Raw genomic sequence first — 115,022 nt, forward strand, 5'->3', positions numbered from 1 at the left:
CCCCTGGCGCAGGCGGCTGAATAGGATTGGAGACTGATCATGCGTAAATGGAAAATCGCCTTGGGTACGGCTGTCGCGCTGGGCGCGATCTCGGTGGTGAGCGTCCACCTGCTCGACATGGGTAACCTGCGGCTGAGCGGCTCCACGGCTGGGGCGGCGACACCGGCTCCTGCCGCGTTCGTCATGCCGGTGCCGGTGGCGAGCGTCGTCAAGAAGACGATCCCGATCTATCTCGACTATGCCGCGCGGACCGAACCGATCCGCAGCATCACGCTGCAGGCGCGCGTGCCCGGCTATCTACAGGAACAGACGGCGCAGGACGGCGCAGATGTCCGCCAGGGCGACCTTCTCTACAAGATCTCGCCCGACGACTTCCAAGCCGCGCTCGACCAGGCAAAGGCTCAGGTCCAGCGCGACACGGCGACGCTCGACTATGCCCGTTCCAACCTCGGCCGCGGCACCGAGCTGGCCAAGAGCGGCTATCTGGCCAAGGATGGTTTCGACCAGCGCACCAGCACCTTGCGCGAGGCCGAGGCGTCGCTGGCGCTGAACCAGGCGGCGGTGCGCACCGCCGAGCTCAATCTGGGCTACTCGCAGATCCATGCCCCGTTCACGGGGCGGCTCGGCCGCAACCAGGCCTCGGTCGGAACGCTCGTCAGTGTCGCCGGCACGGTGCTCAACACGCTGGTGCAGCTCGACCCGATCTACGTCACCTTCAATCCGAGCGAGACGGATCTGGCCGACATAGAGCAGGCCCGCGCCAACGGCCCGATCGAGGTCGAGGTTCTGCTTCCGGGTGAGTCCGGGGCCAGCCAGAAGGGCGAGCTCACCTTCATGGACAACACGGTCGACCACTCGACCGGCACGATCACCGCGCGCGCCACAATCGGCAACGGCAAGTTCACGCTGCTGCCCGGACAGTATGTGCGCGTGCGGCTGCACATCAAGCAGCAGCCGGATGCGCTGATGGTGCCGCAGACGGCGCTGGGCTCGAGCCAGCTCGGCAAATACCTCTACGTCGTCGGCAAGGGCAATACAGTCGACCAGCGGCTGGTTTCGCTCGGGCCGACCAGCGGCGACATGGTGGCTATTCTGAGCGGCGTCTCGGAAGGCGACCAGGTGATCACGGGCAATCTGCAGAAGATCGGGCCCGGAATGCCGATTTCCCCATTGCCTCAACAGAAACCGGCTAGCTGATAACCCCCATCGGAACCGGTTTCAGTGCGGCGCCCCGACCCTCCCACGGGTCGCGGGCGCCGTTTTTCGTCAGGAGATCGACAAGGGCCGCCACGTCGGCGCGGTCGGCCTTCGCCGTTGGCATGAAGGCGCAATAGGGGTGCCCGAGCCGCACGGATACGGAGGAAGGCGCGATCAGCCGACCTGCGTCAAGATCGGCCTGGGCCATGACCCGCTGGCCAAGCGCGATGCCCAACCCCAGCCTCGCAGAGGCGATCGCCAGGCTCGACAGGCCGACGCGCCTGCCATGCGAGGGATCGGGCGAGCGAGAGCCGCCGGATGCCGCGAACCAGTCCGACCAACTCGGGTGCGAGGCATAGTTCGGACCCCAGTTGGTGTGGATGAACTGGCTTTCGTGCAGGCCCGTCAGCGCCGCGTCAGCATTCCCGTACTGGTGCCAGAACTCAGGCGAGCAGACCGGCAGGACCTCGTCATGGACAAGACGGATCATCCGCAGGCCCGGATAGTGATAGTCGCCATAGCTGATGCGCAGATCGACATTTGAGCGCATGAGATCGACCGGATCATCCTCGGCCCGCACGTCGATCGCCATATGAGGAAAGCTGTCGACCATGAGGGCAAGCCTTGGCGCCAGCCACAGTTCAGCCAGCGAGAACGGCACGCTGACGACAAGCCGTGTCCGCAGGCCGCCTTCAAGCATGCGCTGACCGATGGCCGCGATGTCGCCCAGCGCACGCGCCGTCTGCGGATAGATGGCATGGCCGGCATCGGTCAGCGTGATCCGGTTGCCCGCGCGCACGAACAATTGCTTGCCGAACCAGGTCTCCAAATTGCGGATCTGCTGGCTGACCGCCGCCGAGGACACGCCAAGTTCACTCGCCGCTAGGGTGAAGCTGCCGGCGCGTGCGGCAACCTCGAAGGCCTTGATGGCGTTCAGCGGCGGCAGCCGATCCATCCGCATCTCCAGAAGTTTTTCTTGGGCAATCCTAACTATTTTGCCGGTTGAGAGAAAGAAATTTTTGCGGTCTCCTGCATCCAACCCTGGAGGACACGACCATGAAAGACATTCTCGATCTCGCCCGCTATCCGCTCGACCGCGAAGGCAGCCCCGAATGGCATCGCCTCGTGGACGCCTCCAAGGCCGCGCTGGCGGCAAACGGCATGTTCAACCTCGAAGCGTTCCTGCGCCCCGGCGTCGCCGAGCGGGCCGTTGCCGAGGTGCGGCCGGTCATGGACGCCAACTCCCACGTCCACAAGCGCATGCACAACATCTACTTCAAGCCTTCGATCCCGGAACTGGCGCCGGATCATCCCGCGCTGCGCAAGGTCGAAACGATAAGCCACACGGTGTGCGCGGACCAGATTGCCAACAGCACCGTGCTTTCGATCTACGAATACGAGCCGCTGGTGCGCTTTCTCGCGGCGACGATGGACAAGCCGAACCTCTATGTCATGCAGGACCCCCTCGCCCGGGCCAATGTCATGGGCTATCGCGCCGGGGAGGCTCTCAACTGGCATTTCGACCGCTCGGAGTTCACCACGACGCTTTTGCTGCAGGCGCCCGAAATCGGCGGCGACTTCGAGTATCGCACAGACCTGCGCTCCGACAGCGACCCGAACTATGACGGCGTGGCGAAGCTGCTCGAGGGGCGCGACCCCGAAGCGAAGATCCTGCGCATCAAGGCCGGCACGCTGAACGTGTTCCGCGGCAAGAACACGGCGCACCGGGTCACCACCGTGGAGGGCAATCGCGAACGCATGATCGCGGTCTTCTCCTACTACGAACGTCCAGGCGTGATGTTCAGCGCGGAGGAGCGTGTCGGCTTCTACGGCCGAGCAGCCTGAGGCCCCGGTGCGGCCTGGGCAAGCACCATTCGCGAGGCGCGAGCACGAGCCTAGGGAAGAAATCCAAAATAGTCTCTTGTTAGATTGTCGACAATCTGCTTCCTTGTCTTCGGTTTCCTGGAGTGGCCGAATGGCAAAGCTGGATTTCAGCCCGATCGCGGATACGACGCGCCGCGCCGAGATCGTCGCGCTGTTGCGGCGCGCGATCCTGACCGGACAGTTGGAGCCCGGGCAAAAGCTCAACGAGCTTCGCATCTCGGAACAGATGCGCGTCAGCCGCGCGCCCTTGCGCGAGGCGATGCGCGAACTGGTGCAGGAAGGCATCCTGACCAGCATCCCCTATGCCGGCACCTTCGTCATCGATGTCACGGCCAAAGACATCGATGACGCCTATTCGCTGAACAAGGTGCTCGACGAGTTCGCCATCGAGCGGACATGGAAGCTGCGCGACCAGCGCTTCTTCGACGAGCTCGACCGCCGTCATGAGGCGGTGCAGCAGGCGACGCGCGACCGCGACACCACGCGCCAGATCGAGACCGCGCTGCAACTGCACGGCCTGATCCACGAATGGGCCGACAATTCGGTGCTTCTGGAAACCTGGCAGCGGCTGACCAGCCGGTTGCAGATGTATTTCGCCCTGCACCAGCAAGCGCGCAAGGAAGTCGTGCCGGCCGAAGACGTCCATGAAACCTATGTGGCGCTGCTCAAGGGCGACGACATGCGTGCCGCCCAGCGCCATGCCCGCGAGCATATCGACCTCGATTTCGAAGAGCTACTTGCCTATGCGCGCGGCCTCGAACAGCGGCCGTCGAAAGGCGCCTGATCCCTTACCATCGCGGACAATGGATACCAAAGTGCAGATCCAAACCATCAAAGCCTATCACGTCGTGCAGCCCTTCGTGGACGGCCCCTACCGCATGTCGAAAGGGCGGGTCGCCGACTGTTTCGACGCCGTCATCGTCTCGATCACCTCCGACAGCGGCGTGACCGGTTGGGGCGAGATGGCGCCGCTCGGCAATTTCTACTCGGCCGCCTTCCCGGCCGGCACCCGCGCCGGCGTGCCCGAGATCGCGCCGCATCTCATCGGCCAGGATCCGCGCGGGCTGGCGAGCATCGGCCGGCTCATGGATACGGTGTTCAAGGGCCATCCTTACATAAAGGCCGCGCTCGACATGGCCTGCTGGGATCTCGCGGCGCGCGCCGCCGGCGTGCCATTGGTGACCATGCTGGGCGGCCGCGAGAGCGACATGGCGGAAACCTACCGGGTCGTTACCCATGGCACGCTCGACCAGATGGCGGCGCTCGCCAAACGGATCATCGCCGAGGGCTGCCGCCGCCTGCAGATCAAGGTCGGCGGCAATGTGCACGAGGACATCGAGCGCGTCGCCACGGTCGCGGCGGCTGTGCCGAAAGGCACGGTGATCTTCTGTGACGCCAATGCCGGCTGGACGCCCTATCAGGCGCGTCAGTTCGCCGACGCGACGCGCTCCATCGACTACACCTTCGAGCAGCCCTGCACGACGATCGAGGAGAACATGTCGGTGCGCCGCATGCTCGACAAGCCGATGGTGCTGGATGAATCCGTCACCTCGCTGGAAGAGATGCTGGAGATCCATCGTCAGGGGGCGGCCGACGGGCTGACGCTGAAAATCTCGCGGCTCGGCGGCGTCAGCAAGACCCGGCTGATCCGCGACGTGGCCGTCGACCTCGGCTTCATGATCACGGTCGAGGACACCGGCGGCGCCGAGATCGACACCGCGGCGATGGCGCATCTGTCGCTGTCGACGCCCGAGGAGCGGCGGTTGCACGCCATAGCCTTCCATGAATGGGTGACGGTGCGCACGGCCACCAACGCGCCACCGGTGACCTGCAGTCATATGGGCGTTCCCGATGGCCCCGGCCTTGGCATCGACGTGGATCCCGGCCTGCTCGGCGCACCCTTCTTCGAGATCGGCCGCTGAGATGAAGATCCGCAGCATCAAGGCAACGCCGATCAACCTTCGCCTCGAGGCGCCCTACGCCTGGGTGTTCGGCGAGCTGGACGGTTTTTCGCCGACCATCGTCGAGGTCGAGACCGAGGACGGACTGATCGGCCTCGGCGAGGCGCCGACCCCGGCGGCAGCCGCGATTATCAATGATGTTCTGGCTCCCCGCCTGATCGGCCGCGATGCCTTCGACATCGCCGGCGCCGAACATGTCTGCCTGCCTTTCTGGACCGGGGTGCAGTCGATCAACGACCGCACCCGCATCATGGCCTTCGGCGCCATCGAGGTGGCGCTGTGGGACCTGCGCGGCAAGGCCTGGAACCAACCTCTCTATCAGTTGCTCGGTGGCGCGGTGCGCAAGGATATCCCCTTCACCGACTATTTCTCGCTACGCGGCGACGGGCCCAAGGTCAAAGGCGAGACGACGCCGGAAGAAGTCGCGGATTATTGCGTCGAGCTGCACCAGAAGCACGGCACGACTTTCTTCGAAGGCAAGTTCTCGACCGACGATCCGAAAGTTTCGCTCCGGATGATCGAGCTTATCCGTAAGAAGCTCGGCGACGATGCGATGATCCGCATCGATTCCAACCAGGCCTATTCACTCGCCACCGCCCGGCGGCTGGCGCGGCCGCTGGAGGAGCTCGGCGTCCGCAACTGGGAGGATCCGGTTGCGACGATCGAGGAGATGCGCGAACTGCGCCGCCATTGCTCGATCCCGTTTTCGACCCACAACATCGACATCGCGCGCGCTTTCGATCTCAAGGTGCCCGACGCGTTCGTCGGCAACCCGACCGCCCATGGCGGCATCGGACGCATGCAGCGCTTCGTCGGCGCCTGCGAGCATGCCGGCATCGACTTCTGGTGCTACAGCGGCGACAGCGGCGTCGGCAGTGCCGCCTACCTGCACCTGTGCGCGGCGCTCGGCTGGATCCGGGAGCCCAACCAGTCGCTGTTTCGCATGCAACCGATGGACATCACCGAGGAAGGGCCGTTTTCGCCGCAGGGCAATGTCGTGCGGGTTCCGGAAGGCCCCGGCCTCGGCGTCACGTTGTCGCGGGAAAACCTCGCGGCCTGCCATCGCGATTTCGCGCAGAACGGTCCCTGCAACAAATATCACGACCCGGCGAAGCCCGGGACATATCGCCGTTTGCCGCTGAATTAGGAGGATGTCGGAAAGCAAGCAGGATTTATCGAGAAAAGGGCGGCCGCGGGTCGCCTGGCCGACAGACAATTCATCAAGAAAATCTGACCTTTCCATCCCAACGAGCGGATGGACCAGTCGGAATCGCATGCTACAGTCCGTCGACCGATATTGATGAGGGCCGGGAACAGGAGAACTCCACGGAACTCGTCAACTGGAATGCACTCGCCAACCACAACAACTGGGGAAAGGGCCTAGACCCATGAAAAACTATCGCCTTCTCGATCTTATCCGGCGCGGCCGTTCGCCGCTCGAAAACCATCTCATCGACGGTCTCGTCGACGGCCGTGTGAGCCGCCGCGACTTCGTGCGCCACGGCAGCCTGCTCGGCCTGTCGCTGCCGCTGCTCGGCCGTATCGGCATGGCCGCCGGCTTCGGCGCTGCCCCGTCGCTCGCCCGCGCCGCTGGCGCGCCGGGCGCCACCATCCGCGTCGGCAGCAGCGTGCCGGCGGCGGCGATCGATCCGGTCACCATCGCGGACGCCGGTGGCCTGCTCATCATGCAGCAGGTCGCGGAATTCCTCTGCGTCGACGGCCCGGACCTCGTGCTGAAGCCGGCACTGGCCGAGAGCTGGGCGCCCAATACCGACGGCACGGTATGGACCTTCAAGCTACGCAAGGGCGTCAAATTCCACTCTGGCGGCGAGATGAAGGCCGAGGACGTGGTGGCCAGCATCGACCGCCTCGCCGATCCCGCAAACTCCTCCAACGCGCTGTCGGTGTTCACCGGCATCCTGCAGAAGGGCGCCTCGAAGAAGGTCGACGACTACACGGTCGAATTCCACCTCGACGCCCCGAACGGCAACTTCCCCTACATGCTGTCGTCCGACAACTACAACGCCGTCATCATCCCGGCGAGCTACAAGGGCGACTACGAGAAGAGCTTCGACGGCACCGGTCCGTTCAAGATCGAGAAATACACGCCGAAGGTCGGCGCCTCCTTCGTCCGCAACGACGACTACTGGGGCGAGAAGGCGTTGCCGGATCGCACCGAGTTCACCTTCTTCGCCGACATGCAGCCCCAGATCCTGGCGCTGCAGGGCGGGCAGATCGACATCATCAACCAGATGCCGGTGCTGGCGGGCGTGGCATTGCTCAACGATCCCAATGTCGACATCATCAGCCTGAAGTCGTCAGCACATCAGCAACTGCATATGCATTGCGACGAGGGTCCGACCAAGGACGCTCGCGTGCGCCGCGCCATAGCGCTCTGCATCGACCGCGAGAAACTCGCCGCCGGCCTGATGAAGGGTCGTTCAGCGCTCGGCAATGACAGCCCGTTCGCCGCCGTCTACCCGTCGACCGACACCAGCGTGCCACAGCGCAAGCAGGACATCGCGCAGGCAAAGCAGTTGATGGAAGCAGCCGGCCTTGCTCAGGGGTTCAAAATGACGCTCACCACCGAGCGTTATCTTGAGATCCCCGAATACGCGCAGCTCATCCAGAACTGGGTCAAGGAAATCGGCATCCAGCTCGAGCTCAACATCCTCGACCAGAGCGCCTATTATGGCGATGCCGTGTTCGGCAAGTCGAACTGGCTGGACTCCGCGATGGGCATTACCGACTACGGCCACCGCGGCGTGCCGAACGTCTATCTCGCGGCGCCCCTGAAGAGCGACGGCACCTGGAATGCCGCGCATTTCAAGAACAAGGACTATGACACGCTGGCGACCAGCTACATCGCCGCCCTCGACCTCGAGGCGCAAAAGGCGGACGCAGGCAAGATCCAGAAGCTGCTGCTCGAGGAAACGCCTGTGATCTTCGGGTATTTCTACGACTACCTGACGGCAACGGCCAAGGGCGTGGCAGGCGTGCAGCCGACCGCCATGTCGCAGCTGTTCCTCGAAAAGGCGTCGAAGGCCTAAGCGGAAGCAGACAACCACTCCGCGATTGCCAGTCCCCCGCGGGGGACTGGCGCTTTCGCCGTCGGTCGAGGCACGCGCCTGCGTGACGTAGACCTTCGCGTTGCGAAGCGATCCGCCATTGGCCCGTCCCATGGAGTCAGAAACCCTGCTCACCACCACGCACTGGGGGACCTACGAAATCGGTGCCAGAAATGGCCGGCTCGTCAGTGTCGAGCCATGGAGCGGCGATCCCGATCCTTCACCGATCGGACGGTCGATGCTGGGCACCGTGCAAGGCGACCTGCGCGTTTCCCGTCCGGCCGTCAGGCGCGGCTGGCTGGAGGGAGACAGGTCGGGTGATGGCAGGCGCGGTGGCGAGGTTTTCGTCGAGGTTTCCTGGGAAACCGCCCTGGATATCGTAGCAGGCGAACTGGGCCGCGTTCGCGCTGAACATGGCAACAGCGCGATCTATGCGGGTTCCTACGGATGGGCGAGCGCAGGGCGCTTTCACCATGCGCAAAGCCAGGTCCATCGATTCCTCAACACCATAGGCGGCTACACAGGCTCGGTGCTGAGCTATTCCTATGGCGCCGCCGAGATCATCCTGCCGCATGTGCTCGGCAGCACCGACGGGCTGACCGGCAACCACTCGACCTGGGACGGCATCGAAGAGCATAGCGAATTGATCGTGGCCTTCGGCGGGCTGCCCTGGCGCAACGCCCAGGTGCAGGGCGGCGGGTCGGCCCGGCACGAAGCGATGGCTGCACTGCAGAAAGCCATCGGCAACGGTGCGCGGCTGATCAATATTTCGCCGGTACGCGACGACGCGCCGCGCGAGGTCGAGACCGAATGGCTGCCGCTTCGGCCGAACAGCGACACCGCCCTGATGCTGGCCTTGTGCCATGTGCTCATCGGCGAAGGCCTTCACGATGAAGCATTCCTGGAGCGGTATTGCATCGGCTTCGAGGCGGTCCGGGCGTATGTCATGGGCGAGACCGATGGCCGGCCGAAAACCCCTGCATGGGCCGCAGGCCTGACTGGCATGGCCGAGATCGGGATCGTCGCACTGGCCCGGGCAATGGCTTCGAAGCGCACCATGCTGATGGTGAGCTGGTCCCTTCAACGCGCCGACCATGGTGAACAGCCCTACTGGGCAGCGATCACGTTGGCCGCCCTGCTCGGCCAGATCGGATTGTCGGGCGGCGGGCTTGGCTTCGGCTATTCCTCGACAAATGGCGCCGGACGGCCGGAAATGGGTTTCCGCTGGTCGTCGCTGCCCCAGGGCAGGAATCCGGTGAAGCACTTCATCCCTGTCGCGCGCATGGCTGACATGCTGCTCGATCCTGGCGGCTCGTTCGACTTCAACGGCGCCGCGATGACTTATCCTGATATCAGGCTGGTCTATTGGGCCGGCGGCAATCCGTTCCACCACCACCAGGACCTCAACCGCCTCGTCGAGGCCTGGCAACGCCCCGAAACGGTCATCGTCCACGAGCCTTTCTGGACCGCGACCGCGCGCCATGCCGACATCGTGCTGCCGGTCACCACGCCGCTGGAACGAAACGACCTGGCTTTCTCGAACCGCGAAAACCTCGTGGTCGCCATGAAGCAGGCGATCGAACCGGTCGGGGAAGCGCGCGACGATTTCAGCATTTTCGCCGGCCTGTCGCATCGGCTGGGCACCAGCGAAGCCTTCACGGAAGGACGCGATGCCGACGCCTGGATTCGGCTGCTCTACGCGCAGGCCAGGGAGAATGCCGCGGCAGCCGGAGTCGAAATGCCCTCCTTCGCCCGTTTCTGGCAGGACGGCCACGCCGATCTCGTGCGCCAGGTGACGTCGCAGACCTTGCTGGGCGCTTTCCGTGCCGATCCGCAGCGGCATCGGCTGGCGACACCTTCGGGCCGCATAGAGCTGTTTTCCGCGACGATCGCCTCCTTCGGCTATGACGACTGCCCGGGCCACGCCGTATGGCGGGAACCCCGGGAATGGCTGGGCAGCGATCTTGCCAGCCGCTTCCCGCTGCATCTTTTGTCGCCCCAGCCCGCCGACAAGCTGCACAGCCAGTATGATCACGGCTCGGTCAGCCGCGCCGGCAAGGTGTCGGGCCGCGCGCCCTTGTGGATCAGTCTGCAGGACGCGGCCGCGCGCGGCATCACCGACGGTGCGGTGGTGCGCGTGTTCAACGAGCGCGGCGCATGCCTGGCGGGCGCGGTGCTGACCGACGGCCTTGTCCCCGGCGTGATCCAGCTGCCGACCGGTGCATGGTTTGACCCGACCGAGCCGGGATACCCGAACAGCCTAGAAAAGCATGGCAATCCGAATGTGCTGACGCCCGACCGCGGGACCTCGCGCCTTGCCCAGTCGCCGACCTGCAATTCGACGCTGGTCGAGGTTTCGCTTTTCGAAGGCGAGATTCCCCGGGTGACAGCATTTGATCCGCCTGCCACAGTGCGTTCAGCAAACGTGCCCGGCATATCCGAGCCACAGCCCCAGCATAAGGAGGCTTAGCCATTCTCTCCTTCTTTGTCCGGCGTATCTCGCTGTCTCTTGTGACGCTTTTCCTGCTGAGCGTGATGGTGTTTCTCGGCGGTCAGGTTCTGCCGGGCAATGTGGGTCGGGCGATCCTGGGGCCGTTCGCCGACCAGCGCGCGGTCGACGCGCTCAATCATTCGCTGGGCGTCGATCGCCCGCTCCTGGTGCAGTACTGGAGCTGGATCTCCAACTTCGTCCAGGGCGACATGGGCACGTCCTACATCTTCCGCTCGCCGGTGGCGCCCTTCGTCATCGACGCGCTCGGCAATTCGCTGAAGTTGGCGGCGGTTGCCTTCGTGCTGGTGGTGCCGATCGGCATTCTGGGCGGTGTCGTGGCAGCCCTCAACCTCAACCGGCCACTCGACCGCATCATCAGCCTGGGCGGCCTGTCGGTGACGGTGCTGCCCGAATTCGTCACCGGCATCATCCTCATCCTGATCTTCGGCGTCTGGCTGCGCTGGCTGCCGATCTCGGCCGCATGGCCCAAGGATGCCGGCTTCTTCACCCAGCTCTACTACCTGATCCTGCCGGCCCTGCCGCTGTTCCTGGTGCTGTTCGGCTATATCGCGCGCATGGCCCGCTCCGGCATGATCGAGGCGCTCGATTCCGACTATACGAGAACCGCGGTGCTCAAGGGCCTGCCCTGGCGCACCGTGATCTGGCGCCATGTGCTGCGCAATGCGCTGATGCCGACCATCACCGTCATCGCCACCCAGACCGGCTATCTCATCGGCGGCCTCGTCGTCATCGAGACGCTGTTCCGCTACCAGGGCATTGGCTCGCTGATCTTCACCGCCGCGCGCGGCAAGGATTTCCCGATGCTGGAATCCGGCATCCTGACCATCGGCATCGTCTATGCGGTGGCTACATTGATCGCCGACTTCCTCTATTCGGTGCTCAATCCACGCATTCGGCTGGGAGCAGAACAATGAGCGCCGTGCAGACCACCTCCGCGCCGGACGACACGCGCAGGCGCGGCCCGCTGGCCGAAGTCGTCTTCTCGTTGCTGCGCTCACGCACCTTCCTGGTCGGCATCGCCATCGTGCTGTTCTGGGTCGTCTGCGCCTTCTTCGGCGAGCACTTCGCGCCTTACGATCCGCTTGCCGACGACATCATCAACGCGCTCTCGCCGCCGTCCTCCGAACACTGGTTCGGCACCGACCAGATCGGCCGCGACGTCTTCTCGCGCGTCATCGTCGGCTCGCGCGACATTCTCACCGTCGCCCCTCTGGCAACATTGCTCGCCACCGTCGCCGGCACCGCGCTCGGACTGCTCACCGGCTACTTCAGAGGCATCGTCGACGATATCGTCAGCCGCATCCTGGAAGCCTTCATGGCCATCCCCGTCGTCATCGTGGCGCTGCTGGCCATCGTCGCGCTCGGCACCTCCAAGACCACCGTCATCATCGTCATCGGTCTCAGCTTCGCGCCGATCATCGCGCGCACGGTGCGCTCGGCGGTGCTGGCCGAGCGCGAGCTCGACTATGTCGCGGCCGCCCAGCTCAGGCACGAAAGCGCCTTCCACACCATGTTCGTGGAGATCCTGCCCAATGTCATCCCGCCCATCCTGGTCGAGACCACGGTGCGGCTGGGCTATGCCATCTTCGCCGTCGCCACGCTCTCCTTCATGGGCTTCGGCATCCAGCCGCCATCACCGGACTGGGGCCTTTCGATCTCCTCGAACTACGGCATGATCGGCGGCGGCTTCTGGTGGACGGTGCTGTTCGACGCGCTCGCCATCGCCTCGCTGGTGATCGGCGTCAACCTGGCCGCCGATGGTGTTCATGGAGCCTTCAATGACTGAACCCGCCAAGGCCCAGAGCGCCAAGACACGAGGCACGAAGACACCCAACGCGAACGCAAGGAACGCGCTTGAACTCAACGACCTGTCGGTGGCCTACCGTGTCGGCGGCCGCGACCGGGCGGTGCTGCGCAATCTCAGCCTCACCATCGGCCAGGGCGAAGCCTATGGGCTGGTCGGCGAATCCGGCTGCGGCAAGTCGACGGCGGCACTCGCCGTGGTGCGCTATCTCCCGCGCAACGGCTCGATATCAGGCGGGGCGATCGCGCTCGACGGCCAGGACGTCATGAAGCTCGATGCCGAGGCGCTCAGGCGGGCGCGCGCGACAAGCGTCTCCATGGTCTACCAGGATCCCGGCAAGGCGCTGAACCCCTCCATCCGCATCGGCCGGCAGCTGACCGAGATCTTCGAGCTTGCCGGCATATCAGGCAAGGCGGCGGAAGACCGCGCCATCGCCATGCTGAACCGGGTACGCATCTCCGACCCGCCAAGCGTGATGCAGCGCTACCCGCATCAGCTGTCGGGCGGCATGCAGCAGCGCGTGGCGATCGCCATGGCGCTGGCCAACGACCCCACCATGCTGATCCTGGACGAGCCAACCACCGGCCTCGACGCGACCGTCGAGGCCGAGGTGCTCGACCTCATCGCCCAGCTGCGGCAGGAACTCTCGGCCTCGATCCTGTTCATCAGCCACAACCTCGCCGTCGTCTCCCACATGTGCGACCGTGTCGGCGTGCTCTATGCCGGCATGCTGGTGGAGGAAGGTCCGACCGAAGTCGTCTTCAACGATCCGCGCCACCCCTATACGGTGGCACTGCTGCGCTGCCTGCCGCGCGGCGGCCAGCGCAAGGATCAGGGCCGGCTCGACACCATCCCCGGCTTCCTGCCCGGCATCGGCGCCGTCATCAAGGGTTGTGCCTTCGCCGACCGCTGCGCGCTCGCCGACGAGCGCTGCCGAACCGAATTGCCACCGCTCTACGAATTGAGCGACGAACGCGGAGCACGACTGTCGCGCTGCCACCATCACGACAAGGCGCAGGCCCTGCCGCGCGCCACGCCGAGCGAGGTGGCGACGCCACCCAAGCCCGTTGCCCAGCCCGTGCTGCGCGTGGCCGGCCTGAACAAGACCTATGCCAGCCATGGCCATCCCCTGCGCGCGGTCAAGGATGTCTCGCTCGATCTCAGGCCCGGCGAGACGCTCGGCCTTGTCGGCGAATCCGGCAGCGGCAAGACCACCTTCGCCCGGCTGCTGCTCGGCCTGGTGCCGCCCGATGACGGCGGCACCATCGAGCTCGAGGGCAAGGCGCTGGCGCCGAAGCTGGAGAACCGTGGCGACGACCAGGTCAAGGCGATGCAGATCGTCTTCCAGAACCCGGACTCCGCGCTCAACCGCTCGCATTCGATCCGCCATCTGCTGAGCCGCGCTCTCAAGCGCCTTGCCGGCCTCTCGGGCAAGGCGCTGGAGACACGCCTCGAAGACCTGGTGCGCTCGGTGCGGCTCACCGACCGGCATCTGGCGGTCAAGCCGCGCCAGCTGTCGGGCGGGCTGAAGCAGCGCGTCGCCATCGCGCGCGCCTTCGCCGGCGATCCGCGCATCGTCGTCTGCGACGAGCCGACCTCGGCCCTCGACGTCTCCGTCCAGGCCGCCATCCTCAACCTGCTCGCCGATCTGCAGGCCAAGGAAGACGTCAGCTACATCTTCATCTCGCACGACCTCGGCGTGGTGCGGTACCTCTCCGACAAGATCGCCGTGCTCTATCTCGGCCGCATCATGGAGCTCGGGCCCTCGGAAGCCGTCTTCTCAGGGCCGCATCATCCCTACACCGAGGCGCTGCTGTCGGCCGTGCCCAAGCTCGACCAGACCGGGACGACGCGCATCCGTCTCGACGGCGAGATCCCCAGCGCCGTCAACCCGCCATCGGGCTGCGTCTTCCACACGCGCTGCCCGCGCAAGATCGGACCGATCTGCGAGCAGCAGGAGCCGCCACTCGCCGAAGCACAACCCGGTCACGCCATCCGATGCCATATCCCCTATGACGAACTGGCGAGGCTGCAGAAGGCCAGCGTGGCCGAACTGGCCTGAGACATCGTTGATCCCTCGGCTTGCCGGTCACGTCAGGCCGGCCATGCCGAGGGACCGGTCCCCTTCCGAAAAGCCCTGATCATCGGTCCAGTCCGAGGCCAGCTTGCGCAGCCCGGTCAGGGCGACGTCGAGCACGTCGGACGAGACCGGGTTCGCGGGATAGGCAAGGTAGATGGGCCGCTGGAAAACCGGCGTGTCCGCAACGCGCCTCATCTCGCCGCGCTCTATGTGGCCGCTGACAGCGCTGAGCGGCAGATAGGCGGCGGCATTCTGTGACAGCACATGCTGCAACCCGATGAAAACCAGTCCCGCCGAAAGCGCCGGTTTGACCATGCCGGCGAATGCGCGGTCATGCTCGATGCGGAATTCCAGGCCCCAGTCCATCAGTATGTAGTTTTCGGCCCATGGCCTGGTCTGCCCGGCATGCTGGACGAGCACGACCTGATCGACCGCAAATGTCTCGTAGACGATGCCGGGATGCGGCCGGGGCAGATAGAGAATGCAGATGTCCAGCAGGCCCTCGGCGAGTTGGTCGATCGCCTGATCGGGGTAACTTCCCTCCAGCCGCAGCGCCACGTTCGGCCGCCTGGCGCGCATCCATTCGACCCATGGCGAGGTGACGCGCTCCCAGAGATAGGCTGGCGCGGTGAAGCGCAGCAGCGTTTCATAGCCATCGGGAACAGCGATATCCTGCCTCGACTGTTCCCAGGTACGAGTGATCGAGGCGGCATGCGGCAGGAATTGGCGGCCGGCCGGCGTCAGCGTGACGCCGTCGCGGTCGCGCACGAACAGACGGCGTCCCAGCTGCTCCTCGAGACCGCGGATCCGGGCGCTGACGGTAGACTGCGCCAGATTGAGCCTATGGGCGGCGACGGTGAAGGAGCCATGCTCGGCGACTTCGAGGAAGCTGCGCAGGTTTTCGGTATCCATGCCCCACCCCCTCAGGTATCGAAAATTTCGATGGCGGCCAGCAAAAAATATCGCTTTTCGGCGACGGTCAACAATGGCCTAGTCTGCCCACCCGCGACAAGCAAGGAATGCCGCCATGCCAAAGCGTTTCAGCGTCATCGACACCGTCCGTAGAAATCTCGGCCAAATCGAAAATTCCGCTATCGACGAATTGCTGGCGGGCCGGATCGGCCGCCGCGATTTCCTGCGCCATGGCAGCGTACTGGGCCTGTCGCTGCCCTTGCTCGGCGGCATCGTCGGCGCAGCCGGCCTCGGCGCCGGGCCGGCCCGAGCCGAAGGCAAGCCAGGCGGCACCGTGCGCGCCGGCGTCGCCACGCCTGGCGGCGCCATCGATCCCGTCACCTTCTACGACAGCGGCAGCTACCAGCTGGTCTTCCAGACCGCCGAATTCCTGTGCGTGACACAGCCCGACCTGACGCTGAAGCCGGTGCTGGCGGAGAGCTGGTCGCCGAACGAGGACGGCAGCGTCTGGACCTTCAAGCTGCGCAAGGGCGTGAAATTTCACAATGGCGAGGACTTCAAGGCCGACGACGTCGTCGCGACCTTCGACCGGCTGGCCGACCCGGACGGCGCCTCGAACGCGCTTTCAGTTTTCAAGGGGCTGCTGTCGAAGGGCGGCACGCGCAAGGTCGACGAACACACCGTCGCCTTCCATCTCGATGCGCCGAACGGCAGCTTTCCCTATTCGGTGTCGATCGACAATTACAACGCCGTCATCCTGCCGGCGAGCTACAAGGGCGACTACGAGAAGACCTTCGAGGGCACCGGACCTTTCCGGCTGGAAAGTTACACGCCGAAGGTCGGCGCCACCTTCGTGCGCAACCCGGATTACTGGGGCGAGAAGGCCCTGCCCGACCGGCTCGAATTCAAGTTCTACGGCGACGTGCAGCCGCGCATCCTGGCGCTGCAGGCGGGCGAAGTCGACATTCTCGACGCGGTGCCGCTCGATGTCAGCCAGGTGGTGCTCAACAGCCCCGACATCACCGTGCTGCGGGTCGCCTCGACCGCGCACCGGCAGCTTCACATGCGCTGCGACATGGCGCCTTTCACCGACAAGCGCGTGCGCCAGGCGCTGGCGCTGTCGATCGACCGCTCGAAGCTGGTCGACGGCCTGTGCCGCGGCATGGCGGCGACTGGCAATGACAGCCCGTTCGCGCCCGCCTTCCCGGCGACCGACAAGTCGGTGCCGCAGCGCGCTCAGGACATCGCCAAGGCAAAGCAGCTGATGGAAGCGGCGGGGTTTGCCGACGGCTTCGACATCACGCTGACGACGCTGCGCTATTCCGACATTCCTGGATACGCGCAGCTGTTCCAGAACTTCGCCAAGGAGATCGGCGCGCGCATCTCGCTCAACATCGAGGACCAGGACAAATATTACGGCAAGGCGGTGTTCGGCCAGTCGGACTGGCTGGACAGCCCGCTCGGCATCACCGACTACGCGCATCGCAGCGTGCCCAATGTCTTCCTGAAGAGTCCGCTGATCAGCGATGGCCCCTGGAACGCCGCGCATTTCAAGAACCAGGCCTATGACGGCATGGTCAACAGCTATCTGAAAGCGCTCGACATCGGCGCGCAGCGCACGGCCGCGTCCGACATCCAGAAACTGCTGCTCGACGAGACGCCGGTGATCTTCAGCTACTTCCCGGATCTCTTGGTTCCCGTGCGCAAGAATGTCAGCGGCCTGCCGCCAATCGCTGCGGGGCTGCTGCTCGACCGGGTTTCGATAGGCTGATCATGACCGCGCGCAAGAACCTGGCCGCAAACGACGAGAAGAGGACGACTACCATTCGCAAGCGCCATCTACGCGGTCGCGGACCGCATTTTCCCCTGCTCGATGCCATCGTGCAGTACGAGTTCGAGCCCGGCTATGTCGCCTTCACCATGCCGATGCAAAAGCGGCTGCGTGTGCAGGTGGGATCGATGATCGTGGCCGACACGACGAAGGCGCTGGTGCTCTACGAGAGCGACCATCTGCCCGTCTACTACTTCCCGATGAGCGACGTGCGCGAGGAATTCCTGCTGCCGAGCACGACGACCACCGAAAGCCCGTTCAAGGGCGTTGCCACGCACTATTCGCTCAACACCGGCATCACGCTGGTCGAGGACGCCGCTTGGCGCTATCCCGATCCGGTCAAGGGATCGCCAGACCTTTCCGGCTATATGTCCTTCTACTGGCCCAAGATGACGCACTGGTACGAGGAGGATGAAGAGATCTTCGTCCATGCCCGCGATCCGTTCCGCCGCGTCGACTGCCTGCCCTCGTCGCGGCGGGTGCAGGTCATCCTGGACGGCGAACAGGTCGCCGATTCACGGCGCGGCGTGTTCCTGTTCGAGACCGGCCATCCGGTGCGGCACTACCTGCCGATCTCCGACACGCGGCTCGATATGTTTTCGCCCAGCCGCTACATCTCGCGCTGCCCCTACAAGGGCATTTCCAACTACTACCACGTGACCACGCCCAAGAAGCGGCACGAGAACCTCGTCTGGTACTATCCGGAGCCGGTGCACGAGGCGGAGCGCATCAAGGGGCTGGTCTGCTTCCATCACGAACTGGTCGACAAGATCCTGGTCGACGGCGTCGAAATCTCGAAAGAGGCTACGGCCGCGTCAGACGGTTATTTCTGAACATATCGATCGCCGTCTTGTGGGTGTTTCCGGTCCAACGCAGCGAGCCGTCGACATAGTGCAAGTCGGCCGCGGAGATTCCACAATCCATATGGCATTAGCCGTTGCGCGGCATGAACGTTGGTATATATAATTTCATCCCATGAAAATGGCTTCGGCGAGTGCATTACTTGCCGAGGCCATAGCCGAGATCATGGGACCTTGATGGATCGCGGATTTCCGAGCACGGCAGAACCGATCGATCAGCGGATTACCGCGTCGACGGCAATCCTTCGGCAGTCATGACGCCGGCCGCTCCGGCACAACTTCGTCACTACAGAACCGAGCGTCATTTCGCCTGCACCGGCTTGAGCCGCGGCGCGGGATTCGACGCCAACAAGCTCGAGCAGAGATCAGCCAATTCAAAACAAGAAAAGCAGGACGGGACGAACGATAACCACAGCTTGAAGGAGAACAAGCATGTCAATTCGCAGCCATCTATCGAAGTTATCCATGGGCGCTTTCGCGCTTGCCGCCGTCAGCCTGGCGGCGCCCGCCGCCCGGGCCGCGGCCCCTGAATCCAACGATCCGATCAAGATAGCGCTGTTCGACTGGACCAGCGTCAACCTCAATGCCAAGATTCTCGGCGGCATCCTCGAAAAGCTTGGCTACACGGTCGAATACCCGACCGCCGACTATCTCTCCAGCCTGACCACCGGCCTCACCAATGGCGACCTCGATGTCGGCTTGGAATTCTGGGACACGACCGCCGGGGAAGCGATGAAGGCATCCGACGCGACCGGCCAGACGGAGCGGCTAGGCAAGCTCGGACCGAAGGCCAAGGAAGAGTGGTGGTTTCCCGAATACATGAAGGAGAAATGCCCCGGCCTGCCCGACTGGCACGCCCTGCTCGACGCCAAATGCGCAGCCGCGTTCTCGACGGCCGAGACGGCGCCGAAGGGCCGCTATCTCGGCGGCCCGGTGACCTGGGAAGGCTTCGACGACGAGCGCGTCGAGGCGCTGAAGCTGCCCTTCACCGTCATCCACGCCGGCACCGATGCGGCGATGTTCGCCGAGCTCGATTCCGCCTATCAGCGCAAGGCGCCGATCATGCTGTGGATCTATTCGCCGCACTGGGCGCCGGCCAAGTACAAGGGAGAGTGGGTCGAATTCCCCGAATACACGCCTGAATGCTACAACGACCCGAAATGGGGCGTGAACCCGGATGCCAAATATGATTGCGGCAAGCCGCATGGCGAGATCTGGAAATATGCCTGGAACGGCATGAAGGACAAATGGCCGGTCGCCTACAAGGTGGCCAAGGCCTACACGATCGACACGGACGAGCTCAACAAGATGAGCGGTGAGGTCGACCTCGACGGCAAGACGCCGGAAGACGTCGCCGCCGCCTGGATCGCCGCCCACGAGGCTGACTGGAAAGCCTGGGCGCAGTGATCTTTCCGACTGGAAAATGGGATCCGGCTGTTCAATCGGCCGGGTCTCAAACCGCGACATTCCAGAAGGACTATTGAATGACGGAAGTGACTGATCCCGGGTCGGGCGCAGCGGGTGTACCTGTAGATGCCCGTCCGGTAAAACTGGCCTGCCGCAACGTCTGGAAACTGTTCGGGGCGAACGCGGCCAATTTCATCCGCGAGCGCGACGGCAGGGCGAGCATGGCCGATGTCGCGGCGGCCGGCCTTGTTGGCGCCGTGCGCGCCGTCGACCTCGAAATCCGCCAGGGCGAGATCTTCATCATCATGGGCCTGTCTGGCTCCGGCAAATCGACGCTGGTGCGCTGCATGTCCAGGCTGGTCGAACCCAGCCACGGCAAGGTCGAGTTCGAGGGCAAGGATCTGCTCAAGATTTCGGATGCCGCGCTCATCGAACTCAGGCGCCACCGCATGGGCATGGTGTTCCAGAACTTCGCGCTGCTGCCGCATCTCAACGTGCTCGACAACATCGCCTTCCCCTTGAGCATCCAGGGTCAGGACCGCGCGACGCGCGAGGCGCGGGCCCGGGAAGTCATCGACCTGGTCGGGCTGCGCGGGCGCGAGCACTTCTATCCGCGCGAACTCTCCGGCGGCCAGCAGCAGCGCGTCGGCATCGCCCGCAGCCTGGCGACCAAGCCCGAGATATGGTTCCTCGACGAACCGTTCTCGGCGCTCGACCCGCTGATCCGCCGGGAGATGCAGGACGAACTGATGCGGCTGCAGACCATGCTGCACAAGACCATCGTCTTCATCACCCATGATTTCGACGAGGCGATCCGGCTCGCCGATCGCATCGCCATCATGAAGGACGGCGCAGTCATCCAGATCGGCTCGCCGGAAGAACTGGTGGTCAATCCGGCGACCGACTATGTCGCCGAATTCACCCGGGATGTCGACCGCGCCAAGGTCATCTCGGCGCGAAGCCTGATGCGCGCCTGCGATGGCGCCGAACATGGCGGTACGGTGACGCCGGAGGCCAAGATCGCCAGCTTCTCGGCTGGTATCGTCTCAGCAGGCAAGCCGTTCGCGGTGGTCAACGACACCGGCAAGCCCATCGGCGAGGTGACTCCGCAAGCGGTGATCGACCTTCTGGCCGGCATCGAGCGTGCGGGGGCAGGCGCATGACGGTCACGGCCAGCGCCAGCGAGACGAGACCTCCCGTTCAGCGATGGCTCGCGGTCTGGGCGATTGCCCTCGCCGCCGTACTGTTGGTGTTCCTCCTGCAGGACAGCATCCCGTGGGCAGTGAACTATCCGGCCGGCGCCATTATCCCCGTCGCCGACTGGGTCGGCGCGCTGATGGTCTGGATCAAGTCCAACCTGTCCTGGCTGACGCGTTCGATCACTGCGGTGCTCGGCGTGCCGCTCGATTTCGCGCTCAATCTGCTGGCCAAGAATTTCAGGATCGGCCACGGCGCCGAGGCTTTTACCCTGCCGCGCCTTTCCTGGGTCGGTGTCTGCGCCGTCGCCTTCCTCGCCGGCCATGCCGCTGGTGGCCGGAAACTGAGCCTGCTGGTCGGGGGCTGTTTCGTCTACATCGCGCTGTTCGGGCAATGGACCAGCGCCATGCTGACCCTGGCGCTGATCTCGATCGCGGTGCCGTTCTGCATCGTCACCGGGCTGTTCGCCGGCATCTGGGCGTGGCGCAAGCCGTGGGCGGAAAGGCTCATCGTTTCCCCTGCCCTCGATCTGATGCAGACCATCCCGACCTTCGCCTACCTCATCCCGATGCTGCTTCTGTTCGGCAACAGCCCCGTGTCGGCGATGATCGCCACCGCCATCTTCGCAACTCCGCCAATGGTGCGCGCGACGATGCTGGGACTGTCGCGCGTGCCGCTGGAGATCGGCGAATTCAGCGACATGGCCGGATGCACCGCGCGGCAGAAACTGTGGCGGGTGCTGTTGCCCTCGGCGCGGCCCGCGCTGATGGTCGGCGTAAACCAGGTGATCATGCTGGCGCTCAACATGGTCATCATCGCCTCGATGATCGGCGCCGGTGGCCTCGGCTACGACGTGCTTCTGGCGCTGCGCGCCTTGAAGGTCGGCGAAGCGATGGAGGCGGGTCTCGCCATCGTCGCGCTCGCCATCGCGCTCGACCGGCTTAGCCAGGCGATCGCGCACAAGCAGGCAAAAGGCCATGTCCATCAGGCCGTGAGCCCGAGCCTGTGGCGGCGCTATCCCACCCTGACGCTGGCCATCGCCATCCTTGCGGCAACGACGCTGCTCGGCCTGTTCGTGCCGGCCTTCGCGTCGGTGCCGAAGGCGATCACCTTCACCACCGCGCCGCTGTGGAAGGCAGCGGTGAACTGGGTGACGGTCAATTTCTTCGACTTCATCGAGGCTTTTCGCGTGGCGCTGATCCTCAATGTGCTCAACCCGCTGCGCGCCTTTTGCGAGGGTTTTCCGTGGCTGGGCGCGGTGTTCCTGCTTGGCCTTGCCGGCTACCAGCTCTCAGGCCTGAGGCTGGCGGCGCTGGTGGCCGTCCTGACTGCCTTCTGCGCCATCACCGGGCTTTGGGAAAAGACCATGGCAACGGTCTATCTCTGCGGCATCTCGGCCTTCATCGCCTGCCTGATCGGCATTCCGATCGGGCTGATGGCCGCGCGCAGCGATCGTTTCGAGAAGATCGTCACACCCATCATCGACACGCTGCAGGTACTGCCGTCCTTCTGCTTCATCATTCCGGTGGTGATGCTGTTTCGGGTCGGCGATGTCACCGCGATGATCGCAACGATCGCCTTCGCGGTGGTGCCGGCAATCCGCTACACCAACCACGGCATAAGGCAGGTGCCGCCGGCGCTGATCGAGGCCGGGAAAGTCTCGGGCTGCACGCCGCGCCAGACCTTCTTTCGGGTGCAATTGCCGCTGGCGCTTCCCGAGATCATGCTGGGCGTCAACCAGACGATCCTGATGGCGCTGGCGATGGTCATCATCTGCGCCATGGTCGGCACGCGCGACCTCGGCCAGGAAGTCTTCATCGCGCTGTCCAAGGCCGATCCCGGCCGAGGCATCGTCGCCGGCCTGGCGATCGCCTTCATCGGCATCGTCGCTGACCGGCTGTTCGGCGCCTGGACGGCGAAGGCGCGGGCAAGGCTGGGGTAACGAAATACGTCGCGGCTACTCGGCCGCGACGCCCTTCACCTCGAGATAGCTTTCCATCGAGTCGTCCAGGGCCTGCAGCCATGGCGTATGGTGCAGCGGCGCCATCGTGCCGGTCATCAGCGAGCGGTAGGCATGGTCGCGGAAGCTCATAATGTCCTCCACCTTGTGGTGTTCCCATTCCATGAAGGTCTGGTTCACCGCCTCGACATCGAAGCCGGGATAGTCGGTCTGGTCCATGAGTTCCTTGGTGTAGTCGCCCTGGAACCAGATCATCTGCTCGGCATCTTCCAGGGTCTCCTCGCGTGCCCGCCATTTGGCGCCGTGCTCGGCCATGGCCTTGGCCGAAGGCAGCTTGATGCGGCCCATGATTACGTCGCGCGCGTACCAGGCCTGCGCGTCGAACATGTTGAAGGTGTAGAACTGGTCCTGCATGCCGATGTAGAACAGCTTCGGGTTCTTCTCCCAGACGACACCCTCATAGAGGTCGAGCGGCCACATGCGGTTGGCGGTCTTGAGCTTGAGATCGTCGGTCAGGAAGGGGAAGGAGTGGAGATAGCCCGTGCACAGGATGATGGCGTCGACATCCTTGGTCGTGCCGTCCTTGAAATGCGCCGTCTTGCCGACGACTTTCTGCAACAACGGGACTTCCTTCCAGTTTTCGGGCCATTTGAAGCCCATCGGCTTGGATCGGTAGCTGGAGGTGATGGATTTGGCGCCGTATTTGTAGCATTGCGAACCGATATCCTCGGCCGAATAGGAGCGGCCGATGATCAGGATATCCTTGCCCTTGAACTCCATCGCGTCGCGGAAATCGTGGCTGTGCAGGATGCGGCCGTTGAAGGTGGAAAAGCCTTCGAAATAAGGCACATTGGGCACCGAGAAATGCCCCGATGCGACGACGACGTTGTCGAACTCTTCCGAATAGGTGACGTCGTTGGTGCGGTCATGCGCGGTGACGGTGAATTTCCCGGTTTCGTCCGAAAACGTCACCATGCGCACCGGGCTGTTGAAGCGCACCCATTTGCGCAGGCCTGATTTCTCGACGCGCCCCTTGATGTAGTCCCACAGCACGGCGCGTGGCGGATAGGAGCCGATCGGCCGGCCGAAATGCTCCTCGAATGTGTAGTCGGCGAACTCCAGGCATTCCTTCGGTCCGTTGGACCAGAGGTACCGGTACATCGACCCATGCACGGGATCGCCATGCTCGTCGAGGCCGGTGCGCCAGGTGTAGTTCCACAGGCCGCCCCAGTCGGACTGCTTTTCGAAGCAGACGATTTCGGGAATTTCGGCGCCCTTGTCGGCGGCCGACTTGAAGGCCCTGAGCTGTGCCAGACCGGACGGTCCGGCTCCGATGACGGCAACGCGAGTGTTCATTTCCGGGCCTCCTGTTTTTGATTTCCCCAGCGAAACAAATTTCACTGACAGTGACAGTAATTGGCCCTTTGGTGCTGTCAACAGACATCTGCGGGAACGCCGTTTGCACGCCAGGGATTCCTGGCGAAAAACCTGCCCGGAATGGATTCTCGACAGCACCGCCCCCAGTCACAAGATGGCTTGCCGAGCCCGCCGCGCTCCTGTATCGCCACCTCTGATGTTCACCTTGAGTGAAATAAATCCGCGAGGTCAGGGGGCGACATGGCGAAAGACAGTTCCAATCCCAAGGTTGCCGGCGCCAAGTCCAAGCCGCACCCGAAGGTCTCGGCGGACGGCAAGACCATCCGCGCCCCGCTGACGCAGAACCCGCACGCCATCCGCGACACACGCGAAAAGGTGCTGGAGGTGGCGATCGGCCGCGAGGTGCGCGCCTTCCGCAAGAAGCTCGGCATCACCGTCGCCGATCTGGCTGTCGCCACCGACATTTCGCTGGGCATGCTGTCCAAGATCGAGAACGGCATCACCTCGCCGTCGCTGACCACGCTGCAGGCGCTGTCCAGGGCACTCGGCGTTCCCGTTACCGCCTTCTTCCGCCGCTTCGAGGAAGAGCGAAGCGCGGTCTTCGTCAAGGCCGGCGAAGGCCTCGACGTCGAACGCCGCGGCACGCGCGCCGGTCACCAATACAATCTGCTCGGCCATATCGGCTCGAACACCAGCGGCGTGGTGGTCGAACCCTATCTGATCACGCTGACCGAGGATTCGGATGTGTTCCCGACCTTCCAGCATGAAGGCATGGAGTTCCTCTACATGCTGGAAGGCGAGGTCGTTTACCGGCACGGCAGCAACCTCTATCCGATGAAGCCGGGCGACAGCCTGTTCTTCGACGCCGATGCGCCGCACGGCCCGGAACAACTGACGAAGCTGCCGATGCGGTATCTGTCGATTATCTGCTATCCGCAAAACAGCGCGGGTTAGCCGATCTCCCCCCTTGTGGGGGAGATGTCCGGCAGGACAGAGGGGGGCGCTGTCCCGCCGACTTGTCAATCGATCGTAGCGATAACCTCGGTGGATTGCCGGGCTTTCGCAGAGGCTGGAAAGGCCGAGTTCCTTCGCGCCCCCCTCTGCCCTGCCGGGCATCTCCCCCACAAGGGGGGAGATCGGCAGCTTCGCCGACAGTTCAATCCGGCCCGAACCCCGGGCTCGTCGCACTCCCATCATCGAGCTTCGACAGCCACTCCACCAGTGTCGGCCGATACCGCGTCAGGCCCTTGTAGTTCGCAAGCTCTTCGGGCAGATCGCGGATCACACGGTGCAGGCGCCTTGCCCATTTCGGCTGCGTCACCAGTTCGTCCATCTTGATCAAGTAGCAGCGGATCGGAAAGACGATGCCGTTGGAGCGCGGCAGCCGCCAGAAGCTTTGCAATTCGACGCGCAGGTGCACCTTGTCGCCGACATTTTCCGGCGTGACGGTCGCGCGGTCGGGGCCCCATTTGTGATAGTTCTCGGGGCTGGTGTCGAGGCGCGGGTTGATGGTCATCGTCCAGTTGAGCCGCCGTGCCGGCTTGCCCTGCTGAATGTTGGTCAGGAATTTCAGCGCGCGCGTGAAAATTCCCTTCTCATGCGCGAGCGGCACCGGCGCGTGCCATTCGAAGAAGTTCATGCCGATGTCGAAGTCGAGGGACCAGTCGGCCTGCGTTGTCACCATACCGGCATCCATCCACAGATTGCCGTCGCGCTGGTCGAGAATGCAGAAATCGCCCTGGCTCTGGCGGGTGATGTACTCCATCGGCCCGTAGGGCAGCGTCGAGGTGTCGCCGAAGGTGAAGGTGTCGTCGATGCCGAGCGGCCGGTTGATCCAGCGCCAGCGGTCGCCGTCGCGCGTCAGCGTGAAGTGTTCGGGATAGCCCAGCGCCTGCTGCTCCATCAGGAGCTCCAGCAGGTCCCATCCGGCCAGCGTCATGTGCGGCAGCGACTGGCAGCGCAACGGATCCTCGGCCAGCACCAGGGCGCGGTCCTGCATCTCGGCGACATAGTGCTCGTCGACATCGATCAGGTTTTCCAGCACGCTGCCCTTGGGGCCGACGACATGCGGCTCGATGTTGACCGCGTACATGTAGCTGTCTTCGTGGAACGGGAAGGGAAACCGCCTGATGTGCTCGGGGCTGTTCCTGAAGGTGAAGTCGTCGCGGAACGTTTCCTTGCGAAAGGTGATGCCCAAGCTCGCCTCCTATCTTTCCAAGACCAGCGATTTGCCCTCGAAGCGCGAAACGCACGGCATGATCTTGCAGCCGGACCGATGGTCTTCCTCGCTCAGCCAGTGATCGTTGTGGATGAAGTTGCCATCGTAGGAGATGACATTGGTCTCGCATTGGCCGCAGACGCCGCCGCGGCAGAGATAGGGCGGATCGACGCCGGCCGCCTCGATCGCCTCGAGCAGGCTCTGCTGCTCGCCGACGCGGATATTCTTGCCGCTGACAGCCAGCGTCACGTCGAACGGCAGGCCCGGCTGGGGCGCCGCGAAGTGTTCGAAATGCACGGTCTCCTGCGGCCAACCGAGAGCCGAGGCCCGATCGCGCACCCAGTTGATCATGCCTGCCGGACCGCAGACATAGAGATGCGTGCCGAGCGGCTGCGAGGAGAGTAGCCGCTCGAGATCGATGCGCTCCCCGCGGTCGTCATGGTAGAGCCTGACGCGCCTGTCGTAGCGTTCCCGCAGCACATCGGCATAGGTGCCAAGCGACGCGGTGCGGCAGGTGTAGTGCAGTTCGAAATTGCCACCCTCCCCCGCCAGCTGCGCGGTCTGCGCCATGAACGGCGTGATGCCGATGCCGCCGGCCAGCATCAGGTGTTTCCTGGCGCGCAGATCGAGCGAGAACAGGTTGACGGGATAGCTGATCACCATCTCCAGGCCAGGCTTGACGGAGCGGTGCATGAACAGCGAACCGCCGCGGCCGACATCGTCGCGGCGCACCGAGATGGTGTATTCGCTGGTGTCGAGCGGCGAGCCCATCAGCGAATAGGGATTGAGCCTGGTGCGCTCGCCGTCGCGCATCTCGACCACGACATGGGCGCCGCCGGAGAAGGTCGGCAGAAGCTCGCCGTCACGGCGGCGGAAGTGGAAGCGGGTCACCAGTTCGTTGACCGGAACGACATCGCTGACCACGACATCGAGCTTGGTGGTGCCGGTGCTCATGGGAAGGCCTCCTCCATGGGAGGAATTTCCGAGCGATCCTCGGCATTGATGCAGACGCCCTGGAAGGCGGCGAGGCGCCGGGAATAATGATCGCGCACCAGAAGCAGCAGGCCGCAATGCGAACAGGTCGCCGGCTGCGTCGTCACGTTCTCCGTGATGCCCTTGCAGTGCACGCACTGCATGCGGCGTGCCAGCGAGCCGCGATGCTCGGTCTGCATGGAGGTGTGATCTATGCCGGCTTCGAGCGCCACCTGCATGGCCTGGCCGATGAGCCCCTCGGTGCCAGAGAGGTACAGGCGAAGGCCCATATGGGCGTTGGTCAGCGTCTGCTTCAGCCTCGGCAGGAGGCTTGCGAAGGACGGTGCCTGATGAAATTGCGCCGGCTTCAGGGCTTCGAGCGCGGCCACATGTTGACCGTCGGCTCCCGGAATGAAGACGATTTCGGTGCCGTCGAAGAACCCGGCCGGCGCCTTCGCGGCCATATCGGATATGGCGAGCGCGCCTTCCGCATCGGCGATGAACAGATGATGCGTGCCGGGCTGCGGAGAGAGCGTTCCGTAAATGGGCCGGCTGATGATCGTCTTGGCTGCCATTCCTGCTTCGCGCCTTAAAACCTCTCGCTGCTGATGATGCCTCAACCCTTGGCGGTGCGCTTGGTTTTCTTCGGGTCGTCGAACGGCAGCGGCTGCGCCGTCGCCTTGATGGAACCGCTCTTGTTGCGGATTTCCAGCTTGGTGTCCTTGGCGGCGCAGTCGACATCGAGCCGGGCGATGCCCATCGATTTCTTGACCAGCGGTGAATACATGGCGCAGGTCACCACACCGACCTTTTTGCCATCGCGGTAGACCGGTGCGCCCTCGTCGGCCGGCTCCTTGCCATCGAGCAGCACACCATAGATCTTGAAGCGCTCCTTGCCCTTGAGACGGTAGTGTTCCTCGGCGCCGCGGAAACCGGTCTTGCCGGGACTGACGGTGAAGTCGAGGCCGAGCTCCCACAACGTGTCGCCGGGGCCTTCATTCTCGAACGGATATTTTTGCGAATTATCGTAGGGATAGAAGAGCAGGTAGCTTTCGACGCGCAGCATATCGAGCGTTGTGAAGCGGCACGGAATGATGCCGGCGCTCTTGCCCTCGTCGAGGATCCTGTCCCAGATCGTGCCGGCGTCCTGGCCACGGCAGAAGATTTCGTAACCCCGTTCGCCCGTGTAGCCGGTGCGCGAGATCATGACCGGGAAGCCGAACAACTGCGTCTGCATGTGGTGGAAATAGTTGAGGTCGCGAATCCCATGCACATGCTTGGCCAGATAGTCGACCGATGTCGGCCCCTGCAGCGACAGGTCGTGCAGATTGTCGTCGAAGCGCAGCGACACGTCACGCCCGACCGAAGCGCGCTGCAATTCCTCATGGCCGGTGCCGGAGCCGTGCACGACCATCCAGGCATTCGGCCCGGTGCGATACAGGATGCAATCGTCGGTGAATTTTCCCGCCTCATTGAGCATGCAGGCATAGGCCGACTTGCCGGGATAGATCTTTTCGACGTCGCGCGTGGTCGCGAGATCGATGAGATGCGAGGCATGCGGGCCTGTTATGTGAACCTTCTTCAGGCCGGAGACATCCATCAGCCCGGCCTTGGTGCGGATGGCGATGTATTCTTCGTCGGCGTCCTTGTCGTAGGTCCAGGCGGTGCCCATGCCGCTCCAGTCTTCGAGCTTCGATCCCAGCGCGCGATGGCGATCCGCCAGGGTCGAAAATCTCCAGGATGCCGTCATCCGATCGTCCTCCGTCCGATAATCACCGATGTTCCCTGCCCCTTCGCACGATGGCTGGAGCTTTGCGCGAATATTGACCGCAAACACGGCGGAGCCGCAATCCCCTGAAAGCAAATAATTTCATTGTCAGGCAAATTTCATTCCCGAGCCGAGGCGGTTAACCCGACGTAAATTCGCCTTGACAATTTCAGGATTCGGTTTGAATTTATGAAAAAAATTTCACTCTCTTGAAAGAGAACGACGCGCGGTGGATTCGGAGCCGGGCGCCGGAAAAAGGGGAAAACCGATGTCAGACCTGCAGCAGCGCATCGAGGCGCTGTACCGTTCCGACGTGCGCGGATCCGCGCTCCTGATCATCTGCCTTTGGGCGACGATCCTCTTCGTCCTTTTCATGACATGGCCATACATCCCGGATGCCGGGATCAAGGCCGTCGTGGCGGTCGCCGCCGCCGCGGTGCTGATCTTCAACACTGCGGCAATCCTGGCGATGGTCAATCACTACAAGGAGGACAAGGACTTCATCTACGGGCTCGATATCAAGAACGCCGACGCGTTCCGCAACAGCAAGAGCTGAGGGTAGCAAGCATGTCCCGTTACACGCCGCCGGAGCAGAGCAAGACCGGGCAGATTTTCGATATCGTGGTCGTCGTGGTCGCCATCTTCGTGGCGCTGTGGCTGCCGCTGAAGCTCGGTCTCGCGGGTGCCGCGAAATCGATCGACGCGCTCGACGCCAAGACCTGGGAAGCGCTCGGCCAGAACCCGACCATGGCCTCGATCTGGGAAAAGCTCGGCTACACGCCCGAGACCGCGCATGACGTCATCCAGAACCGTTTCCACTATGTGATCGACTGGCCGACGCTGGTTGTCATGGCGGTCGTGCTGATCGGATATTTCGTGTTCCTGTTTCGCGCGTCCGACCGGGAATACCGCGACGTCATCAACGAAAAGTTCGACGACAAGTAATCCTGGAGAACGACGATGTGGATGGCACTCTCTTACGCATGCTGGGGCATCTCGATCGTTCTTGCACTGTGGATGCTCTACGACTGGTTCAAGGTCGATACGACCTATTCCGAGGACGTCCTGACGTCATCACGCGAAGGCGAGCTTGAAGCCGCTTCCGAAAAACACCGGATCTGAGTGGGGATCGAAGAATGACGGCCGCGGCAGAAACGACAACAATCCACGGTGACAGGGTCTCGCTGCTGCGTGTGCTCGGTCCTGCCCATGTCTGGGCACTCGGCGTCGGCATCGTGCTTGTCGGCGAATTCACGGGATGGAACTTCTCCGCCGACAAGGGCGGCACATTGGCGGCCCTTATCGTCTGCTGGGTCGTCGGACTGCTCTACACCTCGGTGGCCATGATCGACTCCGAGGTGACGTCTACGGTTGCCGCCGCTGGCGGCCAATACGCGCAGGCCAAGCATATCGTAGGACCGCTGATGGCCTTCAACGTCGCGCTGTTCCTGGTCTTCGCCTATACGATGCTCGAGGTTTCCGACGCCATTCTGCTCGGCGACACCATCGTGGCCAAGGCCGGTGTCGACGGGCTTACGCACAATTCCTTCATCGCCGCCACCATCGTGGTGCTGGCCTGGCTCAACTATCGCGGCGTGCTGATGACGCTGAACGTCAACTTCGTCATCACCGCGATCGCCTATGTTTCCATCATCATCCTGTTCTTCTCGGTCAGCCCGTGGACGCAGGGCGCGGTCCTGAAGCTGAACGAGTTGGTCACTCCCGGCAACGCCCTGCCCTACGGCTGGATCGGCGTGATCGCGGCCTTCCAGTTCGGCATCTGGTATTATCTCGGCATCGAGGGCACCACGCAGGCGGCCGAGGAAGTGCGTTCCCCGGCACGCTCCCTGCCCTACGGCACGATGGCCGGCATGATCACGCTGCTCATCGCCGCCGCCATGACCTGGTATGTCTGCGCATCGTTGATGCCGTGGGAATATCTCGGCATCACCCCCTACCCGCTTTGGGATGCCGGCAAATTGACCGGCAGCCCGCTGCTCGAAAACCTGCTTTTCGTGGCGACGCTGCTTGCCGCCATCGCTTCGGCCAATGGCTGCATCAACGATGCGGCGCGGGCCTGGTTCTCGCTGGGCCGCGACCGTTACCTGCCGAGCTGGTTTTCGGCCGTGCACCCGAAGTACCGCACGCCCTACCGCTCCATCCTGTTCCTGCTGCCGATCGCGCTCGCCTTCGCCTTCATCGCCGACCTCAACCAGGCGATCACCTTCTCGATCCTGTCGGGCGTGCTGCAATACACCTTCATGAGCATCAACATCATGATGTTTCGCAAGAAATGGCCGCTGGGAACGATCCGTCGCGGCTACACGCACCCGTTCCATCCGCTGCCGGCGATCGTGCTGTTCTGCCTGTGCGTGGTGACCTTCTTCGCCATCTTCCTCGGCTTCGGATCCCAGCTGATCGCAATGATCGCCTTCTATTTCCTGATCTCCGTTTGGTTCCACTTCTACCGCTACAAATTCGTGCGGCGTGGCGATCAGTTCTCGATGCCGTGGCCGAAGCCGCAGGGCTATTGATGGGAGTAGGCCCGTCCAGATCCTGGGCGGGCCTGGCATAAGAAATGTCCGAGGTGACATCAGCTCTGTTTGCCGGCGCGATTGCCCTGGCCGTCATCCTTCACCTTGCGTGGCTGGCGCGCCGCAGCCGCGGCAGGGTTTCGGCAGCGCTTGCCGCGGACGAGGCCGGCATCCGCTCCATCATTGCCGACGCAACCAATGTTTCCGACGACACTGCCGGTGTCATCACCTGGGAAGGGACGTGGAACGGCCGTCGCGTCCAGCTACGCACCATCGTCGACACGCTGGCGACGAGAAAACTCCCGGCGCGCTGGCTCAGCGTTTCGATGATGGAGAAGGTCGCCGTGCCGGCCACATTCGACATGATGATGCGGCCGGGCTCGCCGACGACATTCTCCAATTTCGACCATCTCGAACACACACTGCCCAAGGCGCCCGGCTTTCCCGCCGAGGCCGTGCTGCGGACAGACCTCAGGGGCGCGCGCTTTCCACAAGGCCTCATCGCCGACCATCTGGAGCTCTTTTCCGATGGCCGCGCCAAGGAGTTGCTGATCACGCCCAAGGGCGTCCGGATCGTCTGGCTTCTCGCCGAAGCCGAACGGGCACGCTACGGCGTGTTCAGGCAGGCCGCATTCGGAACCGGCGCCATCGATCCGGCATTGATCGCCCGGCTGCTCACGTCCCTCCGCGATCTTCGCGACGCCATCAACCGCAATGAACGGCAGGCAGCATGATCGGCTCAACCACCTCGCCCGCGCCCGCAAGCCCCTACCTTATCCTGGGCGCGGCGATCCTGCTGCCCGGCAGCGGCCACGTCATGCTGGGCGTGCCGACGCGCGGCCTGCAATTCCTTTTCTTCATCGTCATCCTGGCCTGGGTGACGGCCAGAATCTCGCCGCCGGATGCCAGCTTCGTCGGCCGTCACGCCGGCGGTTTCCTGATCTATGCGCTGTCGATCCTGGACGCCTACAAGATCGCCCGTATCCGTACCGCCAAATGGGTTCATAATGCCAGGCGACAGGGTGACGATGCGCAGAGCGGCATTGAGCCGCATACGTAACCAGAGGAAAATTTTTTTCATACCATTGAATTCAAAGGGCTCATTCGGTACATCATCTCTAGTCACAAACGTCGGGAGGCTGACATGTGCGGAATCGTTGGACTTTTCCTCAAGGACAAGACGCTGGAGCCGAAGCTTGGCGCCATGCTGTCGGAGATGCTGGTGTCGCTCAGCGACCGAGGTCCCGACAGTGCCGGCATCGCCATCTACGGCTCGCCATCCCGGAACGAGGCCAAGATCACCATTCAGTCGGCGAAGCCGGAGCGCGATTTCCGCGGGCTGGACGCCGAACTCGCCAAGGCCGTCGGTGCACCGGTGAGCATCGCGGTCAAGTCGACCCATGCGGTGGTCAGGACCACGCCTGACAAGGTCGACGAGGCGCGCGAAGCGCTCCAGTCGCTGAGGCCCGATGTCCGCATCATGGGCGCCGGCGAGGCGGTCGAGATCTACAAGGAAGTCGGTTTGCCCGAAGCGGTCGTCGATCGCTTCGACCTGCGCAAGATGACCGGCACGCATGGCATCGGCCACACCCGTATGGCAACCGAATCGGCGGTGACGACGATGGGCGCGCATCCGTTCTCGACCGGCGCCGACCAGTGCCTGGTGCATAATGGCTCGCTGTCGAACCACAACAATGTGCGGCGCGAGCTGATCCGCGAGGGTATGAAATTCGAGACCGAGAACGATACCGAAGTGGCGGCCGCCTACCTGTCCTCGCAGATGGCGCACGGCAAGAATCTCGGCGAGGCGCTGGAAGGCACGCTGTCGGACCTCGACGGCTTCTTCACTTTCGTCGTCGGCACCAAGAACGGCTTTGGCGTGGTGCGCGACCCGATCGCCTGCAAGCCGGCCGTCATGGCCGAGACCGACCAGTACGTCGCCTTCGGCTCGGAGTATCGCGCGCTGACCAAACTGCCCGGCATCGACAATGCGAGGGTCTGGGAGCCGGAGCCCGCAACAGTATATTTCTGGGAGCATTGAGTTCATGCCGGCAACCTCCAAGGCAACGCGCGAAAGCCACGCGCGCGTCTTCGACCTCGACGTTCAATCGTTGCGTGAACTCAACCAGGCGCTCCACAAGCTGGCCCCCGGTTCGAACGAGACCGCATGGGAAGTGCTGAACCCGAAGGGCAACCATTCGGTCGCCGTCGGTGTCGACCAGCCCGTGAGCATCGATGTGCGCGGCAGCGTCGGCTATTATTGCGGCGGCATGAACTCGGGCAGCGCCATCACGGTGCATGGCTCGGCCGGCCCCGGCGTCGGCGAGAACATGATGTCGGGCTCGATAACAGTGAAGGGCGACGCCAGCCAGTATGCCGGTGCCACCGGCAAGGGCGGCCTGCTGGTCATCGAGGGCAACGCCTCGTCGCGCTGCGGCATCTCGATGAAGGGCATCGATATCGTGGTGCACGGCAATATCGGCCACATGTCGGCCTTCATGGCGCAGTCCGGCAACCTCGTGGTGCTGGGCGATGCCGGCGATGCGCTGGGCGATTCCATCTACGAGGCGCGGCTGTTCGTGCGCGGCAAGGTCGACAGCCTCGGCGCCGACTGCATTGCGAAGGAGATGCGGCCCGAGCATCTCGAATTGCTCCAGGGCCTGCTCGATCGTGCCGGCGTGAAGGACGTCAAGCCGTCGGAGTTCAAGCGCTACGGCTCGGCGCGCACCCTCTACAATTTCAATATCGACAACGCCGACGCGTATTGAGGCAGCATGACCTATCGCAACCCGCCGACGACGCCGCGTAAATCCGCGACTTTCGACGACTACACGCTCTCCGAAATCCGCCGCGCCGCTGCGACCGGCATCTACGATATCCGCGGCGCCGGCGCCAAGCGCAAGCTGCCGCATTTCGACGACCTGCTGTTCCTTGGCGCCTCGATCTCGCGCTATCCGCTCGAAGGCTACCGCGAGCGCTGCGACACGTCAGTGGTGCTCGGTTCGCGCCATGCCAAGAAACCGATCGAATTGAAAATCCCGATCACCATCGCCGGCATGAGCTTCGGCTCGCTCTCCGGTCCCGCCAAGGAAGCTCTCGGACGCGGCGCGACGCTGTCGGGCACCTCGACCACGACCGGCGACGGCGGCATGACCGAGGAAGAGCGCGGCCACTCCAAGCAGCTCGTCTACCAGTATCTGCCGTCGCGCTACGGCATGAACCTGCGTGACCTGCGCCGCGCCGATGCAATCGAGGTGGTCGTCGGCCAGGGCGCCAAGCCGGGCGGCGGCGGCATGCTGCTCGGCCAGAAGATCTCCGACCGCGTCGCCGAGATGCGCACGCTGCCCAAGGGCATCGACCAGCGTTCGGCCTCGCGCCATCCGGACTGGACCGGTCCCGACGATCTCGAGATCAAGATTCTGGAACTGCGCGAAATCACCGATTGGGAAAAGCCGATCTATGTCAAGGTCGGCGGCGCCCGCCCCTATTACGACACAGCCCTTGCCGTGAAGGCCGGCGCCGATGTCGTCGTCGTCGACGGCATGCAGGGCGGCACGGCCGCCACCCAGGAAGTGTTCATCGAGAATGTCGGCCAGCCGACGCTTGCCTGCATCAGGCCGGCGGTTCAGGCGCTGCAGGATCTCGGCATGCACCGCAAGGTGCAGCTGATCGTCTCCGGCGGCATCCGCAACGGCGCCGATGTCGCCAAGGCGCTGGCGCTCGGCGTCGATGCGGTGTCGATCGGCACGGCCGCCCTGGTCGCGCTCGGCGACAACGATCCCCGCTGGGAGGCGGAATACAACGAACTCGGCACCACGGCCGGCGCCTACGACGACTGGCACGAAGGAAAGGATCCAGCCGGCATCACCACCCAGGATCCCGACCTGATGAAGCGGGTCGATCCGATCGCGGCAGGGCGACGGCTGGCGAACTATCTCAAGGTGATGACGCTGGAGGCGCAGACGATCGCGCGGGCCTGCGGCAAAAACAGCCTGCACAATCTCGAACCCGAGGACCTCGTCGCATTGACGATCGAGGCAGCCGCCATGGCCGGCGTTCCGCTGGCCGGCACCAACTGGATACCGGGGAAAAACAACACCTTCTAAGCCTTCAGCATGCCAATAAGCGAGGAACTATAATGGGGAACGATCTCGCCGCTTTCGCCAAAAAGAACGGCGTCAAGTATTTCATGATTTCCTACACTGACCTGTTCAGTGGCCAGCGCGCCAAGCTGGTACCGGCGCAAGCGATCGCCGACATGCAGAAGGATGGCGCCGGCTTTGCCGGGTTCGCCACCTGGCTCGATCTCACACCAGCCCATCCGGACATGCTGGCGGTCCCCGATCCGGATTCGGTCATCCAACTGCCATGGAAGCCCGACGTCGCCTGGGTCGCCGCCAACTGCATCATGGACGACAAGGAGGTCGACCAGGCGCCGCGCAACACGCTGAAGCGGCTGATCGCGGAGGCGGCCAGTGACGGCATGCACGTCAAGACCGGCGTCGAGGCCGAGTTCTTCCTGATCACGCCGGACGGCAAGGCGATCTCCGACGAATACGATACCGCATCGAAACCTTGCTACGACCAGCAGGCGGTGATGCGCCGCTACGATGTCATCGCCGAGATCTGCGACCACATGCTGGCGCTGGGCTGGGGCGCGTACCAGAACGACCATGAGGACGCCAACGGCCAGTTCGAGATGAACTGGGCCTTCGACGACGTGCTGGCGACCGCCGACAAACACTCCTTCTTCAAGTTCATGGTCAAGTCGATCGCCGAGAAGCACGGCCTGCGCGCCACCTTCATGCCCAAGCCCTTCCAGGGCCTGACGGGCAATGGCTGCCATGCCCACATCTCGGTTTGGGACAAATCAGGCAAGACCAATGTCTTCGCCGACAATTCGATGGAGCTCGGACTGTCGGCCAAGGGCAAGAATTTCCTCGGCGGCATCATGAAGCATGCCTCGGCGCTGGCCGCGATCACCAACCCAACGGTCAATTCCTACAAGCGCATCAACGCGCCGCGCACCATTTCGGGCGCGACCTGGGCGCCGAACACCGTGACCTGGACCGGCAACAACCGCACCCACATGGTGCGCGTGCCTGGTCCCGGCCGCTTCGAGCTGCGCCTGCCCGACGGTGCCGCCAACCCCTATCTGTTGCAGGCGGTGATCATCGCCGCCGGCCTCGACGGCATTCGCTCCAAAGCCGATCCCGGCAAGCGCTACGACATCGACATGTACCAGCACGGGCACACGGTGAAGGGCGCACCGAAGCTGCCACTCAACCTGCTCGACGCGCTGCGCGAGTTCGACAAAGACAAATCGCTCAAGGCGGCGCTGGGTGAGGAATTCTCGTCGGCTTACCTAAAGCTGAAGCACCAGGAATGGAATTCCTATGCTTCGCACTTCACGCAATGGGAGCGCGACCACACGCTGGACATTTAGTTCTCGTAGCGGTGCGAGCGATCTCGGAATGACCTGATGAAATATTCGATCTTCTCGCTCGCCCGCGCCGCCCTTTCCGGCCACAAGACCTGGCAGCCCACCTGGCGGGACGCAGCCCCCAAGGATCGCTACGACGTGGTGATCATCGGCGGCGGCGGCCATGGGCTCGCCACCGCCTGGTTCCTCGCCAGCGAATTCGGCATCAGGAATGTAGCCGTCCTGGAGAAAGGCTGGATCGGTTCCGGCAATGCCGGCCGCAACACCACCATCATCCGCTCCAATTACGGCCTGCCCGGCAATACCGGCTTTTACGAACTGTCGATGAAGCTGTGGGAGAGGATGGAGCAGGACCTGAACTACAACGCTATGGTCAGCCAGCGCGGCGTCATCAACCTCTACCATTCCGACGCGCAGCGCGACGCCTATGCGCGGCGCGGCAACACGATGCGCATCAACGGCATCGACGCCGAGCTGCTCGATCTCGCAGCAGTCAAGAAGATGATGCCGTTCCTGAATTTCGACAATGCCCGTTTCCCCGTGCAGGGCGGGCTGTTGCAGCGGCGCGGCGGCACGGCGCGGCATGACGCCGTGGTCTGGGGCTATGCGCACGCTGCGAGCGCGCTCGGCGTCGACATCATCCAGAACTGCGAGGTCACGGGCTTCGTGCGGGATGCCAATGGCAAGGTGACAGGTGTCGAAACCTCACGCGGGAAGATCGGTGCCGGCAAGGTCGGCATGGCGGTGGCGGGCTCGTCCTCGCGCGTCGCCGCGATGGCCGGGCTGCGCCTGCCGATCGAAAGCCATGTCCTGCAGGCCTTCGTCTCCGAGGCGATCAAGCCGCTGATCCCCAACGTCATGACCTTCGGCGCCGGTCATTTCTATGTCAGCCAGTCCGACAAGGGCGGGCTCGTCTTCGGCGGGGACATAGACGGCTACAATTCCTACGCCCAGCGCGGCAACCTTCCTGTGATGGAGGACGTCTGCGAGGGCGGCATGGCGCTGATCCCGATGATCGGCCGTGTGCGGCTGCTGCGCCAATGGGGCGGCATCATGGATATGTCGATGGACGGCTCGCCGATTATCGACAAGAGCCCGGTCGACGGCCTCTACCTCAACGCCGGCTGGTGCTATGGCGGCTTCAAGGCGACGCCCGGCTCGGGCTTTGTCTTCGCCCACCTGATCGCCCGCGACCAATCGCACAAGGAGGCCGCACTCTTCCGCCTCGACCGTTTCCAGCGCGGCGCCATGATCGACGAAAAGGGCCAGGGCGCCCAACCGAACCTGCACTGAGGGCAGTCTATGCGCATCACCTGTCCCTTCTGCGGCGAACGCGAACTCGGCGAGTTCACCTATCTCGGCGACGCCAAGCCGCAGCGCCCCGCGGCGGATGCCGGCGAGGACGCCGTCTACGATTATGTCTATCTGCGCGACAACATCGCCGGTGTAATGGACGAGAACTGGTATCACGGCGGCGGCTGCCGCTCCTGGCTGAAGGTCACCCGCAACACGCTGACGCATGAGATTTCTTCCGTTGAGCCGGCGGCGGGCGCCGGGGCGAGACAGGTGGCGAAATGAGCTATTTTGTCCACGTCAGCGCTGCCCCTCACCTGCCTGCCGGCACCCTATCCCCGTATAGAGACGGGAAGAGGGGCGCTGGCCGCAGCGCCGCCGCCCCTTCTGCAACGTTGGTGATTGGCGAAATCGTGGGCGAGAGCGTCCTTCTCCCCGTCACTATACGGGGAGAAGTGCCCGGCAGGGCGATGAGGGGCAGCGCGACTTTTCCGCATGAGGGCCAGGCATCGTGAGCTCCAGCCAATCGCATCGCCTCGCGGCCGGCGGCCTCATCGACCGCACGGCGCCGCTCACTTTCCGCTTCGACGGCAAGAGCCTTTCCGGTTTCAAGGGCGACACGCTGGCCTCCGCGCTTGTCGCCAACGGCGTCAAGCTCGTCGGCCGCTCGTTCAAGTATCACCGCCCGCGCGGCATCCTGACGGCGGGTTCGGAAGAACCCAATGCGCTGGTCGAATTGCGCAGCGGCGCGCGCCGCGAGCCCAACACCAGGGCGACGACAACCGAACTCTATGACGGGCTGGAGGCTGCCAGCCAGAACCGCTGGCCGTCGCTCGCCTTCGACGTCATGTCGGTCAACCAGCTGTTCGCGCCGATCTTCGTCGCCGGCTTCTACTACAAGACCTTCATGTGGCCGGCGAAATTCTGGGAAGCGGTTTACGAGCCGGCGATCCGTCGTGCCGCCGGTCTCGGCCGCGCCGCCAATATCGCCGACCCCGACCATTACGACAAGGCGTGGGCGCATTGCGACGTGGTGATCGCGGGTTCCGGTCCGGCCGGCCTGGCCGCGGCCCTCGCAGCCGGCCGCAGCGGCGCGCGCGTCATTTTGTGCGAAGAGGATTTCGCGCCCGGCGGCCGCTTGCTCGCCGATGGCGGCACGATCGAGGGACTGCCCGCGGCCGAATGGCTGTCGCGCACGCTGGCCGAACTGGGGGCAATGCCGGATGTGCGCATCATGACGCGCACGACGCTGTTCGGCGTCTATGACGGGGGCACCTATGGCGCGATCGAGCGCGTCAACGATCATGTGCCCTCGCCGCCCGAACATGAGGTGCGGCAGCGTCTGTGGCGGATCGTGGCCAAGCGCTGCGTGGTCGCCGCCGGTTCCATCGAGCGGCCGATCGTCTTTGCCGGCAACGACACGCCCGGCGTGATGATGGCTTCCGCGATGCGGACCTATGTCAAGCGCTATGCGGCGACGCCGGCAAAGCGCGTCGCCTTGTTCACCAACAATGAGGATGGCTGGCGCACGGTCGAAGCGGCACTTGCCGCTGGACTGCAGATCGCCGCGGTGATCGACGCTCGGCCCGATGTATCGCCGGCCCATCGTTCACTGGCCTCCAAGAACGGCTTCACCGTGCTGCACGGCGCCGTCAGCGGCGTTGACGGTGGCAAGGACGGCGTGCGCAAGATTTCGGTGTCGCTCACCGGTGGCGCCCGCGCCGAGGTCGAGGCCGATGGGCTCGCCGTCTCCGGTGGCTGGAACCCGACGGTCGGGCTCACCTCCTACCATCGCGGCCGGCCGAAATGGCGTGACGACATCGCCGCCTTCGTGCCGGATGGCGCGCCGCCGGGAATGGTGGCGGCGGGCGCCGCCAATGGCGCCTTCGGTCTTGGCGCGTGCCTGCGCGAAGGTTTTGAAGCCGGTGCCGCCGCCGCGCGCGATGCCGGGCGCGGCCGCGGCGTCGGTTCGCTGCCGGTGGCCGATGACGAGGCGTTTGCGCTCACGCCGCTCTGGCATGTATCCGGCAAGGGCAAGGCCTTCGTCGATCAGCAGCACGACGTGACCGCGTCGGACGTCGAGCTGGCGCAGCGCGAAGGTTTCCAGTCGGTCGAGCATCTGAAGCGCTACACCACGCTCGGCATGGCGACCGACCAGGGCAAGACATCCAATGTCGCCGGCCTCGCCATCATGGCCGCCGTCACCGGCAAGTCCATCCCGGAGACCGGCACGACGATCTATCGCCCGCCTTACGTGCCGGTCGCCATCGGCGCCTTCGCCGGCCATCACCGCGACGAGACATTCCATGCGACGCGGCTGACACCGTCGCATCATTGGGCGGCGGAACAAGGCGCGGTGTTCGTCGACACAGGCCTCTGGAAACGCGCGCAATGGTATCCGCGCGCCGGCGAAAAGGACTGGCTGGAATCGGTGACCCGCGAGGTCAAGGCGGTGCGCGGCGGCGTCGGCTTCTGCGATGTCTCGACGCTCGGCAAGATCGACGTGCATGGCCCCGATGCCGGAGCCTTCCTCGACCGCGTCTACATCAACACCTTCTCCAACCTCGCCGTCGGCAAGGCGCGATACGGGCTGATGCTGCGCGAGGACGGCATCGTCTATGATGACGGCACGACCTCGCGCCTGGCCGAGGATCATTACTTCCTGACCACAACCACCGCCAAGGCCGGGCCGGTGATGCAGCATCTCGAATTCTGCCGCCAGGTGCTGTTTCCGAAACTCGACGTGCAACTGACATCGGTCTCGGATCAATGGGCGCAGTTTTCCATTGCCGGCCCCAAGACACGCGACCTGCTGAAGGAGCTCGTCGACCCGGCCGAGGACCTGTCCAATGAGGGTTTTCCCTTCATGGGCGCACGCGAGGTCAGGCTGCGCGGTGGCATCAAGGCGCGGCTGTTCCGCATCTCCTTCTCCGGCGAGATGGCGTTCGAGATCTCCGTACCGGCACGTCACGGCGAGGCCATGGCGCGCAATCTGATGATCGCCGGCAAGCCGTTCGGCGTGACGCCTTACGGCACCGAGGCGCTCGGCGTCATGCGCATCGAGAAGGGTCATATCGCGGGGCCTGAACTGAGCGGCACGACGACAGCCGCCGATCTCGGCCTCGGCAAGATGATGTCGACCAAGAAGGATTTCATCGGCCGGGTCATGGCCGGCCGCGAGGCGCTCGTCGCAGCGGATCGGCAGGTGGTGGTCGGCATCAAGCCGACGGACAAGACGCGGCGTCTGCGGTCCGGCGCGCACATCATCCCGAAGGGCGAGATCCCCGGCCCAGATAACGACCAGGGTTATGTCACCTCGGTCTGCTTCTCGCCGACGCTGGAGCAATGGATCGGGCTCGCGCTTGTCGAACGCGGCCGCGAACGCATCGGCGAAATCGTGCACGCGCACGATCCGATCCGCGGCGAAGATTATGACGTCGAACTCTGCAATCCCGTCTTCTACGATCCGGATGGAGGGCGCCAGCGTGGTTGAGTTTTCCTGGGACGTCCGCAGCCCTCTGGAACGTGTGCTGGTCGCCGGCCGCCATGGCGCGCAAGGCGACGCCGGCGTGTCCCTGACCGAGATACGCAATTTCGACCTGGTGCAGGTCATGGCGCGACGTGGCCAAGCAGGCGAGATGAGCGCGGCGGCGAAGGCAAGCTTCGGTGTCGTCGCGCCTGGAACGCCGAGGGCAGTCAGCACGGCCGATGCGACGCTGATCTGGTCCGGGCCGGATCAGTTCTTTGTCCTGTCGAAAGGCGGCAAGCACACGATGGCGGCGCTGGCACCCGTCTTTGCCGGACCGGCTTCGCTGTCCGACCAATCGCATGCGCGGGTGCTGATCAGTGTTTCTGGAGACAAAGCACGGGCGATGCTCGCCAAGGTTTCCTCGATCGACTTGCACCCCGACTCGTTCGACGTAGGTGCGGTCGCTACAACCTCGATGGATCACACGAGCGTCACGCTTTGGCGTGGGAGCGATCGCAACGGACAGGCCGTGTTCAATCTCCTGGTGTTCGCGACATTCGCGGAGAGCCTGTGGCACACGATATTGGACTCGGCTGCGGAATATGGCGTAACGATCGGGCATTCCGAGGAGCTGGCGTAGCGCTGCGCCCGTTTCCTTCTCCCCCTGTGGGAGAAGGTGGATCGGCGCGTCAGCGCCGAGACGGATGAGGGGTGCTCCAGGGAACGCCAACGTCTCACTACGCTGGAGCACCCCTCATCCGTCGCCTTCGGCGACACCTTCTCCCACAAGGGGAGAAGGGGGAGCTAGTGCTTGCCAAACGCCATCGCCCTGCTATTCTCTCAGCGAAAATAATTTTACACACAGGCAAACTTGTTTCTCGCTTGGAGGAGGGTTGAGATGAGCCAGTCGCCCTACCCTGCCGTCCTGTCCGGCCCACCGCGGCCGAGCCTGATCCTGCGGCCAGGCCAGATCAGTCTGCCACCGGGCATCGAGCGCTACGCCGTGCAAGGCAACGGCGCGGTGCTGATCGACATCGAGCCCGGCGATACGGTCAGCGTCAGCAATGTCGAGGGCGGCCAGCCTTGCGAGTTGCTGGCCTGGGACAAATCCGGCGTCAGCGATCCAAGCATTTTCGGCGAGCGGGAAAACAGCAACGCCGCCGGCATCAAGGCGCTGCTCGCTGAAGGCGACGACAGCCTTTCGGCACTACGCCTCAACCTGCAACGACGACAGGTCCAACTCGACCAGCCGAAGGCTGTTCGCGTGTTCGGTGGCGCCACGCCCGCCGGCACAGAGCAGAGTTTTTCGGTGCAGCGCAACGGCACGCTGCTGATCGCCGCGCCCGGCGGACCGATGCTGGTCGACGGCCACAACACCGCGACACCGCTTACCGTCCTGGTGCGCCGGACCACGATCCGGCTGAAGACCAGAGGCCAGCTTGCCGATCCGCTCGCCGATCCCGTGCTCGACCTGCGTGTCCATTCGGCGACGGCGGAGTCCTATTTCGTCAAGGCCGGAGACTACCTGCAGATCATCGACGTCGACGGCCGCCAGTGCACAGACTTCCAGTGCTTCTCGGCGCGCAAGCTGGACAAGGGTCTCGATCATCCGCTCGACGTGACGACGACGCGCACGCTGATGGGCTCAAGCTATCCCATGCCCGGCCTGCATTCGAAATACTACGACCAGGACATGGAACCACTGGTCGAGGTGGTGCAGGACACATGCGGCCGGCACGACGCCTTCGCGCTGGCTTGTGCCGCCAAATATTACGACGACATCGGCTATCCCGGTCACACCAACTGCTCGGAGAACTTCAACAAGGCGCTCTCCGACAAGGGCGTCAATCCCCGCGCCGGCTGGATGGCGATCAACTTCTTCTTCAACACGGCAATCGACGCGCATGGCGTGATGGTCTCGGACGAGCCCTGGTCGCGTGCCGGCGACTATGTGCTGCTGAGGGCGCTGACCGACATCGTCTGTGTCTCCTCCGCCTGCCCCGACGACACGACGCCGGCCAATGGCTGGGACCTCACCGACATCCACGTGCGGACCTATTCCGGCCAGCACAAATTCTCGCGAGCGATCGCCAGACGCATGACGCCCGATTCGGAACCGAAAATGACCCGCGAGACCGCCTTTCACCAGAGCTTCGCCAAGCATACGCGCAACTTCGTCGAATACCGCGGCTATTGGCTCGCCAATTCCTTCGCCAAGGAAGGACCTATCGCCGAGTACTGGGCCTGCCGCCAGGACGCGGTGATCATGGACCTGTCGCCGTTGCGCAAATTCGAGGTGACCGGCCCGGATTCGGAAGCCCTGCTGCAATACACGCTGACGCGTGACATCAAGAAGCTCGGCGTCGGCCAGGTCGTCTATTCCGCCATGTGCTACGAGCATGGCGGCATGATCGACGACGGCACGCTGCTCAGGCTCGGCAAGGACAATTTCCGCTGGGTGGGCGGCGACGATCTTTCCGGCGAATGGCTGCGCGAGACGGCGAAAAAACTCGGCCTCAACGTACTCGTTCGTTCCTCGACCGACCAGATGCACAATATCGCCGTGCAGGGGCCGAAGAGCCGCGATATCCTGAAGGAGGTCATCTGGACCTCGCCGCTGCAGCCATCGATCGAGGAACTCGAATGGTTCCGCTTCGCCGTGGCGCGCATCGGCGGCGGCAACGGCATCCCAGTGGTCGTCTCGCGCACCGGCTATACGGGCGAACTCGGCTACGAGATCTGGTGCCATCCGCGCGACGCCGAAAAGGTCTTCGACGCGATCTGGGAGGCCGGCCAGCCGCACGGGCTGAAGCCGATGGGGCTGCAGGCGCTCGACATGGTGCGCATCGAGGCCGGGCTGATCTTCGCCGGTTACGAGTTTTCCGACCAGACCGACCCGTTCGAAGCCGGCATCGGCTTCACTGTCCCGCTGAAGACCAAGACCGACGATTTTATCGGCCGCGAGGCGCTGATCCGGCGCAAGGACCATCCGCAGACCAAGCTTGTCGGCCTCGACATCGACAGCAATGTCGCCGTCGGCCATGGCGATTGCGTCCATGTCGGGCGCGCCCAGATCGGCGTCGTCACGTCTGGCATGCGCTCGCCCGTGCTGAACAAGAACATCGCATTGGCGAGGCTGGACGTCACCCATGCCGCCATCGGCACCGAGGTCGAGATCGGCAAGCTGGATGGCCATGCCAAGCGACTGCCGGCGCGGGTCGTCGCCTTCGCCCACTACGACCCGCAGAAGACCCGGCCGCGTTCCTGAGTGCTGCAGCCCTTGCCTCCTCCCCTTGCGGGGTGGATCGGCGCGCAGCGCCGAGACGGTTGAGGGCTGTTCCAGCGGAGTGAGACGTTTACGTTCCCTGGAACACCCCTCATCCGACCTCGCTTCGCGAGGCCACCTTCTTCCGCAAGGGGAGAAGGGAAGAGCGCACTCGCAAGCGTGATGTGCACCGTTTCACAAAACGCTTGACGTGAAAGCGCGCCGGATCGATCTTCACTCTTAAGAAAAAAATACGACTGAGTGGAAACACCAGCCGTGACGATTTTTGCCGGGGAGCAAGTCTCGCGCAGTCGGGACATCGCTGGCGGGGAACATCGAAAAAAGGGGAAATCACCGACATGAGCACCATAAGCACGGCCCTCGAGCAGCCTGCCGAAAGCAAGCTGCTCAGGCATATCGACTGGCGCGGCGCCTTCTGGGTGGCAAGCGGCGTTCCGGCACTGGTCCTGTTCTCGATCGGCGGCATCGCCGGCACGACGGGAAAGCTGGCCTTCCTGATCTGGACGGTGTCCATGATCATGGGTTTCCTGCAATCCTTCACCTATGCCGAGATCGCCGGCCTGTTCCCGAACAAGTCCGGCGGCGCCTCGATCTACGGTGCCACGGCCTGGCTCCGTTATTCGAAGTTCATCGCGCCGCTGTCGGTGTGGTGCAACTGGTTCGCATGGACACCCGTGCTGTCGCTCGGATGCTCGATCGCCGCCGCCTACATCCTCAACGCGCTGGCGCCGGTGCCGATCTTCACGGATACCTCGCCCGAGGTCGTCGCCTATATCGCGGCGCATGCGGGCACTGCTTCCGCCGACGCCATCGCCGCGGTGACGACGGCGGCGACGCCCGCCATCCGCACCTGGTCGCTGTGGGGCCACACACTGGGTCCGGTATCGTTCACCTTCAACGCCACCTTCTTCATCGGCGCCGTGCTGATGCTGATCATCTTCTCGATCCAGCATCGCGGCATTCTCGGCACGGCCAGCGTGCAGAAATATATCGGCCTGCTGGTCATCATTCCGATGCTGATCGTAGGCGTCGTGCCGATCTTCACCGGCCAGATCGACTGGGCGAATTTCTCGCCGCTGGTGCCGCTCGCCACCGCCTACGCGCCTGATCCGGGCTCCTGGAACATTGCCGGCTGGACCCTGGCGCTGGGCGGCATGTTCATCGCGGCATGGTCAACCTACGGCTTCGAAACCGCCGTCTGTTACACATCGGAATTCAAGAACCCCGGCACCGACACGTTCAAGGCGATCTTCTACTCCGGCCTGCTCTGCATGCTCCTGTTCATCCTGGTGCCCTTCACCTTCCAGGGCGTGCTTGGCCTGAACGGCATGCTGGCAACGCCGATCGTCGACGGCTCGGGCGTCGCCGATGCGCTGGCCGGCATGGTCGGCGGCGGCAGGCTGATCCACAGCCTGCTGGTCATGCTGATGATCCTGGCGCTGGTTCTGTGCATCATGACGGCGATGGCCGGTTCGTCGCGCACGCTCTATCAGGGCTCGGTCGATGGCTGGCTGCCTCGCTATCTGAGCCACGTCAACGAACATGGCGCGCCGACACGAGCCATGTGGACCGATCTCTGCTTCAACCTGATCGTGCTGGCCATCGCCTCGGCCGACGCGACGAGCTTCTTCTTCATCCTCGCCGTGTCGAACTGCGGCTACATCATCTTCAACTTCCTCAACCTCAACGCGGGCTGGATCCATCGCATCGACAACGGCCATATCAACCGGCCGTGGAAGGCGCCAAGCTGGCTGCTGGGGATCGGCGCCATCTTCGCCTATGTCAACGCCATCTTCATGGGCGCTGGCGCCAAGGTGTGGAACCCGATGGCCTTGTGGGCCGGCCTGATCACGGCGGCACTGATCATCCCGGTGTTCTGCTTCCGCCACTACATCCAGGACAAGGGCAAATTCCCCGACCACATGCTGGCCGACCTCGGCATGACCTCGGCCGACCTCAAGGTCAGGAAGGCGGGCATGCTGCCCTACCTGACACTGATAGCCGGCGTCGTCGTGGTTCTGGTCGCCAACTGGATCTTCGTGATCTGAAAGATGGCACAGTGTGAAAAGGGCGCGCTTCGGCGCGCCCTTTTCTGTTGACGCCAGAATGTTTCAGCCAACCTTGCGTGAGTCCGCTTCCCCATCCCTGAAGAACCGGTTCGGCGGCCGCTTCAGGCCCAGATTCTCGCGCAGTGTCGATCCCTCATATTGCCGCCGGAAGATGCCGCGCCGCTGCAGCTCCGGCACCACCTTCTCGACGAAGTCGTCCAATCCCGCCGGCAGATAGGGGAACATGACGTTGAAACCGTCGGAACCCTCGGCGACCAACCATTCCTCCATCTCATCGGCGATGGTTTTTGGCGTGCCGACAAAGGCCAGCCCGGAATAGCCGCCCAGCCGCTGCGCAAGCTGGCGCACGGTCAGGCTCTCCTGGCGAGCCAACTCGACAACGCGCTCGCGGCTGCTCCTGGAGGCGTTGGTCTGCGGTATCTCCGGCAGCTGGCCATCCGGATCGAAACCCGATGCGTCGTGCCCAAGGGCAATGGATAAGGAGGCGATGCCGCTTTCGTAGTAAACAAGACTGTCGAGCCGCGCGCGCTTTGCCCTTGCCTCCTCGACACTGTCGCCGACGATGACGAAGGCGCCAGGCAGGATCTTGATGTCGTCGCGCGAGCGGCCGAGTTTTTCCGCGCGGCCTTTGACATCGGCGAAGAAGCGTCTACCGGCGTCGAGATCGGCATGAGCGGCGAAAATCACTTCCGCCGTCTCGGCCGCCAGTTGCCGGCCTGCTTCCGATGCTCCCGCCTGAACGATGACCGGCCAACCTTGCACCGGGCGGGCAATGTTGAGCGGCCCGCGCACCGAGAGATATTCGCCCTTGTGGTCCAGGACATGCAAGCGGTCCGGATCGAAGTAGAGACCGCTTGCGGCATCGCGGATGAAAGCGTCGTCGGCGAAACTGTCCCACAGGCCGGTGACGACATCATGGAATTCGCGCGCCCGACGGTAGCGCTCATCGTGTTCGACATGCTCGTCGAGGCCGAAATTGAGCGCGGCGTCGGGATTCGAAGTCGTCACGATGTTCCAGCCGGCGCGGCCACCGCTGATGTGGTCGAGCGAGGCGAAGCGCCGGGCAATGTGATAGGGCGCGTCGAAGGTCGTCGACGCGGTGGCTATCAGCCCGATATGGTCCGTGACGGCAGCCAGCGCCGACAGCAGGGTGAAAGGCTCGAACGACGTGACCGTGTGGCTGCGCCGCAGCGCCTCGATCGGCATGTTGAGCACGGCCAGGTGATCGGCCATGAAGAAGGCATCGAATTTTGCCGCTTCCAGCGTCTGCGCGAAGCGCTTCAGATGCGCGAAGTTGAAATTGGCGTCGGGATAAGCGCCCGGGTAGCGCCAAGCGCCGGTGTGGAGGCTGACCGGACGCATGAAGGCGCCGAGCCGCAATTGTCGTTTTTCTGCCATGGGATGACACCCTGATGAGGATGAGCGTTGCCGCTCCGGTACCGCTCAGGATGGGACCGCCTTGCGGTCCTGCGAAGGAATTCTGTTTTGCAGAATGGCCTCCGGGGAGCATTTATGCAGCGCCGGCCGGCACCCGGATCATCCGTCATCAGCTAGGTGCGATGACGGATGATCCGATGGAACCGTTCTATTCGGCCGCCAGCGCCAGCTGCGGCCTCTCCGGCTGCTCCGCCGCGGATGCTTCGGCGGCATCGGCGTCACGCTTCTTCTTCGGCTCACGGCCGAAGAACAGGGCATAGCCCGCCGGCAGCACCAGGATGGTGAGCACAGTGGCAACCAGGATGCCGCCCATCATGGCATAGGCCAGCGGCCCCCAGAACACGGCCCGCGAGATCGGGATCAGCGCCAGCACCGCCGTCATCGCCGTCAGCACGATCGGCCGGAAACGGCGGACCGCCGAGCCGATGATGGCCTCGGAGCGGTCCATGCCTGTGGCTATGTCCTGGTCGATCTGGTCGACCAGGATGATCGAGTTGCGCATGATGATGCCGAGCAGCGCGATGACGCCGAGGATGGCGACGAAGCCGAAAGGCGCACCGCTGATCAGAAGGGCGGCGGCCGCGCCGATGATGCCGAGCGGACCGGTCGCCAGCACCAGCATCGCCTTGCCGAAATTCTGCAACTGGATCATCAGGAGCACGACGATGATGGCCAGCATGATCGGCGCCTTGGCGGCGATGGAAGCCTGGCTTTCGGCCGAATCCTCGGCGCCGCCCTGGATCTCGATCTTGTAGCCGGGCGCCAGGCCGTCGCGCAGGCCCTGCATGTCCTTGTACATCTTGGTCACGACGTCGTTGGACTGGATGCCGTCGGGCAGCGTGGCGCGCACGCTGATGGTCGGCAGGCGGTCGCGGCGCCATTCGATGCCTTGCTCCAGGACCGGAACGACCTTGGCCACCTGCGACAGCGGGACGAAGCCGCCGAAGTCGGTCGGGATGTAGACCGAGTCGACCGAGGACAGCAGACTGCGGCTGGCGTCCGGTTCACGGGCGACGATGGAGACAGTCTCCTCGCCGTCGCGGAAGTCGTCGAGCGGCGCGCCGGACATGGTTGCCTGCAGCATCTGGCGGATGCGCTGCGAGGTGACACCGAGCGCGCGGGCGCGGTCCTGGTCGATGACCAGTTTCATCGCCGGCACCGGCTCCAGCCAGTCGTCATGCACGGCACCCAGCAGCGGGTCTTGCCGGAACTTCGCCTTCACCTGATCGGCGATGCGGCGCACTTCCTGACGGTCCGGACCCATGACGCGCATCTGCACCGGCCAGCCGGTCGGCGGTCCGAGGAACAGGCGGTCGACCTTGGCGCGGATCGAGGGGAAATCCTGCGCCAGAACGGTGCGTAGCTTGACGATCAGCCGCTCACGCGCCGGCTCGTCATTGGCCATGACCAGCATCTGGGCGAAGTTGGGATTGCGCAACTGCTGGTCGAGCGGCAGGAAGAAGCGCGGCGCGCCCTCGCCGATATAGGTGGCGATGAAGCGCTTGTCCTTGTCGTCCATCATCTTGGCTTCCAGCGCCTTGGCCTGCGCCTCGACTTCCTTGATGCTGGTGCCTTCCGGCAACCAGAGGTCGACGAGGATTTCCGGCCGCGACGACTGCGGGAAGAAGTTCTGCGGAATGAACTGGAACGCCCACAGGCTGGTGCCGAACGTCACCAGCGTCATGACCAGCACGATGATGCGGTGGCGCACCGCCCACCCGACGGTCGAGCGAAGCCGGCGGTAGAAGCGCGTATCGAAGGCATCGTGATGGGTACCGGCATGCTTGCGCTGCTTGAGGATCATGTGCCCGAGCCACGGCGTGAAATAGACGGCGACGAACCAGGACACGACCAGCGCGATGCCGACGACATAGAACAGGGTGCGCACATACTCGCCGGCGGTGGAGGCGGCGAAGCCGACCGGGATGAAACCGGCGGTGGTGATGAGCGTGCCCGTCAGCATCGGGAAGGCGGTCGAGGAATAGGCAAAGCTCGCCGCTTCGATCTTGACCAGCCCCTCCTCCAGCTTGCGCTCCATCATCTCCACGACGATCATGGCGTCGTCGACGAGCAGCCCGAGCGCGATGATGAGCGCGCCGAGCGAAATGCGCTGCAGGTCGATGCCGAGCTCGTACATGATGGCAAAGGTGGCCGCCAGAACCAGAGGTATGGCAATGGCGATGACCAGGCCGGAACGCCAGCCGATCGACAGGAACGACACGACGAGCACGATCAGCAGAGCCTCGCCAAGCGCGTGCATGAACTCGCTGACGGCATCCCGGACCACCTCGGGCTGGTCGGAAATCTGGTCGACCGAGACGCCGTAAGGCAACGCCTCCTCGAAGCGCTTGTAGGTCGCCTCGACATCCTTGCCGACATCGGTGACCTTGAAGCCCTTGGCCATGACGACGCCAAGCTGAACGCTTTCATGACCGTTGAAGCGATACTTGCGCTGGAAGGGATCTTCCAATCCCGAGGTCACGGTGGCGATGTCGCCCAGCCGGGTTACCTGGCCGCCGGCGCGCAGACGCAATTCCCTGATGTCGGCGGCCCTGGTGACATCGCCTTCGACGGAGATGCGCACCGAATTGACGCCGGTGTCGACCGAGCCGGCCGGATCGACATTGTTCTGGCCCTTGATCGCGTTCTGCAGATCGGTCAGCGTCAGGCCGCGCTCGGCGAGCACCTTCGACGAGACGTCGATGTAAAGCTTCTCGGGCTGGTCGCCGATGATGACGGCCTTCTCGACGCCTGGTGTCGTCAAGAGCATGTCGCGCGCCTGGATCGCGAACTTCTTCAATTCGGGGTAGGAAAAGCCGTCGCCGCTGATCGAGTGCAGGGTGATGAAGGTGTCGCCGAACTCATCATTGAAGTAGGGGCCGAGCAGGCCTTGAGGCAGATCGCCAGCGATATCACCGACCTTCTTGCGCACCTGATAAAAGGCATCCGTCACTTCGGCGGCATTGGTGTCGCCCTTGATCTGCACGGTGATGATGGCGCTGCCGGCGCGGGTGAAGGAGCGTACGAAATCGAGATGCGGCGTCACCTGCAGCTTGCGCTCGATCTTGTTGACGACCTGGTCCTCCATCTCCTGGATCGAGGAGCCGGGCCAGATCGCCTGCACGACCATGACGCGAAAGGTGAAGTCTGGGTCTTCCTTCTGGCCCATGCGCATCAGGCCGAGCGCACCGGCAATGATGATGAGACCGAACAGGAACCGCGCGATCGAAGGGTGGCCGATGGCCCAGCGCGACAGGTTGAAGGGCCGCTTTTCTTCAGTGGAGGTCGTCATCGGTGCTGGTCCACTTTGCTTGGTCGCCGGCGCCCGATATCTCAGGCAGGCACGGCGCGCGAAAGGAAATCATCTGCGTTCCACAAGGGGCTTCCGGGCGGCGAGCTTTCCGAGCGCGGAGACACTCATCGCGGTGGGACGCGAGGATCGATGCGGGGGTACATCGGCCTTGACGTCTCGACCTTCGGGCACGCCGCCCGGAAACCTGCGGCCACGGGAACGCGCGGCCGACCTGTCTGTCGTCAGCGCAGCTTGCTGGCGTCGTCGCTCTCGGCGGAGGCGGATTGCTGTTGCATGCCACCAGCGAGCTTCACCTTCAGATTCTCGGTCATGAACTGCGTGCCGGCGGCGACCACGATGTCGCCCGGCTTCAATCCATCGGCGACGCGCACGCCATCGGCGGCGAATTCGGCGACCTTCACGGGGCGGGCATGAACGGTGTCCGCACCACGATCGACCGTCCAGACAATCGACTGGCTGTCCTGTTTCGCCAGCGCGCTGAGCGGGATCGAGACCATCTGCTTTTCGTTGACCGCCGACGCCTCGATGTTGGCGGTCATGCCAAGAAGCACGCGCGGGTCGTTGGGCAGGCTGACGCGGACGGCGAAGGTGCGCGACTGCGGGTCCGCGCTGCCAGCCACCTCACGGACCTTGCCGTCAAGCGCCAGCGCGCTGTCTGACCAGAAGCCCGCCTTGACTGATTTGCCCGGCTTGAACTCGGCGATTTCCATTTCCGGCACCGCGATCAGCACTTCCTTTTCACCATCGACCGCGACGGTGACCACGGGCGTGCCGGAACCGACCACCTGGCCGACATCGGCGTTGACCGACGTGACGATGCCGTCCCGATCGGCCTTGAGTTCGGTATAGCCGACCTGGTTCTTGGCCTGGGCAAGCGTCGAGCGCGCGGAGTCGCGGGTGGCGACCGCCTGGTCATAGGTCAGCGTTGCCTGTTCGAGCTGCGATTTCGGCGCGAAATTCTTGGCGAAAAGCTGCTCGGCGCGCTTGCGGGCGAGTTCCACCGTCTCGACCTGCCGCTCGGCGGCGTCGAGGGAGGCCTGTGCGCTCTTCACCGAAAGGTCATAGTCGGAGCGATCGACGCGGGCGAGCACATCGCCCGGCGCAACGTGCTGGCCGATATCGACGAGACGCTCGGTGATCTTGCCGTTGACGCGGAAAGCCAGGGCGCTTTCGATACGGGCCTTTACCGAGCCGGAATAGGACAGCGTGCGCGTGTCATGCGCCGGGGCGATCTCGACGACCTTGACCGGGCGGATGATGTCCTTGACCTCGGTTTTCTCCTGGCTGCAGCCGGCAAGCCCGAGCGCGAAGGCGACAACGCCGGCGACAGACAGACCGCGGATGGTGGAATTGGACAAAGACACCTTGGCACTCCCGAACTGAAGATGAACGTCGACCTGCGGGGCGACGGTTATTTCAAGGCTCTGATGGCGTAGTCGATAAGTTCGTCGGGCATCGCCCGATTGGTCTTGGCAAGACACTGCGCCACCATCTGCGGGTGGCAAAGGATCACGGTGGCGGCGCCGAAACAGCGCGAGGCGGTTTGAGGATCCTGCTGCCTGAACTCGCCGGCCTCGATGCCTTCGCGGATCACCTCGGCGTAGAGGTCGTGGATGCTGTTGACATGCTTGTCGATAACCGCCCAGTCACGCTCCAGCGCGACGACGACCATCTCGTGAACCTTCTGGTCGTCGAGCATGACCTCCAGCGTCATCTTGTACTGCGCATGGATGTAGCGCCGCAGCCGCTCCTCGGCACTGACGGGCAGATGCATGATCTCGTAGGCCATCTTGTAGCTGGCGCCGAGCATGCGGCCGCACACGGCCTGGTGGATTTCGACCTTGGAGGCGAAGAAGCGATAGATGTTGGCCGGCGACATGCCGAGTTCGCGGGCGATGTCGGCGACATTTGTCTTGCCGTAGCCATAGTGCCGGAACAGGCGCTCGGCACAGTCGAGAATGCGTGTCACATTCTCCTGTCTGGCGGCGTCAGCGACTATGTTGGCGGCTTCGGACATGGCCTTCTGTCGATTTACGAGTGACGAATTTTGATTTTCGTCACTCGTAAATCCAAAGGTGCGAGGAGTCAACGCGAAATCGACGTACGCGTATAATTGGTGACAGATGGTGACAGCGGGCGGATGCGACAACCGGCGCTCGCGACTGGCGACTGCCGCCCCAGAATTCGTCATCCTAGGGCGAAGCAAGGAGCGCAGCGACGCGGCGCAGACCCTAGGATCCATTCCGTGACACAGGCCAAAGAATGAAAGCGGATCAATATGAAGAAGCAGCGATGACGCTACACCCCCTTCGCCATTTCCCGCAGCCGGAACTTCTGGATCTTGCCCGTCGAGGTCTTGGGTATCTCCGCAAAAACCACCGTCTTCGGCACCTTGAAGCGCGCCAGCAGCGACCGGCAATGCTCGATAATCTCCGCCTCGGTGGCAACCTTGCCGGGTTTCAGTTCGACATAGGCTACGGGCACCTCGCCCCATTTGTCGTCATGGCGTGCCACCACGCCGCAGGAAGCCACGGACGGATGCTTGTAGAGCGCGTCCTCCACCTCGATCGACGAAATGTTTTCGCCACCGGAGATGATGATGTCCTTGGAGCGGTCCTTCAGCTGGATGTAGCCGTCGGGATGCATGACCCCGAGGTCGCCGGAGTGGAACCAGCCACCGGCGAAGGCCTCGTCGGTCGCCTTGCGGTTCTTCAGATAGCCTTTCATGACGATGTTGCCACGAAACATGACTTCGCCGATGGTCTCGCCGTCAGCGGGTGTTTCGGTCATCGTCTCCGGGTCCATCACCGTCAGGCCTTCGAGTGCGGCATAGCGGACGCCCTGCCTTGCCTTCCGGCCCGCCTTCGCACCCTTGTCGAGCGCGTCCCAATCACTGTGCCACTCGTTCACGACCGCGGGGCCGTAGGTTTCGGTAAGGCCGTAGAGATGCGTGACGGCAAAGCCTGCATCCGCCATGCCTGACAGCACCGCCTCCGGCGGCGGCGCCGCGGCGGTGTTGAAGGTGACGGTCTGCGCGAACGTACGCTTGTCCTCATCCCTGGCATTGATCAGCACCGACATGACGATCGGTGCGCCGCAGAGATGGGTGACGCCATGGTCGGCGATGGCGTCGTAGATCGGCTTCGGCCGCACCCAGCGCAGGCAGACATGGGTGCCGGCCTGCACGGCCAGCGTCCAGGGAAAACACCAGCCGTTGCAGTGGAACATCGGCAGCGTCCAGAGATAGACCGCGTGCTTGGCCATGCCGGCATGGATGGTGTTGGTATAGGCCATCAGCGCGGCGCCGCGATGGTGGTAGACGACGCCCTTCGGATTGCCCGTTGTGCCCGAAGTGTAGTTGAGCGAGATGGCGTCCCATTCGTCGTCCGGTATCGACCAGGCGTAATCCTCGTCGCCGCCGGCGACGAAAGCCTCATAGTCCAGCGTGCCGATCCGCTCGCCTTTCAGATAGGGCGCATCGCTGGCGTAGTCGGGATCATCATAGTCGATGACCAGCGGCTTCACCTTGGTTTGCGCCAGCGCCTGCCTGACGACATCAGAGAATTCCCGGTCGACGATCAGTATCCTTGTCTCGGCATGGTCCAGCTGGAAGGCGATGACCGCGGCATCGAGGCGCGTGTTGAGCGAATGCAGAACCGCCTTGGTCATCGGCACGCCGAAATGCGCCTCCAGCATCGGCGGCGTGTTGGAGAGCATGACGGTTACGGTGTCGCCCTTGCCGATGCCGCGCTTGTGGAGCGCCGAAGCGAGCTTCAGCGAGCGGCGCCAGAAATCGCGGTAGGTGATGCGCTGGCTGCCATGAATGATGGCGATATGATCGGGATAGGTCCTGGCCGCGCGCTCCAGATAGGTGAGCGGCGTCAGCGGCTGGTGATTGGCGGCGTTGCGGTCGAGATCCTGCTCATAGGGATTTCCCATCCCGTCCTCCCCAGAGTGCTTTTCCAAGCTTTCTAGCCTCAGGGCTCGCATCAAGCTATCCCCCCGGATGGCTGAAAATGCTATGCTTCGCCGGCTTTGTGGAACAGCGATCCCGAATGAGGTTCCCCGACAGCCGATCGCGCCTTCGCATCCTAATTTGACTTTTGTCGAGAGCCGTGACTATTGTCAGCCGAGGAGGTGGCATGGCGATCCGACCGGCAGAACAGCTCATTCACAAAGCCGCCTGGCTCTACTATGCGCATGGCCTGCGGCAGGACCAGGTGGCGACCCAGCTCAACATTTCGCGCGCTTCGGTGGCGATGTATCTGCGCAAGGCGCGCGAGACCGGCATCGTCAACATCTCCACGTCGACCCAGCTTTTCACCGACGATGTGATGGCGCGCCGGCTTGAGGACGCGCTCGGCCTCAATGCTGTGTGGATCGCGCCGGAGAACGGCCATGTGCCGGACCCGTCGACCGACATCGCCGTGCTGGCGGCAAGCGTCTTTCTCGAACTGGTCAAGAAGGGCGACCGCATCGGCGTCGCCTGGGGCCGCACCGTCTACACGATCGCCGACATCATGTCCTATGCCGACCTGCAGGATGTGACGGTGGTCCAGCTCTGCGGCAATCTCGGCGCGCCCTACTCCTATCGGCCGGACCAGTGCACGATGGAAATAGCGCGCCGGCTTAACGCCAAGGGCCTCAATTTCTATGCACCGCTGGTGCTGTCGACGGAAGAGCTTGCGAAGGCGCTGCGCGCCGAGCCGGTGATCCGCGAGCAATTGTCCGGGATAAGCAATTGTGACCTGGCGCTTTACTCGGCCGGCGCCGTCGACGCCGAGAGCCATCTGGTCAAATGCGGCGCGCTGACACAAAGCGAAATGGCGGAACTGCGCAGCCGGGGGGCCGCCGGCGTCATCGCCGGGCAGATCATCGATGCCGACGGCAATGTGCTCGACTGCAGCTACAACAGGCGGGTGATTTCCGCCGAACTCTCCTCGCTGCGCGCCATCCCCAAGCGGCTGATAGTCGTGCAAGAGGACAGCAAGTTTAAACCCTTGCTGGCGGCCATCGCCGGAGGACTATGCACCCATCTTGTGATCGGCGCGCACATTGCTCGCCGGCTGCTCGATCACGCAGAAACGAGAGCGCCAAAGACACCCTGAAAGCCAACCCTTTGCCGACGCATTGTCATCAAGGCGTCGCGGCATTCCTGTTTCACCACCCAAGACAGCAACCGGACGAAGCGAAAATGAAGAACCTGTGGAACGACGACGCGGCCGAGAAACTCGTTGCCGACTATGCGAAGAAGGGCGTCGGCCGCGACCTCGCTCTGCGCGTCTACACGACGCGGCTTTTGGGCGGCGTGCCACAGCTGGTGTTGCACGGCGGCGGCAACACCTCCTGCAAGATCAAGGCGACGGATCTCGTGGGCGATGAATGGGACGTGCTGTGCGTCAAGGGCAGCGGCTGGGATATGGCCGTCATCGAGCCGCAAGGCCTGCCGGCGGTGAAGATGGGCGCCTTGCTCAAGGCACGCAAGCTGGACAGGCTTTCGGACGAGGACATGGTGGCGCTGCAACGGGCGAACCTCATCGACCCCTCCTCGCCCAACCCGTCGGTCGAGACGCTGCTGCACGCCTTCCTGCCGCACAAATTCGTCGACCACACCCATTCGACCGCCATCCTGGCCATCGTCGACCAGGAAGACAGCAAGCCGCTGGTGGCGAAGGTGTTCGGGGCAAAGATGGGTTACGTGCCCTACATCATGCCGGGCTTCGACCTTGCCAAGGCTGCGGCCGATGTCTTCGACGCCGACCCCACCGTCGAAGGCCTTATCCTCGACAAGCACGGCATCTTCACCTTCGGCGACGACGCCCGGCAGGCCTATGACCGGATGATCCACTATGTGAACGTCGCCGAGGATTATGTCGCCAAGAACGCCAAACCGGCAGCGGCGAAGGCGGCGTTGCCGGCAAGGCTCGCGACGCCGGGAGCGATCTCGCCCATGCTGCGCGGCGCTGTCGCGGCGCCTCGCGGCGAAGGCCGCTTCGACCGCATGATCAGCGATTTCCGCACCTCGGACGCGATTGTCGACTTCATCAATTCGGCCGCCATCGCCGACTATGCGGCGCGCGGCGTCTCCACGCCGGATCTGTCGATCCGCATCAAGACGGGTCCGATGGCGGTGCCGGCGCCCGATGGAGACAAGGCCGGCGACTACAAGGCTGTCATCAAGAGCCATGTCGACGCTTTCGCCAGCGACTACCGCGCCTATTTCGAGACCAATGACGCGCTCGACGACGTCAAGCGCACTATGCTCGACCCGATGCCGCGGCTGACCTTGGTGCCGGGGCTCGGCATGTTCGGCCACGGCCGCACGCTGAAGGATGCAAGGATCGCGTCGGATGTCGGCGAGATGTGGATCGAGGCGGTGCGCGGCGCCGAGGCCGTCGGCCATTTCCATCCGCTGTCCAAGGCCGACCTCTTCCCGCTGGAATACTGGTCACTCGAACAGGCCAAGCTCGCCTCCAACAAGCCCAAGCCGCTGACCGGCCAGGTGGTGCTGATCACCGGAGGCGCGGGCGCCATCGGGGCGGCGACCGCCAAGCTGTTCGCCGACAATGGCGCGCATGCCGTCGTCGTCGATCTCGACGGCGAAAAGGCGGCTGACGCCGCCAAGAAAGCCGGCAACAATTCGATCGGCGTCGGCGCCGACATTACCGACCCGGCGCAGGTGCGCGCCGCTTTCGACAAGGCGGTCGCGGTGTTCGGCGGCGTCGACATACTGGTGTCCAATGCGGGTGCCGCCTGGGAGGGCCGTATCGGCGAACTCGACGACGCGCTGCTGCGCAAGAGTTTCGAGCTCAACTTCTTCGCCCATCAGTCGGCGGCGCAGAACGCGGTGCGCATCATGCTGGAACAAGGCACCGGTGGCGCACTGCTTTTCAACACTTCCAAGCAGGCGATCAATCCCGGCCCGAAATTCGGTGCCTACGGCATACCGAAGGCGGCAACGCTGTTCCTGTCCAGACAGTACGCGCTCGACTACGGCGCGTACGGCATCCGCTCGAACGCGGTCAATGCCGACCGCATCCGCTCGGGGCTGTTGACCGACGCGATGATCGCCAGCCGTTCGGGGGCGCGCGGCGTGTCGGAGAAGGAGTACATGTCCGGCAACCTGCTCGGCCAGGAAGTGACGGCGCAGGACGTGGCGCAGGCCTTCCTGCATCACGCGCTGGCCGATCGCACGACCGCCGATGTGACGACGGTCGACGGCGGCAACATCGCGGCGGCGCTGCGGTAAAGGCCATGAGTGCGGCAGCGCCCGGCGAGAAGATGTCCGGCGGCCTTGAGATCAGGGCTGTCCAGGCCGCCGACTTGCCTGCGCTGGCCGCTCTCTACCAGCACCTCAACTCCGGTGATGCTGTCGTGTCACCGCAAGAGGCAGAGACTATCCTCGAACGGTTTGCGGCCTATCCTGGCAGTGTCGTGCTTGGCGGCTGGCATGGCGGCGAACTCGTGGCGTCCTGTACGCTCGTGGTCATTCCCAACCTGACCAGAGGCGGGATGTCCTACGCGCTGATCGAGAATGTGGTGACGGCCGCGTCTCGCCGCAAACGCGGTTTCGGACGCGCACTCCTGGAAAGCGCGGTCTCGATCGCCTGGGAGCATGGCTGCTACAAGGCCATGCTGCTGACCGGCACGACCGAGCCGGCGACACTTGCCTTCTATCGAGGCGCCGGATTCGAACAGAACAAAACCGGCTTCCAAGTCAGGCGGCTGGCTGCGAGGCCCTGATATCGGGGCTGCTGGCGGAAAGGTCCGCTGCGGGCGAGGACAGGCGCATGCCGGGAATTCCGGCAAGTTTTCAGGTTCCGCCTGAACCCGACAACGCGGGCTGCTGCTCCTTGATCGTCGCTTCGAGGAACTCGGTCACGACCCTTATCCGGCGCGCGTGCCGAATATCGTTATGGACGACAAGCCAGATCGCTTCCTCATGATGGCATGATTGCGGATGAAGCCTCACGAGCTTCTCGTCCGCATTCGCCATGATGCATGGCAGGATACCGAGCCCGAATCCTGAACGGATGGCAAGCATCTGTCCCTGCATGGAGTCGACGGTGAGAGCTATCGTGCCATCGACTGTCCAGGAACGCATGAGTTTAGGCAGCGCGATATAGGAAACCGGGTCAGACCAGGCGATCAGTTGATGACCGGAAATCGGGTGAGACCGGCCACCCGCGGGATGCCGCGATAGATATTCCGGCGAAGCGTATAGCCCAAATGCCAGCATGCCTAGGCGCTTCACCGCAAAGAGGCCCTGTTCCGGCCGGCAGAGGCGCACCCCTATATCAGCCTCCCTTTGAGGCAGTCTCGCAAATGACGCCTGGATCGCGACGCCGAGCGAAAGCCCTGGGTAATTCTGCTGAAAGGCGGCCAGACGGGGGATAATGATCGGCACCGCAAGCGTCTCGATGGTCGATATTCGAACGGCTCCAGCGATTTCGGCGTCCTGGCCGCGGAAATCGCTCGCCATCTCGACCATGCGGGATTCAACCGCCTCGGCCCTTTCGACCATCCCACGCCCGGCTTCCGTCAGTTCGTAGCCGTTCGTGCGGCGTTCGAAGAGCCGCGTATGAAGGGCCGCTTCCAGGGTTTCGACCCGCCGCGCCACGGTCGACTGACTGACCTTCAGCTCACGACTTGCGCCGGTGAGGCCACCATGACGGGCGACAGCAAGGAGGTAGCGAACGTCGTTCCAATTCATCGTTCTGTTTTCAGAAAATGACCTGCCGAGAATAGGCGTAGTTTTCCATTTATGAAAGCCATATCGCTTGCAACCGCCCGGCGTCAGCCCGGATGGCAAATGCATTCCTTGAAAACACTCCGGAGCATGTCGGCCGTGAACCATTCCTTCGTGACCGGCGTTCTGGCAGCTCTTTTCGGCGCCTTTGCCTGGTCTTTGAACTTCGTCGTTCCCTTCGTTATCGGCGACTACACGATTTTCGATTTTGCTCTGTTCCGCTTCGTCATCTCAGGCGCGCTCGGGATGCTGTTTCTCCTATTGAGAAGGAACGACTTGCTCGCCCTCAAGGCGAACGATTGGGTGGCAACCTTCTTTCTGGGATTCATCGGTTATCTTGCCTATTTCCTGACGGTGGCAGGCGCCGCGATCTTCGCAGGTCCCGTGATCGCGCCCGCGTTTCTCGGCCTGGTTCCGGTTGTACTGGCGATTGCCGGCAATCTTAGCCGCAAGACGGTTTCCTGGCGTGCGCTTGTCTTTTCAGTGCTCCTGACGGCAATCGGCCTGGCGCTCGTCAACGCAAGCGTCTTCGATCATCAGAGCATGGCAAGCGCAAAATCACCCGCGATCGGCATCTTGTTGGCGATTGCCGCCGTCGGCCTCTGGACCTGGTTCGGTCTCGCCAACCAAAAGGCTCTCGCCGAACGGCCAGAAATGGACGCGGGAATCTGGACCGCCCTTATCCTAGCAGGCGGTGGGCTGGAGATGCTCGCCTTTGTTCCCGCCGGCCTGGCGCTGGATGTCTTCAACATTCCCCATCTCGGCCTCGGCTGGGACAATGCAGCGCCTCTGTATCTATGGGGCACATCACTGGCGGTTTTTGCGTCCATCGGCGGGGCCTTGGCATGGACATTCGCGTCGCGGAGGCTTCCCGTGGCTTTGTCTGCGCAATTGCTGGTGTCTGAGACCATCTTCGGTACGGTGTTCGGCCTGGCTGCCCATGACCGCCTGCCGACGATAGCCGAAACCGCCGGGATCGCTGTTCTGATCACGGGTGTCATTACAACAATCCGGATATTCCACGGTGCGCGACGCGTGACTTCGTTCGTGTCTCGGGCCTCCTGACCCAGTGTTGGCGATCTGAAGCGTAAGGCCGCTCGCAACAAAAAGCCGCCTGCAACAGGCTGCTGCAGGCGGCTCACTTGCCAGAGGTAGATCAGCGGCTTGTCCGCTGTGCAGTCGCAAATTACTTCGCGTTCGGGTTCGGCATCCAGGCGGGCATGGCGACATCGGCATGGGCGAACTGCGGCAGCTTGGCCGACAGGTCTTCCATGTTCTTGATGTCCTTCTCGATCAGTTCCTTCTGCGTGATCAGCGTCGGCGGCACGATGACGTTGTGGCCGGGGTCTTCGCCAGCGAGCAGCTGCGCCAGTGCGCGCACCGAGACCTGGCCGACGACGGCAGGATTGGTCGCGGCGGTCGCCGCCCAGGCACTGTCGGGCTCGCGCATCGCGGAGATGTCGGAAGTCGAGATGTCGGCCGAATAGATCTTGATCTTCTTGTTCAGGCCGGCTTCGTCGACCGCGATCTTCACGCCCTTGGCGAATTCGTCATAGGGGGCGAACATCACGTTGATGTCGGGATGCGCCGACAGCACGGAGCGTGCCTGGTTGGCGACCGAGTTGGCGATCGGGTTGTCGAGCGTGCCGAACATGGCGACTTCCTTGATGCCCGAATGCTGCTTCTTGACGTCGACCCAGGTCTCGTTGCGGCGGTCGAGCGGCGCGATGCCGGCGACATAGACGTAGCCCGCGTTCCAGCTGTCGCCATTGTCCTTGACGGCCTGCTCGAGCGCGAGACGGGCAAGATCCTTGTCCGACTGCTCGATCTGCGGGATCTTGGGATTCTCGACATTGACGTCGAAGGCGACGACCTTGATGCCGGCATCGACCGCGCGCTGGGCGGCGTCCTTCATCGATTCGGTCAGGCCGTGCTGGATGATGATGCCCTGCACGCCGAGCGCGATCGCCTGGTCGACCATGTCGGACTGAAGTGCTGCATCCTGGCGGCTGTCGAGCACGCGCAGGTCGATGCCGAGCGCCTTCGACTGCGCCTCGACGCCCGAGAGATAGGCCTGGAAGAAGTCGCCGGTCGAGAGATAGCGCACCAGCGCGATCTTGACGCCGGGCTTGTCGAACGGCGCGGGCTTGTCCGCGGCAAAAGCCGGAACCTGCATGAGCATGCTTGCGCCGGCCAGCGCGAGCGCCACCTTCCCCAAAACTCTTCTTGTGATGTTCATCTTGTTTTCCTCCACTTCTGTTGAGCCCAAAACCTATCCGGCCGAAACTACCTCCTGCCCCTGCCCGACAGGGCAAAGGTGAAGACAAGGGCGACGACCAGAACCACGCCCTTGACGAAATCCTGTGTGTAGTAAGGCGCGTTCATCATCGTCAGGCCTTGCAGCAGGATGCCGACGAACAGCGCGCCGACGGCGGTGCCGAAGGCGTTCGGCTTGGCGGCGCCGAGCACCGCATAGCCGATCAGCGCCGCGGCAACCGCATCGAGCAGCAGATTATTACCCGAGGCGATGTCGCCGCGTCCAAGTCGGGCGGCGAGCAAAATGCCGCCGATCGAGGCAAAAACTCCTGAAATAATGTAGGCCCAGATCTTGTATGCCTTGACAGGCGCGCCGGCGAGTTCGGCGGCCCGCTCGTTGGAGCCGACCGCGTACATCATGCGGCCGAAGCGCGTGTATTCCAGGAAGAACCAGATCAGCAGGGCGAGCACCAGAAGCACGACCACGGAGACCGGGATCAGGTTCGGGATGAAGAAATCGAAGCGGTGCCGGCCGAGCGCCAGGAAGGCATCGGAGAACTTGCCGTTGGCGACCGAGCCATCGGGCATGGTCATGCCGGTGGCGATAGAACGCCCCTCGGTCGGTATGCGCTGCAGGCCGACGAGCAGGAACATCATGCCGAGCGTCGCCAGCAGGTCGGGCACGCGCATATAGACGATCAGCCAGCCATTGATCAGGCCGACAATGGCGCCGATGAGCAGACAGACGATGACGGCGACGAACGCATTCTGCTCCAGCACCACCATGACATAGGCTGATGCCATCATGGCTGAGGTGGCCACGGAGCCGATCGAAAGGTCGAACCCGCCGACGACCAGCGTGGCGGTGACGCCGAGCGCCAGCACGCCGGTGATGGCGACCGACTGGAAGATGAAGACAGCACTTTGGGGCGAAACGAAACCATCGGCGGCGATCGCGAAATAGGCGACCAGCCCGAACAGGAGAACGATGAAGCCGTAGCGAATGGCGTAGTCGCGCAGCGTCATTCAACGCACCCCGGCGCGGCTGCCCAATTCATCCCACTCGAACTCATGGTCTCTCCATTCCATTTCCCTTCGCGACGCTCAGGCCGCGCTGTGCAGCGGTCCGCCGGCGACCTCGGCCAACAGGCGGTCCATATCGACGTCGGCGTTTCGATGTTCACCGACGATCGTGTGCTCCGACATCACAAGAATGCGGTCGGCCGTCTCCAGCGCCTCGTCAATTTCGGTGACGAACAGAAGCGTGGCGCGGCCATTGGCGCTTGCCCTAAGCTTGGCGGCGATGTCGCGCCGAGCCGAAATGTCGACGCCTTGAAACGGCTCGTCGAGAACGAAGAGCCTCGCATCCTGCGCCATCCAGCGCGCGACCATAACCTTCTGCTGGTTGCCGCCGGACAGTGCCGACATTTCGTCCTTCTCCGAGCGGCAGACGACGCCCAGTTCCTCGATTTGCCGGCGCGCGGTGGCGCGCTCCAGGCGACGCTTGATGACGTTGAGTCCGGACATGCGCTTCAGGAAAGGCAGGCTGATATTGCGCTCGATGTTGAAGCCGCCGACGATGCCGCTGGTCGCACGGTCCTTGGCGACAAGGAACACGCCGGCCGCGATCGCATCACCCGCCGAGCGCGGCGCATAAGGCTTGCCGTCCATCGTCATGGTGCCGGCGAAAGGTTTGCGCACCCCGAACAACGTTTCGGCAAGCGCCGTCTTGCCGACGCCGACAAGCCCGGTGATGGCAACCACCTCGCCATCGCCAAGGGTCATCGAGATCGGGCGAGCGCCCTGCGCGATACGAAGGCCCTCGACGGTCAGAACCGCCTTGGCCGAACTCCTTGCAACGATGCGGTCGAGATGGATCTTGCGGCCAAGCATGGCGTTGACCGCGCCTTCATAGTCGAGCGGCTTGCTGTCGAAGACGCCTGAGACGATGCCGTCTCGCATCGAGACGATGCGATCGGCAAGCCGCCTGATGTCCGACATGCGATGCGAAATATAGAGGATCGCCACGCCCTGCCCCCGCAAGCGGTCGACCAGCGCGAACAGCCGGTCGGCTTCGGCACTGGACAGCGACGAGGTCGGCTCGTCGAGGATCAGGACCTTCGGCTGATGCGCCAGGGCGCGGGCGATCGCGACCATCTGTCGATCGGCCAGCGAAAGATCGCTGACGCGGGCCTTGAGATCGATGGCGAGCCCCATGCGGTCGGCGACCGCCTTGGCTTCGCGGCGCACGCGGGCGGGATTGAAGATCGTCGGAGCGCCGCGACCGCTCAGCCTGTCGAGCGTCAGGTTGGTCGCGACATCAAGGTCGGCGACCACGCCGTCATTGATGTTCTGATGGACGGTGACGACACCGGCGCGGATCGCTTCGGCCGGCGTGTTCGGCGCGAAATCCTGTCCGGCAAGCGTCATGGCGCCGCCGCCACGTTCGTAGACGCCGCTGATGATCTTGACGAGCGTGGATTTGCCGGCGCCGTTGGCGCCCATCAGCACGGTCACCTCACCGGAATGCAGTTCGAGCGAGATGCCGCCAAGCACCTCGTTGCGGCCAAAGGATTTCCTCAGTCCCTCTACGCGGAACACGGCATTGCCGACCATGCGTTCCTCCCTGACGATGACGCTATGGTCAATATCGGCAATTGTCAACACGATTGACAATTGCCAGACAGCTTCCTAGCTTGGCCCCGCCGCTAAGGCTCCCCTATGATCGGAGCGCAAAGGCGGGAGGGAGAAGAATGACCGGGAAATTGCCGTTCGAAGCATTGTCGGTGGAGACGCTTGCGACGCGTCTCGGCGCGAACGAAGCGCTATGCGCAGAGATCGGCGCGGATACGGCCCGATGGAAAGTCCGCGAGGTCGGCGACGGCAATCTGAACCTGGTTTTCATCGTCGAAGGCGCCGGCGGTGCCGCCGTGGTGAAGCAGGCCTTGCCCTATGTGCGCCTCGTCGGCGACAGCTGGCCGCTGCCGCTGAAGCGTTCCTTCTTCGAGTATCACGCGCTGACAAGACAGGAGCGCCGGGCGCCGGGTTCGGTGCCGGCGATCTACCATTTCGACGAAAGCCAGGCGCTGATCATCATGGAGTATCTGGCGCCGCCGCACATCATCCTGCGGCGCGCCCTTATCGACGGGCGCCGGTTGCCGAACATCGCCAGGGATATCGGCCTGTTCATGGCCCGCACGCTGTTCCGTGGCTCCGACTTCTCGATGGTGACCAGGGAGCGCAAGGCGGACCTCGCTCTGTTCGCCGACAATGTCGAACTTTGCGACATCACCGAGAACCTGGTTTTTTCGGACCCCTATTTCGACGCCAAGATGAACCGGCACACCAGCCCGCAGCTCGATAGCCTTGTCGCGGAGCTGCGCGCCGACCGCGACCTCAAGGTCGAGGCGCAACGGCTGAAGCACCTGTTCGCCGCCAATGCCGAAACGCTGCTGCATGGCGATCTGCATTCGGGCTCGATCATGGTGACCGACAAAGAGACCCGGATGATCGATCCGGAATTCGCCTTCTACGGCCCGATGGCATTCGATGTCGGCATGCTGCTTGCCAATTTCTGGATGTCGTTCTTCTCGCAGCGCGGCCATGAACAGGACGGCAAGCGCGACGCCATGCGCGCCTATCTGCTCGAGGTGACCGCCGAAACCTGGGCGGTGTTCCGCGCCGAGTTCTCGCTGCTGTGGCGCACGGAGCGCACCGGCATGCTCTACCAGAAGAGCCTGTTCGAGGATCAGGGCGACAAGCTCGGCGCCGAGCAGGCGCTCGACCACGTGCTGCACCAGATCTGGGACGATCTTCTGGGGTTCGCCGGCATCGAGGTGCACCGGCGCATTCTCGGCCTCGCCCACAATGCCGATTTCGAGACCATCGCCGATGAAGACCTGCGCGCTTCCTGCGAGGCCAAAGCGCTCAAGTTCGGGCGTCACATCGCCGTCAACCGGCGCCAGATCCACAGCATCGACGAGGTCAACCAACTGGCCGCGCTGATCGAACAGGAGAGCGGAATTTGAACGTCGGCGACCGCCACTATCGCACCATCTGGCTGAGCGACGATAAGCGTTCGGTCGAGATCATCGATCAGCGCTGGCTGCCGCACGACTTCCGCATCGAGAAGATCGGCACGGTTGCCGGCATCGCCACCGCCATCCGCGACATGTGGGTGCGCGGCGCGCCATTGATCGGCGTCACCGCGGCCTATGGCGTCGCCATGCAGATGGCGGACGATCCGTCCGACTCGGCGCTCGATGCCGTATGGGAGACGCTGCACGAGACACGCCCGACGGCGATCAACCTGCGCTGGGCGCTGGACGAGATGCGCCGCTTCCTCAAGCCATTGCCGACAGAACAGCGCGCCGCGGCCGCCTACCGGCGGGCCAGCGAGATCGCAGACGAGGATGTCGGCCTCAACCGCGCCATCGGCGAGAACGGACTTGCGATCATCAAAAAGATCGCAGCGGGCAAGAAGCCAGGGGAAACCGTCAACATCCTGACCCATTGCAATGCCGGCTGGCTGGCGACCGTCGACTACGGCACCGCGACCGCGCCGATCTATCTGGCCGTCGAGGCCGGCATTCCCGTGCACGTCTATGTCGACGAGACGAGGCCGCGCAACCAGGGCGCCCAGCTCACTGCCTGGGAAATGGCCGGCCATGGCGTGCCGCACACGCTGATTGTCGACAATGCCGGCGGACATCTGATGCAGCATGGCGCGGTCGACATGGTCATTGTCGGCACCGACCGCACGACCGCCGACGGCGATGTCTGCAACAAGATCGGCACCTATCTCAAGGCGCTGGCCGCCGCCGACAACAAGGTGCCCTTCTATGTCGCCCTGCCCTCGCCGACCATTGACTGGACCGTCCATGACGGCCTCAAGGAAATTCCCATCGAAGAGCGCTCCGGCGACGAGGTCTCGCTCGTCTGGGGCAAGACGGCGGACGGGAAAATCGCCCAGCTACGCATCTCGCCCGAGGCGACGCCGGCGGCGAACCCGGCCTTCGACGTGACCCCGGCGCGACTGGTCACCGGGCTCATCACCGAGCGTGGCGTGGCGAAAGCCTCGCGCGAAGGCCTGAAGGCGATGTTCCCCGAGCGTGGATAGCTTTCAGCAAGGCCTCGCTCGCGGCCGATAGCGCCGCAAGACCCAGATCTCCTCCAGCACCTTGCTGCGACGCTTCCGGCGATGGCCGGAAGCGCGCGTTTCCAATCGTCCCATCGCCTGTCGGCGCGTGCCTGCTGCCTCGCGGCGCAACACAGGGTTGCTTGCGCATTTGGTATGCTGGTATAATATGTACCTGGTATGGCGTCCTCGGAAAGCACGCCGTAATCGAGTGGCAGAGCCGGACCGGCGAAGCCTGGTCCATCCGTGTTCCTGGGAGGAAACATTATGAGGTTTGTGACTGTTGCGGCGCTTGCCAGCGCCGTGCTGACGAGTGTTGCGGTGCTGCCGGCGGCTGCGTCGCCCGACGCGCCGGTCATCGCGCTCGCCAATGCCTATTACGGCAACACCTGGCGGCACCAGATGGTCGAGGCCTTCGAAGCCTCCGCCAAGGAAGCCAAGGCAGCCGGGCAGATTTCCGACTATATCGTCATGAACGGCGATGGTTCTGTGGCGCAGCAGAACAGCCAGATCGCCGAGTTGATCCTGAAGAAGGTCGACGTCCTTGCCGTCGACGCCGCCTCGGAGACGGCCGTCAACGGCGTCATCGAAAAGGCCTGCAAGGCCGGCATCATCGTCATCTCCTTCGATTCCGTCGCCTCGGCGCCCTGCAACTACCAGCTCAATTTCGACTTCAAGGGCTACAAGGCAGCCCAGGCCGAAGCCGTGTTCAAGATGCTCGGCGGCAAGGGCAACATCATCCAGGTGCGCGGCGTGAAGGGTTCTGCGCCGGACAATGACATGTTCAACGCACAGCAATCTGTGCTGGCGAAGTATCCCGACATCAAGGTCGTCGCCACCGTCTATGGCCAGGCGACCGCCTCGGTCGCGCAGGCGGCCATCGCCAATGTCCTGCCCTCCCTGCCGCATGTCGATGCCGTGCTCGGCCAGGGCGGCAGCGACGATGTCGGTATCGCCCAGGCGTTCGTCCAGTATGGCGGCGACTACGCCGGCAAGATGCCGATCATCGAAGGCGGCGGCGGCACCGACTTCGTCAAATGGTGGGCCGAGGAGAATGCCAAGAACGGCTATCAGACCGTGTCCATGAACACCACGCCAGGCATTGGCGGGGCGGCGTTCTGGCTCGGCCTGTCGCTGCTCAAGGGCGCCAAGGCGCCCAAGATGATGATCATGCCGGTGGCGACCGTCGATGCCAGCAATCTCAAGGACTACGCCAAGCTGCCGGGCGGCCAGATCATCAGCCCGAGCTATTCGCTCGACTGGGTCAAGCAGAACCTGTTGAGCAAATAGGCGCCGATGCCCGCGACCGGGCGCAGCCAGTGGCCGCGCCCGGTTTTCCGCATGCGAAGAAACGGAAGACGAATGTCCCAGTTCGCCGTCGCCCCCCAGAAAAGCGCGGACGCCAAGGCGCCTGCCGCTTCGATCCGGCAAGAGATCGTCTCGCTGTCGCGGATCACCAAGAGTTTTGGGCCGACGCTGGCGAATGCGGAGATCGACCTCACCGTTCGTATGGGCGAAGTCATCGGGCTGGTCGGGGGCAACGGCGCCGGCAAATCGACGCTGATGCGCATCCTGTGCGGCACCATGTGGCCGACCCTGGGCTCGATCGCCTTCGCCGGCCAGGCGGTTGAGTTCTCCGGCTACGACACGGCAGAAGCGCAGCGGCGCGGCATCCGCATGGTGCACCAGGAACTGTCGCTGTGTGCCAACCTTTCCGTCGCCGAGAACTTCTTCCTGGAAACGCCTGATGACGCGGCCAACCGTCCCGGCTGGCGCGCGCTTTACAGAACACGTGCCCGGGCCGCGCTCGATGCCGTGTTTCCCACCAATGGCATCGATGTGGACGCCGAAGTCGGCCATCTCTCCATCGCCGAACGGCAGATGGTCGAGATCGCCCGCGCCGCCGCGACGCCTGGCGTCAAGCTGATCATCCTCGACGAGCCGACCTCCTCGCTCGACCTCGATCGCTCGAAGCAGTTGCGTGCCTTCATCCGCGAACGGGCTGGCGCCGGCCTTGCCTTCATCTTCATCAGCCACAAGCTCCAGGAAATCATCGACATCGCCACGCAGGTCGTGGTGCTGCGCAACGGGCGCACCGCCTGGCGGGGCGACGTCGCGGAAACCTCGATCGACAGGCTGGTGCAGCTGATGGGCGGCGACGCCAATTCGATCCACCAGCACGGCATGGCCGCCACCGGCAGCGGCCCGGTGCTGGTGCGGCTGTCCGGATCGCTGACGTCGAAACTCGGCCGCGACATCGAGATCGCGCGCGGCGAGATCGTCGGACTGGCGGGGCTGGAGGGCAGCGGCCAGAAGGACCTGCTGCATGCCATCTTCAGCGGCAAGGATGCCGCCGTCGCCAGGGCCGAGGCGGCCAGCTTCATTGCCGGCGACCGCCAGAAGGAAGGCGTCTTTCCGCTGTGGAGCGTGCTGGGGAACATCAGCATAGGCAGCCTTGCGCGCCGCCGGGCGCTGGGTCTGGTCTCGGAGCGGCACGACCGCGAGGCGGCAGGCGAAGCCTCCGGCCGGCTGCGGCTCGATGAAAACCGCCTCGCTTCCAACATACTGGAGCTCAGCGGCGGCAATCAGCAGAAGGCCCTGGTGGCCCGCGCGCTCGTCGCTGACACACCGATCATCCTGCTCGACGATCCGACGCGCGGCGTCGACATCGCCACCAAGCAGGATTTCTACCGGCTCTGCAACGACATCGCGCGCGGCGGACGCACGCTCGTCTGGCACACGACCGAGGATGCCGAGCTTCTGGCCTGCGACCGCGTGCTGGTCTTTTCCGGAGGCCGGATCGTCAAGGAACTTACCGGTGAGGCAATCACCGAGGCGGCGATCGTCGGAGCATCGTTCGCCGAGCAAGCGGACAAGCGCACCGGCGCCACGCACGGCAATGGCGGGATGGCCGGGCTTGGGCGCAGGCTGGTGGACGCAGCGCCCTTCATCGGCCTTGCCGCCGTGCTGGCGGTGATGATTTCCGCCAATCCGGCGGTTGCCTCGGTCTTCGGGCTCGACCTTCTGCTGATGCCGGCGCTGTCGCTGGTGCTGGTGACGGCGGCGCAGATGTTCATCGTCGGCGGCAGCGAGATCGATCTCGGCGTCGGCGCCTTCGCGGGGCTGACCAGCGTGATAAGCGCCACACTGCTCTACGATCAACCCTGGCTCGGCGCGCTGGCGCTGGCGGCGGCGATCGCCGCCTATGCCGGGCTCGGCGGTCTCATCCAGGCGCGCAAGATTCCGGCCATCGTCGTCACGCTCGGCGCGTCCTTCATCTGGGTGGGGCTGGGTTACGCGCTGCAGCCGACGCCGGGCGGAGCCAGCCCCGATTGGCTGACGTCGCTGTTCGGATGGTCGGTCGGCTTCCTGCCAACCTCGGTGATCCTCATCTGCGCCGTTGCGCTGGTCGTGTTCGTGATCGACCGGCTGCCGCTCGGCGTGGTGCTGCGCGGCTTCGGCAACAACCCGACCGCGATGATCCGCTCCGGCTGGTCGCCGACGCGCTATGCGCTGGTGCGCTATCTCATGGCAGGCCTGTTCGCCGCCGCCGCCGGCCTGTCGCTGACGGCGATCAACACGGCGAGCGACATCAATTCCGGCAATTCGTTCACGCTGCTCAGCGTCGCCGCCGTGGTGATGGGCGGCTGCTCGCTGCTGGGCGGCATCATCTCGCCGGTCGGCGCCATCGTAGGCGCCGTGACGCTGTCGCTGATCGGCGCGCTGCTCGGCACGCTCAATGTCAGCAGCGACTACAACGCCGCCACGCAAGGCCTGATCCTCATCGCGCTGCTGACATTGCGCAGCCTGACCGCCGACCGCAGGAGCGAACAATGAGCGGGCGAGGAACAGGCGCATTGGCCGCCTTCGGCCCCTGGGCGCAGAAGAACCGCTGGGTCTGGGCTGCCATCGGCGTGCTTTTGCTGTGGCTCGTGCTCTCCATGGTCACCAGCCGCTTCAGCCTCTCCAGCCTGTCGGGCATCATGCTGTCGGCCTCGTTCCTGACCATCGTCGGTATCGGCCAGATGTTCGTCGTCACCACCGGACGCGGCAATATCGACCTTTCCGTCGCCTCGGTAATCACGCTCAGCGCCTTCGTCGCCCTCCTCACCATCAAGGGCCAGGACGCCAATCTCGCCATCGGGATCGTCGCGGCCATCCTGCTCGGCCTGATAGTCGGACTGCTCAATTCGCTGCTCGTCGTCGGCCTCGGCATTCCGGCGATCATCGCGACACTCGCCACCGGCTATGTGCTGGCAACCGCGACACTGCTGTCGAACAAGGCAATCCCCGGCTTTGCCGTCAGCCCCGCGCTGAAGGACCTGGCGACCGGCCGCATTTCAGGCATTCCGATCATGGCCATCGTTGCCATCCTTGGCGTGGCGGCGGCTTCCTTCGTGCTGCGCTACACCGTGTTCGGGCAGCTTTTGTCGGCGGTCGGCCAGAACCGGGCGGCGGCGCGGCTCGCCGGTATCCGCAACGGGCCGGTGATCGCGTCGGCCTTCATCATCTCCTCGGTGCTGGCATCGCTCGACGGCCTGCTGCTCGGCGCCTATATCGGCGGCGCCTTCCTCGAAATGGGCCAGCCCTATCTCCTGCAGTCGATCGCCGCCGTGGTGCTTGGCGGAACCCTGATCTTCGGCGGCTCGGCAACCGCGCTCGGTACCCTGTTCGCCAGCATCCTGCTCATCCTCATCGTGACGACGATGCAGATCGTCGGGTTGCCCCCCGGCATCCAGGACATCGTCCAAGGGATCGTCGTCATCTTCGTGCTGGCGCTGGCGGGCCGGCAGGCCTTGACGCGGCGCGCGGCCGAGCCCGCCGGCGGCACGACGGCGAAAACCGACACCGGCACGGCGGCCCTGACGGAGTGATGACTACAAAGCCGACGATTCCTCTTGCCAAGTTATGGTAGAGTGATCATACCAGTATATAAGATGACGATCGTGCGGCGATCGCCTGTGGATCAAGGAGCAAGGGCCAGATGACAACGATTGCGCTGTTCGGTGCGGGCGGAAAAATGGGCTACCGCCTGTCGACCAATTTCCGCGGCTCCGCCTACCAGATCCGCCATGTCGAGATCAGCGAGGCCGGCAAGGAACGGCTGAAGACGGGACTGGGCATAGACACCGTCAGCGTCGACGATGCGCTCCATGGCGCCGAGGTCGTCATCCTGGCGGTGCCGGATACGCATATCGGCAAGGTCGCCGCCGGCATCGAAAGCAAGCTTGCACCGGGTACCATGGTGGTGGTCCTCGACGCGGCCGCGCCCTTTGCCGGGCATCTGCCCAACCGCCCCGACCTCACCTATTTCGTCACCCATCCCTGCCATCCGCCGATCTTCAACGACGAGACCGACATGGCCGCCAAGAAGGACTTCTTCGGCGGCGTCAAGGCCAAGCAGCATTTCGTCAGCGCCCTGATGCAAGGACCGGAGGCGGACTACGCCAAGGGCGAGCAGATCGCCCAGATCATCTGGGCGCCGGTCATGCGCTCGCACCGCGTCACCGTCGAGCAGATGGCGCTGCTGGAGCCAGGTCTTTCGGAGACGGTTTGCGCTTCGCTGCTGGTGGTGATGAAGGAAGCGATGGATGAGGTCGTGGCGCGCGGCGTCGACCGGCAGGCCGCGCTCGACTTCCTGCTCGGCCATATGAACGTGCTCGGCGCCGTCATTTTCGGCGAAACGAAGGGTGTTTTCTCCGACGCCTGCAACAAGGCGATCGAATTCGGCAAGCCGGTGCTGATGCGTGACGACTGGAAACGCGTGTTCGAACCGGAAGAGATCGCAGCCAGCATCCAGCGCATTACCTGAAGCGACGGCTTCCCTCCCCTTTGCGGGGAAGGGAAAACACGATCACTCAGATACATATCATCTGAAATAGTGGTTGACTCATCATACCAGTTGGCTAAGCTGTTGGCCAACTTGGATCAGGCTTAGCTGGGAGCTCTAAGCCTGGACGAGTGGAGGATGGCGGGGAGCGACGATCCGTTCAGGAGAACCCGCGCCGGGCTTTGAATCCGGCGCGACGCGCTGCCTGACCAGTTCAATGCGTCGGCCTCGCTCGATCGACGCGCGATTCTTTTTTTCAAACGGGAGGACTTCATGAAACTCACACGCAGAATGACGCTTGCGGCCTTCGCCAGCGTATTGGCACTCGGCACGGCGGCGCCGGCCTTCGCGGCGGACCTCATCGCCATCATCACCCCCTCGCATGACAATCCGTTCTTCAAGGCGGAAGCCGTCGGCGCCGAGGCCAAGGCCAAGGAACTCGGCTACGAGACGCTGGTGCTGGTGCATGACGACGACGCCAACAAGCAGTCGCAGCTGATCGACACCGCGATCGGCCGCGGCGCCAAGGCGATCATCCTCGACAATGCCGGCGCCGACGCCACCGTGGCCGCCGTGCAGAAGGCCAAGGACGCCGGCGTTCCCTCGTTCCTGATCGACCGCGAGATCAACGCCACCGGCGTCGCCGTGGCGCAGATCGTCTCCAACAACTACCAGGGCGCCCAGCTCGGCGCGCAGGAGTTCGTCAAGCTGATGGGCGAGAAGGGCAATTATGTCGAACTGGTCGGCAAGGAGTCCGACACCAATGCCGGCATCCGCTCCAAGGGCTATCACGACGTCATCGACGACTATCCGGACCTGAAGATGGTCGCGCAGCAATCGGCCAACTGGAGCCAGACCGAGGCCTATTCCAAGATGGAATCGATCCTCCAGGCCAATCCCGACATCAAGGGGGTCATCTCCGGCAACGACACGATGGCGATGGGCGCCTATGCAGCACTTGCCGCGGCCGGCCGCAAGGACGTCATCGTCGTCGGCTTCGACGGGTCGAACGACGTGCGCGATTCCATCACCTCGGGCGGCATCAAGGCGACGGTGCTGCAGCCGGCCTATGCCCAGGCGCAGATGGCGGTCGAGCAGGCCAACGACTTCATCAAGAACAAGAAGTCGCCCGAGAAGGAAAAGCAGCTGATGGACTGCGTGCTCATCAATGGCGACAACGCCGCCAAGCTGGAAACCTTCGCGCTGAAGAACTGAAGCGCCTCGACATAGCAGCGAGGGGCGGCCCCGTGGGTTCGCCCCTCGCCTCCATTTCATGTTCCGGGTGCCTTTGACCGCCATGCCTTTGACCGCGAAGCCGAAGACATTGACCTGGCTGACCTCTTTTAGTTGGCTGGCGCTTGCCGCGCTCGCGGGCCTTGGCCTCAGCGGCTGCAAGATCCTGCCGACGCCGACGGCAAAGACCGAGGCAAGCGCGCCCGTCTTCAATCCGGACAAGATGGTCGAGGATATCTGGGCCACCAAGGTCATCCCTTACCTCCAGCAGAAGGCCGGGCCGTTCGCCGAGGTCCATGCCCTGGCGAAAACCGACCCCGCGGCGGCGGGCGCCAAATACGGCAATCCCAGGAAGCAGGAGAATTCGCCCTGGACCTTCGCGGTGCGCCTCGAAGGCAAGATCGTGGCCGCCAACACGCAGTCGCGCGCCGGCACGATCGATATCGACGTCGATGGCGACGGCAAGGCCGACGCACGGGTCCAGATCGGGCCGGCGATGCGCGGCACGGCGCTGCGCGACAGTCTCGACTTCGTCCAGTTCAACGACTTCACCAACCAGATCGACTTCGCCCAGTTCGGCAAGGCCTTCAATGCCTATGCCGACAAGACCGTGCTCTCCAAGCTGCCGCGCGAGGCGCTCGAAGGCCGCACCGCAAAGGTGCTGGGTGCCTATACGATCGAAGGCGGACAGGACCTGCCGCTGGTGACGCCGGCGGAGGCCGAGATCGGGCCCAAGCCATGAGCGCCGGTCACGACGTCATCCTGAAGCTGGAAGACGTTTCCAAGGTCTATGCCGGCACCGTCGCGGTCAAGCAGGCCAATTTCGAAGTGCGCAAGGGTGCGGTCAACGTGCTGGTGGGCGAGAACGGCGCGGGCAAGTCGACGCTGATGAAGATCATCGCCGGGGTCGAGAAGCCGACGGCCGGCCGCATCCTGCTGGAAGGCGAAGAGGTTTCCTTCTCCTCATCGGGCGACGCGGTGAACCGGGGCATCGGCATGGTGTTCCAGGAGCTGAACCTGTTCGGCAACATGACCGTGGCCGAGAACATCTTCGCCACGCGCGAGATCACCAACCGGTTCCGCAAGATCGATCGCAAGGCGCAGGAAATGCGGGCGGGCGCGTTCCTCGACCGGCTGGAAGCCGGTATCAGGCCCGACATGCTTGTCGAGGATCTGCGCATCGGCCAGCAGCAACTGGTCGAGATCGCCAAGGCGGTGTCGCTCGATGCGAAAATCCTGATCATGGACGAGCCGACCTCGGCGCTGAGCGCGGCCGAAGTCGAGATCCTGTTCAAGGTGATCGCAGACCTGAAGGCGCGCGGCGTCGCCATCGTCTACATCTCGCATCGGCTCGAAGAACTCATCCGCATCGGCGACTACATCACCGTGCTGCGCGACGGGCGCATCACCGGCCAGGAAGAGATGGCAAACGTCGACACGCAATGGATCGTGCGGCAGATGATCGGCTCGGACGCGAAGGACTTTGCCAAGGCCGACGGCCACCAGCCCGGCGCGGAGATCTTCCGCGCCCAGGAAATCTGCCTGCCGCGCGTAACCGGCGGACTTGCGGTCGACCACGTCTCGCTGTCGCTGCGGGCCGGCGAGATCCTCGGCATCTATGGACTTATGGGCGCCGGGCGCAGCGAGCTGTTCGACTGCATCATGGGCCGCCACGGCCATGCCAGCGGCAGAATATTCATCGCCGGCAAGCAGGTGAAGGAGCGTGACACGACGCGGCGCATCCAGCGCGGCCTGGCGCTGATCCCGGAAGACCGCCAGCGCGAGGGCCTGGTGCCGATCCTCTCCGTCGCCAGCAATCTGACGCTGGCCAGCCTGTCGCGCTTCGTGCGCCTGTTCCACATAAGCGGCGGCGCCGAGCGGGGGGCGGTGGCGCAGATGGTGCGCGAACTGGCCATCAAGGTCGCCGACCCGGCGCAGGAAGTCTCGTCGCTCTCCGGCGGCAACCAGCAGAAGGTGGTGATCGGCAAGGCGCTGCTCACCGGCCCGAAGGTGCTTCTGATGGACGAGCCCAGCCGCGGCATCGATGTCGGCGCCAAGGCGGACGTCTTCCGCACCATGCGCAAGCTGTCGCGCGACGGGCTGGGCATCCTGTTCGCCACCTCGGACCTCGATGAGGTGATGGCGCTGTCCGACCGGATCGCGGTGATGAGCAATGGCAGGCTGACCGGCATGTTCGACCGCGCCGAGGCGACCGAGGCCGCGATCGTAGCTGCTTCGGCACTGGGCCATGGTCCCTCACCTCTTGCCCCCGCGCATCTTGCCTCAGCACATGGAGAGCAACGCTGATGACTGATATTCCGGCCAGGGCGGCTCCCTCTTCGGTCTCCGGCGGCTCCGCACTGCTGACGCTGATGAAGCTCAGGACCTTCATCGCGCTGATCGCGGTGCTGGTGTTCTTCTCGCTCGCGGCGCCCAACTTCCTGTCGGCGGCCAACCTCATCCTGATGGCCAAGCACGTGGCGCTCAACGCCTTCCTCGCCATGGGCATGACCTTCGTCATCATCACCGGCGGCATCGATCTCTCGGTCGGCTCCATTGTCGGCCTGTGCGGCATGGTGGCCGGCTATCTCGTGCTCAACGGCATCGACCTGCAGATCGGATACACGATCTACTTCAACGTCTTCGAGATCATCCTGATCACGCTTGTCGTCGGCATCGCGATCGGCGCGGTCAACGGGTTGCTGATCACCAGGCTCAATGTCGCGCCCTTCATCGCCACGCTTGGCGTGCTCTACGTGGCGCGCGGCTTCGCGCTGCTGTCTTCCGACGGCCGCACCTTCCCCAACCTGGTCGGCAAGGCCGAGCTCGGCACCACCGGTTTCGGCTTCCTTGGCGCCGGCAGGCTGTTCGGCCTGCCTGTCTCGATCTGGATCCTCGTCGTGGTGGCGCTGGGCGCGGCCTATCTGGCGAAATACACGCCGCTTGGCCGCCACATCTTCGCCGTCGGCGGCAATGAGCGCGCAGCGCGCATCTCGGGCGTGCGCGTCAACATGGTCAAGATGTTCGTCTACATGTTCTCCGGCTTTTGCGCGGCGATTGTCGGACTCATCATCTCGTCCGAACTGATGGCCTCGCATCCGGCGACCGGTGAAAGCTTCGAACTCAACGCCATCGCCGCCGCTGTGCTCGGCGGCACGTCGATGTCGGGCGGGCGCGGCACGATCGGCGGCACCATCGTCGGCGCCTTCGTCATCGGCATCCTGTCGGACGGGCTGGTGATGATGGGCGTGAGTTCCTTCTGGCAGATGGTGATCAAGGGCCTGGTCATCATCGTCGCCGTGGTCGTCGACCAGGCGCAGCGCCGGCTGCAGCAGCGTGTTAGCCTGATGCAAATGGCGAAGGCAGGCTGATCATGGCGAATTTGAATGGAGCGCTGATCGGCTGCGGCTTCTTCGCCGTCAACCAGATGCACGCCTGGGGCGATATCGAAGACGCCTCGATCACCGCCATCTGCGACCGCGATCCGGAACGGCTGCGCATCGTCGGCGACCAGTTCGGCGTGGCGCGGCGCTACACGGACGCGGCGGCGATGTTGTCGGCTGAAAAGCTCGATTTCGTCGACATCGCCACCACGGTGGGCAGCCATCGGCCCCTGGTCGAACTGGCCGCCAGCCACCGCGTCCCGGTGATCTGCCAGAAACCCTTCGCGCCGACGCTCGCCGATGCCAAGGCGATGGTGACAGCCTGCGCCGATGCCGGCGTGCCGCTGATGGTGCATGAGAATTTCCGCTGGCAGTCGCCCATACAGGCGGTGCGCGCCGTGCTCGACAGCGGCGAGATCGGCACGCCGTTCTTCGGACGTATCTCCTTCCGCTCCGGCTACGACGTGTTCTCCGGCCAGCCTTATCTTGCGACCGGCAAGCGCTTCATCATCGAGGATCTCGGCATCCACATCCTCGACATCGCGCGTTTCCTGCTCGGCGACGTATCGAGCCTCACCGCGCGCACGGCGCGCATCAATCCGGCCATCGCCGGCGAGGACGTCGCAACGATGTTGATGGATCACCAGAGTGGCGCCACCTCGGTGGTCGATTGCAGCTATGCGACGAAACTCGCCGTGGAGCCGTTTCCCGAAACGCTGGTCGAGATCGACGGCAACGACGGCACGATCCGGCTGGCGCAGGGATACCGGCTCACCGTCACCGGCAGGAACGGCACGACGGTCAGGGACGTTTCGCCGCCGCTGCTGCCCTGGGCATCGCGGCCATGGCACAACATCCAGGAGAGCGTGCTGGCGATCCAGAAACACTGGGTCGGCTGCCTTGCGTCAGGCGAGGAGCCGGCAACCTCGGGCGCCGACAATCTCAAGACGTTCGCCCTGGTCGAAGCCGCTTACGCCGGCGCAGCCAGCCGGGAGCCGGTGCGGATCGACAGCCTGCTGACATGACCGCCGACACCTTCGATCTCTATGGCACAAAGGCACGCGAAGCCGCACCGGTGCGGCTGCGGGCCGGCGCGCTGAGCGCAGACCTTGTCAACGGCAATCTGCGCACCGTGCGCCATGGCGGCACCGAAGTGCTGCGCGCCATCGCCTATGTCGTGCGCGACCGCGACTGGGGCACTTATGAGCCGGGCCTGACCGATCTGGAGATCGAGCAGCACGACGACAGCTTCCGCGTCAGCTATGCCGCAAGCTGCGTCGGACCTGGCGGCGCCCGGCTCGGCTTCCGCGCCGTCATCGAAGGTTCCGCCGACGGCACCCTCCGCTTCGACGTGACGGCGTTACCCGAGAACGATTTCGAGACCAACCGCTGCGGCTTCTGCATCCTGCATCCGATCGCAGGCCTCGCCGGCAACCCGGTGACGGTAGAGCATACCGATGGCGGCGTCGTGCATACGAAACTGCCCGACCTGGTCGACCCCTGGCAGCCGTTCAAGGATCTTCGCGCCATCACCCATGAGGTGCGGCCCGGCGTCACCGCCCAATGCCGGATGGAAGGCGACGTTTTCGAAATGGAGGACCAGCGCAACTGGTCCGACGCCTCCTACAAGACCTATGTGCGGCCGCTGGCGCTGCCCTGGCCCTATGTGCTGGCGGGCGGCGAGCCGCTGCGCCAGACCGTCACCTTGCGCATCTCGGGCGAGACGAAGGACGCGGCCGCCGCGACAAGCATCGACCCGGTGCGCATCGAGCTTGGCGAGGCCGGTCCGAGACTGCCCGACATCGGCCTGGTCATCTACCCCGAAGACATCGATGCGACACTTGCCGGCCTGCCCGATCTGGCCGGGCTGGCGCCACGGCAATTGCTTTTCCAGTTCGATCCGACTCGCGGCCACGGCCTCGAGGCCTTGCGCGCCCATGCCCGGCTCGCCGCCGCCTTGCCGGCCGCGACGACGCTCGAATGCGTGGTCGCCTGCACCGGCGATCTCGATGCCGAACTCTCCGGCGTCGCCGACATGGTGCGCCGCGCCGGCCTGCGGCTTGACGCCATCGCCGTGTCGCCTTCGGTCGACCGCCAGTCGACGCCGCCCGGCAGCGCCTGGCCGGCATGTCCGCCGCTGGAGGATGTCTATGCCGCCGCCCGCCGGGTTTTTCCCGGCATCCGCCTCGGCGGCGGCATGTTCAGCTATTTCACCGAGCTCAACCGCAAGCGGGTTCCCGCCGGTCCGCTCGACTTCGTCACCCACTGCACCTGCCCGATCGTGCATGCCGCCGACGATCTCAGCGTCATGCAGTCGCTGGAAGCACTGCCCTTCATCACCCGCTCGGCAAGGGCGATCTTCGGCGATATGCCCTACCGGATCGGGCCTTCGACCATCGCCATGCGGCAGAACCCGTATGGCGGCGCGACCAAGGACAATCCTGACGGCCTGCGCATCGCCATGGCCAATCGCGATCCACGCCATGCCGGGCAATTCGCCGCCGCATGGGCGATCGGATATGCAGCCCGCGTCGCGCCGGCCGGGCTGGAGATGCTGACCCTGTCCAGTTTCGCCGGCCCGTTCGGTTTGATGGCCGCATCCGGCGAACCCGCCGCCGAAGGCGCGCCGCGGCCGATCGCCAGGGCCATCAAGGGGCTTTGCGAACTGGCCGGCCTCGCGCATGTTTGCGCGAAGACGAGCGACGAGACGCGGATCGCGGTGCTGGCCGGCCGCTCCGCTTCAGGAGCAATTGTCGCATGGCTGGCGAACCTGACGGCAATCGACGTTGCGGTCGACGCATCCGAACTCGGCCGGGGGCATCTCGTGATGCCACCCTACGCCATCACCCGGATCGGCTAGAGCCTACTTTTCGGAATTCATCACATAGAGCGCCCGCGAGCGTTCGAGATGCTTGATCATCGCCTTCTCGGCGCCGTCGGCATCACGGTGCTCGATGCGGTCGACGATCTCCTCGTGCTCGGTCAGCGTGTACTTTTCCTTGCCGGTCCAGATCAGCATTTCGGTGTGGTATTCCTTCAGCCAGCCGAGCATGGCCTCGCTGACGGCGACATAGATAGGGTTGCCCGATATAGCCGCGATCTGGGTGTGGAACTTCATGTCGGCGGAGATAAAGGCTTCGGAATCGCCGCGCGCTGCGCGCTGCTCGGCGACCGTCGCCTTGAGCCGCTGCACATCCTCCGACGTGGCCTTTTCGGCTGCCTCCCTGACCATGCCGCGCTCGAAGAAAATGCGCGCCGTCTTCAGGTGCTCGAGCGTGTCCCTGGACGACGACAGGATGATCTTGGCGGCGCCGTCGACCTGCTTGATGATCGACTTGGCGGTCAGTTGCAGCACCTTGGCGCGCTCGCCATGCGAGATGGCGACGAGACCCATATTGCTCAGCGCCTGCATGGCCTCGCGGATCGCCGGCCTGCCAACCTCGAAACGCTCCATCAGCTCGCGCTCCGACGGCATGTCGTCGCCCGGCTGCAATTCGCCGCTGGTGATCAGCAGCTTCAGCCTGGCGAAGACTTCATCGGAAAGTTTGCGCCGGACGATCGGCTCCGAACGGTTCATCGTGGCGAATCACTCCCTGGCCCGATCCCTGTCTAGCATCCCCGGTGCGATTACCGGAATGCCTGCGCCTTGCCCGTCCGATCGCACGGGATATTCGCTTGCAATACTTATGTACTCATTATACCAGATTTACTGCGCGACCAAACCTTTTTCGAACCCCTTCGGCAGGGCCGGCACCCATGATCACCCTCACCTATCGCATCGAGACGTCAGGCAGTATCGAGGCCCTGGCTGCCAAGATCGCCAGTGACCAGTCGACCGGAACCTTCGTCGCGCTGCCCGGTGAGACAGAGGAGCTGAAGGCGCGCGTAGCGGCCCGCGTGCTGGCGATCCGGCACCTGCCCGACGCCGCGCTGCCGTCCATTCCCGAGGCCGGAAGCGGGCCGTTCCGGCGCGCAGATGTCGACATCGCCTTTCCCTTCGATGCGATCGGCACCGACCTGTCGGCGCTGATGACCATCGCCATCGGCGGCACCTATTCGATCCGCGGCCTGTCGGGCATCCGCGTCGTCGACATGAAGCTGCCCGAACAATTCAGAGGCGCGCATCCAGGCCCGCAGTTCGGCGTGGCCGGCAGCCGCAGGCTGACCGGCGTCGAGGGTCGCCCCATCATCGGCACCATCGTCAAGCCAGCGCTCGGCCTGCGCCCTCACGAGACGGCGCAGATGGTGGGTGAACTCATCGAGGCCGGCGTCGACTTCATCAAGGATGACGAGAAGCTGATGAGCCCCGCCTATTCGCCGCTCGCCGAACGGGTCAAGGCGATCATGCCGCTGGTGCTCGACCATGAGCAGAAGACCGGCAGGAAGGTGATGTACGCCTTCGGCATCTCGCATGCCGACCCGGACGTGATGATGCGCAACCACGACCTGGTGCTCGAAGCCGGCGGCAATTGCGCCGTCGTCAACATCAACTCCATCGGCTTCGGCGGCATGGCTTACCTGAGGAAGCGCTCCGGGCTGGTGCTGCATGCGCATCGCAACGGCTGGGACATCCTTACCCGCCATCCCGGCCTCGGCATGGATTTCAGGGTGTGGCAGCAATTCTGGCGACTGCTCGGCGTCGACCAGTTCCAGATCAACGGCATTGCGTCCAAATACTGGGAGCCGGACGAATCCTTCATCCGCTCCTTCGATGCGGTGACGACGCCGCTGTTTTCACCAGCCGATTGCGCCCTGCCGGTGGCCGGCTCCGGCCAATGGGGCGGACAGGCTCCCGAAACCTATGAACGCACAGGGCGCACCGTCGATCTTCTCTATTTGTGCGGTGGCGGCATCGTCAGCCATCCGGACGGCCCGGGCGCCGGCGTGCGCGCCGTCCAGCAGGCCTGGCAGGCGGCCGTCGCGGGCGTTCCACTGGCGGACTATGCCCGCGACCATGTCGAGCTGGCCCGCTCGATCGAGAAATTCGGCGACGGCAAGGCGGCGTGAACAAGGCTATGCGCGAGCTGCTCCTCAGCTACTATGGCGACGACCTGACCGGTTCCACCGACGTGATGGAGGCGCTCGAGACCGGCGGCGTGCCGACCGTGCTGTTCATGCGCCGGCCAGACCAGCCGCTGCTGGCGCGCTTCTCGCATTGCCGGGCGGTGGGGCTGGCGGGCGCCAGCCGCAGCGAAACGCCGGACTGGATGGAGGACAATCTGGCGCCGGCCTTCGAATGGCTGAAAAGCCTGGACGCGGCCATCTGCCACTACAAGATCTGCTCGACCTTCGATTCCAGTCCGACGATCGGCAATATCGGCCGGGCGATCGAGATCGGTCGGCGCATCTTCGGCGAAGCTGGCGTGCCGCTGGTTGTCGGCGCGCCGCAGCTCAAGCGCCATACCGCTTTCGGCAATCTCTTCGCGGCGTTTCGCGGCGAGTATTTCCGCATCGACCGGCACCCGGTGATGAGCCGGCATCCGGTGACGCCGATGAACGAAGCCGACCTCCTCGTCCACCTTTCACGCCAGACCAGCCTGAGTTCGGGGCTGATTGACCTCGCGGCCCTCGAGGCCGGCGATCTTCCGGCCCGCGTCGACCAGACCCTGCGCGACAGGGATATCGTCCTGTTCGACGTTGCCGACCATGCGACGCAAAGGCTGGTCGGCGAGCAGCTGTGGCGGGTGCGTGAGCATAATCCCGGTTTCGTCGCGGGATCCTCGGGCGTCGAATACGCGCTGCTGCGCGCATGGGCGGCCAGGGGTGTCGTATCGGGGGCCGCCAAAACCGTCCCGGCCGGCCCCGTGGACAGGCTCGCCGTCGTCTCGGGCAGCGTCTCCCCGACCACTGAAAAGCAGATCGGCTACGCGATGGCGCATGGGTTCGACGGCATCCCGCTCGATGCCTTGCGGCTGGTCTCGGAAAACTCCGGCGAAGCGATCGATCACGCCGTTGCTTGCGGCCGCGCCAGCCTTGCCGCCGGCCGCAGTGTCATACTCTACACCGCGCTCGGCCCGCAGGCCGACCGCGGCGCCGAGATCGATCAGGTCGAGGGCGCGCGCAACGCGCTTGGACGGGCGCTGGGCAGCATCCTGCGCCGGCTTGTCGTGGACGAGAAACTCAAGCGCGCGGTGATCGCCGGGGGCGACACGTCAAGCCACGCGCTGGGGCAATTGTCGATCGACGCGCTGACCATGCGCATGCCGCTGCCGCAGTCGCCGGGATCGCCGCTCTGCCTTGCCCATGGCGGGAGCGAGATCGATGGCCTGGAGATAGCCCTGAAGGGCGGTCAGGTCGGCACCGACGCCTATTTCGAGACCATCCGGCTGGGGAACTAATACAGCGGCTTGCTCATATGGCCAGGTGTCGGCCACTGTGCTGTGACGCCGGGCTGCACCGGCCGTTCCAGATAGGTGGACAGGACCACATAGCTCCGTGTCGTGGTGACGCCGGGTGTTTCGTAGAGACGCGACAGCAGGCCTTCGAGCGCTCGCGTATCCTCGGTACGCACCTTCAGCAGAACGCAGGTATCGCCGGCAACCGTATGGATCTCCTCGACCTCCGGATATTGCGAGACCGCCATCAGTTCAGGCGTCTTGCCCCAGCCCTTGGTGTCGATATGGACAAAGGCCAGCAACGGCTTTCGCACCGCGTTCGGATCGATGATAGCCGCGGTGCCGCGGATGGCGCCGCTGCGGCGAAGCCGCTTGACCCGTTCATGGGCGGCGGGCGGAGAAAGCCCGACGCGATCGCCGAGTTCGGCATAGCTGACCGTGGCGTCCTCGACGAGAACACCTAATATCTTTCGGTCTATCGCATCGACATCTCGGGGCGCGGGCTTGTTCCGCGGAATTCTATCTGTTTCTTCGTCCATGTTGAGATTCCGGTTTCTCTGCCGAATGAAATTCGGCCATTATGCGGATATGTCGAACACTGATCAAGCCGTACCATTGCCGGCAGCGGCGCGCGCGCCGATCCCTGCCCTGGCCTACCTGTTGACCGGATGCATTGCCGTGATCGGCTCCAACTCACTGGTGCTTGGTCCTATCGCGCCCGCCGTTGCCTCGTCTTTCGCCACCAGCGTGCCGGCGGTCATGATGGCGGCGGCCGCCTTTGGGCTCGGCACCTCGGCAAGCGCCCTGTTCCTGGCCCGCTATATCGACCGCATCGGCGCCCGGCGCATGCTGCAGGCGGCGTTGCTGACGCTGGCCGCGGCGCTGGTCGCAAGCGCGCTGGCACCGGCGGTGATAGCCTTGGTCGCGGCACAGCTTCTCGCCGGCATTGCCGCCGGCATCGCGATGCCGGCAATCTATGCCAGTGCGGCGGCCATTGCCCCGCCCGGACGGGAAAGCGGCACGATCGGCGTGGTGCTGACCGGATGGACGCTCAGCATGGTGGCCGGTGTTTCCCTGTCGGCGGTGCTTGCCGACCTGGTGCATTGGCGCGCCGTCTTCGCCGCCGTCGCGGTGCTTGCCGCCCTGGCCTGGACGGGACTGACGATGACCTCGCTCAGCGACGCCAGAAAGGACGGGCCGGCGCCCGCCCCGCTGGAAGCGCTCAGCATTCCCGGCATCATTCCGCTGCTGGTGGCGTGCGCCGCCTTCATGACCGCTTTCTATGGCGTCTATGGCTATCTCGGCGATCACCTTCATGTCGGGCTGGGAGAGCCGGTCAGCGCCAACGGGCTCGCAGCACTTGCCTATGGCCTTGGCTTCGGCACGGCCGCCCTGCTCGACGGCGTCATCGACCGGCTGGGCGCGCACCGCGTCATGCCCTTCGCCTATCTTCTCGTCGCAATCGTCTATGTGGCGATTGCCGCCGCGAGCAACAGCTATGGCCTCACCCTCGCCATGGCCGCCGCCTGGGGGCTTGCCAATCATTTCGGACTGAACGTGCTGGTCACGCGCCTCTCGGCACTTGATCCGTCACGGCGAGGCACGATCATGGGGCTGAACAGCGCGGTGACCTATCTGGCGGTGTTCGTCGGCACCACCGGTTTCGGGCCGCTCTATTCCAGCTTCGGCTTTGCCGTCTGCGCGATGGTCGCCGCACTGCTCATGCTGGTTGCCGCATCGGCGGCGGCGTGGCGCAGCCGATAGAGTGATCCTCTCGTCGCATTGCTCCAGTCGATGGAACGTGATTGGCCACCAGCCGCCATCGCGGTTGACAGCGGCATGGCTATCCTCACATACAGAGCCGTTAATGTTCTCAGGGCGGGGTGAAAGTCCCCACCGGCGGTAAGGGCCTCAAGCCCAAGCCCGCGAGCGCTTTCCGGTTTGGAAAGGTCAGCAGATCCGGTGTGATTCCGGAGCCGACGGTTAGAGTCCGGATGAAAGAGAACGAACGGAAGACGGACCGCTCCGGCGGGCCGCATTTCGTATCGTGCGTCCTGATTCTGGTTCGAAACGGAAGGATGGACCCATGAATCAGCATTCCCACAAAGACTATGAAACGACCCGCATCGCCGTCATCAGGGCGCGCTGGCACGCCGACATCGTCGACCAGTGCGTGCAGGCTTTCCAGGCGGAGATGGCGCAGTTTGGCGGTGAACGCTTCGCCGTCGATGTCTTCGACGTGCCCGGCGCCTACGAAATCCCGCTGCACGCCAAGACGCTGGCGCAGACCGGCCGCTATGCCGCGATCCTCGGCACGGCCTTCGTCGTCAATGGCGGCATCTACCGGCATGAGTTCGTCGCCAGCGCCGTCATCGACGGCATGATGCACGTACAGCTGTCGACCGGCGTGCCGGTGCTTTCGGCGGTGCTGACGCCGCACAATTATCACGACAGCGCGGAGCATCACCGTTTCTTCTTCGAGCACTTCACGGTCAAGGGCAAGGAAGCGGCCAAGGCCTGCGTCGAAATCCTCGCCGCCCGCGAAAAGATCGCTGCGTGAAGCGCTGATGTCGGGGTGGAAATCCCGGTAACAGACTGTAGTATCTCGGGAAATACCGAGTTCGGGAGGATGCCGGTGCAGACCAAGAAGATCATCAATGACGGCAACCGCGCCGTCGACGAGATGCTCGAAGGGGTCCTCGCCGCGCATCCCCGCCATCTCAGGAGCGCGGACGGCAGTCCGCGCTCGATCATTGCCCGCGACGGGCCGCGCGCCGGCAAGGTCGGGCTGGTGATCGGCGGCGGCTCCGGCCATGAGCCGACCTTTCTCGGCTTCGTCGGCAAGGGGCTGGCGGACGCGGCGGCAATCGGCAATGTCTTTGCTTCGCCGCCGCCCGATCCGATCCTCGAATGCGCCAAGGCGGTCAGTGGCGGCGCCGGCGTGCTGTTCATGTACGGCAACTATGCCGGCGACGTGATGAATTTCGACATGGCGGCCGAGATGGCTGCCATGGACGATATCGAGGTGCGTACGGTGCTGACCACCGACGATGTCGCCTCGGCGCCGCGCGACCAGCGGGACAGGCGACGCGGCGTCGCCGGCAATTTCTTCGTCTTCAAGGCGGCGGGCGCGGCCTGCGACCTCATGCTCTCCCTCGACGAGTGCGAGCGCATCGCGCGCAAGGCCAACGACCACACCTTCACCATGGGCGTGGCGCTGTCGCCCTGCTCGCTGCCGCAGACGCGGCGGCCGAATTTCGACATCGGCACCGACGAGATGGAAATCGGCATGGGCATCCACGGCGAGCCCGGCATCGCGCGCGGCAAGCTGCGGACGGCGGACGAGATCGCCGACGAGATGCTGGACAAGATCCTCGCCGAGATGGCGCCCAGGCACGGCGACAAGGTCGCGGTGCTGGTCAATTCCCTGGGGTCGACCCCACTGATGGAGCTCTACATCATGAACCGGCGCGTCATGCAGCGGCTCGATGCGATCGGCGTTTCGGTCCACGCGACCTGGGTCGGCAATTACTGCACGTCGCTGGAGATGGCCGGCGCCTCGGTGACGCTGTTTCATCTGGATGACGAGTTGCAAACGATGCTCGACCATCCCTGTGAATGCGCCATGTTCCGTGCCGGCTGAGGAAACATGTAGATGACGGGCATCGGCACGGCGGACCTGAAGAAAATGTTCGATGCCATCGCGGCGGCAATCGAGGCCGACAGGGATCGGCTGTGCCAGCTCGACGGCGTCATCGGCGACGCCGACCACGGCATCGCCATGGCGCTGGGCTTCAACGCGGTGCGCGATGCACTGGCGCCGCTCGATCTTTCAGCGATCGAGCCGACCGCGCTGCTCAACATGGCGGCGAAGTCATTCCTCAACGCCGTCGGCGCCTCGTCCGGCCCGCTCTACGCGACGGCCTTCATGCGCGCGGCGGCCGCCGTCAAGGGCAAGGCGACGCTCACGGATGCGGAATTCGTCGCCCTGTTCCAGGCGATGGCGCAAGGCATCAAGGATCGCGGCAAGGCGGAGCTCGGCGAAAAGACGATGGTCGATGCCTGGCAACCGGCGACCGAAGCGGCCGCCGCCACGCATGCCGCCGGCAAACCCCTGGCCGAAAGCCTTCAGGCTGCGCTGGCCGCCGCCGAGCGCGGCGCGGAGGCGACCAAGGACATGGTCGCTGCCAAGGGCCGCTCGTCGCGGCTCGGCGAGCGATCGCTTGGCCACATCGATCCGGGCGCGGCGTCGGCCGTCACCGTCATCGGCGCCATGGTGAAGAGCCTCGGCTGAGCCCTGCGCCCGAGCAGCCATCGGGCGGCGCGGCGTTGCAAGCAACTGGTGGGACGCTCCGATCGGAAGCGCCCCACCGTCCATTGCCGGATTTCAGCCGCCCCGGCGCGACCTACAGCTTCAGATCGAAGTTGATCTTGAAGGCATGACCCTGGGCCTCCCTGGCGATCTGCCCGGAATAGGATGCGCCAAGCGTCGCATTGGACGACAGGGATACATCGAAGCCGGCTTCGATCGCCAGTGCATCGCGCGCGATCGGCACGCCTGAAATGGTGAAGGACGCTCCGCTGTTGAAACCCAGATCGGAGGTCGGGCCGACCTCGCCATAGGCATGCTGCCAGCCCAGCATGCCATGCAGGGCCGCCTTGGTCGTCCCGGTGTCCAACTGGCTCGAAGCGCGGACGCCGAATGTCGAGAAGGTGTTTTCGGTCGCCATTTTCTGTGCCGTCAGCGCCGAAGTCGTGCCGCCGGTCTCGGCAAAGCCATCCGTGTTCAGATTGACATAAGCGAGATTGGCAAAGGGCTCGAAGGCATTGCGGCCGGCGTCGAACCGGTAGGAAAGCTCGCTGAAGGCCTGCGCCGTCGCGGCATTGTAGTCCGCCGAGAGGCTCTCGCTGAAGGCAGGGAAAACCACGTTGCGCCGGGTTTCGATGTCATGCCAGCCATAGATCGCGCCGGCGCGGAAGCCGACCTGCCCCAGCTGCGTGCCGGCATAGACGCCGAGATTGTAGTTGTCGCTCGAGCCCGATGAGGCACGATCGGCAACATCGAAGCTAGAATGGCTGTAGCCGCCAAGCACACCGAGCCGCCAGTTCCCGACAGGTGCGTCCGCGCCACCAACGAACCCTGTAGTGTTGCGGCCGAACGCGGCGGCATCGCCGAAGCCCTTCGTATCGCCGGTCATCGTCAGCGCCTCGCTCCAGATCACGATGCCATCGGCGTTGGCCGGGCCGGCATGGATGCCGCCGGCATCGATGCTGGCGGTCGTCAGGACGGGAGCGGAGACGGCATCGAAGGCGGATTGCAGCCTTCGGTTCGCAGCATCCCGCGCGAAGCGGCTGTCATCGACAAGCGCGCCGTTGATGTCGGCATGGATCTCGCCGGACAGCGCGTTTCCGTAGGGGCGAAGATAGCGATAGAAGCCGACGGCCTCCACGGTGGGGTCACTCTCGAGCGCCTCCCGGTTGAGGATATACATCGACCAGCCGTCCTTCGTCTGGTTGAAGGAAAGCCCTTCGACCTCCTGCTCGCGGCCGATGTTCAGATTGCCCAGGACCTCGACTTTGCCGGTCTTGAGGTTGGCCCGGTAAATGGTCTTCTCGTCATTGTCGGTGGAGAAATACATCCAGCCGTCGAGAAGCTTGCCGCCCTGCGCCTGGTCGATGGTCTGCGACAGCGGGATGTATTCCTTGAAGCTCCAGTCCGACAAATTGTAGACGGCCAATTCTGTCGCGTTCCCATAGGCCATGCCGTAGCCGAGGCCGTTCTTGGCGTCGACTGCAACCCAGCTGGCGATGTCATGGGTCCCGTTGGGCGGGTTGAGCGAAAAGGCCTGGCCGGTGTAGCTCATGTCGCTGGCGCGATAGATCGCGAAAACCGGGTGGTCATATTTACCGCCGGTACTCGGATCGCGCTGGCTCGTGTCCAGCGAAATGTAGAGAAGCCCATTGGCATAGTCGATATCGCCAATATGGTTCAGCCCCATGCTTGAGAGTTCGGACGGAAGCTTGAGAACGTCGGGAATGGCGGGCGAAACGGTCAGGGACGGATTGTAGTTCTTGTCCGTGCGCTCGAGGATGTTGGTGCCGGAGAAGTACCAGTTGGTGCCATCGGTGGTCACGCCCTGCTGCTTGGACGTTATGGCGCTGCCGGTAAAGGTCGTCTTCTCGACCATGATCCACGGCTCGACGGCAAAGGCAGGCGCCGATGTCAGAGTAAGGGCGCTGGACAGCAAAAAGCAGGAAGTTATGGTTTTCGGAATGCAGGCCGCACGCTCAAGAGCGGCTTTGCTGATCTGATCAATCATTTTGGGAGGCATTTCTGGCGCGTTCCTGTTGGTGTGTATGATCGACGGCTCGACGCGCACGCCATCGACCAACGACGGCGATGCGCTGTCGGCGGTGGCAAGACTCGAGATTTTGTGGCTCTTCGGTGTTGTCTGCGCTTCGGTTCGTCGATCGCTCTGGCGGGAGGTTCAACGATGTGCTCACTAGGGTGAGCACGTGACAATCGTATGAATAATGGGAATAGTATGAAGAATCCGACGACCTTTCTCCGGGCACCCCGAATGGCGTCGCGCGGCGCTGGCGCATCCCATTCCGGCCTTCATGCCAGGCTGCTCAACGAGATCGGGCTGAGCATCGTTCGCGGTGAGCTGATCCCCGGCGATCAGCTACCGAACGGCGACGACTGGAGCGCCTCCTATGGCGCGAGCCGCACCGGCTTGCGCGAGGTCGTCAAGGTTCTGGCGGGCAAGGGCATGGTGGAAATGCGCCCGCGCACGGGGACCCGGGTGCGCCCGCGCAAGGACTGGAATTTTCTCGACCCCGACGTGCTGCTCTGGCGTTTTGGCTCGAGAACGACGGCGGAGGAGGCCCGCTCCCTGTTCGAGCTTCGCCGCGCCATCGAACCGACGGCCGGCGCGCTGGCAGCGGAGCGCGCCAGTCCGGAACAAATCGCCGAGCTGAGGACAATCCTCGAAGAGATGGAAAACGCCGGCGACGACGGCGAACGCTTCGCGATACCGGACCTGGCCTTCCACCAGGCGATCCTGCACATGTCGGGCAACGAACTGATCGGCTCGCTCGCCGCTCTTATCGAGACCGCTCTGGTGATAAGCTTCCGGCTTTCGGACGACAATCCGGATGGCCAGCGCCATTCGCTCGGACTGCACCGGCAGATTGTCGAGAATATCGAAAAGCGCGATCCCGCGGCCACCAGCAAGCTGCTGGTCGAGCTGCTGGATGGCGCTGAAGGCGATGTGCGGCGCTCCCTCGCCGCAAGGCTCGGCAGGCAGAAATAGAAGCCGCGCGGCCTGCTTTGCCGCGCGCGAAAAGGGTGAACTCGCCTGTGACTATAGCGCGGGCGAGCCTTTGAGGATCATGCGGGTTTTGCCGCGTCGAGCCGGTTGATCGCCTGGACGTTGCCGGCCGACGGACCTTTCTCGTCGAATTCGGAAGCAAGCCAGGTGTCGACGATCGCCTTCGCCAGTTCCGGCCCGATGACGCGCGCTCCCATGGTGATGATCTGGGCGTTGTTGGACTTCGCCGCGCGCTCGGCCGAATAGGTGTCGTGGGTGAGCGCGGCGCGGATGCCCGGCACCTTGTTGGCCGAGATCGAAACGCCGATGCCGGTGCCGCAGAACAGGATTCCGCGATCGTTCTCGCCATCGACGATCGTCTGAGCGAGTTTCTGTGAGAGGTCGGCATAGAAGCCGGACTGGCTGAGGTCGCTGACGACAAGGCCGGGTTTGGTGGCGAGATGGGCTGATATGACATCGAGTAGCGGCTTGCCCGCGCTGTCGGCTCCGATGGCTATTTTCATGGTCGTGGTCCTTCCTGACATTTGGGTGCGTTGTTTTCAGATCGCCGCCGAAGCACGGCGCAGGATGTCGATGTAGCCTTCGGCCTGCCAGGCCGAGCGACCGATGAAGAGCCCGTCGATATGGGGCTGGCCGATCAGTTCGGCGGCGTTGCCGGGATTGACGCTGCCACCATAGAGCACCGGCGGTGTCGACGGCAGCAGGCCGCCCGCGACCTTCTTGATCAGCGCCTGTTGCTTGTCGGCATAGTCTGAGCTGGCCGGAATCCCCTTGTCGCCGATCGCCCAGACAGGCTCATAGGCAAACAATATCCTGGCCGCCCTCGCCTCGCTTTCGAGGAACTGCAGCGCGCCTTCGACCTGAGCGGTCAGCACCGCATCGGCACCGCCACTCTCGCGCTCGGCCAGCGTCTCGCCGACACAGATCAGCGTCGTCAGCCCGTGCGTCACGGCGGCCGCCGTCTTCAGGCCCACCATGCGGTCCGTTTCGCCGAAATGCTCGCGCCGCTCGCTGTGGCCGAGTTCGACCAGATCGAGGCCGCAGTCGTTCAGCATCACCGGGGAGATTTCACCCGTCCAGGCGCCGGCGTCGGCCCAATGCATGTTCTGGGCGCCGACCTTGACCCGCGTCGCGGCCAGCGCCTGCTTGACCTGCCGAACCGCCGTGAAGGGCGGAATGACGAAAGGCTGGATACGCTCGTCAAATCCGGGGACGAAGGCGGCCAGGACCCCGGCGAAATCGAGCGCTTCGGAGAGCGTCTTGTTCATCTTCCAGCTTGTACCGACCCAGTAAACCACGCTTACTCTCCTTGATCCTCAATCCTGAAACGCGACGCGCTTCAGGCCTTGTCTCAATGCTCGTCGCCCTGCCAGACCGGGGTCATGAGCGAGATGCATCAGCTGCCGACCACCGTCAGCGACACCTCAGCCGCATCCAGCGCCGTGCGTATCCCTGGTTCGGGCTCGCGTCCGGTGAAGACGGTGTCGAATGCCCTGAGATCGGTCAGGAAGTGCAGCGCCGTGCGCCCGAACTTGCCGTGGTCGACGAGCAGATATTTGCGGGTCGCCGCGGCCATCATCAGGCGCTTGCTCTGCACCACCTCCTGATCCTGATGGAAAGCGGAAGCGCCATGGATGGCGGAGGAGGACAGGAAGGCGACATCGGCGCGCAGCGACCGCAGCGAGGCCTCGGCCAGCAGGCCGAAGAAGCCGTGGAACTTCTTGCTGTACTGGCCACCGAGCGCGATGAGGTTGATGCCTCCGGCACCGGCCAGGTCCTGGATGACAGCGAGATTGTTGGAGATCACCGTCAGCGGCCGCAGGTCGCTAAGATGCCGTGCGATGCCGCCCGCCGTCGAGCCGTCATCGATGATCACGGTCTGGCCGGGCTCGATCATGGCGACGGCCGCCGCCGCCAGGCGCTGCTTTTCCTCGGTCGCCTGCTTTTGCCGGTAGCGGAAATCGCTTTCGAAAAGACTGCTTGGCTGGATCGAGGCGCCGCCGCGCACCTTGCGCAGGAAGCCGCTTTCCTCGAGTTCATCAAGATCGCGATGCACGGTCATCCTGGAGATGCCGAAGCGCGCGGCAAGGTCGTCGACGCTCGCCGCGCCGGCGTCCATCAGGAAATCCATGATGCCTTGCCGCCTGGTATCGCTTTTCATTGCCGCCGACGTCGAGTTTGGCTCAGTGAGCCGGCCTAGGACATAACAGACATCATCGCAAAAGTATCAGGATTTTTGTGATAATGAGATAATTTTTTGAGACATTCTCCGCCTTCTTCATCGCGATGCTGTAACAAGAATTGCGGCCGGGACGGTCTGTCACGGTTGCGGTTGCGCGGAATTCCGGCCAGAAGCATGGATGGGCCGAACGATGCGCGGGCGGCCCGCAACCACAGGCTTTGAAACAGATACGGGAGACTATTCGTTGGCTCGCATCACTCTGAGACAATTGCTCGATCACGCCGCCGAACACGGCTATGGCGTGCCGGCCTTCAACATGAACAACATGGAACAGGGCCTCGCCATCATGGAGGCGGCGGAGGAGACCAAGTCGCCGGTCATCCTGCAGGCAAGCCGCGGTGCGCGCGCCTATGCCAACGACGTGGTGCTGGCCAAGCTGATCGATGCGCTGGTCGAAATCCATCCCGATATCCCGGTCTGCATGCATCTCGACCACGGCAACAACGAAGCCACCTGTGTCACCGCCATCCAGTACGGCTTCACCTCGGTGATGATGGATGGATCGCTGAAGGAAGACGGCAAGTCGCCGGCGGACTACGCCTATAATTCCGGCATCACCCGGCGCGTCGTCGACATGGCGCATTGGGGCGGCGTGTCGGTGGAAGGCGAGATCGGTGTGCTGGGCTCGCTCGAGAGCGGCGGCGGCGAGCAGGAGGACGGCCACGGCGTCGAGGGCGCGATCAGCCACGACCAACTGCTGACCGATCCCGAACAGGCGGTGCAATTCGTCAAGGACACCCATGTCGACGCGCTGGCGGTGGCCATGGGCACCAGCCACGGCGCCTACAAGTTCTCGCGCAAGCCCGATGGCGCGGTGCTGGCCATGAACGTCATCGAGGAAATCCACCGCCGCCTGCCGAACATGCATCTCGTCATGCACGGCTCGTCTTCCGTGCCGGAGGATCTGCAGGAGATCATCAACAAATATGGCGGCCAGATGAAGCCGACCTGGGGCGTGCCGGTGGAAGAGATCCAGCGCGGCATCAAGCACGGCGTGCGCAAGATCAATATCGACACCGACAACCGCATGGCGCTGACCGGCGCGATCCGCAAGGTGCTGACCGAGAACCCTAGCGAGTTCGATCCGCGCAAATATCTGACGCCCGCCATGGCGGCGATGAGGAAGCTCTGCAAGGAGCGCTTCGAGCAGTTCGGCACCGCCGGCAACGCGCCGAAGATCAAGCCGATCCCGCTTTCGGACATGGCCAAGCGCTACAAGTCGGGCAGCCTCGACCCGAAATTCGGCTGAACCCAGCCGAATTGAACCCTCACTTCAATGGGCGGGAACCGGAGCGGCTCCCGCCCATTGTCTATCCGGCGTTCGGCAACAGGCTCAGCCTGCCGGTATCGATGAACGGCGCCCAGTAGTCGACCGACTCGCGGATCATGGCTACGACCTGATGGTCGACCGGTTCACGCTCCCGAAACGACAGTTCGAGGCAGATTTCGTTATCAGTGCCGCCGCCGCGCCGCACCGTCTCCAAAAGCTTTTGCGGCGTGATGCGGCCATCCTTGTTGTGGGCCGACGTGAACGGCCAGTGACCGCCCTTGTTCATCGATGACTGCTTGATGTGGATGATCGGCGACTTCCTGGGAAAGGCCTCTGCCCAGGCATAGGGATCGATGTCGGCAGGGTTGCTGGAGGTCACGTCGCCATGATCGATGTCGACCATCATCTGCAGCGGAATGGCCATGCCACAGGCGTCGATCGCACCCTGCAGCAGCCGGCAGTTCTCGATGGTGTGGCCGAACTCGCGGCCGACCGACATCGGCTCCCAGAACAGGTAGTCCAGGCCCGCCGCGCGCGCGTGCTCGGCGACCTCGCTCCAGCAATCCAGCGCGATGTCGACCAGCCGCGCCCGGCGCGCGGCGTCATCATAGTCCCGATGGGTGAAGATGGCGAATTGCGTGCCCATGCCGACGGCGCCCAGTTCGGCCGAGATATCGGCGAAGGTCTTGAACCAGTCGACATAATAGCGGCGCACATCGGCGTCGGGATGGCCGAAATGGTTGAGCCGGCCATAAGGGCCGGTCATGCCCGAGGTGACGCGCACCCCTGTGCGCTTCAAGGCGTTGCGGAACAGGCGGATGAATTTGACGATCGTCGCCGCCGGCCAGCCCGGATTGACGAATTCATGCGTGAGCTGCACGTCCCGGATACCGATCTCGTAAGCGATGGTGTCGATCAGGTCGTCGGGTGCCGCAAAGCGGTTGACCAGCGGATTGGTGTTGAGGGAGAGCGTGAAGGCCAAGCCGCTATCCCTCCCCGCGCCATGATTGGACGGTGAAGAGAGGGGCGCTCATTGCAGCGTCGCCTCTTCGCGGTTGAGTTGCTGGCGGTATTTTTCCGCGTCCCAATTCAGCAGTTCGGCATTCTCCTTCGGGCTGAGATAGTTGACGCGCGCCGCCTCGTCGATGCGTGCGGTGACGTCGGCAAGGCAGCGCGCCATCGCCTCCGCGCCGGCATTGGCGTCGCGGCGCATCAGCACACCCTTGCCGGGAAAAAGCATGGATGTCGGCGCGACGGTGGTGCGGGCCACGACATCGGCCGCGTTTTCTGCTGGCCCCGCAATCACAGAGCCGACGCCAAGGAAAATCACGTGATCCGGATAGAGGCTGCCGGAAGCGGCGATCCGGCAGTTGGCGAGATCGGTCGCGACGGCGTGAGCAGCCGCCGAGGCCGGAAGCCGGTAATCACTGCCGGCGGCAAGCCTCAACAAGGCGTCGAGATCGGGCGGCGGCGTCGGGCGCGGCCGCCGCGTAAGCAGCCCGGTCACCCGCTGCAGCAGCAGCGCCGCTTCGGCGACCGTGTCGGCCGCGACCACCAGGCCGTGATTGCCGAGAACGAGCACGTCGGTCGCGGGCTTCAATCGCTCGGCGATCGCCTGCGCCAGCGGCAGGCCAGGCCGGCGATAGGGGACGAAGGCCCAGTCAAGGCCGCGCAGCCGCTCTTCCAGCAAGGCTTCGGCATTGGCCTGTACGGCGATCGAGATCGTCTCGACGCAGTGAACGTGTACGACGATCTTCTGCGGCAGCAGCGCATGCACCGTCGTCTCAATGGACGGCCGCAACTGGCGGGGGTTGAGATCGGCGAGCGTGAACTGCGCGGCCTTCTCCGCCGCCGGGCTGCGCTGCGCCACGGCATCGAGCAATGGCGCCAGCGCGACCGGCACCATGATCTCGCTGTCGCGCGCATTCTTCAGCCAGGTGCCGGATGCCTTGATCCACAGCACGCCATCCCGTTTCATGGAGGTGTTGCCACCGGCGCCCTGGACCAGCAGCGGGTCCGCGCCGATGCTCGCCGACAGGCAGCGCAGCATGCGGAACTCATTGGCGCCGGCATCCGGGAAATGTGTCATCAGCCCGCCCTCGCCAGCCGGTTCGAACACCAGTGCTCGAAAGCCGCCCGCTCGCCCAGAGACAGATGCAGGCCGTGCTTGGTGCGCCGTTCCAGAATGTCGGCGGCCGTGACGGCCCATTCCCGCTCGAAGAGGTAGCTGGCCTCGCGCTCGAAGAAATCCTTGCCGAAGCATCGGCCGAGTTCGTCGAGCGAGCGGGCCGCTCCGACCAACAGCCGCGTCCGGGTGCCGTAGAGCCGGCCGTAATGTTTGAGCAGCGATGCCGGCATCCAGGGATACTCGGCTCCCAGATCGCCGAGGAACTGCTCGAAATCGGCATTGGCAACATCGCCGCCGGGCAGATGCGCCTTGGCCGTCCAGGGTTTGCCCATGCGGGGAAAGAACGGCGCGATCCTGTCCAGTGCATGTTCGGCCAGCTTGCGGAAGGTGGTGATCTTGCCGCCGAAGACGGAAAGCAGCGGCGCTTGCCCCTCCGGCGCGTCGAGTTCGAAAATGTAGTCGCGGGTCACCGCGCTCGGATTGTCGGCATTGTCGTCATAGAGCGGCCTGACACCGGAGAAGGAGTAGACGACATCGGCGCGCGCCAGCCCGCGCTTGAAGTAACGGTTCACCACCCTGATCAGGTAGTCGATCTCGCTCTCATCCGCGCTCACGTCCTCGGGCCGCCCGTCATAGGGGATGTCGGTGGTGCCGATCAGGGCAAGATCGTTCTGGTACGGGTTGATGAAGATGACCCGCTTGTCGCTGTTCTGGATGAGATAGGCCTGCCGGCCCTCCCAGAATTTGGGCACGACGATGTGGCTGCCCTTGACGAGGCGGACGTTGCGGGTCGAATTCTGGCCGGCCACGCGGTTGACGATGTCGTTGACCCATGGACCGGCGGCGTTGATCAAGGCGCGCGCCCGAACCTCCGTCCTGACGCCGCTCCTGCCGTCGCGCATCTCGACCACCCAAAGGCCGTTCTCGCGGCGCGCGGCGGTGCAGGCGGTACGGGTAAAAACCCTGGCTCCCCGCTCGGCGGCATCGAGCGCGTTGATGACGACGAGGCGGGCGTCGTCGACCCAGCAGTCGGAATATTCGAAGCCGCGCTTGAAGGCTTCCTTGATCGGCGCACCCTCGGGCGCGGTGCGCAGGTCGAGCGTGCGGGTGGCCGGCAGCCGCTTGCGGCCACCGAGATGGTCGTAGAGAAACAGGCCCAGCCGCACCAGCCAGGCCGGCCGGTCGTCGGGGCTGTGCGGCAGCACGAAGCGCATCGGCCAGATAATGTGCGGCGCCGATTCCAGCAGCACCTCGCGCTCGATCAGCGCCTCGCGAACCAGGCGGAATTCGTAATATTCGAGATAGCGCAGGCCGCCATGGACCAGCTTGCCCGAGCGTGAGCTGGTGCCTTCGGCCAGATCGTCCTTCTCGCACAGGATGACCGAGAGGCCGCGCCCGGCGGCATCGCGCGCGATGCCCGCGCCATTGACGCCGCCGCCGATGACGAAAAGGTCGACGATTTCGCTACCGCCGTTCATCCGATATTCGCCCCGCTGCGGGATTTGCGCTCCATGGCCGCCGTCCTCAGCAAGGATTGACCGGCGGCAGGCCGGCGAGATAGCGGCGCACCTCCTCGGCGGCCTGTTCGGCCGCATAGGTCACGGTGCGCACAGAGGCGCCGGCTATGTGCGGCGTGAGCGTCACATTGGGAAGCTGCAGCAGTGGCCAGTCCGACGGGACGGGTTCGACCGCGAAGGTCTCCAGCATGGCGCTGGCGATCTGTCCCGAGACCAGCGCCTCATAGAGCGCGTCATAATCGACCAGCGGCCCGCGCGCGGTGTTGACGAAGATCACCCCCGGCTTCATCCGCGCGATCGTCTCCTTGCCGATGAGGCCGCGTGTCTCCGCCGTCACCCGCGAATGCAGCGTCACGACATCGGAGCGGGCGAGCAGATCGTCCAGCGCGACCAGCTCGACGCCTGCATTGCGATCCTCCGCACTCAACTGCACATAGGGGTCGCTGACGAGGACATGGCAGCCGAAGGCGCGCAGCAGGCGCACCACCTTGGTGCCGATGTTGCCATAGCCGACCACGCCGACGGTCATTTCGCTGAGTTCGCGGCCGGTGTGGTCAGCGCGGTAGAGATCGCCTCGCCACTCGCCCTTGCGCAAGGCCTCGTGCCCGACCCGGATCAGCCGCGTTTCGGCGAGGATGGCGCCGAGGGTGAACTCGGCCACGGCGGTGGCGTTGCGGCCGGGTACATTGACAACGGTGATGGCGTGCGCCCTGGCCGCGTCCATGTCTATATTAATCGGGCCGCCGCGCGAAACCGCGACAAGCTTCAGCGCCGGCAGGCGCCGCATCATGCCTTCCGAAAGCGGCGCAAGCTGGGTGACGAGGATCTCGGCATCACCGATGAAATCGACGACTTCGTCAGGGTGGCCGAAATACTCCTTGACCTTATCGAGGCCGAGCGCGGGATTGCCGAACTCCATCGGCTCATCGGGCCAGGCCGTCTGCAATGTCCTGATATCGAGATCGCCGGTCGCGGCTTCCTCGATTTTGGCGCGAAACACCTCCGGCAGCATGAAGTTGTCGCCAATGATCGCTATTTTCTTACGCATACTCGACTTCTCAATTTGCCTGCGATGCTGCCATTGCACGCCACACAGGCCGCAGTGCCTGGTGCGCCAACATGTAGGAAGTGGTCATCCTGTCGTAGATAGCGGCGAGCTCCCGGTCGCTCGGCTCGGCCTCGCCGAGCAAGGGCGTCACCCACTCGCCGACACAGTCGTCCATGGACGCATACTGGCCGATGCAGACCGCCGCGATCATCGCCGCGCCGGCGGCGCCGGCCTCCTCGCGGGCACTGGTGCGCGTATCGGCGCCGATGGCCGCACCAAGGATCTTGCGCAGCGCCGGGCTCCTAGCGGCGCCGCCGGTCAGGCGGATTTCGCGCGGCAGCGGGCCCATGGCCGCGTAACAGTCGCGCGCCGCGAACGCCAGGCCTTCGAAGACGGCGCGCACGAGATCGGCATAGCCGTGGCGCGACGAGATGCCGACGAACCCGGCCCTGGCATTGGCATCGACGAACGGCCCGCGCTCGCCGGCTTCCGACACATAGGGCTGGTAGAGCAGCGAAGCCGGTTGCGAGGCCGATATCCAGGCATCGACCAGCGCGATCATCTCGCCGTTGCTGCGGGTTATGCCTTGCGAGGAGAGGATGCCGGAAGCAAGCCCGAGCACCCAGTCGATGTTGAGTGTCGCCGCCATGTTTGACTGCATCTGCGCGAACACGCCGGGCGCCGGCATGGCCATGGTGTAGCCGGTCGCCGCCGCGTTGAGCTGGACATCCTCGGGAGTCTCGGCCAGCCGCATGTGCATGCCGGTGGAGCCTACGATCGAACAGCCGGGCTTGCGCTGGCGGTCGAACAGGCCGGCGCCGAGCGCGGTGCAGACGACATCGACATAGCCGAGCACCACGGGGGTGCCGGCAAGCATGCCGGTGACGCCGGCCGCCGCCGGCGACAGGCCGGCGCTGTGGCTGGTGCCGTCGGTGATGGGCGGCAGAAGATGCCTGAGATCGCCAACGCCGAGCACGTCAAGCACGTCGTCACTGTAGTCTCGGGTGTGGAAATCGCCGAAGGTGAAGGTTCCTTCTGAGGGATCGGTGGCGCGCTCGCCGGTCAGCTTGAAATAGAGCCAGTCCTTGCAGTGAAAGGCGGTCGCAGCCTTGCCCAGCATTTCGGGCATGGTGCGCTTCATGAAGACGAACTGCGATCCCTGCTGGCAGGCAGCGAGGCCGCTGCCGGTCCGTTCGAACCGCAGCCGGTCCTCAGGCCTTGCGCGGATCTCCTCGACCACGGCCGCGGCGCGCGCGTCGAGCCAGAGCCAACCCTTGGCGACCGGCTCGCCCTTGGCATCGATCAGCCATGTCCCGTCGCCCTGCCCGGTCACGGCGATGGCGGCGGTCCTGCTGGCGAGATTGGGAACCTTGTCGGCAAGCTGGCGCAAGGTGGCGGCGGCATCGGCCCAGGTCCGCGCCAGATCCTGTTCGGCACCGCCGCCCGGCAAGGTCTCGTAGTGGTTTGGCAGCGCGGCGGCAGCGATCTGCCGGCCCGACATGTCGAAGGCGATCGACTTGATGACGGAGGTGCCGGCGTCGATGCCGATGAGGAGGTCACGCATCACGCAAGCTCCATGCCGTGCGAGATGGCCGTGCCGCTCGCCTGATCGAAGACATGCAGGTTCTTCGGGTCGATGCTGACCTTGATGGGCGCGCCAAGGTCGAGGCGCGTGCGGTCATGCTCGACCAGCACCAGCGAACCGCCGGCGAAGTCGGCAGCGATGTGGGTCTGGTCGCCGAGCCACTGATTGGCCGAGACCCTGGCCGGCACGCCGTCCTTCGAGCGCCGGACCGCGTAAGGCCTGATGCCGATGACGACCCGCTCGCGGCTGAGCAGTTGGTCGCGGACCGGCGCGCTGAAGGCGTCCCTGTCGTAGTCGAGCGAGAGGCCGTCCGAAAGCCTGAGGTTGATGCGGCCGGCGGTCGCCCCGACAAAGGCCTCGAAGACGTTCATCGGCGGCTCGCCGACGAAGGTGCCGGTGAACAGGTTCGCCGGCCGCTCCTTGATGCGCTCCGGCGTGTCGAACTGCTGCAGCACGCCGCCTTCCATAACGGCAATGCGATCGGCGAGCGCATTGGCCTCGGTCTGGTCGTGGGTGACCAGGATGGCGGTCAGGCCGCGCTCCTTGATGAAGTGCTTGATGCGGCCGCGCAGCACCGCGCGAAGCTGCGGTTCCAACTGCCCCATCGGCTCATCCAGAAGATGCAGGTCGGCATCGCGGATCAGCGCCCGCCCGAGACTGGCGCGCTGCTGCTGGCCGCCGGAGATGGAACTGGGGTAGCGCTCCAGTATGTCCTCGATCTCGAGCAGCTTGGCGATGCTGGCGACCTTGGCGTCGACCTCGCCCTTGGCCAACCGGGCAGCCTTGAGAGCGAAGGCCATGTTTTCGCGCACGGTCAGCGGCGGATAGAGCGAATAGCCTTCGAAGGCCATCGCCACGTTGCGCTTGACCGGAGGCAAGGTGTGGACCTGGCGGCCACCGACCGAGATGGCACCCCGCGAGACCTCCTCGAACCCGGCGATCATGCGCAGTGTCGACGTCTTGCCGCAGCCCGACGAGCCGAGCAGCGCCACGATCTCGCCTCTGGCTATTTCCATCGTCAGCTGCTTGACGGCGTGGACGCCACGGTCGATCGGACCATAGAATTTATCGACGCCCGATATTGTGAGTGCGGTTGGGCTCATGCCGCTTCTCCGTTGCGTAGTTTGACGACATTCTTCGCGCCGATGCGCTCGCCGCTCGAATGATCGAACAGCAAGGCGCTCTTGCCGTCGACGGCGATATGGGCCTTGCCCTCGTCGCGGCCGGCCGTGCCGGCCGGCCGCGAAACCAGGATCTCGCGGCCGCGCACGGTGCGCACGAGGGTCACGATCTTTTCGTTGAGCGGCGTTTCGGCCTCGACCGTGACGGGAATGGCCCCAGGCTCATTCTCGCCGACGAAATGCAGGGCTTCCGGCCTGAGCCCGATGATGCAGTCGCGGCCGATCGCGGTCTCGGGCGCCTCCGCGAGATGGACCTGGACATTGGATAGGCCGACATAGACGCCCCTGGCATCCCGCGCCGGCTTGACGTCGAGCAGATTGATCGTGGGATCGCCGAACAGCCGCGCGATCTCGATGTTGGCGGGCTCGCGATAGATCTGCTCGGGCGTACCGAGTTGCCGGATGGTGCCTTGCGACATCACCGCGATCCGGTCGCCGAGCGCCATGGCTTCCTTGTAGTCCTGGGTGACGTAGAGCACGGTCGCGCCACGGTCGGCGAGCAGGCGCGGCAGCTCCAGCCGCATCTCGAAACGCAGCTTGGCGTCGACATTGCGCAGGGGATCGTCGAGCAGGAGAAGCGGCGGCGAGCCTACCAGGGCGCGGGCAAGCGCGGTGCGCTGCTTCTGGCCGTTGGAGAGCGCGCGCGGCTTGTGGGAAAGCACATGGGCGATCTTCAACAGCTTGGCGACGCTCTCGACACCGGCCTTGATGGCGCCTTGCGAGGACCGCTTGGCCTCCAACGGGGTAGCGATGTTGTCGAACGCACTCATATGCGGGAACAGCGCGAAATTCTGGAACGCCATGCCGATGCCACGGAACTCCGCGTCGACATCGGTCATGTCCTCGCCGCCGATCAGGATTTTCCCCTCATCCGGATCGATGACCCCGGCGATCAGCCTGAGCAGCACGGTCTTGCCGGCGCCCGAGGGACCGAACAGGACCAGCGTCTCGCCGTCGGCGACCGTCAGCGACAGATCGTCGAGGACGGTATGGCTCTTGTAGCGCTTGACGATATTTTTCAGTTCGAGGCTGGCCATGTCTATCCTTTCACCGCGCCGAGCGACAGGCCTTCGACCAGGTAGCGTTGCGCATAGAGGGCAAGCGCCAGCGTCGGCGTGATCGACAGCACGATGGCCGCCGAAATCTGGCCGTACTGGATGCCCGAGGATGTGATGAAGGCGAGCGCGCCGACCGTCACCGGCTGCTTGTCGGCGGAGGCGAGCACCAACGCGAAGACGAAATTGTTCCAGGCGAAGATGAAGGCGAGCAGGCCGGCCGCCGCGATGCCCGGGCCGGCAAGCGGCAGCGCGATCTTGCGGAAGGTCGCGAACCAGGAATGCCCGCCGATGCGGTAGGCATATTCGATGTCGGCCGGGATATCCTCGAAATAGCCGCGCACGATCCACAGGATCAGCGGCAGGCAGATCAGCTGGTAGACCCAGATCAGCCCGATATAGGTGTTGGCCAGCCCGAGCTTCTGGAAATAGAGGGTAAGCGGCAGCAGCACCAGCAGCGCCGGCGCGAACTTGAACGACAGAAGCGTGAAGGCGATGTCCTCGGAGCCACGGAATTTGTGCCGCGCGAAGGCGTAGGCCGCGGGGACGCCGAGCAGAAGCGACACGGCGACGGAGGTAACCGACAGGAACACCGAATTCCACAGGTTGCGCATGAAGGCGATGTCGAGCGTGCCGGCGGCGGTCATCAGCTTGCCGGTGATCAGCGCCGTATAGTTGGCGAGCGTCGGCTCGAAGATCAGCTGCGGCGGGATGCGCAGGATCGTCTCGTTGGTCTGGAACGACATCATGAAGATCCAGAGGATCGGGAACATGAAGAAGATCACCACCAGCGTCAGGGCCAAGCCACGCAGGATGCGTTCGATGAGAGAGGTGTGTTCCATCGCCGCCCCCTATGCCTGCCCACGGGCGCGTTCGCGCAGCCGCAGCCAGTTCTTGATGAAGATGTTGGAGAGGAAATAGGTGATCGCCCACAGGATGATCATCAGCGCCGCCGAACGGCCGACATTGGTCGACTGGAAGAAGTTGAGATAGGCCTCGACCTGGAAGACGGTCAGCGTGTCGCCGGGCCCGCCCTGGGTCATGGCGTAGATAATGTCGAACTGCTGGATGGAATCGAGCAGGCGAAACAGCGTCGCCGTCAGTATGTAGGGCGTCAGCATCGGCAGCGTGATGCGGAAGAAGACGAAGCTCCGCGGCACGCCGTCGAGCGCCGCGGCCTCGAAGGGTTGCGTCGGCAGGCTGCGCAGCCCGGCAAGCAGCAGGATCATGATGAAGGGCGTGTAGACCCAGATATCGACCAGCACCACGGTGAACAGCGCCGTCGACGGCGACGAGGCCCAGCGGAAATCGTGCAGCCCGATGAGGCTGGCAAGGTAGCTCAAGACACCGAAGCCGGGGTTGGTCATCAGCTTCCACATCAGCGCGGCAAGCGCGGGCGCCGTCATCAGCGGCATCAACAGCATGATGGAGATGAAGTTGTTCAGCGTCGATCGCTTCTGCAGCAGCATTGCGATGGCGAGGCCCAGAAGCAGTTCCAGCACGACCGTGGTGCCGGCATAGAGCAGCGAGACCTTGAGCGTGTTCCAGAACTTCGGATCGGTGAAGAAGGAGATGTAGTTGTCGCCCCAGTTGAACTGGCGCGCCCATGGCTGGCTCAGCCTGTAGCGCTGGAACGAGTAGACGACCGAAGTCAGGAACGGGATCAGGATGCCGATGCAGACGAGCAAGGCCGGCAGGCTGAGCACATAGGGCAGCACCCGCTTGCTGATCCTGAAGCCGGACGGCCCGGCCCTGTGGGTTGTTGCGGCAGTCATCCGCTGCTCCGTGATCCCTGTTGTCGCGCCCAGCCGGCCGCCTGAGGGAGCCAGGCGGCCGGGGGGCGAATTGGCGGCGCGCTTTCGAGCATCGGATTTCCCAAGACCGGATTCCGCTTTCGGGGTCCGATGCCGCAGGCGCCGCGTCGCAGACGTAAAATGGTGAAGTGGAGTGGCCCGCCGGGGCGGGCCAGCTCCGGCGACAGCCTCAGCCCAGACCAGCTTCCTTGAGCTGGCCGTTGATGCTCTCGGCCAGCTTGTCCAGGCCCTCGTCGACCGGCAATTCCTTGGCCACCATCTTCTGCAGCGTCGCCGCCCATTCGGTGGTGAGGTCGAAGAACAGCGGCTGCGCGGTGAACTTGATCGAGGCGCCGGCGGCCGAGGCGTCGAACATCTCGACATAGCCCGGATAGCTCTTGTTCAGCTTCTCGCGGAACATCTCGTCCTTCCAGACCGACTGGCGGACCGGATCGACGAAATCCATCTTGGTGGCGCCGAACAGAGCGTGCTCGGGACCCGAGGCCCATTGCAGGAAATACCAGGTCGCGTCCTTGTCCTTGGAGAAGTTGGACATCGCCAGCGACCAGATCCAGATGTTGGGCGTCGAGGCCTTGGCTTCCGGGTTGGCGGTGAAGGCGGCATAGGCAAGCTTGCCCGCCATCTTGTTGTCGCCGCCATTCATGAAGTAGCCGAGGCAGTCGGCGTCGAAGATCATCGCCGAGGCGCCGGCGCCGAGGTCGGTGCCGACCTGGTACCAGGTGTAGGTCGACCAATCCTTGGGGCCGCTCTCCTGGATCATCTGCACCCATTTGGCATGGAAGGCCTTTGAGCCGGCGGTGTTCATGGCCGCCGACAATTTGCCGTCGGCAGAGACGTTGAGATCCTTCTCGTTGAAGTTGGCATAGGCCGACAGGAAGCCCGGATGGATCGTCGCCCAGGAGCGCGAGCCGCGCACGCCGATGCCGTAGACGCCGCCGCCAATGTCCTTCTGCAGCTTCGCCGCCGTCGCGATCATCTCATCCATGTTGCCCGGAACGCCGACGCCGGCCTTGTCGAACATACCCTTGTTGTAGGTGATGTTGTTCTGCTCGAAAGCCCACGGAATGCACCACTGCTTGGCATCCTCGGAGCCGAGCGCGCCGCCCGGCTTGCCGTTCCAGGCGCAGGACGACCTCACCCCCGGCAACATATCGTCCCAGGCATAGTTCGGGTTGGTCTTGGCGGGATCCTTGATCCATTCGTTCAGGTCGGCGATCCAGCCGGCGGGACCATAGGTCCAGGTCATGTAGGCGCCGGTCATGAAGGCGTCGTATTCGGGCGAACTCGCCGACAGCGCGGCGGTGACCTTGTCGAAATAGACATCCTCGGGAAACACGTCATAGACGACGTTCATGCCGGTCAGCTGCTTGAAGTTCTCCAGGTCGGCGATCATCGCGTCGGCATAGGGATGCTTGTTGAGCAGCAGCTTGATGGTCTTGCCCTTGTGCGCCTTCCAGTCGAAGTCGGCGGCCAGCGCACGGGTCTGCCCCAGGTTGAGCAGCGTGCCGGCGGTGCCGGCCGCAAGGCCCATCGCACCCAGGCCCTTGATCAGTCCACGACGGTCGACTTGTCCACGCAGGAAGGCGTCTATGAGGTCTTTCTCTTTCTCATGCATTTCGTCTTCTCCTCCACAGGGTAGTTTCAACTGAACTGTTGCCGGCTACCCGACCGGCGTCTCTTCCAGGAGCGATCGTGCCGTCCGCTCGTCCGATATGAGGCCCTTGAGATAGCGGCCCTCCAGCACCGACTTGATGGCACGAACCTTGATCTTGCCGCCGGCGACGGCAACGATGCGGCGGCTGGCTATGTCCTCACGCGACAGCGCCAGCGCCCGGTCGGAAACGGTGGTGGCGACCGCCTTGCCGGCATCATCGAAGAAGTGGCCGAGCAACTCTCCGACACCGCCATTGCGCCGGATTTCCTCCATCTCGCCCTTCTCGATCATGCCGGTGGCGACCAGCGACGCCTCGCGCTCGGACGTGCCTATGCCGGCGAACAGCAGGTCAGCGGAGCGGGCGAGATCGAAGACCTCGCTGATGCCTTTCTGCCCGAGCAGCACGGCGCGATCCTCGGCGGTGTTGGCGAACATCGGCACCGGCATGACATAGGCCTCGGCCCCGGTGCGCTCGGCCAGCCGATGGATCACGTCATGCGGGTTGGCCGAGAATTTCCGCGTCAGGCCGCCCAGCAGCGACACGAAGCGAATCCGGTCCGTGGAGGTGCGCGGCAGGTATTCCACGCAGGCGGCGAGCGTGCGGCCATGGCCGACACCGATCAGCGCCTCTTCGCCACGCTCGATCTCGCGCTTGAGGAATTGCGCGCCGGCAATGCCGAGCGCCTTGAGCGGCAGATCCTCGGAATCGAAATCCGGAACCACCTCGCAATAGTCGAGACCGTAGCGGCGCGACAGCTCGTCCTCGAGCTGGACGCATTCGGAGACTTCACCGTCGATATAGACCTTCACCAACCCTTCCTGGTTGGCCTTGGTGATGAGGCGATGGGCCTTGAGGCTGGTCAGCCCCAACCGCTTGGCAACCTCGGACTGGGTCAGGCCGCCGGCATAGTGAAGCCATGCGGCACGCGCCGCCATGCTGCTCTCATCGTCACGCAAGAGGCCGTTCCCAAATCCAACCACGTTCCGTCCCATTGATATTTTTATCAGTTGATGCAAAATTTTTCATACAGGCTTGGCTAAGTCAAGCGGGGCAATCGGCAAAAATCGCATGCGCCTTGAAACAGGCTTCAGCCTGCCGGGCCGAAACGACCAGCAGGAACGGCCCGGCGATTGAGCGCCAGGCCATTTCAACTCATTGTTTTTTGGAAAGAATTCTCAAATCGCGCGCTTACGGCCGCTTCGCCTGAAACTGAAGCCGCGACTTGCGGTCGTCACTGGCTCGCCATGCCCGCGCGAACACGCGCCCCGCGCCGGCAGGGCCGCGCCGGACGAGGATGATCCAGCGGCCTCAGCCGATTCCTATTGGAGCGTGCGCTGCGCGGATGCCGCCAGATGATGGGGGACGCCGGCGCCGGCATCTTCCGCGCCAAGCGCGCGATCGAGGCCGGTCGCCACCACGGAGACCCTGAAGCGGCCTTCCATGCCCTTGTCGAAGATCGCGCCGACGATGATGTCGGCGTCCTCGTAGACCTCCTCGCGGATACGGGTGGCGGCCTCGTCGACCTCGAACAGGGTCATGTCCCTGCCGCCCGATATCGACACCAGCACGCCCTTGGCGCCCTTCATCGACACTTCGTCGAGCAGCGGGTTGGCGATCGCCGCCTCCGCCGCCTTCATCGCACGGGCCTCGCCGGACGCTTCGCCGGTGCCCATCATGGCGCGCCCCATGCCGCGCATCACCGACTTGACGTCGGCGAAGTCGAGATTGATCAGGCCTTCCTTGACGATGAGGTCGGTGATGCAGCTGACGCCGGAATAGAGCACGCGGTCGGCGATGACGAAGGCATCGGCGAAGGTGGTCTTGGCATCGGCGATGCGAAACAGGTTCTGATTGGGGATCACGATCACCGTGTCGGCGGCCTCGCGCAGCCGCTCGATGCCCTCCTCGGCCATCTGCATGCGGCGACGGCCTTCGAAGGTGAACGGCTTGGTGACGACGCCCACCGTCAGTATGCCGGCCTTGCGCGCCGCCTGCGCGATGATCGGAGCCGCACCGGTGCCGGTGCCGCCGCCCATGCCGGCGGTGACGAAACACATATGCGTGCCGGCCAAGTGGTCCATGATCTCGTCGAGCGATTCCTCGGCCGCCGCGCGGCCGACCTCGGGCAAGGAGCCGGCACCAAGGCCTTCGGTGACGTGCGCGCCAAGCTGGATCAGCCGCGTCGCCTTGGACATGGTCAATGCCTGGGCATCGGTGTTGGCGGCTATGAATTCGGTGCCCTGAAGCTGCTCCGCGATCATGTTGTTGATGGCGTTGCCGCCACCGCCACCGACGCCGATAACGGTGATCTTGGGTCTCATCTCGGAGATTTCCGGCTTCTTGAACTCGGCCATGCTGCTTCTCCTTCGGCAATTGCGCGCGCTTCACGGCCCATCCGCAGACTGCCTGCAAGGCATTGCAATCGAGCGGCGTGACGCGAATCAGTCCGTCCGGATGGGTGCCCCAAAAAGCCAGAGAGCGGCCGCGCGTGCAAGTGCGCACGAGGTCAAGATTTGTGATCAGCGGATGCGCGACCGGCTGCCCTTGGGGCCGGTCGCTCTCAGGACAGCTTGCGATCCGCAGCCTGGCTCGTCGCCCGCTCCAGGATCGGCATCATCAGCGCGAACAGTTCTGCCTGCGATGAAAGGCTGCACTTGTTGTAAAGCTGCTTGCGAAAGACCTTCACCGTTTGCGGGCTGACACCGAGGTTCAATCCGATCGACGGCGAGGAGTGTCCCTGCAGGATAAGCAGCGCCACTTCGGCCTGGCGCTTGCTCAACAGCACATTGTGGTGCGTGCGCATCGCCGCGATCAGGCTGTCGGTGATCGACACGGATCGCGGGGCGACCGCGGGCGGCGCTTCGGCGACGGCCCAATGGGCACGCAGCAACGCCATGATCGCGGGTTCGTGCGCGCGCAGGCATTCCTCCGCCTTGACCGCGAAGGCCTGGCCGGAAGAGCCGTCCTTGCCCATCGAAATGGTGATGGTCGCGTTCTCTCCGATCGGCAGCACGACGGAAATTTCGTCGGTGATGCCGATGCGCCCGTAATACCACTTGAAGTAGCGACTGCGGCGAAACTGGTCCGGCGCGACGTCGAGAAGCCGATAGAGCCCCGGCGCGCCGCGCCGCAGATGAAAATGATAAATCGGATCAAGCAGATAGGCCGCCGGCAGATATTGTTCGGCCAGATAGCGAAACACATCCGGGCCATAGATCTTCTTGTAGAGCACGCTGGGGACCGCGGTGCCCGAGAAGACGATGACGATCACATTATCGTAGCTGAGGCAGCGCCGCAGATACTCGGTCATTGCGGGATAGAACTCGCGCTTGCCGAGCGCATCCATGGCCAGCGCCAGGCCTTCGAAAATGGACTTTGTCACCAATCATACCCCGATGGGGGTATATACCCCCAAGAAATGATGCCCCTAGTGTAAAACAAAAAAAACAGGGGTACGAGAGACTTGTCCAATTTGCCATCAAAGAGCGCCTGCAGGCCGATATCGCGGCGCGGAGCTCTGCCGCGATGAAGCGCCCAGTCGATCATGGCGCCATGGCCGTTTCAGGCTACACGGTTCCCTGGCATACGGCGGCCGGCACACCCGTCGCCCTTCATGTCTCGTCATCACGCCCGGTGCGCCAGGTGCGGATCGTGCGGCTCGACACGCCCTCCCCCGAGTTCATGGACTGGCCGGTCGAGCCAACCGGCAATGCCGCTGCCCACCGCGATTTCGATCATGGCTCCTTCCTGAAGGTCGCAGCCACAGAACTGGCCAAGGCCGGGGAAATCACCAGCGTCAGCTTCGAGATCCACCTCACACGCAACGATGGTGCCCGTGCGTTGTTCGAAAGCGGAAACCTGCGTTTGGGGCTGCGGGAGGGGCGCCTGACAGCGGAGATCGACGGCAAGCTGCTCGAAGCCGGCGCGCCCTTGCCCGCGAACACCTGGCTCGCCGTCGAGATTCTCAAGGATGGGGGCCAGACGGTGCTACGCCTCAGCTCCGACGATCTCCTGTCGCCCTTTGTCCTGCATCGTCGCTTCGACCGGCCCTGGTCCCTGTCCGGCGACATGGTGTTCGGCGCCGGCGCCGCGAACGACGTCAGATCGCTGAACGCGAAATTCTCGGCGATCGCCCTGCAGACCGCGGCCGGCCGCATCGGCTGGACGTTCCCGACCTTGCTGCCGCGTGGCCCGATCGCCTCGACAGGCGCGGACCCGGTACTCTTTCTGGAGGCCGTCAACCAGCCGGCATTCTGCATGACCTCGCGACGCTGGGACGGGTCTAGCTTCGATCCGCGTCTGGTGCCGTCGCATTACGATGCGGTGCATTGCCATGACGACGACATCGGCGCGCTGCATTGGCCCGCATCTTACCGGTTGCAGGCTCCCGCCGAGGCATCGGCCGGCGTCTACGCCTTCGAGGTCGGCCATGACGCGGGATCGGAGCGCATCGTCTTTTTCATCACCTCGTCGGCACGCCAGGCGCCGCTGCTGTTCCTGGTGCCGACCGCCACCTATCTTGCCTATGCCGACGAATTCCTGCCGGCGCATCTCTATGAATGGATGTGCGAGGACCGTGGCCATCGCTTCGCCATCGATAACAATCTGAAGTCGCTCTACGACTACCATAGCGACCTCAGTGGCGTGTCGATCGCTTCCTACAAGAAGCCGAAGACAACGCTGCGCGACGACTACAATTACCCGCTGTGCGGCTGCCCGCACAATCTGCCGGTCGACCTGCATTTCCTGCGCTTCTGCCACGCCAACGGCATCGCCTTCGATCTCATCACCGACCGCGACCTGCATGAGCGCGGCGTCGCGGGCCTGCAGGGCTATCGGGCTGTCATCACCGGCAGCCATCCCGAATACATGTCGGTCGAGATGGAACACGCGCTGCGCCAGTTCGCGGCCTCGGGCGGCAGCATCGCCTATCTCGGCGGCAATGGCTTTGCCGGCAAGGTGGCATTCCAGGATGACCTGATGGAGCTGCGCCGTTCGCCGCTCGAGGCGGGCCGGACCTGGGACGGGCCGATCGCCGAACAGTCGCTGTCGATCACCAACCAGCCGGGCGGCCATCTGCGCGCAAGCGGGCGTGGCGAGTTCTCGCTGACCGGCGTCGCCATCTCGCTGATGGGCTTCGACACCGCGCGGCCCTTCACCCGCACGCCGCAAAGCCACAACGCGTCCGTGGCGTGGCTCTTCGAGGGCGTCGCCGGCGAAACCTTCGGCGACGAAGGTATCGTGCTCGGTGGCGCGGCTGGCTACGAGGTCGATGCCACGGATACGCATCTCGGCACCCATCCCGATACGATCGTCATTGCGCGTGCAACCGGCTTTCCGGACAGCTTCGTCCACGACGCCACACGCTGGTACGAGGGTGGTTCGGAAGAACGCGCGTCAAGGCGCTGCGCGGAGATGACGCTTCGCCATCTGCCTTCGGGCGGCCTGATCTTCAGCGCGAGTTCGGTCGCCTGGTGCGGTGGATTGCCGGCGGGCGACGCCATGAACGATGTCGGCAGGATCACCAGGAATTTGCTGACGCGCCTGGCCTCGGCAAAGAGCCGGCCAACTCCGGATCGAGAGTAGAAAAGCGAAACCCGGCACGCCAGCCGGCCGGGTTCGATGGAATAACGACAGGTCAACATCACACTTTGGGAACAAGGATCAGAACAATGGGAAACAGAAGACATTTCATCGGGGCGGTCGCCCTTCTTGCACTCGCGGCGGCAATGCCGTTCACGGCAAGGTCGGCGAAGGCCCAGGACCTGCCGGTCGAACCGGGCGTGTTCAAGCTCGCGATCTCGCCGTGGCTTGGCTACGGCATGTGGTACATCGCCCAGGAAAAGGGCTTCTTCAAAGCCAACGGCCTGGAAGGCGTCGAACTCACCAATTTCGTCGAGGACAAGGACATGGGCGCGGCTGTCGCCGCCGGGCAGGTCGACGGCGACAATGAATCCATCCAGCAATTGCTGGCCAAGGTGCAGGCCGGCATCCCGGTCAAGGGCGTGCTGCTGCTCGACGCCAGCACCAAGGCGGACGCCATCCTGGTCAATGGCGACATCAAGACGGTGGCCGACCTCAAGGGAAAGCAGGTCGCATTCGAGCGCGGTTCGACCAGCGATCTCTTGCTCAACTATGTGCTGCAGAAGAATGGCATGACCATCGATGACGTCAGCGTGCTGCCGATGCCGGCGGCCAGCGCCGGCACCTCGATCATCTCGGGCACCGTTCCGGCCGCCGTGACCTATGAGCCCTACATCTCCGCCGCGATCGGCGCCGACAAGAACATCAAGGTGCTGGCCGAGGCCGGCGAGGCGCCCGGCCTGATCAGCGACGTGCTGGCCGTGCCGGAAGAGACGCTGAAGAAGAAGCCGGGCCAGGTGCAGGCCATGCTGAAAAGCTGGGACCAGGCGCTGGACTATTACCGCGCCCACACCGAGGAAGGCCGCGCGATCATCGCCAAGGGCGTCGGCGCCGAGCCGGCGGACCTCGCGACCGCCTTCGACGGCGTGTCGTATTATTCGGTCGCCGAAAGCCAGAAGGCCCTGAACGGCGTGTTCAAGTCCGACACCTATCCCGGCATCGTCAAGGCGGCGATCGCGGCCAAGCTGATCGACAAGGACATCGCCTACGACACGGCCATCGACCCGAGCGTGGCGCATTCCAAGTAATCGCCCGCGAAGTGGAAGGCGGGCCAGTCGCGGCCCTGCCTTCCCATCGCCCTGGCGGGAAGACATCCAGACATGACCAGCACCGACGTCCAAGTCGTCCTGACGTTCGATTTCGATGGCTATTCGACATGGATCGGCAGCCACCGCGCGACGTCGCCGAGCATGCTTTCGCGCGGCGAGTTCGATCCGATCGGCGCACGCCGCATCCTCGGCGTGCTGGAAGAGTTCGGCATCAAGGCGACCTTCTTCGTGCCCGGCCATTCCGCGCTGGCCTTCCCGCCGGTCGTGCGCGCCTTCCGCGATGGCGGCCACGAGATCGGCCATCACGGCTGGGTCCATGAAAACCCTGTGCTTTTGACGCGCGAGGAAGAGCGTACCGTCCTGCTGAGAGGCCTGGACGCGCTCGACACGGTGGCTAGCGTAAGGCCATGCGGCTACCGGTCGCCGGCCTGGGACAACAGCCCGTCCACGGTCGAACTGCTGCTCGAGCTCGGCTTCGAATATGAAAGCTCGATGATGGGCAACGACCACGAGCCCTATTGGTGCCGGATCGGCGATGCCTGGTCGGCGACGGAAGAATTCCGTTTCGGCAAACCGGTCAACCTCGTCGAAATGCCTGTCGCCTGGCATCTGGACGACTTTCCGCAATTCGAATTCCTGGCGACCGACAGGGGCTATTTGCCTGGCGGCCGCGCGCCGTCGACGGCGCTGGAAATCTGGAAGGCGGAATTCGACTTCCTCTACCAC

At 64.2% G+C, this 115,022-nt stretch carries 94 protein-coding genes and 1 riboswitch; of the genes, 59 read left to right on the top strand and 35 right to left on the bottom strand.

What is annotated here, in order from left to right:
• The first annotated feature begins 39 nt into the window (after positions 1–39).
• Positions 40–1,197, top strand: a complete 1,158-nt coding sequence (locus FFS37_RS27390) for an efflux RND transporter periplasmic adaptor subunit (RefSeq protein WP_137934104.1) — start codon at positions 40–42, stop codon at positions 1,195–1,197.
• Here FFS37_RS27390 and FFS37_RS27395 read toward each other — a convergent pair.
• A complete protein-coding gene (locus FFS37_RS27395) occupies positions 1,190–2,152 on the bottom strand; it encodes a LysR substrate-binding domain-containing protein (RefSeq protein ID WP_137934105.1) in 963 nt (320 codons plus the stop codon). The genes FFS37_RS27390 and FFS37_RS27395 overlap by 8 nt on opposite strands.
• Before the next feature lie 101 nt (positions 2,153–2,253).
• On the opposite strand from FFS37_RS27395, the gene FFS37_RS27400 reads away from it, so the two are divergent.
• From FFS37_RS27400 to FFS37_RS27440, 9 genes are all read left to right on the top strand, one after another.
• On the top strand, positions 2,254–3,042 hold the full coding sequence (locus tag FFS37_RS27400) for a HalD/BesD family halogenase (protein ID WP_137934106.1): 789 nt from the start codon (positions 2,254–2,256) through the stop codon (positions 3,040–3,042).
• Positions 3,043–3,172: 130 nt separating this feature from the next.
• Entirely contained in the window at positions 3,173–3,865 is a 693-nt protein-coding gene (locus tag FFS37_RS27405; RefSeq protein WP_137934107.1) for a GntR family transcriptional regulator, read from the top strand.
• A 31-nt stretch (positions 3,866–3,896) separates the two neighbouring features.
• Complete coding sequence (locus FFS37_RS27410; protein WP_137934108.1) at positions 3,897–5,003, top strand: mandelate racemase/muconate lactonizing enzyme family protein; 1,107 nt, start codon at positions 3,897–3,899, stop codon at positions 5,001–5,003.
• 1 nt (position 5,004) lies between these two features.
• Positions 5,005–6,189 carry a mandelate racemase/muconate lactonizing enzyme family protein gene (locus FFS37_RS27415; protein WP_137934109.1) on the top strand — a complete coding sequence of 395 codons (1,185 nt, stop codon included), beginning with the start codon at positions 5,005–5,007 and terminating at the stop codon, positions 6,187–6,189.
• A gap of 241 nt (positions 6,190–6,430) precedes the next feature.
• Positions 6,431–8,092 (top strand): ABC transporter substrate-binding protein, encoded by a 1,662-nt coding sequence (locus FFS37_RS27420; protein WP_137934110.1) that lies wholly within the window; start codon positions 6,431–6,433, stop codon positions 8,090–8,092.
• 130 nt (positions 8,093–8,222) lie between these two features.
• Complete coding sequence (locus FFS37_RS27425; RefSeq protein ID WP_137934111.1) at positions 8,223–10,580, top strand: molybdopterin guanine dinucleotide-containing S/N-oxide reductase; 2,358 nt, start codon at positions 8,223–8,225, stop codon at positions 10,578–10,580.
• Between the two features lie 2 nt (positions 10,581–10,582).
• Positions 10,583–11,536 carry an ABC transporter permease gene (locus FFS37_RS27430; protein WP_137934112.1) on the top strand — a complete coding sequence of 318 codons (954 nt, stop codon included), beginning with the start codon at positions 10,583–10,585 and terminating at the stop codon, positions 11,534–11,536.
• The gene (locus tag FFS37_RS27435; RefSeq protein ID WP_137934113.1) at positions 11,533–12,408 is read left to right on the top strand and encodes an ABC transporter permease; all 876 of its coding nucleotides are present in this window, start codon (positions 11,533–11,535) and stop codon (positions 12,406–12,408) included. The genes FFS37_RS27430 and FFS37_RS27435 overlap by 4 nt, the downstream gene beginning before the upstream one ends.
• Positions 12,401–14,488: a dipeptide ABC transporter ATP-binding protein gene (locus tag FFS37_RS27440; protein WP_137934114.1), complete on the top strand. Its 2,088-nt coding sequence runs from the start codon at positions 12,401–12,403 to the stop codon at positions 14,486–14,488. The genes FFS37_RS27435 and FFS37_RS27440 overlap by 8 nt, the downstream gene beginning before the upstream one ends.
• Before the next feature lie 27 nt (positions 14,489–14,515).
• On the opposite strand, the gene FFS37_RS27445 is transcribed toward FFS37_RS27440, so the two are convergent.
• Positions 14,516–15,418: a LysR family transcriptional regulator gene (locus FFS37_RS27445; protein WP_137934115.1), complete on the bottom strand. Its 903-nt coding sequence runs from the start codon at positions 15,416–15,418 to the stop codon at positions 14,516–14,518.
• A 115-nt stretch (positions 15,419–15,533) separates the two neighbouring features.
• On the opposite strand from FFS37_RS27445, the gene FFS37_RS27450 reads away from it, so the two are divergent.
• The 5 genes from FFS37_RS27450 (at position 15,534) to FFS37_RS27470 (ending at position 22,655) form a co-directional block, all read left to right on the top strand.
• Positions 15,534–17,189: an ABC transporter substrate-binding protein gene (locus FFS37_RS27450; protein WP_137934116.1), complete on the top strand. Its 1,656-nt coding sequence runs from the start codon at positions 15,534–15,536 to the stop codon at positions 17,187–17,189.
• A 2-nt stretch (positions 17,190–17,191) separates the two neighbouring features.
• Complete coding sequence (locus FFS37_RS27455) at positions 17,192–18,082, top strand: DUF427 domain-containing protein (RefSeq protein WP_137934117.1); 891 nt, start codon at positions 17,192–17,194, stop codon at positions 18,080–18,082.
• A gap of 459 nt (positions 18,083–18,541) precedes the next feature.
• Positions 18,542–19,516, top strand: coding sequence for an ABC transporter substrate-binding protein (locus tag FFS37_RS27460; protein ID WP_137934118.1), 975 nt, complete (start codon positions 18,542–18,544; stop codon positions 19,514–19,516).
• Positions 19,517–19,593: 77 nt separating this feature from the next.
• Positions 19,594–20,679 carry a quaternary amine ABC transporter ATP-binding protein gene (locus tag FFS37_RS27465; protein WP_137934119.1) on the top strand — a complete coding sequence of 362 codons (1,086 nt, stop codon included), beginning with the start codon at positions 19,594–19,596 and terminating at the stop codon, positions 20,677–20,679.
• Positions 20,676–22,655, top strand: a complete 1,980-nt coding sequence (locus FFS37_RS27470) for an ABC transporter permease (protein ID WP_137934120.1) — start codon at positions 20,676–20,678, stop codon at positions 22,653–22,655. The genes FFS37_RS27465 and FFS37_RS27470 overlap by 4 nt, the downstream gene beginning before the upstream one ends.
• 15 nt (positions 22,656–22,670) lie before the next feature.
• Here FFS37_RS27470 and FFS37_RS27475 read toward each other — a convergent pair whose 3' ends face one another.
• Positions 22,671–24,029, bottom strand: coding sequence for an NAD(P)-binding domain-containing protein (locus tag FFS37_RS27475; RefSeq protein WP_137934121.1), 1,359 nt, complete (start codon positions 24,027–24,029; stop codon positions 22,671–22,673).
• A 261-nt stretch (positions 24,030–24,290) separates the two neighbouring features.
• Here FFS37_RS27475 and FFS37_RS27480 point away from each other — a divergent pair, with 261 nt between their 5' ends.
• On the top strand, positions 24,291–25,004 hold the full coding sequence (locus FFS37_RS27480; RefSeq protein ID WP_137934122.1) for a helix-turn-helix domain-containing protein: 714 nt from the start codon (positions 24,291–24,293) through the stop codon (positions 25,002–25,004).
• A 202-nt stretch (positions 25,005–25,206) separates the two neighbouring features.
• On the opposite strand, the gene FFS37_RS27490 is transcribed toward FFS37_RS27480, so the two are convergent.
• The 4 genes from FFS37_RS27490 to FFS37_RS27505 are packed head-to-tail and all read right to left on the bottom strand — an operon-like array spanning position 25,207 to position 28,990.
• Positions 25,207–26,247, bottom strand: coding sequence for a heme-dependent oxidative N-demethylase family protein (locus FFS37_RS27490; RefSeq protein ID WP_137934123.1), 1,041 nt, complete (start codon positions 26,245–26,247; stop codon positions 25,207–25,209).
• Between the two features lie 9 nt (positions 26,248–26,256).
• A complete protein-coding gene (locus FFS37_RS27495; RefSeq protein ID WP_137934124.1) occupies positions 26,257–27,222 on the bottom strand; it encodes a PDR/VanB family oxidoreductase in 966 nt (321 codons plus the stop codon).
• Entirely contained in the window at positions 27,219–27,815 is a 597-nt protein-coding gene (locus FFS37_RS27500) for a dimethylamine monooxygenase subunit DmmA family protein (RefSeq protein ID WP_137934125.1), read from the bottom strand. Before FFS37_RS27500 ends, FFS37_RS27495 begins: the two co-directional genes overlap by 4 nt.
• Before the next feature lie 41 nt (positions 27,816–27,856).
• Complete coding sequence (locus FFS37_RS27505) at positions 27,857–28,990, bottom strand: aminomethyltransferase family protein (RefSeq protein WP_137934126.1); 1,134 nt, start codon at positions 28,988–28,990, stop codon at positions 27,857–27,859.
• Between the two features lie 286 nt (positions 28,991–29,276).
• Between FFS37_RS27505 and FFS37_RS27510 the strand changes: the two genes are divergently transcribed.
• The 16 genes from FFS37_RS27510 to FFS37_RS27590 all read left to right on the top strand — a co-directional run bounded on the left by FFS37_RS27510 (position 29,277) and on the right by FFS37_RS27590 (position 47,081).
• A complete protein-coding gene (locus tag FFS37_RS27510; protein WP_137934127.1) occupies positions 29,277–29,564 on the top strand; it encodes a hypothetical protein in 288 nt (95 codons plus the stop codon).
• Between the two features lie 11 nt (positions 29,565–29,575).
• The gene (locus FFS37_RS27515) at positions 29,576–29,953 is read left to right on the top strand and encodes a hypothetical protein (protein WP_137934128.1); all 378 of its coding nucleotides are present in this window, start codon (positions 29,576–29,578) and stop codon (positions 29,951–29,953) included.
• A gap of 15 nt (positions 29,954–29,968) precedes the next feature.
• A complete protein-coding gene (locus tag FFS37_RS27520; protein WP_137934129.1) occupies positions 29,969–30,130 on the top strand; it encodes a hypothetical protein in 162 nt (53 codons plus the stop codon).
• Between the two features lie 14 nt (positions 30,131–30,144).
• Positions 30,145–31,542, top strand: a complete 1,398-nt coding sequence (locus FFS37_RS27525) for an APC family permease (protein WP_137934130.1) — start codon at positions 30,145–30,147, stop codon at positions 31,540–31,542.
• Between the two features lie 44 nt (positions 31,543–31,586).
• Positions 31,587–32,276, top strand: a complete 690-nt coding sequence (locus FFS37_RS27530; RefSeq protein ID WP_171026445.1) for a hypothetical protein — start codon at positions 31,587–31,589, stop codon at positions 32,274–32,276.
• Entirely contained in the window at positions 32,273–32,602 is a 330-nt protein-coding gene (locus tag FFS37_RS27535; RefSeq protein ID WP_137934131.1) for a hypothetical protein, read from the top strand. Before FFS37_RS27530 ends, FFS37_RS27535 begins: the two co-directional genes overlap by 4 nt.
• Before the next feature lie 84 nt (positions 32,603–32,686).
• Positions 32,687–33,583 (top strand): class II glutamine amidotransferase, encoded by an 897-nt coding sequence (locus tag FFS37_RS27540; protein ID WP_137934132.1) that lies wholly within the window; start codon positions 32,687–32,689, stop codon positions 33,581–33,583.
• 4 nt (positions 33,584–33,587) lie between these two features.
• On the top strand, positions 33,588–34,310 hold the full coding sequence (locus tag FFS37_RS27545; RefSeq protein ID WP_137934133.1) for a GltB/FmdC/FwdC-like GXGXG domain-containing protein: 723 nt from the start codon (positions 33,588–33,590) through the stop codon (positions 34,308–34,310).
• Positions 34,311–34,316: 6 nt separating this feature from the next.
• Positions 34,317–35,648, top strand: a complete 1,332-nt coding sequence (locus tag FFS37_RS27550) for an FMN-binding glutamate synthase family protein (RefSeq protein ID WP_137934134.1) — start codon at positions 34,317–34,319, stop codon at positions 35,646–35,648.
• 32 nt (positions 35,649–35,680) lie between these two features.
• Complete coding sequence (glnT, locus tag FFS37_RS27555; RefSeq protein ID WP_137934135.1) at positions 35,681–36,988, top strand: type III glutamate--ammonia ligase; 1,308 nt, start codon at positions 35,681–35,683, stop codon at positions 36,986–36,988.
• A 36-nt stretch (positions 36,989–37,024) separates the two neighbouring features.
• Entirely contained in the window at positions 37,025–38,278 is a 1,254-nt protein-coding gene (locus FFS37_RS27560) for a sarcosine oxidase subunit beta family protein (protein WP_137934136.1), read from the top strand.
• 9 nt (positions 38,279–38,287) lie between these two features.
• Positions 38,288–38,563 (top strand): sarcosine oxidase subunit delta, encoded by a 276-nt coding sequence (locus FFS37_RS27565; protein WP_137934137.1) that lies wholly within the window; start codon positions 38,288–38,290, stop codon positions 38,561–38,563.
• A gap of 226 nt (positions 38,564–38,789) precedes the next feature.
• Positions 38,790–41,771, top strand: a complete 2,982-nt coding sequence (locus FFS37_RS27575; protein WP_137934139.1) for a sarcosine oxidase subunit alpha — start codon at positions 38,790–38,792, stop codon at positions 41,769–41,771.
• A complete protein-coding gene (locus FFS37_RS27580) occupies positions 41,764–42,387 on the top strand; it encodes a sarcosine oxidase subunit gamma (protein WP_137934140.1) in 624 nt (207 codons plus the stop codon). Before FFS37_RS27575 ends, FFS37_RS27580 begins: the two co-directional genes overlap by 8 nt.
• A gap of 258 nt (positions 42,388–42,645) precedes the next feature.
• Positions 42,646–45,015 carry a DUF1989 domain-containing protein gene (locus FFS37_RS27585; RefSeq protein WP_137934141.1) on the top strand — a complete coding sequence of 790 codons (2,370 nt, stop codon included), beginning with the start codon at positions 42,646–42,648 and terminating at the stop codon, positions 45,013–45,015.
• A 356-nt stretch (positions 45,016–45,371) separates the two neighbouring features.
• Complete coding sequence (locus FFS37_RS27590) at positions 45,372–47,081, top strand: APC family permease (RefSeq protein WP_137934142.1); 1,710 nt, start codon at positions 45,372–45,374, stop codon at positions 47,079–47,081.
• 63 nt (positions 47,082–47,144) lie between these two features.
• Here the strand turns inward: FFS37_RS27590 and FFS37_RS27595 are convergent, their stop codons facing one another.
• From FFS37_RS27595 to FFS37_RS27615, 5 genes are all read right to left on the bottom strand, one after another.
• Positions 47,145–48,500 (bottom strand): LLM class flavin-dependent oxidoreductase, encoded by a 1,356-nt coding sequence (locus tag FFS37_RS27595; protein WP_137934143.1) that lies wholly within the window; start codon positions 48,498–48,500, stop codon positions 47,145–47,147.
• Between the two features lie 187 nt (positions 48,501–48,687).
• The gene (locus tag FFS37_RS27600) at positions 48,688–51,831 is read right to left on the bottom strand and encodes an efflux RND transporter permease subunit (protein ID WP_137934144.1); all 3,144 of its coding nucleotides are present in this window, start codon (positions 51,829–51,831) and stop codon (positions 48,688–48,690) included.
• Positions 51,832–52,073: 242 nt separating this feature from the next.
• Positions 52,074–53,216, bottom strand: coding sequence for an efflux RND transporter periplasmic adaptor subunit (locus FFS37_RS27605; protein WP_137934145.1), 1,143 nt, complete (start codon positions 53,214–53,216; stop codon positions 52,074–52,076).
• A 47-nt stretch (positions 53,217–53,263) separates the two neighbouring features.
• Entirely contained in the window at positions 53,264–53,869 is a 606-nt protein-coding gene (locus tag FFS37_RS27610) for a TetR family transcriptional regulator (protein ID WP_137934146.1), read from the bottom strand.
• A gap of 281 nt (positions 53,870–54,150) precedes the next feature.
• Complete coding sequence (locus FFS37_RS27615; protein ID WP_137934147.1) at positions 54,151–55,791, bottom strand: acyl-CoA synthetase; 1,641 nt, start codon at positions 55,789–55,791, stop codon at positions 54,151–54,153.
• 203 nt (positions 55,792–55,994) lie between these two features.
• On the opposite strand from FFS37_RS27615, the gene FFS37_RS27620 reads away from it, so the two are divergent.
• The 3 genes from FFS37_RS27620 to FFS37_RS27630 all read left to right on the top strand — a co-directional run bounded on the left by FFS37_RS27620 (position 55,995) and on the right by FFS37_RS27630 (position 59,595).
• Positions 55,995–56,960, top strand: a complete 966-nt coding sequence (locus tag FFS37_RS27620; protein WP_137934148.1) for a sugar-binding transcriptional regulator — start codon at positions 55,995–55,997, stop codon at positions 56,958–56,960.
• Between the two features lie 86 nt (positions 56,961–57,046).
• Entirely contained in the window at positions 57,047–59,101 is a 2,055-nt protein-coding gene (locus FFS37_RS27625) for a bifunctional aldolase/short-chain dehydrogenase (RefSeq protein WP_137934149.1), read from the top strand.
• A gap of 5 nt (positions 59,102–59,106) precedes the next feature.
• A complete protein-coding gene (locus tag FFS37_RS27630; RefSeq protein WP_232375786.1) occupies positions 59,107–59,595 on the top strand; it encodes a GNAT family N-acetyltransferase in 489 nt (162 codons plus the stop codon).
• 70 nt (positions 59,596–59,665) lie between these two features.
• Here FFS37_RS27630 and FFS37_RS27635 read toward each other — a convergent pair whose 3' ends face one another.
• Positions 59,666–60,670 (bottom strand): LysR family transcriptional regulator, encoded by a 1,005-nt coding sequence (locus FFS37_RS27635; RefSeq protein ID WP_171026446.1) that lies wholly within the window; start codon positions 60,668–60,670, stop codon positions 59,666–59,668.
• Between the two features lie 30 nt (positions 60,671–60,700).
• Here FFS37_RS27635 and FFS37_RS27640 point away from each other — a divergent pair, with 30 nt between their 5' ends.
• Positions 60,701–61,666: a DMT family transporter gene (locus FFS37_RS27640; protein ID WP_408631454.1), complete on the top strand. Its 966-nt coding sequence runs from the start codon at positions 60,701–60,703 to the stop codon at positions 61,664–61,666.
• A gap of 121 nt (positions 61,667–61,787) precedes the next feature.
• On the opposite strand, the gene FFS37_RS27645 is transcribed toward FFS37_RS27640, so the two are convergent.
• The 3 genes from FFS37_RS27645 to FFS37_RS27655 form a co-directional block, all read right to left on the bottom strand.
• Positions 61,788–62,840, bottom strand: coding sequence for a substrate-binding domain-containing protein (locus FFS37_RS27645; RefSeq protein ID WP_137934152.1), 1,053 nt, complete (start codon positions 62,838–62,840; stop codon positions 61,788–61,790).
• A gap of 47 nt (positions 62,841–62,887) precedes the next feature.
• Positions 62,888–63,883, bottom strand: coding sequence for an ABC transporter permease (locus FFS37_RS27650; RefSeq protein WP_137934153.1), 996 nt, complete (start codon positions 63,881–63,883; stop codon positions 62,888–62,890).
• 78 nt (positions 63,884–63,961) lie between these two features.
• Positions 63,962–65,473, bottom strand: coding sequence for a sugar ABC transporter ATP-binding protein (locus tag FFS37_RS27655; protein WP_137934197.1), 1,512 nt, complete (start codon positions 65,471–65,473; stop codon positions 63,962–63,964).
• 137 nt (positions 65,474–65,610) lie between these two features.
• On the opposite strand from FFS37_RS27655, the gene mtnK reads away from it, so the two are divergent.
• The 12 genes from mtnK to apnL all read left to right on the top strand — a co-directional run bounded on the left by mtnK (position 65,611) and on the right by apnL (position 81,300).
• Positions 65,611–66,885: an S-methyl-5-thioribose kinase gene (gene mtnK / locus FFS37_RS27660; RefSeq protein ID WP_137934154.1), complete on the top strand. Its 1,275-nt coding sequence runs from the start codon at positions 65,611–65,613 to the stop codon at positions 66,883–66,885.
• Positions 66,882–67,976: an S-methyl-5-thioribose-1-phosphate isomerase gene (gene mtnA, locus FFS37_RS27665; protein WP_137934155.1), complete on the top strand. Its 1,095-nt coding sequence runs from the start codon at positions 66,882–66,884 to the stop codon at positions 67,974–67,976. Before mtnK ends, mtnA begins: the two co-directional genes overlap by 4 nt.
• Positions 67,977–68,261: 285 nt before the next feature.
• The gene (locus FFS37_RS27670) at positions 68,262–69,284 is read left to right on the top strand and encodes an ABC transporter substrate-binding protein (protein ID WP_137934156.1); all 1,023 of its coding nucleotides are present in this window, start codon (positions 68,262–68,264) and stop codon (positions 69,282–69,284) included.
• A 72-nt stretch (positions 69,285–69,356) separates the two neighbouring features.
• On the top strand, positions 69,357–71,831 hold the full coding sequence (locus FFS37_RS27675; RefSeq protein WP_137934157.1) for an ATP-binding cassette domain-containing protein: 2,475 nt from the start codon (positions 69,357–69,359) through the stop codon (positions 71,829–71,831).
• On the top strand, positions 71,828–72,868 hold the full coding sequence (locus FFS37_RS27680; RefSeq protein ID WP_137934158.1) for an ABC transporter permease: 1,041 nt from the start codon (positions 71,828–71,830) through the stop codon (positions 72,866–72,868). The genes FFS37_RS27675 and FFS37_RS27680 overlap by 4 nt, the downstream gene beginning before the upstream one ends.
• Before the next feature lie 110 nt (positions 72,869–72,978).
• On the top strand, positions 72,979–73,806 hold the full coding sequence (locus FFS37_RS27685) for a phosphogluconate dehydrogenase C-terminal domain-containing protein (protein WP_137934159.1): 828 nt from the start codon (positions 72,979–72,981) through the stop codon (positions 73,804–73,806).
• Positions 73,807–74,097: 291 nt separating this feature from the next.
• Positions 74,098–75,039 carry a D-ribose ABC transporter substrate-binding protein gene (locus FFS37_RS27690; RefSeq protein ID WP_137934160.1) on the top strand — a complete coding sequence of 314 codons (942 nt, stop codon included), beginning with the start codon at positions 74,098–74,100 and terminating at the stop codon, positions 75,037–75,039.
• 82 nt (positions 75,040–75,121) lie between these two features.
• On the top strand, positions 75,122–75,799 hold the full coding sequence (locus FFS37_RS27695; RefSeq protein WP_171026447.1) for a DUF2291 family protein: 678 nt from the start codon (positions 75,122–75,124) through the stop codon (positions 75,797–75,799).
• Entirely contained in the window at positions 75,796–77,364 is a 1,569-nt protein-coding gene (locus FFS37_RS27700) for a sugar ABC transporter ATP-binding protein (RefSeq protein ID WP_137934161.1), read from the top strand. The genes FFS37_RS27695 and FFS37_RS27700 overlap by 4 nt, the downstream gene beginning before the upstream one ends.
• A complete protein-coding gene (locus tag FFS37_RS27705) occupies positions 77,364–78,428 on the top strand; it encodes an ABC transporter permease (RefSeq protein ID WP_137934162.1) in 1,065 nt (354 codons plus the stop codon). The genes FFS37_RS27700 and FFS37_RS27705 overlap by 1 nt, the downstream gene beginning before the upstream one ends.
• A gap of 2 nt (positions 78,429–78,430) precedes the next feature.
• On the top strand, positions 78,431–79,465 hold the full coding sequence (locus FFS37_RS27710; protein WP_137934163.1) for a Gfo/Idh/MocA family protein: 1,035 nt from the start codon (positions 78,431–78,433) through the stop codon (positions 79,463–79,465).
• Positions 79,462–81,300, top strand: a complete 1,839-nt coding sequence (apnL, locus tag FFS37_RS27715; RefSeq protein WP_137934164.1) for a D-apionate lactonase — start codon at positions 79,462–79,464, stop codon at positions 81,298–81,300. The genes FFS37_RS27710 and apnL overlap by 4 nt, the downstream gene beginning before the upstream one ends.
• A 3-nt stretch (positions 81,301–81,303) precedes the next feature.
• Here the strand turns inward: apnL and FFS37_RS27720 are convergent, their stop codons facing one another.
• Positions 81,304–82,017: a transcriptional regulator NanR gene (locus FFS37_RS27720; RefSeq protein WP_137934165.1), complete on the bottom strand. Its 714-nt coding sequence runs from the start codon at positions 82,015–82,017 to the stop codon at positions 81,304–81,306.
• Positions 82,018–82,196: 179 nt separating this feature from the next.
• On the opposite strand from FFS37_RS27720, the gene oiaX reads away from it, so the two are divergent.
• Both oiaX and FFS37_RS27730 read left to right on the top strand, forming a co-directional pair.
• Complete coding sequence (oiaX, locus tag FFS37_RS27725) at positions 82,197–83,447, top strand: 3-oxo-isoapionate-4-phosphate decarboxylase OiaX (RefSeq protein WP_137934166.1); 1,251 nt, start codon at positions 82,197–82,199, stop codon at positions 83,445–83,447.
• An 8-nt stretch (positions 83,448–83,455) separates the two neighbouring features.
• Positions 83,456–84,778 carry a four-carbon acid sugar kinase family protein gene (locus FFS37_RS27730; RefSeq protein WP_137934167.1) on the top strand — a complete coding sequence of 441 codons (1,323 nt, stop codon included), beginning with the start codon at positions 83,456–83,458 and terminating at the stop codon, positions 84,776–84,778.
• Here the strand turns inward: FFS37_RS27730 and FFS37_RS27735 are convergent.
• A complete protein-coding gene (locus FFS37_RS27735) occupies positions 84,775–85,314 on the bottom strand; it encodes an Lrp/AsnC family transcriptional regulator (protein WP_137934168.1) in 540 nt (179 codons plus the stop codon). The two genes, FFS37_RS27730 and FFS37_RS27735, sit on opposite strands and share 4 nt — an antisense overlap.
• 49 nt (positions 85,315–85,363) lie before the next feature.
• On the opposite strand from FFS37_RS27735, the gene FFS37_RS27740 reads away from it, so the two are divergent.
• From FFS37_RS27740 to dhaL, 4 genes are all read left to right on the top strand, one after another.
• Positions 85,364–86,539 (top strand): MFS transporter, encoded by a 1,176-nt coding sequence (locus FFS37_RS27740; RefSeq protein WP_137934169.1) that lies wholly within the window; start codon positions 85,364–85,366, stop codon positions 86,537–86,539.
• Between the two features lie 101 nt (positions 86,540–86,640).
• A riboswitch (FMN riboswitch) is annotated at positions 86,641–86,785 on the top strand.
• A gap of 76 nt (positions 86,786–86,861) precedes the next feature.
• A complete protein-coding gene (locus FFS37_RS27745; RefSeq protein WP_137934170.1) occupies positions 86,862–87,335 on the top strand; it encodes a 6,7-dimethyl-8-ribityllumazine synthase in 474 nt (157 codons plus the stop codon).
• 75 nt (positions 87,336–87,410) lie between these two features.
• Positions 87,411–88,418: a dihydroxyacetone kinase subunit DhaK gene (locus FFS37_RS27750; RefSeq protein ID WP_137934171.1), complete on the top strand. Its 1,008-nt coding sequence runs from the start codon at positions 87,411–87,413 to the stop codon at positions 88,416–88,418.
• Between the two features lie 12 nt (positions 88,419–88,430).
• On the top strand, positions 88,431–89,069 hold the full coding sequence (gene dhaL, locus FFS37_RS27755; RefSeq protein WP_137934172.1) for a dihydroxyacetone kinase subunit DhaL: 639 nt from the start codon (positions 88,431–88,433) through the stop codon (positions 89,067–89,069).
• Between the two features lie 112 nt (positions 89,070–89,181).
• On the opposite strand, the gene FFS37_RS27760 is transcribed toward dhaL, so the two are convergent.
• Positions 89,182–90,963 (bottom strand): autotransporter outer membrane beta-barrel domain-containing protein, encoded by a 1,782-nt coding sequence (locus FFS37_RS27760; protein ID WP_171026448.1) that lies wholly within the window; start codon positions 90,961–90,963, stop codon positions 89,182–89,184.
• 393 nt (positions 90,964–91,356) lie between these two features.
• Between FFS37_RS27760 and FFS37_RS27765 the strand changes: the two genes are divergently transcribed.
• Positions 91,357–92,091, top strand: a complete 735-nt coding sequence (locus FFS37_RS27765; RefSeq protein WP_232375787.1) for a FadR/GntR family transcriptional regulator — start codon at positions 91,357–91,359, stop codon at positions 92,089–92,091.
• Between the two features lie 77 nt (positions 92,092–92,168).
• On the opposite strand, the gene derI is transcribed toward FFS37_RS27765, so the two are convergent.
• The 3 genes from derI to FFS37_RS27780 all read right to left on the bottom strand — a co-directional run bounded on the left by derI (position 92,169) and on the right by FFS37_RS27780 (position 94,270).
• Positions 92,169–92,612, bottom strand: coding sequence for a D-erythrulose-4-phosphate isomerase (gene derI, locus FFS37_RS27770; RefSeq protein ID WP_137934175.1), 444 nt, complete (start codon positions 92,610–92,612; stop codon positions 92,169–92,171).
• Positions 92,613–92,648: 36 nt separating this feature from the next.
• Complete coding sequence (locus FFS37_RS27775; protein ID WP_137934176.1) at positions 92,649–93,407, bottom strand: triose-phosphate isomerase; 759 nt, start codon at positions 93,405–93,407, stop codon at positions 92,649–92,651.
• 98 nt (positions 93,408–93,505) lie between these two features.
• Complete coding sequence (locus tag FFS37_RS27780) at positions 93,506–94,270, bottom strand: DeoR/GlpR family DNA-binding transcription regulator (RefSeq protein ID WP_137934177.1); 765 nt, start codon at positions 94,268–94,270, stop codon at positions 93,506–93,508.
• Positions 94,271–94,535: 265 nt separating this feature from the next.
• On the opposite strand from FFS37_RS27780, the gene fba reads away from it, so the two are divergent.
• Entirely contained in the window at positions 94,536–95,600 is a 1,065-nt protein-coding gene (gene fba / locus FFS37_RS27785) for a class II fructose-bisphosphate aldolase (protein ID WP_137934178.1), read from the top strand.
• Positions 95,601–95,661: 61 nt separating this feature from the next.
• On the opposite strand, the gene FFS37_RS27790 is transcribed toward fba, so the two are convergent.
• The 13 genes from FFS37_RS27790 to FFS37_RS27850 all read right to left on the bottom strand — a co-directional run bounded on the left by FFS37_RS27790 (position 95,662) and on the right by FFS37_RS27850 (position 110,986).
• Entirely contained in the window at positions 95,662–96,603 is a 942-nt protein-coding gene (locus FFS37_RS27790) for a sugar phosphate isomerase/epimerase family protein (protein WP_137934179.1), read from the bottom strand.
• 48 nt (positions 96,604–96,651) lie between these two features.
• Complete coding sequence (locus tag FFS37_RS27795; RefSeq protein ID WP_171026449.1) at positions 96,652–97,710, bottom strand: class II aldolase/adducin family protein; 1,059 nt, start codon at positions 97,708–97,710, stop codon at positions 96,652–96,654.
• Complete coding sequence (locus tag FFS37_RS27800; RefSeq protein WP_137934181.1) at positions 97,710–99,227, bottom strand: glycerol-3-phosphate dehydrogenase; 1,518 nt, start codon at positions 99,225–99,227, stop codon at positions 97,710–97,712. Before FFS37_RS27800 ends, FFS37_RS27795 begins: the two co-directional genes overlap by 1 nt.
• A 46-nt stretch (positions 99,228–99,273) precedes the next feature.
• Positions 99,274–100,314 carry a 2-hydroxyacid dehydrogenase gene (locus FFS37_RS27805; protein ID WP_137934182.1) on the bottom strand — a complete coding sequence of 347 codons (1,041 nt, stop codon included), beginning with the start codon at positions 100,312–100,314 and terminating at the stop codon, positions 99,274–99,276.
• Between the two features lie 10 nt (positions 100,315–100,324).
• Positions 100,325–101,878 carry an FGGY-family carbohydrate kinase gene (locus FFS37_RS27810; RefSeq protein ID WP_137934183.1) on the bottom strand — a complete coding sequence of 518 codons (1,554 nt, stop codon included), beginning with the start codon at positions 101,876–101,878 and terminating at the stop codon, positions 100,325–100,327.
• Complete coding sequence (locus FFS37_RS27815) at positions 101,878–103,002, bottom strand: ABC transporter ATP-binding protein (protein WP_137934184.1); 1,125 nt, start codon at positions 103,000–103,002, stop codon at positions 101,878–101,880. Before FFS37_RS27815 ends, FFS37_RS27810 begins: the two co-directional genes overlap by 1 nt.
• A complete protein-coding gene (locus FFS37_RS27820; RefSeq protein ID WP_137934185.1) occupies positions 102,999–104,117 on the bottom strand; it encodes an ABC transporter ATP-binding protein in 1,119 nt (372 codons plus the stop codon). Before FFS37_RS27820 ends, FFS37_RS27815 begins: the two co-directional genes overlap by 4 nt.
• Before the next feature lie 2 nt (positions 104,118–104,119).
• Positions 104,120–104,977, bottom strand: a complete 858-nt coding sequence (locus FFS37_RS27825; protein ID WP_137934186.1) for a carbohydrate ABC transporter permease — start codon at positions 104,975–104,977, stop codon at positions 104,120–104,122.
• A gap of 9 nt (positions 104,978–104,986) precedes the next feature.
• Complete coding sequence (locus tag FFS37_RS27830) at positions 104,987–105,910, bottom strand: carbohydrate ABC transporter permease (protein WP_137934187.1); 924 nt, start codon at positions 105,908–105,910, stop codon at positions 104,987–104,989.
• A gap of 208 nt (positions 105,911–106,118) precedes the next feature.
• On the bottom strand, positions 106,119–107,564 hold the full coding sequence (locus FFS37_RS27835) for an ABC transporter substrate-binding protein (RefSeq protein WP_137934188.1): 1,446 nt from the start codon (positions 107,562–107,564) through the stop codon (positions 106,119–106,121).
• Positions 107,565–107,609: 45 nt separating this feature from the next.
• Positions 107,610–108,596 carry a sugar-binding transcriptional regulator gene (locus FFS37_RS27840; RefSeq protein WP_137934189.1) on the bottom strand — a complete coding sequence of 329 codons (987 nt, stop codon included), beginning with the start codon at positions 108,594–108,596 and terminating at the stop codon, positions 107,610–107,612.
• Between the two features lie 327 nt (positions 108,597–108,923).
• A complete protein-coding gene (ftsZ, locus tag FFS37_RS27845; RefSeq protein ID WP_137934190.1) occupies positions 108,924–109,958 on the bottom strand; it encodes a cell division protein FtsZ in 1,035 nt (344 codons plus the stop codon).
• 206 nt (positions 109,959–110,164) lie between these two features.
• Positions 110,165–110,986, bottom strand: coding sequence for a LuxR C-terminal-related transcriptional regulator (locus tag FFS37_RS27850; RefSeq protein ID WP_232375788.1), 822 nt, complete (start codon positions 110,984–110,986; stop codon positions 110,165–110,167).
• 143 nt (positions 110,987–111,129) lie between these two features.
• Here FFS37_RS27850 and FFS37_RS27855 point away from each other — a divergent pair, with 143 nt between their 5' ends.
• The 3 genes from FFS37_RS27855 to FFS37_RS27865 all read left to right on the top strand — a co-directional run.
• Positions 111,130–113,190, top strand: a complete 2,061-nt coding sequence (locus FFS37_RS27855; protein WP_137934192.1) for a N,N-dimethylformamidase beta subunit family domain-containing protein — start codon at positions 111,130–111,132, stop codon at positions 113,188–113,190.
• Between the two features lie 86 nt (positions 113,191–113,276).
• Positions 113,277–114,275 carry an ABC transporter substrate-binding protein gene (locus tag FFS37_RS27860; RefSeq protein ID WP_137934193.1) on the top strand — a complete coding sequence of 333 codons (999 nt, stop codon included), beginning with the start codon at positions 113,277–113,279 and terminating at the stop codon, positions 114,273–114,275.
• Positions 114,276–114,347: 72 nt separating this feature from the next.
• On the top strand, positions 114,348–115,022 hold a 675-nt coding region (locus tag FFS37_RS27865; protein WP_137934194.1), incomplete at its 3' end, for a polysaccharide deacetylase family protein.

The sequence above is a fragment of the Mesorhizobium comanense genome, assembly GCF_005503535.1.
Classification (GTDB): domain Bacteria; phylum Pseudomonadota; class Alphaproteobacteria; order Rhizobiales; family Rhizobiaceae; genus Mesorhizobium; species Mesorhizobium comanense.

Bases quoted from the DNA above. Each gene is read 5' to 3' on its own strand.
- FFS37_RS27390 (WP_137934104.1), top strand. From the start codon at position 40: ATGCGTAAATGGAAAATCGCCTTGGGTACGGCTGTCGCGCTGGGCGCG.
- FFS37_RS27395 (WP_137934105.1), bottom strand. From the start codon at position 2,152: ATGGATCGGCTGCCGCCGCTGAACGCCATCAAGGCCTTCGAGGTTGCC.
- FFS37_RS27400 (WP_137934106.1), top strand. From the start codon at position 2,254: ATGAAAGACATTCTCGATCTCGCCCGCTATCCGCTCGACCGCGAAGGC.
- FFS37_RS27405 (WP_137934107.1), top strand. From the start codon at position 3,173: ATGGCAAAGCTGGATTTCAGCCCGATCGCGGATACGACGCGCCGCGCC.
- FFS37_RS27415 (WP_137934109.1), top strand. From the start codon at position 5,005: ATGAAGATCCGCAGCATCAAGGCAACGCCGATCAACCTTCGCCTCGAG.
- FFS37_RS27420 (WP_137934110.1), top strand. From the start codon at position 6,431: ATGAAAAACTATCGCCTTCTCGATCTTATCCGGCGCGGCCGTTCGCCG.
- FFS37_RS27425 (WP_137934111.1), top strand. From the start codon at position 8,223: ATGGAGTCAGAAACCCTGCTCACCACCACGCACTGGGGGACCTACGAA.
- FFS37_RS27435 (WP_137934113.1), top strand. From the start codon at position 11,533: ATGAGCGCCGTGCAGACCACCTCCGCGCCGGACGACACGCGCAGGCGC.
- FFS37_RS27440 (WP_137934114.1), top strand. From the start codon at position 12,401: ATGACTGAACCCGCCAAGGCCCAGAGCGCCAAGACACGAGGCACGAAG.
- FFS37_RS27445 (WP_137934115.1), bottom strand. From the start codon at position 15,418: ATGGATACCGAAAACCTGCGCAGCTTCCTCGAAGTCGCCGAGCATGGC.
- FFS37_RS27450 (WP_137934116.1), top strand. From the start codon at position 15,534: ATGCCAAAGCGTTTCAGCGTCATCGACACCGTCCGTAGAAATCTCGGC.
- FFS37_RS27455 (WP_137934117.1), top strand. From the start codon at position 17,192: ATGACCGCGCGCAAGAACCTGGCCGCAAACGACGAGAAGAGGACGACT.
- FFS37_RS27460 (WP_137934118.1), top strand. From the start codon at position 18,542: ATGTCAATTCGCAGCCATCTATCGAAGTTATCCATGGGCGCTTTCGCG.
- FFS37_RS27465 (WP_137934119.1), top strand. From the start codon at position 19,594: ATGACGGAAGTGACTGATCCCGGGTCGGGCGCAGCGGGTGTACCTGTA.
- FFS37_RS27470 (WP_137934120.1), top strand. From the start codon at position 20,676: ATGACGGTCACGGCCAGCGCCAGCGAGACGAGACCTCCCGTTCAGCGA.
- FFS37_RS27475 (WP_137934121.1), bottom strand. From the start codon at position 24,029: ATGAACACTCGCGTTGCCGTCATCGGAGCCGGACCGTCCGGTCTGGCA.
- FFS37_RS27480 (WP_137934122.1), top strand. From the start codon at position 24,291: ATGGCGAAAGACAGTTCCAATCCCAAGGTTGCCGGCGCCAAGTCCAAG.
- FFS37_RS27495 (WP_137934124.1), bottom strand. From the start codon at position 27,222: ATGAGCACCGGCACCACCAAGCTCGATGTCGTGGTCAGCGATGTCGTT.
- FFS37_RS27500 (WP_137934125.1), bottom strand. From the start codon at position 27,815: ATGGCAGCCAAGACGATCATCAGCCGGCCCATTTACGGAACGCTCTCT.
- FFS37_RS27505 (WP_137934126.1), bottom strand. From the start codon at position 28,990: ATGACGGCATCCTGGAGATTTTCGACCCTGGCGGATCGCCATCGCGCG.
- FFS37_RS27510 (WP_137934127.1), top strand. From the start codon at position 29,277: ATGTCAGACCTGCAGCAGCGCATCGAGGCGCTGTACCGTTCCGACGTG.
- FFS37_RS27515 (WP_137934128.1), top strand. From the start codon at position 29,576: ATGTCCCGTTACACGCCGCCGGAGCAGAGCAAGACCGGGCAGATTTTC.
- FFS37_RS27520 (WP_137934129.1), top strand. From the start codon at position 29,969: ATGTGGATGGCACTCTCTTACGCATGCTGGGGCATCTCGATCGTTCTT.
- FFS37_RS27525 (WP_137934130.1), top strand. From the start codon at position 30,145: ATGACGGCCGCGGCAGAAACGACAACAATCCACGGTGACAGGGTCTCG.
- FFS37_RS27530 (WP_171026445.1), top strand. From the start codon at position 31,587: ATGTCCGAGGTGACATCAGCTCTGTTTGCCGGCGCGATTGCCCTGGCC.
- FFS37_RS27535 (WP_137934131.1), top strand. From the start codon at position 32,273: ATGATCGGCTCAACCACCTCGCCCGCGCCCGCAAGCCCCTACCTTATC.
- FFS37_RS27540 (WP_137934132.1), top strand. From the start codon at position 32,687: ATGTGCGGAATCGTTGGACTTTTCCTCAAGGACAAGACGCTGGAGCCG.
- FFS37_RS27545 (WP_137934133.1), top strand. From the start codon at position 33,588: ATGCCGGCAACCTCCAAGGCAACGCGCGAAAGCCACGCGCGCGTCTTC.
- FFS37_RS27550 (WP_137934134.1), top strand. From the start codon at position 34,317: ATGACCTATCGCAACCCGCCGACGACGCCGCGTAAATCCGCGACTTTC.
- glnT (WP_137934135.1), top strand. From the start codon at position 35,681: ATGGGGAACGATCTCGCCGCTTTCGCCAAAAAGAACGGCGTCAAGTAT.
- FFS37_RS27560 (WP_137934136.1), top strand. From the start codon at position 37,025: ATGAAATATTCGATCTTCTCGCTCGCCCGCGCCGCCCTTTCCGGCCAC.
- FFS37_RS27565 (WP_137934137.1), top strand. From the start codon at position 38,288: ATGCGCATCACCTGTCCCTTCTGCGGCGAACGCGAACTCGGCGAGTTC.
- FFS37_RS27585 (WP_137934141.1), top strand. From the start codon at position 42,646: ATGAGCCAGTCGCCCTACCCTGCCGTCCTGTCCGGCCCACCGCGGCCG.
- FFS37_RS27590 (WP_137934142.1), top strand. From the start codon at position 45,372: ATGAGCACCATAAGCACGGCCCTCGAGCAGCCTGCCGAAAGCAAGCTG.
- FFS37_RS27595 (WP_137934143.1), bottom strand. From the start codon at position 48,500: ATGGCAGAAAAACGACAATTGCGGCTCGGCGCCTTCATGCGTCCGGTC.
- FFS37_RS27600 (WP_137934144.1), bottom strand. From the start codon at position 51,831: ATGACGACCTCCACTGAAGAAAAGCGGCCCTTCAACCTGTCGCGCTGG.
- FFS37_RS27610 (WP_137934146.1), bottom strand. From the start codon at position 53,869: ATGTCCGAAGCCGCCAACATAGTCGCTGACGCCGCCAGACAGGAGAAT.
- FFS37_RS27615 (WP_137934147.1), bottom strand. From the start codon at position 55,791: ATGGGAAATCCCTATGAGCAGGATCTCGACCGCAACGCCGCCAATCAC.
- FFS37_RS27620 (WP_137934148.1), top strand. From the start codon at position 55,995: ATGGCGATCCGACCGGCAGAACAGCTCATTCACAAAGCCGCCTGGCTC.
- FFS37_RS27625 (WP_137934149.1), top strand. From the start codon at position 57,047: ATGAAGAACCTGTGGAACGACGACGCGGCCGAGAAACTCGTTGCCGAC.
- FFS37_RS27630 (WP_232375786.1), top strand. From the start codon at position 59,107: ATGAGTGCGGCAGCGCCCGGCGAGAAGATGTCCGGCGGCCTTGAGATC.
- FFS37_RS27635 (WP_171026446.1), bottom strand. From the start codon at position 60,670: ATGCATTTGCCATCCGGGCTGACGCCGGGCGGTTGCAAGCGATATGGC.
- FFS37_RS27645 (WP_137934152.1), bottom strand. From the start codon at position 62,840: ATGAACATCACAAGAAGAGTTTTGGGGAAGGTGGCGCTCGCGCTGGCC.
- FFS37_RS27650 (WP_137934153.1), bottom strand. From the start codon at position 63,883: ATGACGCTGCGCGACTACGCCATTCGCTACGGCTTCATCGTTCTCCTG.
- FFS37_RS27655 (WP_137934197.1), bottom strand. From the start codon at position 65,473: ATGGTCGGCAATGCCGTGTTCCGCGTAGAGGGACTGAGGAAATCCTTT.
- mtnK (WP_137934154.1), top strand. From the start codon at position 65,611: ATGACCGGGAAATTGCCGTTCGAAGCATTGTCGGTGGAGACGCTTGCG.
- FFS37_RS27670 (WP_137934156.1), top strand. From the start codon at position 68,262: ATGAGGTTTGTGACTGTTGCGGCGCTTGCCAGCGCCGTGCTGACGAGT.
- FFS37_RS27675 (WP_137934157.1), top strand. From the start codon at position 69,357: ATGTCCCAGTTCGCCGTCGCCCCCCAGAAAAGCGCGGACGCCAAGGCG.
- FFS37_RS27680 (WP_137934158.1), top strand. From the start codon at position 71,828: ATGAGCGGGCGAGGAACAGGCGCATTGGCCGCCTTCGGCCCCTGGGCG.
- FFS37_RS27685 (WP_137934159.1), top strand. From the start codon at position 72,979: ATGACAACGATTGCGCTGTTCGGTGCGGGCGGAAAAATGGGCTACCGC.
- FFS37_RS27690 (WP_137934160.1), top strand. From the start codon at position 74,098: ATGAAACTCACACGCAGAATGACGCTTGCGGCCTTCGCCAGCGTATTG.
- FFS37_RS27695 (WP_171026447.1), top strand. From the start codon at position 75,122: ATGCCTTTGACCGCGAAGCCGAAGACATTGACCTGGCTGACCTCTTTT.
- FFS37_RS27700 (WP_137934161.1), top strand. From the start codon at position 75,796: ATGAGCGCCGGTCACGACGTCATCCTGAAGCTGGAAGACGTTTCCAAG.
- FFS37_RS27705 (WP_137934162.1), top strand. From the start codon at position 77,364: ATGACTGATATTCCGGCCAGGGCGGCTCCCTCTTCGGTCTCCGGCGGC.
- FFS37_RS27710 (WP_137934163.1), top strand. From the start codon at position 78,431: ATGGCGAATTTGAATGGAGCGCTGATCGGCTGCGGCTTCTTCGCCGTC.
- apnL (WP_137934164.1), top strand. From the start codon at position 79,462: ATGACCGCCGACACCTTCGATCTCTATGGCACAAAGGCACGCGAAGCC.
- FFS37_RS27720 (WP_137934165.1), bottom strand. From the start codon at position 82,017: ATGAACCGTTCGGAGCCGATCGTCCGGCGCAAACTTTCCGATGAAGTC.
- oiaX (WP_137934166.1), top strand. From the start codon at position 82,197: ATGATCACCCTCACCTATCGCATCGAGACGTCAGGCAGTATCGAGGCC.
- FFS37_RS27730 (WP_137934167.1), top strand. From the start codon at position 83,456: ATGCGCGAGCTGCTCCTCAGCTACTATGGCGACGACCTGACCGGTTCC.
- FFS37_RS27735 (WP_137934168.1), bottom strand. From the start codon at position 85,314: ATGGACGAAGAAACAGATAGAATTCCGCGGAACAAGCCCGCGCCCCGA.
- FFS37_RS27740 (WP_137934169.1), top strand. From the start codon at position 85,364: ATGTCGAACACTGATCAAGCCGTACCATTGCCGGCAGCGGCGCGCGCG.
- FFS37_RS27745 (WP_137934170.1), top strand. From the start codon at position 86,862: ATGAATCAGCATTCCCACAAAGACTATGAAACGACCCGCATCGCCGTC.
- dhaL (WP_137934172.1), top strand. From the start codon at position 88,431: ATGACGGGCATCGGCACGGCGGACCTGAAGAAAATGTTCGATGCCATC.
- FFS37_RS27760 (WP_171026448.1), bottom strand. From the start codon at position 90,963: ATGGTCGAGAAGACGACCTTTACCGGCAGCGCCATAACGTCCAAGCAG.
- FFS37_RS27765 (WP_232375787.1), top strand. From the start codon at position 91,357: ATGGCGTCGCGCGGCGCTGGCGCATCCCATTCCGGCCTTCATGCCAGG.
- derI (WP_137934175.1), bottom strand. From the start codon at position 92,612: ATGAAAATAGCCATCGGAGCCGACAGCGCGGGCAAGCCGCTACTCGAT.
- FFS37_RS27780 (WP_137934177.1), bottom strand. From the start codon at position 94,270: ATGAAAAGCGATACCAGGCGGCAAGGCATCATGGATTTCCTGATGGAC.
- FFS37_RS27795 (WP_171026449.1), bottom strand. From the start codon at position 97,710: ATGACACATTTCCCGGATGCCGGCGCCAATGAGTTCCGCATGCTGCGC.
- FFS37_RS27800 (WP_137934181.1), bottom strand. From the start codon at position 99,227: ATGAACGGCGGTAGCGAAATCGTCGACCTTTTCGTCATCGGCGGCGGC.
- FFS37_RS27805 (WP_137934182.1), bottom strand. From the start codon at position 100,314: ATGCGTAAGAAAATAGCGATCATTGGCGACAACTTCATGCTGCCGGAG.
- FFS37_RS27810 (WP_137934183.1), bottom strand. From the start codon at position 101,878: ATGCGTGACCTCCTCATCGGCATCGACGCCGGCACCTCCGTCATCAAG.
- FFS37_RS27815 (WP_137934184.1), bottom strand. From the start codon at position 103,002: ATGAGCCCAACCGCACTCACAATATCGGGCGTCGATAAATTCTATGGT.
- FFS37_RS27820 (WP_137934185.1), bottom strand. From the start codon at position 104,117: ATGGCCAGCCTCGAACTGAAAAATATCGTCAAGCGCTACAAGAGCCAT.
- FFS37_RS27825 (WP_137934186.1), bottom strand. From the start codon at position 104,977: ATGGAACACACCTCTCTCATCGAACGCATCCTGCGTGGCTTGGCCCTG.
- FFS37_RS27830 (WP_137934187.1), bottom strand. From the start codon at position 105,910: ATGACTGCCGCAACAACCCACAGGGCCGGGCCGTCCGGCTTCAGGATC.
- FFS37_RS27835 (WP_137934188.1), bottom strand. From the start codon at position 107,564: ATGCATGAGAAAGAGAAAGACCTCATAGACGCCTTCCTGCGTGGACAA.
- FFS37_RS27840 (WP_137934189.1), bottom strand. From the start codon at position 108,596: ATGGGACGGAACGTGGTTGGATTTGGGAACGGCCTCTTGCGTGACGAT.
- ftsZ (WP_137934190.1), bottom strand. From the start codon at position 109,958: ATGGCCGAGTTCAAGAAGCCGGAAATCTCCGAGATGAGACCCAAGATC.
- FFS37_RS27855 (WP_137934192.1), top strand. From the start codon at position 111,130: ATGAAGCGCCCAGTCGATCATGGCGCCATGGCCGTTTCAGGCTACACG.
- FFS37_RS27860 (WP_137934193.1), top strand. From the start codon at position 113,277: ATGGGAAACAGAAGACATTTCATCGGGGCGGTCGCCCTTCTTGCACTC.